This window comes from Nitrosomonas sp. ANs5 (assembly GCF_050584665.1).
GTDB lineage: Bacteria > Pseudomonadota > Gammaproteobacteria > Burkholderiales > Nitrosomonadaceae > Nitrosomonas.
Genome location: NZ_JBEUDO010000005.1, coordinates 1 through 100,117 on the forward strand (window position 1 = coordinate 1; position 100,117 = coordinate 100,117).

Sequence of the window (100,117 nt, forward strand, 5' to 3'; positions counted from 1 at the left end):
AGGTTTCTGCTTTGCGGCAACCAAACCACACCTGACAGCCGCCAGCTTGAACCTTGACTTTGATGCAGACGCAGCCTCAAAAACGTTCGGTTCGCCCAGTGCATGCAAGAGAGAAAGCAACGTATCCATCGCCCCGCCTGCCATTAGATACAGGCAGGCAAGTGTTGAATAACGGTGACGATCCAAACTGTCTTGGTCGTGAGGAACGGCACCAACATCGTATGCCCCAAGATGAAAGACAGCACCGTAGATTGTTCCGTGAAGAGCCTCAGATGCGTCGGCGTAAATTGTGAGCAAACTGATGAAGAGCCCGGATGATCCCCCGAGCTTTGCTTCAACAACGGCGGCCCTATCTGGTAACGATACTGTTGTCCATCGTGTCTTTTCCCGCCCACGCTCGCTTGTAAATTTGGCGACAGCAGCAGCAATCTCGGGCGGTAGCTGAAACTCTCCATCCCTAAGCGCGATTCGGGCCTTAACTTGGCCAGCTGCCTCTACTGAGCGGTCCATTCTTCGACCGATTTTGTTCAATGTGTAGTCAAAGAAGTCCTCAAACTCGCCATCGGTGCATAGCTGCAAGAAACAAAAGTTTGTCAGGCGCTCAAGTAGTGCGCGGGAAATTACATAAGCCTGATTCAGGCGCGACGCATCGCCAAGCAGACGAATGGAAATCGCATCTTCAATAACCGCGACGAGTAAAGGATGCAGCCGGGCGACACGCGCAAGCGGGCTATCACGAAGAGTGGTTCCGAGCGCAATGAACGCTGCGATTTGCTCGTCGAGAAACGTGGCAAGTATTCCTGCGCCTTCTTTCGTATGAACTTCAGTGCTCACGGCTGCTTTCCAGAAATCTAACGCCGCGCTCTGGGGCAAACCGAAGCGCAGCGTAGGTTTGTCCCCAGCAGCGCTTTGTTAAGCCATATTTCAGAACAATGCTTTGATTCTCTTTGTTAACACCTCAATATCTAGGCGTCTATAGATAGCTTCTGACACCTCTCTAAGAAACTCTTTCTCACTGAGACCATCATCACCTAAGTGTCTTACCATCTTGCCCCACAGCTTTTTACCTTTCCTATCTATCCCCGAATCAACATACTCTGACACTATTTCATCTAATGATTTTTTCCTGAAAAATCTGTCGTTTAGCTCTCGAAAGAAATCAGCATCAACATCATCGATTAGATGTGCATGAAGATATTTTTCTAGGCTCGGTATCGGAAGAAAGGTCACATTTAAACGAGAGTAATTTTGATTTTTCTTCTTCTCAGAATTAAATTCTGCCTCTACATCACCGTCAAGAACAGAGATTACCTTAGTAGAGTGGCTCGCAAGATTGGCATCCAATATTTCCTGATGGAGTCTCACTGTATTTCTCCAGTCACCGCACGGCAGAATGTGGTAAAGCTTACCTTCGTACAACTTTTCCTTTTGAAATACCTTGTCTATAACATACTTCGCGAGATCATCTTCCGGGAGTATTAAAATATCATAGCCGTCTTGATTATATAAAAATCTGGTTGCGTAAGCTGGATAGCAGGGGTTTATAACCTCTATAGATTTATTTGGCAGGCTTTGGAGATAATAAATGTTGGCAGGTTTTATTGCCCTCAAAAGCTCCGTAGAATGTGATGAGAAATATACAGACAAGTTATATTCTTCTGAAAGCCTGTTTAGGAGAGTAATCAATCTGCTAATAGCCACAGGGTGAAGCGCCAGCTCAACCTCGTCAATGAGAATAAGGGATACATGCTTGCTTCCTTTCCTTTTTTGCTGGAATATTTTGTTGTTTAGAAAGTGCAACAGACTCAGCAGAAGATTCTCACCGCTACTTAGCCAGAACTGACTCAAAAGACCATCTTCGTATTCCATAAAATACGGCACTGAATCAAATCCTAACTCTTCTGCAGTCTTACGGTTTTTTATCTTCTTAATTGTTGGATAGAATTTCTTTCCATGCAGAATATGGCTGAAATTATCATTAATAAAAGAATCTGCATCAACCAAGTGATCAGACTTTACCTTTTCAGAAAGCTCCAACACCTTCTTGTCAGTAAATCTTGTTCCATGGATTACACTGCCCTCAATAAATCCATCCAGCTTTATTTTTGCCCATTTCCCATCTTCGTGTTGCCACTTTCCATCTTTTTTATTCCAGACGTCTCTTCTGCCATCATATTCGTAAGAAACGCTGCTTTCTTCTTTTGCGTTATTGAAAATCGTCCACAGCACCGCCGGGCGAAAAGGAACAGCGAGCAACGCCATAATGCTACTTTTACCGATTCCGTTAGATCCTGCTATAACGTGTAATCCTTGCTCTACAGGGATCTCTAATGAGAACTTTTTTATACTTTTTACGTTATTTATTTCTATTTTTAACATCGTTCCATGCTTCTATAGATTCATTGACCCGATACTGGCTCAAGGGCTTAACTACAATTATACGTCCGAAATGACGCAATATATTACGTCACAAATGAAATCTATCACGGCAATACTCATACTAACTCCTTAAATTTTATGGAAACAGGCCGATTTAGGTTTCATTGTAACAATCTATGTTAGATCCACGGATGGATATTATGAACAAACCCCGGCTTTTGGATCAGGTGCGAGATAAGCTTAGACTAAAACATTACAGTTATCGTACCGAGCAATCATATATTGCCTGGATAAAGCGTTTTATTTTCTTTCACGACAAGCGGCATCCAGAAACGATGGGGGAAAGGGAGATTGAATCGTTTCTGACTTTTCTTGCTGTTAAGCGTAATGTGGCGGCTTCCACGCAGAATCAGGCGTTGTGCGCGCTGCTGTTTTTGTACAAGGAAGTACTAGGCCATGAAATAGCGTGGCTGGAGTCAGTGCAACGCGCCAAGCGGCCAGCACGTTTGCCGGTGGTGCTCACAGTACAAGAAGTACTCAATCTGCTTGATCACCTGGAAGGCCGTTCCTGGCTTATGGCGAGCATTCTTTATGGTGCGGGCTTGCGTCTAATGGAATGTGTACGCTTGCGAGTCAAGGATGTGGAGTTTTCCCGTCAGGAAATAATTATCCGGGAAGGCAAAGGTGGCAAAGACAGGGTGACGATGTTGCCGTCTTCCCTGATCGCGCCACTGCAAACACATCTTGAAAAAGTGAAGATACTGCATGCCCGTGATTTGGCGGAAGGGTATGGTGATGTTTATCTGCCATTCGCATTGGCACAAAAATACCCGAATGCAGGCAGGGAATGGGGTTGGCAGTATGTGTTTCCGGCAAGCAAACGTTCGATTGATCCTCGTTCCGGTAATGAGCGGCGGCATCATATTGATGAACAGACTTTGCAGCGTGCAATCAAGCAAGCAGTGAAAGTGGCAGGGATTCATAAACCAGCCAGTTGTCATACTCTGCGCCATAGTTTTGCCACCCATTTGCTGCAGGCTGGATACGATATCCGTACCGTGCAGGAATTACTCGGCCACAAGGATGTTTCCACCACGATGATTTATACCCATGTATTGAACAAAGGCGGCAAGGCGGTAGTCAGTCCGCTGGATCAGTTGTGACGAGGGGCTGCCCTTGCATGGCAGGGCATGCTGCCATCATGCAAGCAAAATGATTTCGCGGACGTGGTTTGAATGACATAGTCATTCAAGGCATTTTGGCACAATCCGGCGATGCTTCGCTAGATAAAGCGGTGTCCAGGCATGGGGCAGTTTGTGGACGAAGTGGTAGCGGGCGACATGGTAGCTGGGATCGAAGCCATAAAAATTGAGCTGCATGCGCGCGAGTTCTTCGGCGCGGTATGCCGCCAGGGGCTTGCGGTTTTCATCCTGTTGGCGCTGGGCTTGTTTGCGTTGCAGCAGGCTTGCATAATCCGGACTGTTTGCCAGCGTTCGGGCGATCTGGGTGATTCGGTTGCGGAATGGCTGGTGTGCAAGGTCGAAGCAGTCATCGATCAGGCCGATCGTGCGCGCTTCATCGGCGCTGATTGGCAGGCGGTTGCCGGTCAGGGCGGCTGCCTGTTGCGGTGTGACTCGTTTGGGCAGCAGATAGGTCCAGTATTCCGATCCGTACAAATTACCCATGCTTTTGTAATGCGGGTTCAGGATCACGCTCTTGCGGGCATAGATATAGTCGGCTGCCAATGACAGGAACACTCCCCCGGCGCCCGAATTGCCCTGCAGGGCGGCGATGGTCAGCACATCGGTGCGGGTGATGATGGCTTGCACCAGGTCATTCATGGTGTTGATATTGCGCCAGGATTCATCCGCGGGGCTGGCGGCGGATTCGATCTGGTTCAGGTGGATGCCATTCGACCAGAAATCCGTGCCTCCCATCAGGACCAGCACCAGTATATCTTGCTGCGCTGCAGTCAGCAGGGCCTGCCGGAGACGTTCGCATTGCTCACTATCCATGGCGCCGTTATAGAACGAAAAGTGCAAGAAGCCGACTTGGTTGTGCTGTTCAAACCAGATGTCGCGAAAGCTCTGTGCGGCAGCTTCCCGGGAGGCGGGGGAGATTTCGGGCAGCCGAGTGGCTGATTCCCCCAGGGCCTGCGTGGCGGGTAGCTTGTAGGGGGGTGCCTGCTCGGATTTTGCCTTCAAGTGGCCAATCCATACAGCGCCATCGGTCGTTGCACGGCAGATCGCACCCTGGCTTCTGGTGATGAGCTCGCCGGGCCGGTTGCCTTGCAGATGGGGCGCTTGATGTGCATCGAACAGCAAGAATTGCTGCCCGCACAGGGTATCCAGCACGCCGGGAAAACCATCGGCCGCATGGATTTTTTTGATGACGGTCTGCGTGTCGTCCCGCAACCAGTCGATGGCACGATCGGTCTGCCGCATCAGGGCATGGGGGCGCCCTTGCACTTCCGGCCGGGAGTAGTCCAGCGGCATGGGGCGGAACTGCCCGCTCTGATAGCGCTCGATTGCGCTGCAGACGGCTCTGACTGCCGCCTGGGTGACTTCATGCCGGTAAAGACTGCTTTTGGTGGCAAATCGCATCGGAAAGGTTTCCGCCGCCCAGATATCCCCCGCATCCATTTCGCCAGTGGCCTGCAGAACGGTCACGCCCCATTCAGGCAGCCCGCGCATGATTGCCCAGTCCAGGGCGGATGGGCCGCGATCACCGACGATGCCCGGATGCACGATCAGGCAAACATGATGGCGCCAGATATGCGCCGGGATGGCGCGCTTCAGGAACGGTGCGAGAATCAGGTCTGGCCGGAACAGCTCGACTGCCTCGGTCGTGACTGCATCGTTAATGTCGAACTCTATCGAAATTTCATGACCGAGCCGCGTCAACTCGACATAGAGACGCTGGGCGAGGCTGTTGAAACTATGAGTCAGAAACAGAATTTTCACGCTTGACTGGTTATTCCCGGAATACTTCTTGCTAGCTGGTGAACGATTCTAACCCGGTTTGCAAGTTGGCGGGCCGGTGAAATGTGCAGCTTCAAGCGCAGTCAGGTGGGTGTAACCACGAATGGACACGAATAGACACGAATAATGAAAGCCACTGCGATTGTGTTTCACTTGTGATTGAACCGGTTATCACGTATTCACCCTACTGCATGACAAAAACCAATCCATGTGTGCATTGCCACCGAATCATTCGTGTCTATTCGTGTTCATTCGTGGTTTGGGTTGTAATCACCGGCTAATGCATACGAAGCGGGCGCTGGCTGTCGATTACGGTGCGCTTGCGCACCCTCTCCTACACCTCCGGTTATCGCCAGCAAGCCATCACACGATTAAAAGCCGGTGCACAAGTGCACCCTACGCGATAGGTGTTGCTGGATGTATGCAGAATGCATTTCATGGGCAATATTCATTGCACCACATTTAAACTGAAAATAGTTCAAAGGCATAGGGTTTTTGGAGTAAACTGCATACAAAATAAGCAAAATAATGAATGATATGACGAGGTGATTTACTCTGGCGTTACGCCGCTCTCTTGCTAAAGGGGATGCAAATGAGTAGTGAAACTGCGGTATGGATTCATTCATTTTCCTGTGACATTCAATCGGTAGAAGCGGAACTGGCCCCGTTCATGAGCCAGCATCACCTGCAACTCCAGCATCTTGCAAGCGACCAACCGCGGGGACCGGGGCTGTTGTGCTTCACCGCCTTGACTCCAGAATTGCATGGATGCCTGGAGCGCGTGAGCTGCAACGGTCAAGAGCCGGTGCTGGCGATCACATTGCTGGAGCAACCCATCAATGATGAGCAGTACTGGCATTTGCTCAAGTCTGGCGCGGCCGATGTGCTTTGCTGGCAGGGCGATGTTTCCGGATTGATGGACCGGGTCGTTGCCTTGTTATCGCGCTGGATCACAGTGGATCGTTTATTGAACAGCCCGCTCGTGCAGCACAACCTGATCGGAAAAAGCCTGGTATGGCGCAATTTTCTCAGGAATCTCGTCGAGGTAGCCTACTTCACGGATGCCTCGGTCTTGATCATGGGAGAAACGGGAACCGGAAAGGAACTGGTGGCCCGTCTGATGCACTCGCTCGATCCATGCGCCAAGGATCAGGAGCTGGTGATCCTCGATTGCAGTACGATCGTGCCCGAACTGGCCGGCAGCGAATTTTTCGGACATGATCGCGGGGCGTTCACCGGCGCATTGATGGCGCGCGAGGGGGCTTTCGCGCTTGCCAACGGCGGCACCCTGTTTCTGGACGAAATCGGCGAGTTGCCACTGCACCTGCAGGTGCAACTGCTGCGCGTGATTCAGGAGGGTACCTACAAGCGGGTCGGGAGCAATACGTGGAAGTCGACCCGCTTCCGCCTGGTATGCGCAACCAACCGCGATCTCTCCGAAGAGGTCGCGAAAGGGCGTTTCCGTGCTGACCTGTTTTACCGGATTGCCACCTGGTCCTTCCGGTTGCCCCCGTTGCGTGAGCGCAAGGAAGACATATTGCCGCTGGCACTGCATTTCCTGAAAAGCCACCGCCCCGAGGGCGCCCCTCCGCTCGATATCGACGAACCGCTTGGCCATTATCTGATGCAGCGCGATTACCCGGGCAATATTCGTGAATTGATGCAGTTGATGCATCGGCTGGGTGCGCGGCATGTCGGGCCAGGCCCGGTCACCCTGGGCGACATTCCGGAAGACGAACGCCGGGGCAGCTGGATACCGCCCGATGCATGGCAGGATATCCGCTTTGAACAATGTATCCGTGATGCGCTGATGCTTGGCTGCGGCGTCAAGGAAATCAGCCGCATCACCTCCGAAACAGCCATCCGCATCGCGCTCAGGGAGGCAGACGGCAACTTGCAGCGTGCCGCCAAAAGACTGGGCATCACCGATCGTGCCTTGCAGCTACGACAAGCCAGCCAGAGATCGAATCTGCATGCCGTCAAAACAAAAGCCACTGGGTGCTAGCAGCTGTTGGGAAAATTCTGTTCTGGATCGGCCTTTTTAACGCCATAGCCATTGCAGTGATGCATGGTCATTGAAAAGCCTCCGAATGACCCGCATGGGGGGCATTTCTGGCAGCCATCCAAGCGTAGGGTGCACTCGTGCACCGATTTTGTGATGTGAGGCGATTCGCATGCTACGCAAGCACACCCTGCAGCCTGTGCCAACCACCATTCCTGTCTTCGCGCGGTTTCTCGCAGCAAAATCATTCAGTCCAATGTCAGTTGTGCAGACTGCAAGGATGCATTCCATGCGCCATGCATGGGGTCCATCATGGATGATCTGCTTGCCGGGTTGGCCGATGGGGGGCGGGAGGATGGCTTGCTTGCCTGATCAATCGCAGAAAATTCCTGCCCAATATCAGCGCTTCCTGTGCCGGCGGTAATTGCAATGCCTGAATTTTGGCAAGCTCGACCGCAGGGTGTAGCCAGGGTCCATCGGAGCCGAACAGGATTTTTTTCGCACCCGCGCGCGCCACCGCTTGTTCGAGCAGGTCGAAACGGCGCACGCCGGCGGTATCGGCATAAATATTTGGATGCCGCACCAGATGATCGATCAGTGCCAGCTGCGCCCGCCAGTCGTCAGAGAAACTGCCCAGGTGCGGGATGATGAAGTTTACCTCCGGATATTCCTGGGCGAGCAGTTCGCAAACCGATACCTCACCGCTGACATCGTAGAGTACCGGTAACGAAAACCTTTTTGCCGCCTCGCAGACTTCGCGGTTGATGGGAGCGTCATGGCGATGCACCTTGATGCCGACAAAGCCGTATTGCTTCACCGCAGTCCTGATTATGTCCAAAATACGCCCCCGTCCATGCTGGGTGTGCACAAAGGCAAAGCCATAAAAGCGATCGGGGCGGCTGGCGACAATGCGCGCGACTTCACGATTGGCCGCGGCATAGTCTGAATGGAAAGCGGCGAAGAGCACCGTCCGATCAATGCCAGCGTCCGCGCTCCAGCGCAAAAACTTTTCCAGCGGTGCGCGGGTGTCCCAGGGGCCGGTGAATCCGTCGCCTTTACCGGCGTGGCAGTGGCAGTCGATGATCATCGGGATTTTTCAGTTTGTGCCATCAGCTAATGAATGACAGCAGCGGGATCCAGCCTGAGCGAGCCATGCCTCGGATAGAACAGGTAGCTGTGTACCCCTTGCTTGTACTCGGCCTGAATATGTACGTGAGGCCATCGAGTGGCACCCAGATAGCCGATGAGCGGCAGGGTTGCCAAATCGCTTGCTTTAAGGATGGCGCCATGCTTCATTCTGGGCCCGAAACCGATTCGATCTCCCTTGCCTGCGGCATTCCATTCGGCAAGCGAGATGAGGCGCTTTCCATCATAGGGCAGGCATCCCGGGGTAATCAGATGCAAATACTCGATATAGATCGTGAATACCGCAGCTTGGCCATGTGTTGTTGTGTAGGTATAGCGGCAAGCCAATCCCACCGAGCCGCCATAGCCCGGGTTGTTGAGGTCTTTGGTTTCCCTGAGATAAACTTGCGCTTCGCGTAGACTGGCCCGGCCATGTCCGGGTATTTTCAGCCCTTGCTGCCACGGTGGTTCCTTTTTTGAGGCAGCCTGTACCTTATTGAGTGTGGCGATATCGAGAGCCGTTTTGACTGTTGCATAGACTGGCAAGCCCCGGCGCGGATCATGAGCGCCTTGCCCCGTAGCATTTGAAGTTGAAACATCTATGCCCAGGTGATAGCCACTTGACCTTAGCTTGAGATAACCTGAAAAGATTTTTCCACCCGGTACGCCATACTGCAGAGCACTGCTCGATGGTGGTGTGACCGTGGGCGTAGCAGGCGTGGGTGGTTGAACAATGGGTCCATTGAGCGCCTGAAGCGTGCGCCCACCGGGGTCGACACGCCCATCTGGATACCTCATTCCGACCACGATGCGTTGAAATGCCCTGATGGCTGCTCTGGTTCTGGGGCCGCTTTTGCCATCTACCGTGAGTGGCGCAATGCCAGGCAGCTTTTCGGCAAGAATGAATTTATTCAGTAAATTCTGTACAGCAGTGACATCATAGGGCTTGTTGGCGCCACCATTTCCTACCGAATCAGAGAGGATGATCATGGATACTTCTGCATGCAATTGATCGTCTCCTGAGCGCCAGGCGGGTTGCCACAGTACTTCTTCGATCATGCTCATTTCATGATCGGACCCGTTACCGATCAAGCCTATCTCCCGCATACGCCGGTCGACTGCAGTACGGTGCCGTTGCGGCACAGCGCGCCATGCTGCCTCGAAACCTGAATCTTGTCCGGCGCGCAGGTAGTTGCGATAGGCAGCCGGAGACCGATGCCAGAGACGGATTCCCCGTGCGGCCGCGAGCTCGCTGCCGCCAGCCGTGCGAACTTGGCGAAACAGCTCGGCGTAGCGGGCGACGGGCCGATTGATTTCTTCTGCCGCAGATGCTTCCCAAGGAAATGATGTTGAAGAAGTGCCCGGTAGTGACCGCCAGGCGTCCCGGTTGAACTGGAAGACGCCCCATGCCGTGATCAATGCCTTGCCGGGAGGGCGTTCCGCAGGCGGGCGTGCATCGAAGGTATTGGCAGGCCGCGCATAGGTTGCGCCGCTTTCTGTTTGCGCAAGGTGGCTTACCACTGAGACGAACACTTCGCCGAGGCCATGTTGACGCGCCGCGGCCTGAACTGCTCCGAGTGCGGCGCCACGTGCACTAGGCCGGCGGGCGGTGACTGGCAGGCCGGGTGCAACGCTGTCATTTGCTGATGGTTGACCTGCGCCTGCCGCAATCAGCGCTGCTTCGGTTTGCTTGCCGACTATGCCATCTACAGACAGGCCATGCCGCTTCTGGAAGTCACGGATAGCACTGCGTGTCTGACTGCCTATGATGCCGTCTACAGCTAACCGGAGCCCCAGAATGGTGTTTAATGCCTGCTGGACCCAGCGAATGTAGCCTCGACTGCTGCGATTGATTTCGCTTTCCAGCATTTCGTTTTCAAGGTCGAATGAGTCGAAAGCTTCTGACTCTGAGGTGCCTTCGTTTTGATCGGCCGTGCCACTTCTGGAAGTCATCAACGCCTGTTTCGTCTCCGGCCCGGCGATGCCGTCAACTGCCAGTCCCTGTTGTTCCTGAAACCGGCGCAAGGCGCTGCGCGTTGCCGCATCCATGATGCCGTTAACCGGCAGGTTTAGCCCCTGAATTTGATTCAGCGAACTCTGTACCCAGCGTACATACTCGCTGCCATGTTGCGGGCAGTCCTGGGCGGGGCAGGTGCAGAGCGGTTCTCTGGGTAGGTAACGGGATGACCTGGGTCTGATTCCCGGCCGTCTGGGGGGGCGGGGTCTTCTCGGCAATGCGCCGCCTCGGCTCGGCCTGCGTGAGGGAGGAGCGGTCCGCCGCTGGCGGCCGGTGGGCTGCCTGGGTCTTGACGGACGTCCTCGTCCGCCTCGTCCACCTCTTCTGACTTCAGATTCTTCCCATTCTGGCTGCATAAATTCCGAATCGATATCCGGAAGTTCTTCCACCCAGTCGATTGCTTCATTCATGATTGTTCTCCATGATGATGGTCACTTGCCACGGGCATCGATACACTCGGGGCCACGTGCGCCGCCCGGCATGATCCGCCGCCGGTTTATGGTGCGCGCGCACCCTACGCCGATCGGATCGTTACCGGCGTCCCCAAGAGTGCGCTTGTGTACCGATTAACCGGCTCATAGGCATTTGTTTATTCGCTTTCATACCGAATAAGCCGGCGCCCGGAGCGATGGGGCAGCTTCGCATACCCTCTGACCTCGGACGAGATCGTTTCCGATGTGACGACACCCGCCCGCAAGCTGGGTTGGGAACGCTGCGCGGCCAGCCTTTTCTGCAAATGTAGGGAAGGCTGCAGAAAACGTTCGCTTGCCTGGCGGGTGTCGGTGATTTCGATTGACAAATCCACTCCGGTTGTCGCCATATAGGCATGGATGTAGCGCTGAATTTCCGGCCGCCAGTAGCGCGCCCAGTTGCGGGCATGTTCCTGGTCGTTGATGTCTATCCAATCGCCATAGCGGATGGAGAGTAGAATTTGCTCGCCATATCTGGCCAGTTCGTGAAAATGGGTGATGGATGTGTCACCCCAGCCCTGCAGGCGCCGCATGTCATCGACAGCCCCCATCCAGGGTTCCTGGTAAGGCACCATGTGGCGGCCGCGCAGGAATTCCTTCATTTCCGGCCGGGCGAGCAGCCATTGCATGATCAGCATTTCCCGTCTGGCAGTCCAGGGCAGATCGCCAAACTGGTTGTGTGCGCCCTCGGCCAGGATGAGGTGAACCTCGCGCAGCGCGTTGAGCAGTGCAAACGCATCGGCGTGGATAGTGGTATCGTCGTCCTCGCGGTAGAACATGGCTGCCCGGTAGAGCAGGTTATGAAAAGCCTCGATGAATTTGGAGCGGCTGTCAGCCGGCCGGAAGTCACCAATCGCTTTGCCGATCAAGGTGAAGCCATAGTGATGATCGTACTCGTAGGCGCGCCGCCGCACGCTCAGGCGATTGAATTCATCCTGCACGAAACCCCATAGCAAATTGTTTAGGGGCCGCAGCGGATCCAGTTCGAGATTGATGAGCGGATCCCGTGAATGGCTGAGCCGGTTCTGAAAGCGCAGGGTGATGGCATTCAGCGTCTGCACCAGCATGCCTTCCTCGTGCCAGTAGGACCAGATCAACTCCAGCAGGCTCGGACAGGTGAGGCGGGCCTGTAGTATGGCCTCGAAATAGGGTAGTTTCTCTTCCATGCGGCTGGTATTGAGGCTGACAATTTGCCGGACGATACGCCGCAGATAAGGGAGAGTCGGAGCCTGGCCATTGTTGCTGAGATAGGCCAACAGTTTCTCTTCGATGCCAGCCACATCAATGTCCTGTTCTCCTAAGCGGCGTTGTTCGACCGATATTTCTTCTTCAATCGAGTCTCTCCTTTTCATGACATAGCCTTTGTCATTGTCCTCTTTCTTTGCCAGGCCGCACTCAAAAATGAGAAAAGCCTCGGTCGCTGTTTTGAGCAGGTTATAGGCATCCACGCCATAGATGCTGGGATGCATTTCGAGGCCTTGCCGCCTGGCTTTGATGAAAGGTAAATCATACTTTCCTCGTTGATCATCTTTGATTCTTCCTTTGCCATCTCGATAACTGGCGCAGGGATCGGTCTGATCTTCTTCGGGCTGCTCCGGACGGCAAAGTATGCAATTGATGAAATCCTGATAGCGATTGAAGCCAACCGCTTTCGCGTGATGGCGGATCGCTACCCATAAGGCCTGATCGTCGGTGGCCGGGGCGGATGTGCGCTGCATTGCAACATCGACCCGGACAGCCTCCTTCATTTCGACATTGAAAGTTCTGTTTCCATTTTCAGTAGGGTCGCCCGTTTCGTTATGGTTGCTCATGATCGTATCCTCTAGGTTAAAGCTAGTGACGGAATGGGTATGGATTCTCTCGCGTGATTGGAGCTAGCCTGATCTGCCGGTGACAGCAGAGAATGACGCAGCGCCCAATGTGTCAGCAGCTGGTTGAGCAGGTGACTTTCGGTTTCAGGTTCGAGCAGGCCGCCTGCCTTGGCCTGCCCGAGCATGGCGAATGCCAGGCAGGGAGACAGGCTGCTCAGTTGCCTGGTCTGGTCGCACAGCTGCTGGTACTGGGCGAGGAGGTGGGCCGGTTGCCGGTCTTCCCTATCCATGACCGCCAGCAACGTGGCGCCATTCAACGACTGGAATTTTTCTCCAAACAGTACATCGAGAAAATTTTCCAGTTCCCCTTCGAGCCTCCGCAACAGTTGGCGCTTTTCATCCGGGACTGCATCAAGTGGATAAAAAGATTCCCACAGTTTGGCCAGAGCTGCCCATTGTGGATGGGGATAGCAGCGCTGTCCCATCGCACAGCTGAGCTTGACGCGCAGCCACGGGATGGGATGCGGATCGTCCAACCCCACGCGCAGCACGAAGGGCGCGGGCAGGCTCATGACGCCAATCAGCCCGAGCGTGGAGGTGACACCCAGGCGGGCGATCGACCAGAAATCAGCGAGTATTTCCGAGATCCAGCGTTCCCAGAAAATCCAGCTATTGAATGCACGGCTGGGCCGGGACTGATGCTGTTGCAGCTTCAGCCGCAGCGGTTGGATCAGATCGAGCAGCGCCGCTGCCTGATGCCCCACTTCGTGCACCAGGGAGGAGGCGATGCCGCTTCCGATCATCCGTTCCCGGGGGATGCGGATGATGGCGACCGGGTTTTCGCTGCCGCCTGGCAGGCGCGTCCTGGCACGGCGTATCGCCGCGCCAATGCCGTGATCCAGATAGCAGATGACGGGGGGCGCCTGATAATAGCCCGGCAATGCCAGTGCATCGGCTGCGATGCTGTCAAGACCGGCCAGCCAGACGCCGATGTCATGGCTGCTGCGCTGGGTCAGCGCATCGGCAAAAATATCGAATTGCGAGAGAACCGCGTTGAATTTAAGACGCAATAGTGAGAATCGACGCTGCGCTTCGACTGGCGAAGCGTTCCGGAGCTTGCCATCCAGTGCAGAGAGGAAATCCTGGATGTCGCCACGCAGCGCATGCCGCTCTCTGGCGAGATAGCGCTCGATGGCTCTCTGCGCCGATAGCGAGACGGCCGCAGCGGGCACCATGGGTTGATGCAAGGCAAAGGGCTTGATCAGGTTGACCCGGGTAAACAAGGCCCGGCCTTCCTGCTTGAGCAGCCAAATGGCGGCAGCGTCCATTTCACCCTCTATACGTCCATTAACACGATTTTGCGCCCGCGACGCACCCAGCGGCCGCTGCGTCCACTGCCAGTGGGCGTGACTTCCTGGCTCGACGCCATGCTGGGCCGCAGGAGTCCGGGTGCGTGTTTGCGGGCGGCGGCGACCAGTGCGCTGCGGGCAGCGGCTTGTGGGCTGGCGGTCGGCACGGCAGCCGCTGCTTTCCTGGCCGCATCGCCAGCCAGCTGCACGAAGCGCCGGGCTACCTCGAATTCCTGGTCTTCCGGGCTCAATCCTTCCAATTCCATCTCAAACAGATTGGAGGCTGCCGAACCGAGCGCGCCGCCAACTTTGGTGCCTAATCCCGGTGCAATTGCCGTGCCGATGGCCGCGCCAACGCCGGGCAAGGCTTTTTTGGCCACACCTCTCAGTGCGCCACCCAGCGCCCGCGCAACCGGGCTTCTGACCGCCCTGCGGACACCGCGTCCAACTCGCCGGATGACTCTTCCAAGAAATTGGTCCAATTCATCTTCATCGACGACTTCCAGTAATTCGGCCGCCAATTCCATTTCATCCGCTTCGGTGAAAACATACTCACTATCGTCATATTCGAATTCATATTCCATCTCGGTATCGTAAGGATCCATTTCGGTATCAAACTCAGCCAGGTTGCGATCGATGTTATGCATGACAGGCTCCTTTATTCGCTAGGTTGAAAAACGATGGGTTTGAGTTTCCTCATCCATAGAGATGCAGGATCTGTGCCAGGCTTCTGGGGCGTGCCTTGTTTTGTTCATGAATCTTGCTCGGTGGCCTGGCAGAAGCCAATCTATGTCCGGCTTATCGGTGCGCAAGCGCACCCTACGCGGGGGACTGGTAACGATGCGATTGATGTCGGGTGCGGGTGCGCTTGCGCACCACAAGACTGATGATGGATCGCTCTTGGTTGCAAGAGCCGTTCCAGGTTATTTGGCGAGACTATCCTCGCGTTGGACGAAGCTGTTTTCGGCTGAAGGGGGAATAAGGAGGAGCTGGGCGAAACGCGTTTCGATCAATCTTACCGAGCCGCTGGCGCGACACGTAACTGGCGCAGATTCATTCAACAAATACGCGGCAACTGCTCGCCGCTGAGCCAATCGACAATCCTGCGTCCACCAAAAGCCGTTTCCATTTGGACAAAGCATTGCGGGTCTTCGATGACTTCACCGATGATGGCGGCTGCCTGTCCCAGGGGATGGGCGCGCATCGTTTCCAGCAGGTGGTCGGCATCCTCGGGCGGGCAAATGGCGACCAGCTTGCCTTCGTTGGCGATATAGAGTGGATCGAAACCCAGGAATTCGCAGGCGGCGCGGACCGGTTCACGAATGGGGAGCTGGTGTTCGTCGATGGTGATGCCGACTGCCGATTGCAATGCGATTTCGTTCAGGACCGTGGCCAGGCCGCCGCGCGTGGGGTCGCGCAATACTTTGATGGCGGGTGTGGCGGCTATCATGTGCGAGACCAGATCATGCAGGGCGGCGGTATCGGATTCGATTTCAGTGTGAAAACCGAGATTCTCGCGCAGTGACAGAATCGTGATGCCATGGTCGCCAAGCGTGCCGGAGACCAGCACGCGATCACCGGGCCGGGCGCGATCGGCGGCAATCTCGATCCCGTCCGGTACGGTTCCGACGCCGGTGGTAGTGATAAAAATGCCATCCCCCTTTCCCCGTTCGACGACTTTGGTATCGCCGGTGACGATCTTTATGCCAGCCGCTTGCGCGGCTGCGGCCATCGATGCAACGATGCGTTTGAGATCCGCCAGCGGAAAACCTTCTTCCAGTATGAATCCCGCCGACAGATAAAGCGGTTTTGCTCCGGCCATGGCGATATCGTTGAGCGTGCCGTGCACCGCCAGGCAACCGATATCCCCTCCGGGGAAAAACAGCGGCGAGATGACGTAGCCATCGGTCGACATGACCATCCGCCCTGCGGGCGGGGAGAAAAGGGCCTGGTCATTGAGCGCGCTGAGCATGTCATTGTCGAATGCGGAGACGAACAAGGTCTCGATCAATTGCGCCATGGCGCGCCCGCCGCCGCCATGGCTCATTTCTACCCGTCCGCGCTTGAAATCGATGGGGCGGACATAACTGGAACGGATTGCCTGTTTGTTGAAGGTCATTGCTGTGTCGTTGTGGGTGGTCTGGATTCAGTGAAGCGGCCATAACGATAATAGGCGGCACAGGCGCCTTCCGACGAGACCATGCAGGAGCCGATCGGGTTATCGGGTGTACAGGCAGTGCCGAAAATCTTGCACTCGCGCGGATGCTTGACGCCGCGCAGGATCGCCCCACATTCGCAGGCCTTGTTATCGGGTATGACCAGGGGCGCAATTTTAAAGCGTTTTTCCGCATCGAAATCGGCAAAAGTGGCTTTGATCTGCAGCGCGCTGTAAGGCACCCAGCCGAGGCCGCGCCATTCGAAGGTGCGCCGCAATTCAAACACCTGCGCAACCAGCTGTTGCGCCTTGCGATTGCCATGGCGGCTGACTGCGCGCGTGAATTCGTTTTCGACTTCCGCCCGTCTGGTATTGATTTGCTGAATCAGCATCAATATTGCCTGCATGACATCCAGCGGTTCGAAACCAGCGATCACGACCGGTTTCTGAAATTCTTCGGAAAAATATTCATACGGCTGGCTGCCAATGACGGTCGATACATGCGCCGGCCCGATGAATCCATCCAGCCTGACCTGGCCGAGCTCGCGGATTTCAGGCGATTGCAGAATATGGGAAATGGCCGAGGGGGTCAGCACATGGTTGCAGAAGACACTGAAATTGGCCAGCCCCAGCGCCTGCGCCTGCAAGATGGCCACTGCGGTCGGGGGGGTGGTGGTTTCGAAGCCGATCGCGAGGAATATCACTTCTTTGTGTGGATTCTCGCCGGCTATCCGGATGGCATCCAGGCTGGAATAGACCATACGTATGTCAGCGCCGCCTGCCTTGGTTTTGAGCAAATTCGTGCCATGGCTGGCCGGCACACGCAGCATGTCGCCATAGGTACAGAGAATCACATCTGGTGTTTGCGCGAGCTGGATTGCGTTTTCAATCCGGCCGATCGGCAGGACACAGACCGGACAGCCCGGCCCATGGATCATATGGACGTTGTCCGGCAACAGATCGGTCACGCCATAACGGGAAATCGCATGCGTATGCCCGCCGCAAAACTCCATGAAATGATATGGCCGCCGGGGATCGGCCGCCCGGGCAATGTTGGCAGCGATTTTTTTAGCCACTGTGCCATCGCGGAATTCATCAACATATTTCATGGTGAGGACTCTCCGGAGCTATCCTGACCGGACAATTCCGCAAACAGCGCGAGCGTGCGGGCTGCCTCGGCCGGATCAATTTTTTCCAGGGCATAGCCGACATGCACGATCACATAATCACCCGGTTCAACATTTTCCACCAATGCCAGGGATATTTCGCGCCTGATACCGCTTAAATTGACGATCGCATCATCACCGTCGATCTGTTCAACGCGGGCAGGAATGGCTAGACACATAAAGATTGGATCTGAAGTTCGACGAATGGGAACATATAATTCCTGACAGCTGCCTGGGAACGTGTACTACGAGTGATCATACAGCAGTATCGCACCTGTTAACATGCCTTGCTTAGCTTCAAATCGGGGACAACAACACTGCTGCTGCCGTGGCCACTCAGTCATTAACCACGAATGGACACGAATTATTTTGCGGTTACGCTCACTTGGTTGCATTTTGTCATGCGGCAGGGCGAATGCGTGAGGGTCGGTTTGGATGCGGGTGAATTACAGCTACAGTGATTTTCAGTATTCGTGTGTATTCGTGTCCATTCGTGGTTGTCCCGGCGGCATTTTCTAGAACAGCACTTCCGTGGAAAAGTAGGTGTAGTGGGTATTGCGGTCGCCGGGTGCGTCCGGAGCGTTGCGGGGATATTTGCCGAAGTTGAAAAACATGTAACCGGCTTGCAGGATCACGTTTTGATGAACATGCCAGTTCATACGCAGTTCGTAGGTATGACCGAGAAAGCTGCCGGAACGGCCAGCTGGGTCGCTCAAGCCGGTGTTGATCCAGGGTGCTTTGGGATCGGCCAGCCAGGTAACCCGATGCTGGAACGAAGCCATGAACTGGTCGACCGGGTGGACAAGCAGGCGGTAGGCGGCAGTCAGCAGATTGCTGCGCTGGAAGGGGCCGATGATACCGGTTGGCTCGAATTCGAACATGCGCCGCCCGTAGAGCAAATCGACATCCGGGCTGGCATAGTCGAATTTGAGCTGAAACTGGGGATTCCACTCGGCGTCAAAGCTGTAATCGATTTCGGCATGATGGACATGGGCGAAGCGTCTGGCGCTCGCGCGACCATGAAACTGGTATTGCGACTCGATCTCGAAACCGAACTGTCGCGTCTGGCTCGGTTTGAATAGGCGATAGCCAAACATATGGAAGTCGCGGTCACCGGCGCGGCTTGAGTGGCCGATATAGTCGAGCTCGGCACGCAGCCATGGCAGCGGGTCGGCGGATGGAAGCAGCAGATAGGTGCCCCACAGGAAGTTGTCATTGTTGCCGAGTGCCGGGTCGAGGGCGCGCATTTTTCTATCGACCGGCCTGACAGCGAAGGTATTGGATTCAAAACCATCCGCGTTGCCTGCTTTCCAGTATACGCCATCGTAGGCATTGGTCGCGTTGCGGAAGTTGTTGCGCGCAATCCAGCGGCCTCTTCCCAGGTCCATGTTGACCCGGCCGAGCTGGATTTCGGTCGGTAAATCAAAGTTTAAGATACGCTTGAAGTGAAAGTCGATATGTAATTGCTGGATATCGAATTGGTTGACATGACCGGTGTTTACGTTCGAGTCGGCTTCGTTCAGGTGCACCCGTGAATCCTGTAATTCGATCGTGAAACGCAGTGGGTCGAGCCGTTCCTGAATGGCAAGCAGCAAACGGGTGCGATGGGACAGTTGTTGATCGATCGAGCGCAGTCCTTGCCGGAATTGCCCGTTCATGTATTCATAGCGGGTGCGATGCGAACCGGCCAGCAGCAGCCAATCCGGCAGGCGGATTTGATCGGGGAACCCGTTGGCATAAACGGTCAGCTCGCTCGTGGCCTCGCCAAACTCATCCGTGACCCGGGTGTCTTCGTGCAAGGCCAGTTGCGTGGGGGTTGGGTGGGTAAATTCTGCTGCGGTCTGGCGTGGGTCAATCACGGCATTTCGCCATGACGATACTGAAAAACGCCCGTCGCTCTTCTTGCCATCCGGATAGGGTGGGTCCGCGTACAGGGTCTGGGAAGAGATGCCAAACAGAATCAAGGCGAGGAGTTTTCTGCCTGACGCGGGTTTAAAAGAATCATCGAGCATTGAATATGGGGCGTGCTGACTGGTTTCCGATTGGCTATGCTACTTCGGCACGCTTGCCTGTGTAAACCGGAAATAGCCAGTTTGTTTCCGAGCCATATCATGTATGCGGCAGAAACAGAGGCAGCCTTGCCCGCCTCTGTGCATAGCGAGAGTAGGATGCGCCCGCGCACCGTTAAACACTTTGACCGCCATCAGCCAATCAACTTGCATCACAAAAACCGGTGCACGAGTGCACCCTACCCCTGTGGCAAAAAATGTTTGCTTTTATCCAGACGGCATGCGAGTCGTTGAATAATCAGTCCAGTCCTGAGTTTCGGAACGGGTGCTCAGATGCCTGCGTAGTCATAAAAAACTTCGAGCCGTCCCAGGTCGACGATGCCTTCACCCCAGGGCCCGCCGGTTGCAAAAACATGACCGTCTTTGGCGCCGATGCAGAACTCGTTGCCGTAACAACGCGCGTAATAGCCAAATACTTCGAAAGATTTGACAGAAAATGGAAACAGGCTGGCGTAGTAACCTTCGGCCCAGTCGAACAGGCGATCGACCCGCGTTTTGTTCAGTGTTTCCTCCTGCTCGCCAGCAAAGTGTACCGTCAGCTTGATGATGTTGTCGTAACCGGTTGGGCTTGCCGCGTTGGTGCAGGCCGGCATGCTGCCCATGCCGTAGAAATGACACATCGAGCCATCCAGATTGATCCAGATGTTGTTTTCATCGAACTGGGACGCGCGCTTTTCGAAACCAAATGGCGCAAACTGGTCATCGATCGAGATGCCGACAATCGGTGCCAGTTGACCATGCGTGTTTTGGATGCGAAAACCGGTTGGCATCATATACATGTAGTCGACCTGATCGCCCAAATCGCGGATATAGATCGGTGTGAACTCGAACGTAACCGTATTGCCATCGAAATGAATATTCCAGGCGTCGGCAAAACCGCCGCCAGCGGTGCGAAAGTCCGTCACATCGGGCGATATGGTATTGCTGGCAGTGACAACGCGGCTATCGGTGACGCCAAGTTCGGCCGCACCGGCAGGGCCGCTGGGATCCCAGGTTGGCGAGGTGACCGTGAATGTCTTGCCATTGAAATCCGCGTAAGCTAGCGCAGGGCACAACAACGCGGCTGCGATGACCAGACGGGCCGCATAGGGATGAGAGGGTTTCATGGTGATTTCCTTCTGATTGCATCTGTTGAAATAAACCCGGTCGTCCCGCTTGGCTGTGATGCAATATGACTGGCCAGCTGGCAATCCGGGCGGATGAAAGGGTAAGTCCGCACTGTTGTCAGACGTTTCATAGAAAATCCAGGTTGATGCTTACCCGCCCCCAGAAGGCGCGCCCCGGCTCGATCAATTTGCCCAATGCCGGGCCGCCCAGTGGACTCGATGCGATACGATTCAAGTGTTCGGAATAGTCCTTGTTGAATAGATTGTCGATGCCGAAACTGAGATCGACCGCTCTGACTGGCTTGTAGCCCAATTGCAGGGACGAAACCATGAAACCAGAGGTGGGTGTGGAATCCACCGCCAGGGTGTTGCCGTACAATGGGTCGATGCGGGATTGCCTGGATACCAGGCGTTGCCTGAACGAAGCGATGAATGTGCCGTCGTTGTAATGCAGCCCGAGGGTGCCTTCAAGTGGGGGCGTTTGTGCCAGCGGCACGTTTCGGGTCAGGTTCTGCGCATACACATAGGAAGCGTTGCCCGACAGGCTGAGTGCATGGGTGATGAAGTATTCCATGGAGAATTCTCCGCCCGCACGTTCCACGTTGACATTGTTGGCCTGGTCGCCGCGAAAGATCAGAATGAAATCGTCGATACGGCTATAAAAGGCCGAGGCATGCGCAGCCAGCTTGTCGCCGTAATAGCTGACCTTGGCGCCCAATTCATTGTTTCGCTCCGGCTTCAGGTTGAAGCCATCCATACTGTAAACTTCCCAGAAGTCATGCGCGCGTTCCGCATGACCGAAACCTATCGCAAGCTCGACCGGCACGCTGTCAAATACATACTCGCCGCGCAGGAAAGCGCTGTACATATCCTGTGAACGCTTTTGATTGGAACCGGACAACACCACACGCGACGTTTGGCCTCCGGCACGCATTTCGCCAGTTGTTGTTTTCAATCTATCGCCGCGAAGTCCGGTGATCCAGCGCAATTGGCCGGTCATTTGATACGCCAGTTCGGCATAACCGGCAAAATTCTCAAAATCCAGCACGCGATCCTTCGGTATCGTTCGCATGTCCGGTATCGGCTGAAACCGGGTCACGCCGCCAGCGGCATGTGCGCCGTAAGTATCGGTGCGCCATTCAAAACCTGTGATCAATTCTATGGCGTCATGCGGCGTAAAAATCCATTCACCTTTGGCAAAATTCTGCCGCCAATCCTGCCCCATGATGATCCAGGTGTCCTTGAGTGAGCGCAGCGTAAAGTCGTCCATGTAATGATCGACCGTGGTGTGGCTGTATTGCAGCGCCAGGCCTTTTAGCCACGGGGTGATATTTTGACGATTGATGCGCACGCCATAACTGTCCCGGTCGAGAACCGTGGCGTCCATGTGCATGGTCGCATTGCCGATTTCACCATCACTGCGTTGCAGCGACAGTTCAATCTTGGTGTCTCTGTCCGGTGTAAAGCCGAGTGCGTAACGGTCGTTCCCGGTTTTGTATCTGGTGTATTTGACGGTATTGCCATTGCCGTCCACATAATCGTCGCCACGCGAACGGTTGAGGGAGTAGTTGAAATAACCGTGTTCATAACCGAGCGAGCCGTCGGCATTGATGTCCTGGCGATTGAAGCTGCCATGTAAATAGCTACCGTAGGCCCGAACGCCGAGTGTGTCGAAACGGATGTCTTCGCGGTCGAAGCGCACCGCGCCGGAAATGGAATTGCCGCTGCGAACGGATTGCGGCCCTTGCAGTAAATTGACCGCTTTCAGGGTGCCCGGCCTGATGTACGATGTCGCAGGATCCATCCTGTGATTGCATGCGCCGCCAAAGGGTACGCCATCGATCAGTGTATTCAGCCGGCTTTGTCCCAGTCCCCGAAAGACCGGGTCGCTGGCGGTGCCCCCCTGCCGTATCAACGTTATACCCGGTATTTGTTTGAGAAAATCGGCGCCATCGGTTGGGTTACTCAGGTTGCTCTTGATAGAAATGGTTGACTGGAAAGGTCTGTCGATGACATCCGCAATAACGTGAATCATTTCCAGATCCGTCACTGAACCGGCAGCAGGGTAATGCACTTCGACATCGGAACCCTGTTCGTTCTCAACCTCTGCCTCATCGAGAGAGGCTGCCAGGACAGGATTCAGTGTGAACGTCAAGCACAAACCAAACGGAACGGCAAACTGCCGTAAAGGATTTTTTCTCATGGGATCAATAAATTATCGTGCGAACTGAGAAATGCCTGCGGCCAGGGAGGCTGCCAGGGTTCCTGGCAATGACTGCTCTGGCTGGATTGCATGCACTTTCAGTTCACAGAAACTGCTTATGAGCAAACAGGGTTCGGGTAAGTGGCTGTCATGCTTGATTCGTGCGCATTCGGCCGGGTGCAAACGGTTTGACTGGTTGGGCTCCGGGCTATGCCCGCCCGCCTGATTTCAGCAGGCGGGCGCTTGATATGACGTTCAAGGCACACGAATGGGTGTTGCCTGAGTGGTGAATTTGGCGCGGTAACCCTGACGGCCATCGTAGCATTCGGTATTTGTCGGCTGGCAATGTTTCGCGTTGACGCCGGCTATCGCGATTGAATACTCGCCTGGTTTCAGCAGGACCTTGTAACTGATGTGCTGCTCACCGGCGATGTCTTCGGTATATTTCAGGAAATTGATGGCGGCTGAGAAATTGCCTTTTGGGTTGTACATATGACCCACTTCGGTGATCGGATCGATCCCTTCGTAGATCGACGAGGCCGGATAGAGCCAGCCGCGTGCCAACAGGTCGTTGATGGTATTCGTTTCACTGTTGAAGGTGGTGTAATGCAGGCCGGGTTGTGCGCTGATTTCAACCGTGAGCATAGCGGGTTCGGTCAATGTCAAGGCAACCCAGTCAGTGAAGTGCGTCCAACCTTTCAAGGGTTCGGCCTGAGCGGGTTCATCCGCGCTTTTTGCGCCGACATGGCGCGCAAATTCGACGGTGTCATGCGAAGACATCGTGATTTTCCATGGATAGCGAATGACCGGCCCACTGCCTGGTACATAGTTGATTTCAGCGCTGCCGTGCGACTGCACACTGCCGGCTGTCAGAATCAGCGCCAGGGTGCCCAAAAGATGTGCGAGTTTTTTCGATTTGATCATGGATCCAGTCTCTTTATTTGTTTTGCAGCAGTCATTTCAATCGTTGTCCAACAGCTGCGATTGCAAGTGCCGCACAATGAAAAAAGTTTATTGATTGCTGACGGGCACGGGCTCGGCAGTTATGGTGGCTTTGTAGCCATGGCGGCCGTCGAAGCATGGCATTTGCGGTTCGCAATACAAGGCGTTGACGCCACCAATATTGAGCGAATACAGTCCGGCGGGGACGATCAGCTGAATTTTTGCGCGCCGTTTGACATCGCCATGCTGACCTTTCTGGTCATATCCGGCCGTGATCCAGTTGAGCTGTGTCGCCCAAAAATTACCCAGCGGATTGAAGCTGTGGCTTTCCGTAGAGGTGTTGTCGTAGCCGCTGTAAAAAGCAATACCCGGAAAATGGCCCCGGCCTGCGGTGTGTTGCGTGACCTGACCTTCCGGGTTGACTGTCGTATATTGAACGCCGCGTTGATTGTTGACTTCGATGGTGAGCAGCGAATCCTCGTTCAGGCTTAGCGCGACCCAGTCGGAGGTATGATTCCAGCCGATTTCAGGGGAAGAAAATGCGGGTTCGTACGAGCTTTTGGCGCCGACATGCCGGACAAATTCGGCAGTCATCGCTTTGCTGTTGGCATGGGACATTTTTACGGTCCATTCGTAGCCGATGCCTTCGCCTGGATGCGGATCAGAAAAGTCAATCGATACGCTCTGGGAGAATGCCGATGATGAAAGTACGAGCGCACCCGTACCGATCATGGCTGTGATTTTATTCATCATTCGTAATCATCCTTTTTAAGGTTGTGGGTAGGAAGTTGCTGGGTAGTCAGTGCACACCGGCGATTAAGTTGCGATTGTGTTGGCTCCTGCTTTGATCTGCGCTAGGAGGCTGTCTAAATAATTTTCGGTTGCATTGTATTGAAAAAAAATTATTTGACAATGTGACATTTTGTCGCACCCCCTCGGGTGCTGTGTTGCAGTGTGGGTGTGGTTGTATTGCCGCCTTGTTGGGAAAACCACGAATGGACACGAATAGACACGAATTATTTGGCGGTGATGCTCACATTGGTTGGATTTTGTCGCACGGCTGGCTGAATGCGTGATGACTGATCTGGTTATGGATGAAAACCAGCCGAAGTGATTTTCAGTATTCGTGTCTATTCGTGTGCATTCGTGGTTAGTTTGAGGATTGCCTGAGGGGCTCAGAAAGTGAACAGGTAGTCGATCAACTGTGTCCCGCCGAATCCACCAAATGGCAGCAGCAAGGCTGATAGCACCGGTCTTTGGGAGAAGGCTGCAAATGCGCCTTGCCGGGTGGCCCGGATCTGGTTGAGCAGGCGGTTGATTTGTTCTGTGCTGAGGTGGGGTTGCGTTTGTGTCTGCGGTTGGGCCTGTTTCAGTAACAGCAGATCGTAATGCGTCAGAACCTGGGTGCGCAGGTTTTCGGCGCTTTTGCGCAGCAGTCTGGCGGTATACAAGGTGTAGAACAAGGCGACCAGGACGATAAGCAACAACGGTAATGGAAAATCCATGGTGTCGAACAGATCGCTGCGCGCAATCACTGTGAAGAAAAGCGAAATGAAAGGCAGATAGACGAGCGCCTGGATACGCTGGGTGGCGGCAACGATCAACTGGAAACCCAGGTAGTGGTCGAGATAGGCCTGGGGGATGCCGGTTTCGCTGGCTTCCCGTTTGAGGAGTGATTCCGGCCAGAGGCGGCGAACTTTGCCAAGCGCCTCGACAAACTGCGTGCAGGCACGATTTTCATAGCCGATCCAAAGGATACTCAGCCAGAGCAGGGGAATGGTTAAGCCCAGCAGGATGTAGTGCAGAGACTTGACCAGTTCACCTCGATGCGGAAATGAAGGGATGTCGAAGATGCTGAAGGTGATGAGGCTGAGTAGAAACACTATCACGGCCGAGGCGGCGATCCAGCCACCCTGTTCATGCCAGTTGGTGGCGCGCAGGTAATTCTGCCACAAGGTTGAAACATCGAGCTCCGAGGCGGGCGGCCCTGGACGACCTCTGGCATCGAAGGTCGTCAAATCCAGATTGGGGCCATTCCAGATGGCCGCCAGCCGGCTGCGGGCCAGTGACCAGGGGGTGGGCAGTGACAAATCGAAACGGTGCGCAATCTCCTGCGCCTGCCGTTTGGTATGGACCAGAAATGCCAGGATCAGGGCGAGCACGGTGATGAAACCGACAAAGCGCAGTGTGAGATTCGGCCAGACGCTGATGCCTTCCAGCCAGATGAACGGCTCGCCCGTGCTCTGTGCAAGGGTGCGCTGCAACGCCTTGCCCACGATTATTATCGTCAGCAGGGTGACGATTGTCAGAACCAGGCTCCAGAAAGCTACCGTACCGATTCTGGTTTGTAATGCCGCTGGGGCGGGCCGCTGAATCATGGCGCTGATTGCTTTCTGAAAGCGCTGGCTGCTGATGGCGACCCATATAGCGAGCAGACCGCCGATCAACAGCAGAAGCCAGTGCCTGGCGGGTGTTGCCGCCAGCGGGCTGGGGGGCGCGATCTGTTCGCAAGTTGTCCAGTCAGCGCAGGGGGCTGGTTCGATGACCGGGCTGGCGCCGTCGGGTTCGATGCCATCGATCCATCTGATGAGGTCGTCCACTGCCGGTGAAGCAATCGGTATCGCTGCCGTACGCCCGATTTCATAGATGGCTGGCCGGAGCCATTGTCTGAGCGATTGCTCCCAGTAATCCAGCGGAAGCGGTGCCAGCGCCATCAATGTGGCCAGGTAGGTCGAGGTTTGATAACCATCCCGGAATGGCAGGGCAGAGCGTTGCAGCAGCGGATGCAGCGTCAAGCCAAAATTGGAGGCAATCACAAGATTACGCGTCCAGTCTTTCTGGTCGGCATGCAGGAAACGGGCATCCAGATCCGTGGTGAAAAATATTTTTCCCTTGAAACGGCTGCGCAGCGCCTGAAGGATTAACAGCTTGTCGTATACATCAGAACCGACGATGCCGATAGCCTGGATCCCGCGCGGGGCGAATTGGGGATCCCGGTCCAGCAGCGCGATTTCATCGACCAAGCGCCGCAGATAATCATATTGACTGAGCCCCTCGGCCAGTTCGGGGGCGGCTGTATCCAACTGAGCGCGCAGATTCTGGGCGTGGCTGTCGTCGGTTTTACGCGTTGTTTTGGTGGTCGGTTTGCTGTCCAGCCCGGGCAGGGCGCCGTCCAGGCCCCGCAGGTATGTGAAATTGCGCAGAGGAGACGGGTGGCCATTCCTGGTTTGGCAGAGCGCGCCAAAACTCTCCGAGAAATTTCTCGTCAGCGAACGGGCATAGGCAGAATCCCATTCGCTGATCAACACCAGCCCATCCTGACAGGGTGCGGATGTCTGTTCGCTGAACAATGTCCAGCGTTGCTCGCGATTGATCCCGCGCTGCCAGAGTTCCCACAGCAGACTCACTGCGAGCACATCATCGGTGCCTATCGTGCGGATAATGCGTTTGTCGGCCAGCAGTCGCTGGAAATGTTCGTTTCTGTAGGAAAAGCAGCGCCAGGATGCAAAGCGTCTGTCGGCCAACATTTCCTGGCCGGATGCTTCGGACAGAACGCAATTATCAATGGTGGCGGTTGGAGAGAAAATCTTGATGCGTGTTCTGGAGGCGTCATCGAGCTTGCTGGCATGGCCGCTGAGGGCCAGCAGCATGGTCGATCCGGCTGGGCCGATGAGGGACAATTCGCCGAAATGCGCGGGCAATTCTTCGAAAACCAGATTGGGCGCATACAGGCTCTCATTGAGCCACAGCAGCAATACCTTGGCATCGGTGTTTTTATGATTGAACCATTCGAATGGGATGGTCAGGTGTTTCTCGCGCTGAATGGCCGGGGCATGCATCGGGGACGGTTCGGATTGTCGCCAGGGTAGCCGCAAATAGCCGATCGCGTTGGAAGACTCCGGATAAAAATCATGAGAGCCGAGCGCGGAAATGACGGCATAGCGGGTGCGCCGCCGGCTTTCTGCCGATTCCGCGTAGGAATCACCAAAGACGCTGACGGCTAATACTTTGATATCCACCGATTGCGAGCGCAGCGTTTCCAGTTTGGCTTGCAGCGCAGCAGGGGTGGAAGCGCCATCGGGTTGGCCGGTCAGAGGTTGCGCCGAACTGGTCGGACGCGCCAGCTGCTTTTCATGTTCTTCGATGGCGGCGAATGGATCCTGCCAGAGTCGGGCTTCGACATTTTGTTCGCCGATCGGCACGAATTTGACCCGTTCGGTGGCCGCCGGACGGGAGCTTTCCAGCGGAATATTCTTGACCAGCATGCCACCTGCCAGCAGAACCAGCATGATGAAGGGGAGCGGGTTGATCCATCCACTTTTCTGGGGCTCGTTATCCATATTCATCGGCATAAATTGGCCCTCCGTGAGTATTTCCGGCATTCACTGGCAGCCTGTCTGTCAATATCATACCCCAACCCCGCAAAGTGACAAGGTTGGCCGTAGCGGCAGTGAAGGATCGGTATGCATGAGGGGGTGCGGCAATATGTCGCATTTTCTTCCGGGGCAGACCATTCTAAAATCCGATCCGTGCGAATGGCTGTGCTGTCGATAGCCATTTTTTACAGATGCTGATTTTCTCGGGGAGTATTCAGTCTGTTTGCCTCGAATATCGCTTTGCCCAAGGCGCAATATCTTCCACTTTTCTTTGTTGACTGCTGCCGATGAAATTCACGCTGCCAGGGTTTGCCCGTTCACGTTCAATAACGACTGTTTTCACCTTTTTGTTGTTCCAGAATGCTTGGGCCGGCGCATCACAGGCCGCAGACGCGGCTATTGAGCTGGAACGGATGGAGATTCATGGCGAGATCATCCGGCCCAATATGACAGGTATCTTGCCCGAGCTCGGTGGAATCAACGATGCGGCGATGTTGTTGCAGCGTGTCCCGGGTGGCAATGTGAGCGGGCTTGGACCATTGTCCGGTATCGCGCAATACCGAGGCATGTGCGGCGATCGCATCAATGTGGATTTCAAGGGAATGAACTATAAGTCAGCCTGCGCGAATGCCATGGATGCGCCATTGAGTCATGTGCCCGCGGCAATGACCAGCTTGTTGAAGGTCAATCGTGGCATCGCGCCCGTCAGCAGTGGTATTGAAACCATCGGTGGCGCCATCATTCATTCAGGAAACCAAGCGGCCGGAATTTACCGAAGCAGGGGAGCCACTGGAATGGAGCGGCAAGTTCTCGGGCGGTTTCAACCGGGTCAACAATGGCCGCTATGGCGCTCTCTACAATGGGATTGCGACCGAGCAGCATCGTTTGCATGTCTACGGCAGCAAGGAAACCGGGGATGATTTTAAATTTCCCGGTGGAAGAAATATTCCGACCCGGCATGATCGCGAAGCAGCGGAAGTGGGTTATAGTTTTCGTCACGAGGCGCATGTGCTTGATGTCGACTTCAACTACAACTTCACGCGCCCGACCGGTACCCCGGCGCTGCCCATGGATATCATCATGACCGAGGGCGGGGTGTTGACAGCTGGCTATCGGGGCAGAATCGGGGATGAGGTTGGAATCAAGGCGGCTTTCAATTACCAGGATGTTCGTCACACGATGGATAATTTCAGCATCAGACGGACACCCGCCACGGGCAAGCGCTTTTCCAGGAATACCGCAGACGGATTCGGTTACCGGCTGATGATCGATTTTCCCTTGCTCGGTGGCAGGACCACGGTGGGTGTGGATGGCGACAATGCCACCCACAATGCGACCATTACGAATCCTGATGCGCCAGCGTTTTTTATCAAGAATTTTAATGATGCGCAACGTGACCGCTACGGTTTCTTCGGTGAATATGCGCTGTCACCCCTGCAAGACTGGACGATCGAGTTGGGTGCCCGGCTCAACTACATTGTGATGAACAGTGAACGGGTCGATGCCCATTTCCAGACTGCACCATGGCGCGCGCTGGTCGACAACTTCAACAACCGGAGCCGTTCGAGAAACGACGTCAATTATGACCTGACCGGAATCGTGCGCCATCATTTATCCGAAAGCCTGGAAATAGAATTGGGCTTTGCCCGCAAGACCCGCTCACCCAGCTACCAGCAGCGCTTTCTATGGGCGCCGTTGGATGCTACGGGAGGACTGGCCGATGGCTTCCTGTACATCGGCAACCTGGATCTTAAGCCGGAAACATCCTATCAGGGCGAATTGGGCCTGACCTAGCGCCAGGGCACTTTCTATGCTGCCCCGCGCGCTTTTTATCGATATGTGAATAATTATATTCAGGGTATCCCCACGACCAATCCCAACGCGCTCGCAATCGCGGGCGCTCAACAGCGGCCCTTGCTGCAATATGCCAATATCGATGCCATATTGTACGGCGGCGATGTCGAGGCGGGTTTCAGGTTCCTCAATCATTGGCGGGTGGATGGAACACTCAGCTATGTCCGAGGCCAGCGCGACGATGCCAAGGACAATCTTTACCGTATTGCGCCGCTCAATGGCCTGCTGTCGTTGTTCTACGAATCGACAAAATGGACGCTGGGGACCGAAGTCGTGGGTTACTGGCGGCAGAGAAAGGTGTCGAAATTCAATGATGAGCCCCCGACGGCGGGGTATGCGTTATGGCATATCCGCAGCCAGGTGGAAGTTATCAGAGGCCTGCAGGTGGGCGCAGGGGTGGAAAACCTGCTCAACAAGGACTATCGGGTGCATCTGAATGGTTTGAATCGCGCGCTTGACAATGTGGCGAGCGGTATCGGCATCGGAGAACGCCTGCCGGGCATCGGCAGAAATTTCTATGTCACGATGAATTATGAGTGGTAGCCGTGATCTGATTTGATGACTCATGATTCAGGGTATGTTGCATGATTGTGCCATTGGTGGCGGGTCACTGGCATCGCGGCTGGTCGGTGCGCAAGCGCACCCTGCGGGGAAATCGGTAATTGAATGATGGGCGTAGGGTGCGCTTGCGCACCATGAAACGTAAGAGGAATGATTCCGGGCGTGGGTCATTTGATTGCGAATTTTCCTGTGTGGGCCTGCGAACAGGCCAGACTACAAAAAAGCTTAGATGTATAGGGAAATTTTCTTGATGAGAGCTATTCGAATGTGCAAGTTCAAGCTACGGTTGCTGCTGGTCAGCACCTTGTTATTGACTACATCGGCCTGGGGGCAGGCCACGGTCGAGCGGGCATTGAGGGAACAGCAATCCGCCCAGCAGCAGAGCAGTCAAATACAACTGCGCATCGACAAGCTGGATGACCAGACGCAGGCGTTGCTGGAGGAATATCGGCAGAGCGTGATTCGGCTGGAGGACTTGGCTGCTTACAACACCCAGATGGAGCGTTTGATCGCCGATCAAAAAGATGAAATCCATAAAAAAGAAACCCAGCTGCGTGATATTGCCGAAATACAGCAGCGGATCGTGCCTTTTCTGCAGCGGATGGTGGATATACTGATGCAATTTGTAGCACTGGACACGCCATTTTTACCCGTCGAACGGCAACAGCGCTTGCAGCAATTGTCCCAATTGATCCACCGGTCTGACTTGTCCATTCCCGACAAATACCGGCGCATCATGGAAGCCTATCGGATCGAAGCGGAATATGGACATACGCTGGAAGCCTATCAGGGTACCCTGGATGCCGAAGGCGAGTCGCGTTCGGTCGAATTTCTGAGGCTGGGGCGTGTCGGTTTGTATTATCTGACCCTCAGAGGGGATGAAGGCGGCTACTGGCAGCCATCGGACAGGCAATGGGTGCCACTGGATGCGTCGTTGCGCGAGTCGCTCGATAAGGCCATGCGTGTGGCCAAGAAACAGACGCCGCCCGATCTCATTATTTTGCCGATTGCGGCACCGGAGGTGAAACCATGAAATGGTTGAGACTGGCAGTGGTGACAATCTGCGTGGTGCTGAGCCAGCCCGCGCTGGCAGCGGCCACGCTGGATGAATTGGTCGCCAGAGTGCGCGAGGAAAGCGGCAAGGATATCCGCTTCGATCAAGCCCGTGAAACCCGGTTTATTCAGGAACGAGATCAGCAACAAGCCAAACTCAAGGTTTTGCGCAACGAGTTGGCGGACAGCAATAAAAAAGCCGATGCTTATCGCAATACCTATCAGGCCAACGAGACCCGGCTGACCGAGTTGGATGGGCAGATTGCGTCACAGGCGGGCGAACTGAATGATTTGTTTGCAATGGTGCAGCAAAATGCGGCTGAAATCGGCTCGTTGCTGGAACGCTCGATGATTTCTGCCCAATTTCCCGAACGGGGGGCAATCCTGACCAGAGTCATTCAGCAGGAATCTTCGGTCTCGATGGAAACCTTGCAGAATCTATGGTTGATGCTGATCCATGAAATGCATCAGACGGGCAAGGTGACGCGCTTTAGCAGCCCGGTCATCACTCTGGACGGTGAAGAAAAAACGCAGACCGTTACCCGGATCGGGGCATTCAATGCTGTTGCCGATGGCAAATTTTTACGCTTTTTGCCAGACAGTCTCAAGCTGGTCGAGCTGGCCCGGCAACCGGCCGCCCGTCATCAAAACATGGCGCAGGCACTGGAACAGGCTGAGGAAGGCTGGCGTGCGATGGCGGTCGATCCCTCAAAGGGAGCGATTTTGTCATTGCTGGTTCAGTCTCCCGGTTTTATCGAACGGGTCAATCAAAGCGGCGCGATTGGTTATCTGATTCTGATTATCGGGGTGACTGGGGTGCTGATCGTGCTGTGGCGGGGACTGTTTCTGGGTGCCACCTGGTATCGGATCAAACAGCAATTGGCGTGCGAGGAAAATCTTGATAACAACCCACTGGGCCGGCTCAGGAGTGGTATTCAGGCTGTCAGGGCCAAAAGCAGCGAGGTGTTGGCAACGCGGCTGGATGAAGCGGTCAGCCAGGAAACCAGCCGCCTGTTTTTTGGATTGACTGCCCTGACGGTGTTTGCGGCGGTCACACCGTTGATGGGCTTGCTTGGCACGGTGATCGGCATGATCGAAACGTTTCAGTCGATCTCACTGTTTGGGACCGGCGATCCCAAGTTGATGGCTGGCGGGATATCCTATGCTTTGGTAACGACCCAGCTCGGTTTGGCGGTTGCCATTCCGTTGCTGTTGCTGCAAAGTCTTTTGCATGCCCAGGCGAACCGGATTGTTGAAATTCTCGATCAACAAAGTGCGCGTTTGTACGAGCAATATGATCAGTATGACCAGACTTTACTGGAGCACTGAGCGGGATGGAAAAGATACTGAGTTTTTTCGATCAAGGTGGAAGCTTGCTATGGGCGATCCTGGCCGTGTCGATGCTGATGTGGACATTGATTATCGAGCGCTACTGGTTCTTTTATTTTCAATTGCCGCAGCTGCAGGCAGAACTGCTCGGCCAGTGGCGCAACCGTTCACCATCCAGACGCATGAGCGAGCAGCGGCTGAAGCACAGTCTGATTGCGCGCTATCTTGCACAGGCACTGCGGGGATTGAAAGCGGTCGATGTCTTGACCAATATTCTGCCGTTGCTGGGGCTGCTGGGTACTGTGTCCGGCATGATCAAGGTTTTCGAAGTGATCAATGTGTTTGGTGCGGGCAATGCGCGCGGCATGGCAGCCGGCATTTCGGAAGCGCTGATTACGACCATGGCTGGATTGATCACAGCCTTGTCCGGCTATTTTTTTGCGGCCAATCTTGAGTTTCGCGCTCGTTCAGCCCATGAGCAATTCAACACCTTTTTAACTGACCGATGAGCGCATGACCATGCAACGCCGACATACACGCCCTGCTGGCTCAGGTGCCGGACTCAATGTGACGCCCCTGATCGATATGGTTTTTATTTTGCTGATCTTCTTTGCGGTCAATTCATCCTTTGTCAAGGAAACCGGCGTCGAAGTCGATCGGCCGACTGCACAAACTGCCGAACGCCAGGATCAGGCCGGTATTTTGATCGCTGTGACCAAGAATGGCGAGGTCTGGATTGAGCAACAGCAGATCGATCTGCGGGCGGTGCGGGGCCATGTCGAACGCTTGCATGCCGAGTCGCCGGAAGCCTCGGCCCTGATTCTCGCCGACAAGCGTTCGGAGACCGGTATTGTCATGCAAGTGCTCGACCAGGCGCGCTTGGCGGGAATCGCTCGCGTCGCGGTTGCCGCCACCGAGGAACCATGAAGTTTGCATTGACGCTGCTGGCAGCATGTGTGATTAACTTGCTGTTGTTCTGGTTCATGATACAAATGGTGACTGCTGAACAGGACAGAGAGTGGATTGTTACCACCGATGCGCAATTTTTTGATTTTATCCGGCCCCGCACAAAGCAGGAAATAGTGCCCAGAGCGCAGAAAGCCGTGCCGCCCGAACCTCAGCCACCGGTGTCGCTGTCTGAGCCCTTGCCACAGCCAACGGCGCCCGCTGAGGATTTGCGCGCTTTGCCCTTGCCGGTGCCGGCATTGAAAATCGATCTGCCGAGCATGCGCTCCCATATGGCTGCGGGCCCGTCCTTGCCTGCTGTGGTCGGAAGCGGCCGGAGTAAAACTGGTGCCCTGGCCAGTATTCCAGGCACTGGAATGGGGGTGCCCTCCGCGCCGGCTTTCATTATGGCGGATGAGTTGACAGCTATCGCGCGCAGTCAGCCGGCCTACCCCGAGCCATTGCGCTTGCGCCGGGTGGAAGGTGAGGTGCTGGTGGAATTCATCGTCGACAAGGAGGGAAAAGTGAATGACCCGATTGTGATTAACAGCAGCCCTGCGGGTGCGTTTGACCGGGTCGCGGTGCGTGCGGTGCGCAGCTGGCGTTTTCAGCCGCGCCGCGATGATCAGGGTAACCCGGTCGATGTCCGGGTGCGGCAGGTCTTTACTTTCAGTTTGAACAGATGAAGCGACTGACTTTACTGGCCGGCGTGCGAATGATTGCGCTGGCGATGCTGGTGCAGGTTTACACTGCCCCGGCTTGGTCGCAGGAAAACGGGGTCAGCAATGCGACCTTTCAGGTATTGCAGCAGGCCGATGCTTTTCTGCGTCAGGGGCAGGCCGAACGTGCCCGCCAGGCGCTCAGCGGATTGCAGGATCGAATCAAGGACAATGCTTACGAGCAAGCGGTGGTGCTGCAATATCTGGCCTATGCCCATGCCGGATCGGACAACCCGCGCGCTGCGCTAGGCGCGGCTTTGGATGCGATAAAGTCCGGATTGCTGGACGATGATGCGGTGCATGGGTTGCATGCGCTCGCGGGCCAGGCAGCCTTCTATCTGGAAGACTACCGGGCAAGCATCGATCACCTCGCGCAATGGTTGCAACAAGCTTCTGCAGTGGATGCGGATGTTTATTATATGGCCGGCTATGCGGCCTACCGCGCCAACAGGCCGGATACGGCGATTATGTATCTCGAGCAGGCAGCGGCCTTGCACAAGGCATCGTCACCGGCCATTATCCAGCTGTTGCTGTCGCTGTATATTGATCGCAAGGCGTATGCAAAGGCCGAACCCTTGGTTAAAAGACTGGTAGCGGATGCCCCGCAAAAACGTGAATGGTGGCTTTATCTGAGCAGCCTGTACGCGCATCAGAACCGTTATGACCAGGCGCTGGCTACCATGATGCTGGCCTACTATGCCGGCCAGGCCAAGCAGAGCGATATCCTGCAGTTAGTCAGGCTCAACGCGCAACAGGGTCTGCCCGCCAAGGCGGCCCGTTTGCTGGAAACCGAGATGGCCAATCAACGGCTGGTCCGCAATTACGAGCATCTTAAATTGTTGTACAGTTGCTGGCGGCTGGCCCGTGAAAATGGCCAGGCTGCCCAGGTGCTGGCGGAAGCGGCGGTTCTGGCACCGAATGGGGAGGATTTTCTGATGTTGGGCCGCCTGTCCATGCAACGCAACGACTGGCGCTCTGCGAAAACACATTTTCAGCAGGGTCTGCGCAAGGGTGGCCTGAGACGCGTGCATCAGGCGCGTTTGTGGTTGGGTATTGCCGCTTTCAAAACAGATGATGCGGCTTTGGCACGGCAAGTGCTGGAGCCGCTGCTGGAAGTGGAAAATGTCAAGCATGAAGCGAGTTATTGGTTGAAGCGGATAGACCGTCCAAAATATACGCACATGTATCAGTATTCGGTCGAGATTTCAAGAATGTGGTAAGGGCTCGTTAATGAATAACTTGAGCATCCGTCCCACCGCCGCTATTTCATGAGACGCGGCTTTTGTGTTAAAAAGAGCGGGCCGGTTTGTTATGCCCTTTGCCAGGAAGCTGTTTGGAAACGTCAATTCCAGATCAGCTTGCTCGGCGCTTTGGCAGCTGTAACGATAGGGTTGCCGAAAAGCATCTGGATGGCCACAGCCCGTTGGGCTTCGTCATGACAAACCCCAACCCTGTGAACATCACTACTCAATCATTCGTGTGCATTCGTGGTTATCAAAACCAGCAGTGGAGCAGCCGCCCCGTAGGGTGCACTTGTGCACCGGCTTCTGCCGTGTGACAACTGGCCGCCGTAGGCCGGATTGACGTTGGGCTAGATGCCTAATGACTTGCCAAGGTGTTTGCCGGTTTGGAAAAGCCGTTCGCATCGATAGATGCCATACTACGGTACAATCACTAAACGCCCTAAGGAGACATGAAGAAATAAGTGTGACAATTGGGCGCGTCTGGCGGGATGCAATGCAAGGCGAGAGGAGGAGTCATAGCAAGGCTATGGCGACGACGAGTAACGCCGCAGTGCGCCCGCCAGATGCGATCCAAGTGTTACAGTTATTTATGAGCGACTCCTAAAGTTCATCAGCATTTCCAAACAGTTTCTAAACCTGCTGGTGGCGCTGCCATCGGGTCCAGGCACTGCACGCTCCAGCCCGTGCAGTTGATTCCGGGCGGCATGGAAAGCTGACAAACCATAGGCAGGTCATTTTTTGTCACGCAAACAATACTGCAGCAGGAGCCCTCATGCCCACAGCCATTATCCGCCATACCCGGACATACGACATTCCGGCGCTTGTCGCGCTGCAGAAAAAATCCTACCCGCCAAGTATGCCGCCGTGGTCACCGACCAAATTCGAGCATCAGATCGAGATCTTTCCCCAGGGACAGATTGTAGCCGAGCGTGACGGCTGTATCGTCGGCTGTGCGAGCTCCCTGATTGTGGCCTGGGACGACTGGTGCGATGCGCATACCTGGAAAGAAATCACCGCTTCGGGCACTTTCGACAACCATAATCCGGAAGGCCGGACGCTTTATGGTGCCGAGGTGTTTGTCGATCCCGATATACGCGGCGCAGGCCTCGGGCATGCGCTTTACGAGGGGCGGCGCGAGCTGTGCCGCGCGATGAATCTGCGGCGCATCATCGCCTGCGGCCGTCTGCCGGGTTATCACGTGCACGCAGCCGAAATGAGTGCCGAGGACTACGCCAAGCGCGTGGTATGGGGTGATTTTCACGACCCGGTGCTCGGTTTTCAGTTGCACGAAGGTTTCGACTATTGCGGCGTGATCGAAGGCTATTTGCCCGAGGATAGAGAATCCGGCGGCAATGCTTCGCTGATTGTCTGGCGCAATCCGGATTATGACCCTGACAAACCGACCCGCATTCCCGAGGAGGACATTCTATGATAGTCAGAATCGCCGCTGTGCAGTATCTGCTGCGGCAGATCCACGACTGGTCGGGGTTTGAAAACCAGGTGCGTTTCGTCATGCAGGCTGCGGGCGGTTACCGCCCGCACTTCGTGCTGCTGCCCGAGATTTTTACCACTCAGCTGTTGTCCTTCATGGATACGCGCGAGTTGCTGAATGCTGTGCGCAACATGCACGACTACACCGGCCGCTATGTTGAGCTGATGCGTGAGTTGGCCCAGTACTGGCGGGTCTTTCTGATCGGTGGCAGTCACCCGACACTGCGCGATGGCCAGCTCTACAATACCGCCTATCTGTTTACCCCGGATGGCGAAGTGCACGAGCAGGACAAGATCCACCGCACCCGCTGGGAACGCGAGATGTGGGATACCGCCGCTGGCGACCAGCTATATCTATTCAATACCCCCTATGGCAAGATCGCGATCCTGATTTGCTATGACATCGAATTCCCCGAGCTCGCGCGCATGGTATGCGAGGCGGGCGCCGATATCCTGTTCGTGCCCTCATGCACGGACGATCGCCAGGGCTTTCTGCGGGTGCGCTATTGCTGCCATGCGCGCGCGATCGAGAACCAGGTCTATGTGGCGATGACCAGCACCGTGGGCAACTTGCCTGTCGAGGGGCTGGGTGTGCATTACGGCCAGGCAAGCATCATTACGCCATCGGACTTTCCCTTTTCGCGCGATGGCATCGCTGCCGAGGGCACGCCCAATGTGGAGCAGATCATCATTGCCGATGTCAACCTCGACGACTTGACCCAGAATCGTGTCAACGGTACCACCATTCCACTTTATGACAAGCGTCATGATGTCTATGACAATGAAGTTGTAGTTACGCCAATCAAGTAAAATTTCACTCTGATCATGTTTTACCCGGACCCACCACGATGTCGATGAACGCTTTTCATGCCCGCAGCCGGCGCCCACAACCCAAGCCCGAGCGGGAGCACAAGTCGGTTGAGCGCCCGCAGGGCAGGCAGCGGGCCGATGCGCTGCTGGTGGCGCGTGCACTGGCACTATCGCGTAGCCGCGCCCGGCAATTGATCGAGGCCGGCCGGGTGCGCGCTGACGGCGAGCGGGTAACCAAGCCCGGGCAATTCCTGCCCGAAAGCGTGGCGCTTGTTGTCGAATAAGGCTGTTAGCCGATCTGCGCAGTCAAAATCGGGTCTCTGGACTATTTCCAGTCTCGGCGTAGTGCATGAAATGGGCCTTGCACATGTTCAGCGGTAGCAACGATCATGCGTAGGGTACGCTTGCTCACCATAAAACCGAACCGATGAGCGATTGTCCTGCGCTTTATACACCCTGCTGAAAATCGCAGGGAAGTAAAATCCAGATCAATCCAGCTTGCTGTCGAGACCATTTTCGGCGATTTCCGCTGCGCGCAGCAATGCCTTGGCTTTGTTCTGGGTTTCGATCCATTCATTCTGAGGAACCGAGTCCGCGACAATGCCCGCGCCTGCCTGCACATGCAGGACGCCATCCTTGATGACCCCGGTGCGAATTGCGATGGCGAGATCCATGTCGCCATCGAAACCCAAATAGCCGACCGCACCGGCATAGATGCCGCGCTTGGAAATTTCCAGTTCGTCGATGATTTCCATCGCCCTGACTTTGGGTGCGCCGCTGACCGTGCCAGCAGGGAAAGTGGCGCGCAACACGTCGAGGGCGTTCAGACCCGGTTTGAGCTTGCCTTCGACGTTGGAAACAATATGCATAACATGTGAATAATATTCTATTTGCATGTTTTCGGTGACTTTTACGCTGCCGGTCTGGGCCACCCGGCCGACATCATTGCGCCCCAGATCCATCAGCATGATGTGCTCGGCCCGTTCTTTGGGATCGGCCAGCAGCTCGGCTGCCAGTGCCCGGTCTTCCTCTGTATCGCGGCCGCGTGGGCGGGTGCCGGCAATCGGACGCACCGTTACAGTGTCTTTTTCCAGCCTGACCAGGATTTCCGGCGAGGCGCCCACGACATGAAAATCGCCTAGATGATAATAGAACATGTAGGGCGAAGGATTGAGGCTGCGCAGCGCGCGATACAATGCCAGCGGCGATGCCGAATAGGGCTTGCTGGTGCGTTGCGACAGCACGACCTGCATGATGTCGCCTTCGACGATATAGCGTTTGGCTTTATCTACCGCGGCCAGAAAACCGGTTTCCGGAAATTCACAGACGGCTGCAGCCGACGAGCTGGGCTGCTCGACGGGAATCGACAGCGGTGCCCGCAATTTTTGCAGCAATTCCTTTAGGCGCTTTATCCCCGACGGATAGGCATTACTCGCGGCAGGATCCTTGTAGACGATCAGATAGAGTTTGCCGGAGAGATTGTCCATGACAACCAGTTCTTCCGAGAGCAGCAGCAAGATATCCGGTGTATGCAAGGTGTCTGGCCGTGCATGGCCAGCCAGCCTCGGCTCGATATAACGCACGGTATCGTAGGCAAAATAACCGGCCAGGCCGCCAACAAAGCGTGGCAATCCGGCATAAGGTGCGACTTTGAAGCGGGTCAGAAAATCGCCAATGAAATCCAGGGCATTGTCGGTATCGAGCTCGCTTGTTTCGTTATCCGAAATGATGCATATGTGATTGACATAAGCTTCCAGACGGGTTTTTGCTGGCAGGCCAATGATGGAATAACGCCCGAATCTTTCGCCGCCTAATACCGATTCCAGTAAATAGGAGTAGGGCTGGTTGGCCAGTTTGAGGTAGACGGACAGCGGTGTGTCTAAATCAGCAAAGGTTTCCAGAACCAGGGGAATTCTATTGTAGCCTTGTGCGGCGAGTTTGTTGAATTCGCTTTCAGTGACATATCGATCCATAAGTGCAAGACAATGGAAATGTTAGAGTTGATGTGGCTGGATCGCTTGACTGGTCGGTCTGGCTGGCAGACGATCCCGCATACATGATTTCATGCTTGATAGACGATCAACTTGGAAGCGTCGAGAATCGAATCAACCACTGCATCACAATCGAGTTCATGGACATCGCGTCCCTCGTTATAGCCGTAGGGCACACAAAAAATGTGGCAGCCGGCCGCACGTGCGGCGATGGCATCATTCAGCGAATCGCCAATCAGCAGCGCTGCATCGGGTGAAATGCCGAAATGTTTGCATGCATGCAGCAGTGGAAGGGGATCCGGCTTTTTCTTGGGTAAACTGTCGCCGGAGAGCACAAGTTCGAAATAATCCAGCAGGCCCGTCGCGCGCAGCAGCGGCAGGGTGAACGCTTCGGCCTTGTTGGTGATGCAGACCAGGTGATAGCCATTCTGCCGGAGTTGATCGAGTCCGTTGATCACGCCCGGGTAGGGACGGGTATGCACATGCAGGTTCTTTGCGTAACAGCGCTCGTAAATGGGCAGGGCCTGCGCGAACAATGCAGGCTCCGGTTCACCATCCAGGCTGTTGGTCAGCGTGCGTTTGACCAGTTTGGGCACACCTTTGCCGATAAATGTTTGGATGGTCGCTGCCGGCAACGCTTCCATGTTCAGTGCCTGTAACATTTCATTGGCAGCCAGCGCGAGATCCTGTGCAGTATCCAGCAAGGTGCCATCCAGATCGATGACGACCGCCTTGAGCGGGAGCGGGAACATGACCTGGAGAGACGGTTGTAGATTGTTATGGTTCATGGAGTTGACGAATCTGAATTAAGCGACTTTAGCCAGTTCTGCCCGCATGGCGGCGATGACACTATCGTAGCGGTGCGGATCGCTGTCCTTGCCTGCACCGTAAATAGCCGATCCAGCCACAAACGTATCCGCGCCGGCGCGCGCAATTTCAGCGATATTGTCCACTTTTACGCCACCATCGATTTCCAGCAGAATCTCGCGGCCGCTCGCATCGATACGCTCTCTGGTCTGACGCAATTTGTTCAGCGCTTCAGGAATAAAGGCCTGGCCGCCAAAACCGGGGTTGACCGACATGATCAGGATCAGGTCGAGTTTGTCCAGCACATGGTCAAGATACGAAAGCGGTGTGGCTGGGTTGAAAACCAAGCCTGCCTTGCATCCCTGTTCCTTGATGAGCCCGATCGTGCGATCGATATGCCGGGATGCTTCCGGATGGAAGGAAATGATATTGGCGCCCGCTTTGGCGAAATCGGGGATGATGCGATCGACAGGCTCAACCATCAGATGGACATCGATGATGGCATCGGTCAGCGGACGGATGGCTTCGCATACCAGCGGGCCAATCGTCAGATTGGGAACATAATGATTGTCCATGACGTCGAAGTGAATGATGTCGGCGCCTGCTGCCAGGACTTGGGTCACCTCTTCGCCGAGCTTGGCAAAATTGGCCGAAAGAATACTAGGAGCAATACGATACATAATTTCTAACCTCAGGGGAAAATACCGCATTTTAACCGCAAATGTGTGTGCGACGGAAATAATCCTGGCTATTTGAACTGAGCAGCGCGTGCCGGTCGTGACTAGACAACCACGAATGAACACGAATAGACACGAATGGTGTGATGGGGTTTGTGGGGTGGCAGTATGGCCATACTAAGCGAGTGAGATTCGGATGGCTGCTGAGAATAGCCGTGGTAGGCGCTGTACTTCAATTGAGATCCTCCCCCAGGTCAAGCAAGTGCTGGAGAAAAATGAACAATTTTTGTTGCCACCGTCGTCGCAGGGTGCGCTTGCGCACCGCCCAGCCGACGCGTGCATCCATTCGTGAATGCAATGAATCGCTGAATCCAGGATAATGCTGCAGAGACACGGCTTGATTCATTGATTGCTTTCTTTTTTGATTACTGCAAGAATTTATTTACATGATCCCCATCCAAACCTATATGTACCGGCGGCGGCGCTTACTCGCACAGATGCGGCGAGGGGTGGCGGTGATTCCCACCGCTCCCGAGAAACTGCGCAACCGGGATGCGCATTATCCCTATCGCTTCGATAGCGATTTTTATTACCTGACCGGGTTTCGCGAGCCTGATGCGGTGCTGGTGTTGATTGCCGCCGAGGACGAATCGGCTTCCCGGCAGATTTTGTTTTGCCGGGACAAGGATACCGAGCGGGAAATCTGGGATGGTTTCCGGCACGGCCCGCAAGCTGCTCAGGAAATGTTTGGTTTTGATGCCGCGCATGCCATCAGCACGCTCGATGCACTCGCTGTGGAATTTCTGGCCGATCAGCCAGCCGTGTTTCATGCGCTGGGACGGGATCCGGCCTGGGACCAGCGGATAGTCGGCTGGATCAACCAGGTGCGCGGGCAGGTTAGAAAGGGCGTGGCGGCGCCCACCGAAATTCGTGATGTGCGGGCTCTTGTGGACGAGATGCGTTTAATCAAAGACGATTATGAACTGGCCGTGATGCGCGAGGCGGCCAGGATCTCGAGTCAAGCGCACCGGCGCGCCATGCGCGCGACCTGCCCCGGCAAGCACGAATACGAGATTGAGGCCGAGCTGCTGCATGAATTTCGCCGGCAGGGCGCCCAGGCGCCTGCTTATACACCGATTGTGGCGGGCGGAGCGAATGCCTGCGTCTTGCACTATGTCGACAATCATGCGCTGTTGCAAGCGGGTGACTTGTTGTTGATCGATGCCGGCTGTGAATGCGATGGCTATGCAGCCGACATTACACGCACTTTCCCGGTCAATGGCCGATTCTCCGGTCCCCAGAAGGCCGTCTACGAGCTGGTTCTGGCTGCCCAGGCGGCGGCAATCGATGCCGTGCAACCGGGAAACAGCTGGGATGCGCCCCATCAGGCGGCGCTGCGTGTCCTGATACAGGGATTTATCGATTTGGGCTTGTGTCAAGGCAGTCTGGATGCTGTGATGGAGTCGGAAGCCTACAAACAATTCTATATGCATCGCACCGGGCATTGGTTGGGGCTGGATGTGCACGATGCGGGTGAATACAAGCAAGCAGGTCAATGGCGTGATTTGGTGCCAGGGATGACTTTGACGGTTGAACCCGGTTGCTATATCCGTCCTGCAGAAGGTGTGCCGGCGCATTTCTGGGATATCGGTGTGAGGATTGAAGACGATGTCGCCGTGACATCGACCGGCCATGAAGTACTGACACAGGCAGCGCCCAAAAGCATTGCCGAAATAGAGGAGTGGATGCAATGCACGACGATTACAGAAAAATAATCATTAGACGAGTCATATACGATAAGCAAGGGGATGCACAAGATAATCAGTCACCAGGTGCTTCCCCGGCCAATCGCTGGGCATTTTATTTGACACTGATCCCGGTGGCCATTGTGGTGGTGGTGCTGGGTGCGTTCTTTTTCTCGATTGTGCTGGCGCTGTTCGTGGCGGTGGCAACAGTTGTCGGTGCGCGTCTGTGGTGGCTGCGGCGCAAGCTTCGCCGCTCGATGCATGCCCAGAGCGCAGATAGCGAGATCATCGAAGATGCGGAAATTGTCGAGATCAAGGAAGACCACAAAAATCGCGGACGCCACTGATCGATCCGGGTAGGCAGGGTTGTTTCCACTAGTACTCCGTTCCGCCAAACCGCTTACATGAAATCGCGCCTTCGCCTGACATGCGTTGTTGCAAATCCTCGCCATAGCTACGGCTATGACTGCGGTTTGCGCCTAGCCTGGCAGGCGAATCCATCGATTTCATTTGTAAGCTAATTGGCGGAACGGAGTACTAGGAGGCTGGCCAGCCCCGATTTCGACTGCGAGCCAAGCGGTTTCCGTTAACTGAGAAGCTGTTTGAAAATGCTAATCCCAGGTCAGTTTGCGCAACGCTTTGGCAACTGTAGCGTTATTTTTACCGAAAAGCATCTGGATGGCCGCAGCCCGTTGGGCCTCGCCAAGACGGTAGTTGAAATTGCGGACGGCCATTGTTTTCTGCCGTCTTTGCGAGCGCAGCGAAGCAATCCAGCCTAACGTTAGCTTGGCTTCGATACCGAGTCGCTTGCCAAGATGCTTGCGGTTTGGAAAAACCATTCGTATCCACGTGCGTCATATATACGGTACGACCGCTCAAGTTCAGCATTTCCAGACAGTTTCTGATCAACAGGCCCGCTGCACGATATCCTTGAGCAGACCGAGCTTGCCATGAAAAAAATGTTCGGCGCCGGGAACGACTGTGACCGGCAGCTTCTGGGGCGCGGCCCAGTTCAGGACGGTTTGGAGGGGCACGATTTGATCGTGATCGCCCTGAATGATCACGACTTGCTTGGCATGACCGGCAACGGGTGGCGCATGCAGCCGTTCTACCGAAGGCGCGACCAGTACCAGCGTTTGCGGATTCAGGTGTTGTGCGGCATGCACCTGAATGCCGCCACCAAATGAGAATCCTGCCAGCAGCAAAGGTGTGTCGCCTAATTCCGCTGCGTAACGATCGTGCATGGCTTGCGTGACGGCAATGACATCCTCGACCTCGCCCTGGCCTGCGCCATATTGGCCTTCGCTCTTGCCGACGCCCCGGAAATTGAATTTCACGGTGAGATAGCGTTGCGCCTGGAAGGCCTTACCCAGGATATAGACGATCTTGTTGTGCATGCTGCCATGATGCAACGGGTGCGGATGGGCCACCACCGCCAGGCCGCGCCAGGGCGCTTCAGGGAGCGTGACGATGGCTTCCAACCGGCCTGCCGGTCCGGGGATGAATAATTTCTGTTCCTGGGTCATCGATGAGGGAAATAGAATAGTCTGACTAGGAGGCTGTCCGAGAATAGACTGATTTACTGCGGACGAGCCTGATTGGCCGGATTTTACGATCCTTTTCGTTAAATAGAATGACTATTCGCCTCAAATGATCGAAGAATCCAACTCAACCAGCCTCGCCCTCGCTATTCTCGGACAGCCTCCTAGGCCCGGATTAATTCAGCGTTTGCTTGAGGAAGCATGGGGCGGCGTCGTCGTTTCTGATCTGTCTGGGCATGCCAGGCATGGCTTAAATCTTCAAACGTTCGACCACCTGTCCGTTCTGGAGGTGTGATTCGATGATTTCATCGATATCCTCCTGGTCTACATAGGTGTACCAGACTTCCTCTGGATAGACCACGATCACCGGCCCTTCATTGCAACGGTCGAGGCAGCCGGCGTTATTGATGCGTACCTTGCCCCGGCCGCTCAGTCCGAGCGCCTTGATGCGCGACTTGGCGTAATCGCGCATGGCCTGGGCCTGAAAGTCATTACAACAGCGCTCCCCATTTGGGCGCTGATTGACGCAAAAGAAAACATGATGCCGATAATATGTCATGGATTTTTCTCGGTTGGCTTGTGCGAAGTGATATTGGGTATTTTCAGCGGTTGGAGGACCGTGGAACGCAAGTGTTCCGGTGACAATTATTGGGCTTATCTAAAATGCTCCCGTAATTTGCCATCCGCCGGTTCTAAGAAGCTGTTTGGAAACGCCTGTTCTATGTCACGCGTCCCAACATAATGCGGGTCATGGCGGTGCAAACTCAGGTTTCGTTCACCCGAGTAAGCCGCTCGTAGATTCGGCTAATATAATAAACTATTTTGAAATAAGGGCTTCGAGTAATCATGCAGCAGCATGATGTGTGTTACTACATACTGCTTTTTCTAAAACCATGGACAATCTTTCCTGCTGCCTGCCTGGCGAGGTCCAATGGGCCGCGGCCATCCAGACGCTTTTCGGTGACCATGCACCGCTGCCATGGACATGACGTTGATGAGATGGACCCAAAATAGAAATTTCCAAACAGCTTCTAAAGATAAATGTTGGTCAACAGCAACGCTGCAATCAACGCCGCGAGCAAAGCCAGCAGCTTGCTTTGCCGTTTTTCCTGTGCGACCAGCTCGGCAAGTTTTTCTTCCAGATTCTGGGAGCGTTCCTGACCCAGGTTGTAGTGAATCAGGCGCGGGAACTGCGGCAAAATGGTCGCCCAGTTGGGCGCCTCTTTTTGCATGTGGCTGATAAATCCGCGCATGCCGATTTGCTCATCCATCCAGCTTTCCAGAAAAGGCTTGGCCGTTTTCCAGAGGTCGAGATCAGGGTCCAGATCGCGTCCCAGTCCCTCGACATTCAGCAGCGTTTTTTGCAGTAATACCAGCTGGGGCTGGATTTCCACATTGAATTGGCGCGAGGCCTGGAACAAACGCAGCAAGATGCGGCCAAAATAGATTTCCTTTAAGGGGCGGTCGAAGATGGGTTCGCACACAGCCCGGATCGCCGCCTCGAAATCATCCACGCGCGTGTTTCTTGGGGCCCAGCCAGCCTCAATATGTGCCTGCGCCACACGGCGGTAATCACGACGAAAGAATGCCAGGAAATTTTGTGCCAGATAATTCTTGTCCTGATCGCTCAGCGATCCCATGATGCCGAAATCCACTGCGATGTAGCGGCCATCGTCGCCTACGAAAATATTGCCGGGGTGCATGTCGGCATGGAAATATCCATCACGGAAAACCTGTGTGAAGAAAATTTCCACGCCCATGCGGGCCAGTTGAGGAATATCGATCTCTTTTTCGCGCAATGTTGCAACATGGCTGATTGGTGTGCCGATGACGCGCTCCATGACCATGACTTCCGGGTGACAGTAATCCCAGTAAACTTCGGGCACCAACAGCAAAGGAGAATTCATGAAATTGCGGCGCAGCTGACTGCAATTGGCAGCTTCGCGGATGAGATCGAGTTCATCTTCCAAATGGCGGGCGAATTCTGAGACCACTTCGCGCAGTTTCAGGCGCTTGCCATCCAGCCAGATGGATTCAAGCAGCCAGGCGCCGGTTTCCATCAGCGCGACGTCATGATGAATGACTGGCGCGATGTCGGGCCGCAGAATCTTGACGGCTGCGCGGGTGCCGTCCTGCAGGATTGCGTAATGCACCTGTGCGACGGACGCGCTCGCTACCGGTTCGCTTTCGAACTCCAGAAATACTTCGTAGACTGACCGGCCATAAACGGTTTCCAGCAGCTTGATCGCTTGTTCCGATGGGAAAGGGGGCACGCGATCCTGCAGCCAGGCCAGCTCATCGGCAAAATCCTGCGCCAGCAGATCCCGGCGAGTGGAGAGCATCTGGCCGAATTTGATGAAAATCGGCCCCAAAGCTTCCAGCGCTAAACGCAGCCGGACAGCACGCGGCAATTTAAGACGCGCACGGAATGGCAACAGTAGGGAAATCGCTTTGAGCGCACGCAGACGAGTCTGGCTGAGCAAAATTTCATCCAGACCAAAACGGAAGGCGGTCAGGATGATTTTCAGGAGGCGGAAGAAACGCATGAATAATGGGTTGAGTCAGTAAATTTGCGGGCGATGGATCGCGTGCAGCATAATGCTATGCCACGTCATGCAAGGCTTCATCGTTGATTGGCCAAGGATAAGCGATTGTTTTCAGTCTGAGGTTTGTGCGGGATAGCGAGTGCCTGAATTCTTGTTTCAAGCCGTGAAACCTGCTCTTGCAGCGCCTCAGTTTCAGACGCAAGTTGATCAAGCTGGTTTCTGCTGGCTATCACGGGCTGCTCTTCAGCAAGAAATCTGGCAAGAGCTTGCGAAATATTGTGCGCACTTTGCAGATGCCAGTGAAGCAGTCCTTGCCCCGCTTGAACCGCACGGTGGGACAAGACATCACCGATGAGTACGCTCAAATCCGCTTCGATTTCGCTGGGTAGTATCTTCCCCAAGTATAACAATGTTTCCGTCAGTGTTGGATCGCCATTCAGCGAGATTTCGTGGAATGCCTGCTTGTCGTTAGCTGCAAGCCGGGCCAGTAGATCGGGTGTGAGGGTCAATATGGCATCAGCTGCTTCACCATGGTTCGCAGGCATGACATGACCATCTGATTCGATCCTGAAGTCCAGGGTCAACAAGGATTCGATTTCAAAGCGCACGGATTGTCCCGCATGGGACTGCAACCGCTCGCGGGCCCATGCCGCTTTGTCGATCAGACGGTTAAATGAAGGGGTCAGGATATGAGTCAGCATCGAAGATTACAGTAATTGCCTAAATACCCAAAGCATATGGCTATCATGCAATGACCGGCAGGACGATATGTCAGACGAGCATTGCATGATCAGGATCTGGCGCGGCGGTTGAGTTGCGCATTGTCATAGCGTGAGTCGGCGCGTACAAAAACGGTCATCCATTCCTTGCCAAGCCGGTTGACGATCACTTCCGAGAGCGTAATGCCTTCTTGCCGGGCAAGATCGGAGAGTATCTGCCAGGCCTGATGCGTCAGGCTGATCGTGCGATGAGGCTGTATGCGTTTCAATTCCTCTTGCTGTGTCCTGGCGGTATTGATGGCATCTTTAATCTGCCCCCATTGCGTTTCATTCAGCCATTTTCGGCACCAGGCATTGAGACTGGTGGAATCGGCCTTGGTCTCGCGATACTCCTGTTCAGCGATAACGCACTGTGATTCAACCAAGCCGAGCCACTTTGGATTCTTATCGATCTGGCTGTCGATAAAGGCTACCGCCGTATTTTTATCCTGTTGTCTGATCACGTAACAACGCCGCGTCATTTTATTTTCACTACCCGGTTTTAAATGATAAATAAAGTTTCACCTTGCGATATTACAAGGTATTCAAAAGGGTTGGCAATGCAATTTATCCGCCCATTTTAGCGCCTAATGGCGTCCTTCTGTTTCGAATAAACAAAATCCTACGAGAATTAACACCCGTTTATTAGTTTATTCGATGCGATATGAATTTTCTCCGTGCAGTAAGCTGTTGCAAAATTTTAGACGGGAGTCTCTATGAGTACCGATTTAGAACAGTTTTACCAGATATTTTTTGAGGAAGCCAGCGAGCTGCTGGCCGAAATGGAATCACGCCTGCTCGGACTGGATATTCAGTCGCCGGATGCAGAAGATTTGAATGCCATTTTCAGGGTGGCGCATTCCATAAAAGGCGGAGCGGGCACATTTGGATTTACGGATATGACGGAGATGACCCACATGCTGGAATCATTGCTGGACAAGTTACGCAAAGGTGAGCTCGAAATTCGCAGCGAGATGGTCGATGCCTTCTTGCAAGCGGGGGACGTCCTGAAAAAACAGCTGGATGGGCATCGTGGCTTGGATAAGGCGGATGCCGAAGAAGCCGCGGCAGTCGCTCAGAAGTTAAAAGCGTTAATGGTGGAAACAGCCCAGGAACAGGGTGTGTCCGCACCGGTTGTGCCTGAGCAAGAGACCGGGGCCGCTCTCGCTGCGGACGGTGAGTCTGCCGGGCATAGTCCCGCTCAGCCACAGGCAACGCAGCTGGCTGCAAGCGAAGATAAGTCCACCCAACCTGCCGTAACTTATCACATCGAATTCGCCTGTGGTGATCTGGCGGAACGCGTCAAGCAAAAGCTGCTGCACGATTTAGCTTGCCAGGGTGTATTGGAAAATCTGACTGCCCCTGATAGCGGCGATCGGTGTGTATTGCGGCTGACTACCCAGATGAGCGAGGAGGATACCTGGGAAGCGCTGGTCTTTATCGTTGATCCTGTCAGTCTTTCGATCAGACAGGAGGCGGCTGCCTCTGCAGTCCAATCACCGGATCCAGGGTCAGAAAGTGAACAGAATGACGCATCGCTAACCGGGCGAACGGACGAAACCGATCAGGAAGTTGCGCTGCAGGGTTCACCGGCCCCCTTTGATGAGAACGCTCAGAACCTTTCCGGAGCCGGGAATGATGAATCCTTGGCTGTCGATGCGGCAGTCGCCCGGGATGATCAGTCAGCTGCTGATGCATCTGCCAGTGGCCAGTCGTCCAAGAAGCCGGCTGAGCCAACCAAAGCGGCTAATAACGAGTCTTCCTCGATACGTGTCAGCATCGAAAAAGTCGATCAGATGATCAATCTGGTCGGTGAACTCGTGATTACTCAGGCGATGCTGGCGCAGACCGCTTCCCAGATCGATCCGGTGATTTACGAGAAACTGATTAACGGCCTGAACCAGCTGGAACGCAATACCCGTGATTTGCAGGAAGCGGTCATGTCGATTCGCATGATGCCGATCAGCTTTGTTTTCAGTCGTTTCCCGCGCGTGGTGCGGGATGTTGCCTCCAAACTCAATAAGCAGGTCGATCTCAAAACGGTGGGAGAAGGCACTGAGCTGGATAAAGGATTGATCGAGAAGATCACCGATCCGCTGACGCATCTGATCCGCAACAGCCTGGATCACGGGATTGAAGCGCCGGATAAAAGGGAAGCGATGGGCAAGCCGGCCAAAGGCACGATCACCCTGCGCGCGTCGCATCAAGGCGGCAGTATCGTCATCGAAGTGGCCGACGACGGCGCAGGTCTGAACCGCGAAAAAATTCTGGCGAAGGCGCGCAGCCGCGGCTTGGCTGTCAGCGATAACATGCCGGACCAGGATGTCTGGATGCTGATCTTTGAGGCAGGTTTCTCGACGGCGGATGCGATCACCGATGTCTCCGGACGCGGTGTCGGCATGGATGTCGTCAAGCGCAATATCCAGGGACTGGGCGGACGGGTCGAAATTGATTCTGTTGCCGGACAAGGCACCAGAATATCGATACGCTTGCCATTGACCCTGGCGATTCTGGACGGACTGTCAGTGGCAGTCGGCGATCAGCTGTTTATCGTGCCGCTCACCTATATCACCGAATCGCTCAAGCCCGCTGCCGCGGATATCAAGACCGTCAGAGGACAGGGCAGGGTCGTGCAAGTGCGCGGAGAGTACTTGCCGGTCATCGCGCTGCATGAGGTCTTTCACTTGCAGCCTGCCGTACAGGAGATACACGAAGGCATTCTCGTGATTCTCGATGCCGAGGGGAGCAAGGCCGCCATGTTCGTCGATACCCTGGTCGGTCAGCATCAGGTCGTGATCAAAAGCCTGGAAAGCAATTATCGCCGGGTGCAGGGCGTATCCGGCGCGACCATCATGGGCGACGGCAGTGTCGCCTTGATACTCGATGCGGTGGGATTGGTCCATGTCACCAAACAGAGAATGGTTGATGCGGCCTGATCGGAAACGTTCATGAATGCTTGGCGTTTGGGTCAAATTCCTGCTGAAAATGCCGATTAAGCCTATTCCATTCTATGCATACACGAGGAGCAAGGAACATGCAGCAAACACAAGCCGCTAGTGCAAGTGAATCTTTAAATGCGACCCACAATTCTTCCAGCAGCGAATTTCTGACTTTTCGGTTGGGCAAGGAGGAATATGGTATTGAAATTTTGAAAGTCCAGGAAATTCGTGGCTATGACGCGATCACACGTATTGCCAATGCTCCGGAATTTATCAAGGGTGTGGTCAATCTGCGCGGCGTGATTGTGCCGATTGTCGATATGCGCATCAAATTCAATCTGGGCGAAGCGCATTACGACCAATTTACCGTCGTCATCATATTGAATTTGTCTGGGCGCGTGGTAGGCATCGTCGTGGACGGGGTCTCCGACGTCATCAATCTGGAAACTGAACAGTTACGAGACACCCCGGAGTTCGGCGCGGTCATCGACACCGAATACATCATGGGGTTGGGTACCGTGGATAACCGCATGTTGATTTTGGTGGATATCGAAAAGCTCATGAGCAGTCGTGAAATGGGTTTGTTGGAACAGGTGAGTGCCTAGTACTCCGTTCCGCCAAACCGCTTACATGAAATCGCGCCTTCGCCTGTCATGCGTTGTTGCAAATCCTCGCCATAGCTACGGCTATGACTGCGGTTTGCGCCTAGGAGGCTGTCCGAGAATAGCGATCGTAGCGAGGGCAAGGCTGATTGGCTGGATTTTTCGATCATTTGAGGCGAATAGTCATTCTATTCAACGAAAAGGATCGAAAAATCCAGCCAATCAGGCTCGTCCGCAGTAGATCAGTCTATTCTCGGACAGCCTCCTAGCCTGGCAGGCGAATCCATCGATTTCATTTGTAAGCTAATTGGCGGAACGGAGTACTAGGCAAGAGCATGAAAAAACGGGTAATTATTCTGTTAGCGAGTCACATCGAGTGTAAGGAGTAAATATGTTGCAAAATATGACGATCAAGTCCCGGCTGGTTTTGATCATTGGCGCGTTGTCGTTGCTGCTGATAGGGATCGGTGCCATGGGGCTGTATGGTATGTATCAATCCAACGCAAAACTGGAAACGGTCTACGAAGATCGGACTGTGCCGCTATCGGATTTGTCACATGTGCTGGATAGCATGCAGCAGATCCGTTTGCACGCGGTCATGGCCGCCAATCTGAGGAATACCGATGCCGCCCGTCAACGCGCGGCATCGGTGGTGGAAGTCGATACCGACGTTAATCAGCGTTGGCAGAAATTCAGTTCAACTTATCTCACCTCCGAAGAGCAATCATTGGCTAACCGCTTCACCGAACAGTGGAAAAATTATCAGGCATCACGCAATCACACACTGAATTTGGCCATCAACGGTGATTTTGAAGCTGCCATCGAAAATATGGTCAAGGATGCGGGCGGCAAGTTCGATGCCGTGCATGATACGTTGTTTCATTTGATCGAATTGCAGGAACGGGTTGCAGCGGAAGAGTATGCGCTCGCCCAGGCAGATTTTTCCAAAATGCTGATGACGGCGATCACTGCAATTGTATTGGGTGTCCTGTTTGCGGGCGTGTTCGGGTTTGTCCTGATTGGTGCGATCAGCCGTTCGATCAACCAGGCGGTCAAGGTGGCGGAAGGCATTGCTACCGGTCAGCTGGATCAAAGGATTGAGGTCACTGGGCGTGATGAAATGTCAGTGTTGTTGCAGGCAATGCGCAAGATGGCCGCAGTATTGAATAGTTTTTCCGAAGCGCAGCAGCAGATGAAGAAGCAGCATGACCTGGGCTTGATCAGCCATCGCATTCCAGTGGGACAGTTCCCTGGCAGTTATGGCGAGATTGCTGCAGCGACCAACGAGTTAGTGTCTGCACATCTGGCGGTCAAGAAACGGCTGGTGGAAGTCATTTCGCGCTACGCACAGGGTGATTTGTCGATGGATATGGACAAACTGCCGGGTGAAGAAGCGCAAATCACCGAAGCAATGAACAAGGTTAAAACCAGCCTGCAGGCCATTAATGGCGAAATCAAGTACCTGGTGGATGGCGCGGTGGCGGGTGATTTCTCGCGTCGTGGCAAGGCGGACAGGTATCAGCATGAATTCCATAAAATGGTCGATGGTTTGAACCAGCTGATGCATGTGTGCGAAACAGGTCTGAAAGACATGATCCGTATTCTGGATGCTCTGGCTGATGGCGATTTGACACAGAAAATCACCAATGAGTACCAGGGTATGTTCGCGCAAATGAAGGATGACTCGAATATTACGATTGCACAATTGACGAGCATCATTGGGCAGATCAAGGAAGCCGCGGAACTGATCGGCACGGCCTCGAAAGAGATTGCCGATGGCAATGTCGATTTGTCGCAACGCACCGAAGAGCAGGCGGCCAACCTGGAAGAGACCGCTGCCAGCATGGAGCAGTTGACCTCGACAGTGAAACAAAATGCGGACAATGCGCGCCAGGCCAATCAGCTGGCGGCATCGGCCTCGGATGTGGCGGTCAGAGGGGGCGATGTGGTCGGCCAGGTAGTGCAAACCATGAGCGCGATCAACGATAGTTCGAAGAAAATAGTCGACATTATCAGCGTGATAGATGGGATTGCCTTCCAGACGAATATTCTGGCGCTGAATGCGGCAGTGGAAGCGGCACGCGCGGGTGAGCAGGGCCGAGGCTTTGCGGTAGTGGCGACAGAAGTGCGCACTCTGGCGCAGCGCTCGGCGGCAGCAGCCAGAGAAATCAAGGAGCTGATCGGTAATTCGGTGCATAAGGTCGAGGATGGTACTCAGCTGGTGGATCAGGCTGGCAAGACGATGGAAGAAGTCGTGCTGTCGGTCAAACGTGTGACCGACATCATGGGCGAAATCTCGGCCGCCTCGCAGGAGCAGAGCCTGGGTATCGAGCAGGTCAACCAGGCGATTACCCAAATGGACGAAATCACCCAGCAGAATGCGGCGCTGGTCGAACAGGCGGCGGCCGCATCGGAATCAATGCGCGAGCAGGCGGATCAGTTGGCGCGCGCAGTGGCTGCCTTCAAGCTGGAGCAGGGCATGGGACAGGCGAAGGCCCATCCTTCTGCATTTGTTGAACGGCGTGGTCCGAACCGGGCAGCCAATGTCGAACGATTGCCGCATGCCAAGGGCGGCAGCAAAACCGCCAAGACCGGCAAACCAACAGCTTCAGCGCCTGCCAGAACCGGAACTGATGGAGACTGGGAAGAATTCTGAACAGTCGAGGGAATGGGTTAGCGTTTTATAGCGAAGAACTGAGTCAATACGGGAGACCATGTAATGCGGATCAACATGCCGATCACCAATGTAGGGAAGGAAATGAAGGATGGAGAATATCTCGTTTCCCGGACGACCCCCAAGGGTGTGATCAACTATATCAATCAGCCTTTTGTTGATATCAGCGGCTATACCGAGCAGGAGCTGATCGGGCAGGCGCACAATATTGTGCGCCATCCGGACATGCCACCCGAGGCGTTCGAGGATTTCTGGCATACGCTCAAGCAGGGCAAACCCTGGAGTGGGATGGTCAAGAATCGCAGCAAGGATGGTGGCTATTACTGGGTTTATGCCAACGCTACCCCGATCAAGGAGCAGGGCCGGATTACCGGGCATATGTCCGTGCGCAGCAAGCCAACCCGTGAGCAGATTCAGGCCGCCGAGAAGCTGTACCAGGAAATGCGCGAAGGGCGGGCAAAAGTGCGCATCGTGGCAGGCGAGGTGATTGCAGAGGGATTTTGGGGCGCGATCAGGCAAAAAATTGGTCGGGTCTCTCTGCGTGCCCGGATTGCCTTGCTGGCCACCGTACCTGCATTGGGTATGGCGGTATCGGCCTGGCTGATGCCGCAACATGCTGGACTGGCCTATGCCGGAATGATAATCAGCTTGGGCCTCGCGGGCGGGATGGCGGCCATGTTGTATCGCGCGATTCAGCAGCCGGTCAATACCCTGATCGGGCATCTGGAAAAAATGGCACAAGGCGACTATACCTCCCAGATTACGGTGGCCAACCATGATGAAATCGGCCGCCTGACTGAGTCCTTGAAGTCCATGCAAATCCGCGCCGGGATTGACTTTGCGGAAACCAAACGGATGAATATCGAGAATTTGCGCGTTCGTAACGCGCTCGATATCGCCACCTCGGCGGTGATGATTTCAGATACTTCAGGCACTGTCATCTTTATGAACCGTCTGGTGCGCAAAATCCTGGCGAGTACAACAGACGAGACGGCAGTGTTAAGCAAGTTGAAACCACGCCTGGCCGAATTGTCGCAGCCTCAGCAAATCGACAATGTCAAGATGGGCAAGCGTACCTATTCACTGATATTGATGCCGGTCATGAACGAAGCTGGCGAGCGGGCTGGCGCGGCGGTCGAATGGCGAGACCGCACGCAGGAATTGACAGTCGAGAAAGAAGTGGTGGAGATTGTGCGGGCGGCCGTGGCAGGTGACTTCGGCAAACGCTTGCCACTGGAAGACAAGGAAGGGTTCTTCAAGCAGCTGGCTGAAGGTATCAATCAGCTCATGGCCACCACCTCCAACGGATTGAACGAACTGGCGAATGTCCTGGGCGCGCTGGCGGATGGGAACCTGGCCCAGCAAATGCGAGGCGAATACCAGGGCATGTTCGGCAAATTGCAGGAGGATTCCAATGTCACGATTGCCCAATTGACGAGCATCATTGGCCAGATCAAGGAAGCGGCGGAACTGATCGGCACGGCCTCGAAAGAGATTGCCGATGGCAATGTCGATTTGTCGCAACGTACCGAAGAGCAGGCGGCCAACCTGGAACAGACGGCGGCCAGTATGGAAGAGCTGACTTCGACCGTGAAGCAGAATGCGGACAATGCCCGCCAGGCCAATCAGCTGGCGGCGTCAGCTTCGGATGTGGCAGTCAGAGGGGGCGACGTAGTCGGCCAGGTGGTGCAGACCATGAGCGCGATCAACGACAGCTCGAAGAAAATCGTCGACATCATCAGCGTGATCGATGGCATCGCTTTCCAGACCAATATTCTGGCCTTGAACGCGGCGGTGGAAGCGGCGCGCGCGGGTGAGCAGGGGCGTGGCTTTGCGGTGGTGGCAACCGAAGTGCGTACCCTGGCGCAGCGTTCGGCAGCCGCCGCCAAGGAAATCAAGGAGCTGATCGGCAACTCGGTGCACAAGGTCGAAGATGGCACCCAGCTGGTGGATCAGGCAGGCAAGACAATGGAAGAAATCGTGCTGTCGGTCAAGCGTGTGACCGACATCATGGGCGAAATCTCGGCTGCTTCGCAGGAGCAAAGCCTGGGCATCGAGCAGGTCAACCAGGCGATTACCCAGATGGATGAAATTACCCAGCAGAATGCGGCATTGGTCGAACAGGCAGCGGCCGCATCGGAATCGATGCGTGAACAGGCGGAACAGCTGGCGCGGGCAGTGACCAGTTTCAAACTGGAGCAAGGCATGGGGCAGGTAAAGACCCATGCGCCGGCATTTGTTGAACGGCGTGGCCCGAACCGGGCAACCAATGTCGAGCGGTTGCCGCGTGCCAGGGGTGGGGGTAAATCTGGCAAGGCTGGCACGCCAGCCAAAACCGGCACTGATGGGGAGTGGGAAGAGTTTTGAGCCGACAGGTGATGATACGGTATGGAGGCACACCAGAAGTTTGGGGATGACGCAGGGAAGATTCGGCCACGCATGATTATGCATGGCTGAATCTTCTGCCGGATGCTGTTCAGATACATCCTTGGATTTGGTACGTCCCACTTAACTTTTATAGCGAAAGTATCCTATGAGTGCAGAGCCTCAGTTTGAGCAAACCTCCCGTGAATATGCCTTTTCCTTGCGAGATTTTGAGTCGGTCAAAAAAATGATCTACGCTCGCGCTGGCATCGCTCTGGCAGATAACCGGCAGGAAATGGTCTATACCCGGTTGTCCCGCCGCTTGCGCATGACAGGCGCACAGAGTTTCGGCGATTATTTGCTGCGTTTGGAAAGCAATAGTGAAGATGAGGAATGGGAGGCATTCGTCAATGCGCTGACAACCAATCTGACCGCTTTTTTCCGGGAAGCGCACCATTTTCCGATATTGGCCGAACACATGAAGAGGAAAAGAACCGGCAAGCTGATGAAGCTCTGGTGCAGCGCATGTTCGACTGGAGAAGAAGCGTATTCCATGGCAATCACCATGGTCGAGACCTTCGGTTCATTCAAGCCACCTGTGCGCATCCTTGCCACCGATATCGATACCAACGTGCTGGCGACTGCCCGCCAGGGTGTGTACCCGATGGAGCGGCTGGAAAGCATGTCCCAGGAGCGGATCAAGCGCTTTTTTCTCAAAGGCAGCGGGGGGCGTGACGGTTATGTCCGGGTCAGGCCGGAGTTGTTGGATCTGATTGCATTCAAGCAGCTCAATCTGCTGGGGGCCGCCTGGCCATTGCGCGGGCCATTCGAGGCGATCTTTTGCCGCAATGTCATGATTTATTTCGATAAGCCTACGCAATACCGGATACTGCAGAAATTTATACCCTTGCTTGATCCCGATGGGTTGCTGTTCATGGGGCATTCGGAGGTATTCCAGCATGCGGCGGATTTGATCAAGATTTGTGACCGCACGGTTTATAAGTCGGTTCAAAAAAATGTTTGACTTGAATTTTTTGAAATTTATGTATTTTGCTATTAAAAATTTGACTGGTCGCCGATTGCTGGTAATCGTAGTTGTCGCGTGGGTGCTCAGCTTAAGCCAGACAGCGTACAGCGAAACGGCTACAACCACTTTCTCAGTATCTGCCACGGTAGATACCAGTTGCCTGGTGGAAGCAACACCCTTGGCTTTTGGTAATTATGATCCAACTGCTGCTTCCGATCTGGATGGCGCCAATACCGTCACTGTCACCTGCACAACGGGCACGCCTTACACCATTGGGCTCAATGCCGGGATAGGGGATGGTGCGACGGTATCGGTCCGCAAGATGACTTCGGGTAGCAATACACTGGAATATACCTTGTATCAGGATGCAAGCCGGACCACTCTCTGGGGGAATACAATAGGAACCGACACGCTCGGCGCCACTGCTGTGGCCGCACCAACGGTTCATAATGTCTATGGCAGGGTATTCAGTGGACAGCCTGCGCCGGCCGGAGCTTATGCTGATACCATAACAGTCACGTTGGATTTTTAAACCACTGGCATCATGGCATGAGTGTATTGTTTCGTCATTTTGTTGTTCTGTTGTTGTGCGTGTCGTTTTTTTTCAATCTGGAAGCGAGCACATTCCAGATCAATCCCACCCGGATCACGCTATCCAGATTGCATTCAGTCGCGGTGCTGAAAATTGGCAACGAAAGCGATGCCGCGCGCGTGATGCAGTTGAAGGCAATGTCCTGGACACAGCATGCTGGCGAAGATCGCTATGCGGCTACAAGTGATCTGTTGGCTACACCCCCCATTTTTACTTTACCCCCAGGCGGCACCCAGATTGTCCGAGTAGGGTTGCGAAGACAGCCCGATAAACTGCATGAGCGGGCTTATCGACTGTTCCTGCAAGAAGTGCCGGTTGAAGGGGAATCATCAGCCGAAGTCAAGGTCACACTGCGCTTTGGCATTCCCGTTTTTGTGGCACCGCTCGAGAAAACAGCGCATCCATTGCTGGAGTGGCGAGTCGGTATCACGCCTGACAAAGCATTGCGTGTGGAAGCGACCAATCATGGCGAGGCGCATGTGCAGATAACGGGATTTTCCTTGCAAGATGTGACGAATCATTCAGTCCTGGCTGAACACAGGGGAATGGATTATTTATTGCCGGGTCAAAGCCGCTCCTGGTCGATCAACGCTTCTCATATCCTCCTTCCCGGTACACGATTGAAGATTAGCGGACAAACCGATGCTGGAGAGGTTGACGCCGAAGCGGTGTTGGGTGACTGAGACATCGTGCTTTCGTCTCATTATCCTTGCTCTAATTTCAGTCGGTGGCTGTCCAGGTTTCGAAGCAATGGCCTGGGCGCGGGAGAGCGATAAATTGCCCCATGATGCCAACGAGCGCAATGTGGTTAAAGTTAAAGGAGAGACTGTGGCAGTCTGTATGGACGGCATGGCCGCATATCAGGAAAGCATCTTTGACGTTTCCCTTAATGGCCGGCATCTCAAGCAAAACATATTTGCTCTGATTTCGCCTGATCGCGATATCTGGGTGCGGCAGCAGGATCTGCCGGGATGGCGTCTACCGGAGCCGATTCGGAACGAGCAAGCATGCAGACTGGAAGAACAGGTTTTCATTCTGCTCAATGGCATTGAATCAATCAAATACAGCGTGAATGCTGCCACACAATCCTTGCAGATTGAGGTCCCGCCGGATCAGTTACCTACTACAACCATCAATTTGCTTTCTGCCTGGGATGATATTCCTCAGATTCCGGCAATCGGTGGTTTCGTCAATTATGATTTTTCTGCCCAGCGATTCAACGGTGCGCACATGGTCGGTGGGTTAGCGGAAATCGGGATGTTTGCGGGGGGTGGGGTGATGACGACACAGTTTCTTGGCCGTGATTTGAGTGCAGACCGCAGTGTTATCCGGCTTGAGAGTACGCTGACGCTCGATGATCCCGAGCGAATGGCCAGCCTGAGAGTTGGGGATACAGTCAGTCGTGGCGGTGCATGGGGGCGGCCAGTTAGATTGCTTGGCCTGCAATGGGGAACCAATTTCGCAACCCGCCCTGATTACATCACTTTCCCATTGCCCGCTTTCTCCGGCTCGGCCGCTTTGCCCTCGACCGCGGAAGTCTATATCAACAATGTTTTGACGTATCAGGAGAATGTGGAGGCTGGTCCTTTCTCGATCCGCGAGCTTCCTGTCGTGACCGGTATGGGTGAGGTCAGAATGGTCGTCAGGGATTTGCTCGGACGCGAGCAAATTCTACATCAGCCTTACTATGCTGCCCGTAATCTGCTCAAGCGCGGGCTCAGTGATTTTTCTTATGAAATAGGGTGGGCACGCCGGAATTTTGCGTCGCGCAGCAATGATTATGGCAACTGGCTGCTGTCGGGGACGAAACGATATGGATGGAATGATGGCCTGACAACAGAAGTGCGTGGAGAGTTAAGCGTCGATCACCGGGTGACTGGATTGAGTGGCGTCATGTTGTTTCCCACATTGGGGATTTTCGATGCCGGTTTTGCCGCAAGTCATAGTGGCCGGGGCGTGGGCGGGCTGATAATGTTTGGCTTCGATCGATTGACGCAACGAATGAGTCTGGGCGCGCGCACCCAAATCACTTCCCGTAATTTTGATCAACTTGGATTTCAGTCGCATGACACGGTATTCGGTGGGCGTATCTCGGCGCCAGCGCAGCAGACGACCGCACATATCGGCTGGCGGGATGCGCGATTGGGATCGTTCGGGCTCAGTTATTTGCGCATGGATAATCGCCATGCCTCGGATAGCGAACTGATAAGTGCCAGCTACAATCAGAGACTGGGACGGGGCTGGTTTATGGGGTTGACCGCAATCAAAAGCTTGCGGGAAACAAGCCAGCATTCTCTGGGATTGACCTTGACCTATGCACTGGATGAACGCACAACGGTTAACATGAATACCAACTGGCGTGATCAGGGATCGAATGCTGCGATGATGCAAGTGCAAAGGAATCTTCCACCGGGGACCGGAATGGGTTATCGAATTCTGGCCGGTAAAGAGGGGGGTGAGCGGCTGGAGGCTGGCCTGAATATGCAGAATGATTATGGTACTTACATGCTGGAAGCCGCACACAGCTATTTTGGCAATGCGCTGCGTGCTTCGCTGCGAGGGGGATTTGCTTTTCTGGGGGGGGAAGCATTTCTCGCGCGCCAGCTTGGGGACAGTTTTGCCGTTGTTCAGGTACCGGGTTATCCAGATGTTCAGGTATATGCCGAGAATCAACCCGTTGCACGTACCAATGCCGCCGGTAATGCGCTGGTTCCAAGGTTGCGCCCTTATCAGAGAAATCGCCTCAGTATTGAGCAGATGGATCTGCCATTGGGCGCCAGGGTCGACGTGCTGGAGCAGCATGCCATTCCCTATTTTCGAAGCGGTCTCACAATTGAGTTTCCTGTACATCAAGCGAATGATGCTTTGCTCAGAATTATTGCGCCAGACGGACAGGTGGCGGCGTCTGGAACATTGGTACAGGTTGTCGGACAGGAAGAATTATTTCCAGTTGCATTGGATGGGCAGGTTTTTCTCTCTGGGCTGGCAAACAATAATCAACTGCGCGTGAAATTACCCGACGGGCAAGTTTGTGAGCTTGAGCTGAATTATTCCAAGAATGATGATCCGTTACCGGATCTTGGAGATTTTTATTGCGAGGAACTGATTCATTGAAGACCACGAGCATACAGATTATTGTTTGTTTGTCGTTAATATTTGCAATGGTGTGGCCAAAAAGCGTGCAGGCAGTTGGGAGCTGTACGGTAAGCGCCAATAATCTCGGGTTTGGAAGCTACAACTTCCTCAGCCCGGCGACACTCGAGTCAAGCGGTAACGTAAGGGTCAGCTGTTCGTTGGTTGGCTTAGTCAGCCTGTTGATCAGTTATGAAATTTTGCTGAGTCCCGGCAACAGTGGTAGCCATACACCCCGGTATTTAATGAATGGCGGAAATCAGCTGCGCTACAACCTGTATACCAATGCCGCCCGGACCAGTATCTGGGGAGACGGTCATGCCGGTACGGCAAGAATCACCGATGGCTACCTTTTGGGTCTGTTGACAGTGGTGCGGAATTATCCGGTGTATGGTTCCATTCCAGCTGGGCAAAACCCTTCGGCAGGGACGTATGTCGACACAATTGTCGTTACACTCAATTTCTGAGTGGCCCAAGCACAATTAAAATCATGATAAATCCCCATCACGCCACAAACTTCTACTTCGATCAGTACTTCAATCTCGATGCAGTCAAATTGTTGCCGGGTGAGTATTATGTGACGACGCGAGAGATTGTGCTGACGACCGTTCTGGGCTCCTGTGTTTCGGCCTGCGTGTACGACAGCCAGAGTGGCATCGGTGGCATGAATCATTTTATGCTGCCGGCTGGCAAGGATGATCAAGGCGTCCAGCTGGCTTCCGCGCGTTTTGGAGATTATGCGATGGATGCGCTGATCGGGGAAATCCTCCGGAGCGGGGCGCGTAAGGCCAATCTGGTGGCGAAAGTGTTCGGTGGAGGAAATGTGCAGCGCGCCATGCTTTCGTCGAGAATCGGCACCCAAAATGCTGATTTCGTCAAAACCTATCTGGCTGAACATGGCATTCGTATTCTTGCCGAGGATTTGGTCGGCTTCAATCCACGCAAAATTTATTTTTTTCCTCACAGCGGCAGGGTGTTGATGAAGAAGTTGTATGTCTTGCATAACGATTCCATCGTGCAACGCGAGCAACGCTATGGCCGCCTGTTACAAACTCTTACGGAAATGGACATACCATCCGCTATCCCCAACAATCAGGAGAATCCTTATGGACAAAATCAGCGTGCTGGTCGTCGATGACTCCGCGCTCATTCGTAAATTATTGACGGATATCATCAATAGCCAGCCGGACATGGAGGTGATCGGGGCTGCGCCCGATCCACTGGCCGCGCGCGAAATGATTCGCACATTGAATCCGGATGTGCTGACGCTGGATATCGAGATGCCGAAAATGGACGGGCTGGAATTTCTGGAAAAGCTGATGCGGTTGCGGCCGATGCCGGTGGTGATGGTATCCACCTTGACGGAACAGGGATCGGAAGCCACCTTGCGCGCACTGGAGCTGGGCGCGGTGGATTTTGTCGCCAAGCCGAAAATGGATATTCGCCATGGCCTGGAAACGTATGCCGATGAAATAGCGAACAAGATCCGGGTGGCGCGTGCTGCCAGAATCCGGCGTCCAGATACAGTTGCCAGCAATCGCAGCCATGACGCTTCCGAGAGTTTGCCTGCTGTGTTCAAGCGTCATGGCATGTCGACCGAGAAACTGATCATCGTGGGGGCTTCCACAGGTGGGACCGAAGCGATCAAGGATTTCATGATCAATCTTCCACCGGATTGCCCTGGCATTCTGATTGCCCAGCATATGCCGGAAACCTTTACCCGTACCTTTGCCGAGCGCCTGGACCGGCTTTGTAAAATCCAGGTTGCGGAAGCGCAGGGCGGGGAGCGCGTATTGCCTGGTCATGCCTATATTGCACCCGGTCATTCACACCTTTTGCTCAAGAAAAGCGGCGCAAATTATGTAACCGAATTGAGTCAGGCCGATCCTGTCAATCGCCATCGTCCGTCAGTGGATGTGCTGTTCCGCTCGGCTGCCCAGTATGCCGGCAAGAATGCAGTCGGCGTGATCCTGACCGGCATGGGCAAGGATGGCGCAGCAGGCATGCTCGCGATGCGTCAGGCCGGCGCCTATAACCTGGCACAGGATGAGGCAAGCTGTGTCGTGTTCGGCATGCCCAGAGAGGCGATTGCGGTGGGCGCTGTCGATGAAGTCGTGCCGTTGAAGGACATGGCAAAACGTGTGCTGGTGGCCTTGTCAGGTATGGGTAAACAGGCTGTTCGCGTGTAGGTATCTTGGGCAGAGTTTGGCCACATCATACTGAACTGAAAAAATTGTAAAGATTCTTCTTCACGGACCGTTGTTGATTGCGAGTTTCATATTCTTGCTGCATATGGAATGACGGAGTGCCTGTATTGGATTTAATCAAGGAAAATTGATTTTTAATTTAATGGAAGGAGTTTTGAAATGTCTCTGCTAGGTGGTTTTATTGATGAAAGTTTGGAGGGTGTTGAGGGCCTAATAGATCTGGGTGTGGATGTTTCTGATGATGGTATCGATGCCAATGTTGGTATTGGCGATACGGGTCTTGACGCAAGCCTTGGAGGAAGTGGCGGCGAAAGTGATAGCCCCGACCATGGTGACGATGAGGGAGCTGGTGGAACTGGAGATTCCGGCGTTGCTGGAGATGGTGGAAGTGCTGGCAGTGCTGGAGGGGCTGGTGGAATCAGAGGCCCCAGTGGTACTGGAAATGCCTATGACAATAATAAGGCTTTTGTTTTCGAAGTGTCTGGCAATGAAGTGATCGCATTTTTTGAACTGATTGACGGCGTTCTGAAGCCGGCTGCCATGCAGCCCAACGAATTTTTTGTTCTGGACGGTAGGGATATCGTTCGTAATAAAGGTACGCATTTCGGAACCGAGATGACACGTTTCGTGGAAGCTAACGATGATGGGCTATTCTTTCGGGATTCTGAATCATGGTCAATCGATCATGAGCGTAGCGGTCCCTTTCCCTCATTCTTGGAGCCGCTGAGGTTTGCCGGTACGGATGGTGATGATTTTTTGTCGGTACGTGAGGGCACGCTCAGCTTTGGTGGCGCCGGTGCCGATGCTTTCGTTATTCGCGAAGCAGCGCATTTGCAGATTCTCGATTTCAATAAAAATGAGGGCGACAAGCTGGTTTTCGATTTGGCAATAGGACTGCAGTCCAAGGAGCAACTCAGTAGTTATATTACTGATATCGCTTACGAAGATAATAATTTCGTGGTTTCATTTGGATCTGCTGCATCGATTACGCTTATGGGAGTCAATCCCGATCAGATAGGTTGGGCGGATGTGGTAGTTATGAGCTGAAACGCGACGGCGTATTGAAGTGCAAAGCCTTGCAATCGGGGTGTATCACTGATTTTAAGGGTGTAAGAATATTCTGCGCGTAGCGTTGTTGGTTTATGCCGGACATGCGTATAGATCAGAGACTTATTCAATAACTATCAAGACTCGTACTTAGGTACGCTTTCAAAATGAAATTGTATGTTGATAGAATGTTTACCAGAGCAGACACTGTTTCTAGTGGTTGCTCTGGCTAAGTCACAAATTTGTCAATTACAATGGAGATAAAAACAATGAATAAGTCTCTTGCTTTGAAAAAAACAATCTGGGCCGCTACGGTGTTATGCTTGCTGGCTGCGTTGTCATGCTCGGCTTATGCATCCAAGGGCGGGGGAGGCGGGTCCAAAAACAATGGAGGTGGCGCTGTTGAAAGCAGTAGCGTGAGCGACAGCCTTATCGGAACAGTCGGTGGAGAGGCTTATGGCCTTTCTTTGGAAGTGAATGGGCTGAGAGGGTTGCTGAGCAGCTTGTCTGGGTTGAGCGTTGATTTGGGCCCATTCCCTTATGTCAGTCTTGCGCCATATGGGGGTTTCGATGCCGAAACACTGTTACGCTTGAACCTCTTGGATCTGGTCCAGAGCAAGACATTATCCACCATTACGGCTGGTGGTGTTGGTACAGCTAAGGCGGGTGCAATGAGCGTAAGTTCTATTGAGCATCTCAATTTGCTCGGTGGCCTGATTCGTGCCGATTTGCTGCAGTCGATCTGCAGCAGCTATGCAAACGGGGAGCAAGCGAACAGCGATGCTACTACCACTCTGGGTAACCTTTGGATCAGCGGCAAGAAAATCAGTCTCTCAGCGCCGCCTAATACCAGAGTCGATTTGGTAAGTGGATTGACGAAACTTGGTACCGTTGTGATCAATGAGCAGAAGCAAACCGGCGATGGGGTCAATAGCAGTGGTATTACCAGCAATGTATTGCGCGTCAGCCTGCGCAAAAGCCTGCTATCCTTGCTGGATGGCGAAATCATCGTCTCGTCCGCACAGTGCGGTGTTCATGCCAGGAAAGTCGGAGCGGAAGAGCCGCCAGTCGATCCTGATCCAGAAGCCAGTGGTTTCGTTACCGGTGGCGGACGGATCGGCAGCGGTTCGGATTTTGCTACCTTTGGATTCAATGCACGTCCCGGCAAAGGGCAGCTGCAATACAACGATCATGCGACAGGTATGAAGGTGCATGGATCGACAATTACAGATTTTGAAATTCAAGGTAATTGTGCGATTTTCTCCGGTTCTGCCAGGGTCGACAATCAGGACGGTGTCGATTTCACAGTCGAGGCTTGTGATTATGGTGAACCCGGGATCAATAATGACACTTTCAGTATCGAGCTGGATACCGGCTATAGCAAATCCGGGGTCTTGACAGGCGGCAACATCCAGCTGCACTGATAACCCAAACAATAAATTCGTTTTTGACTGACCAAGGCCAATCCTTCCTTTCGGTGGGATTGGCTTTTTTTGTGTATTCCAGTGGGCAAATTTGTCTGGAAGTGCAAAATGTAGAACATTGGCGCAGGCCACCTGAACACCATGTGCCTACGATAAGCTGATGCGCCGTGTCCATTAAGGTATGTCGGGGAATTTTCCAGGCTTGATCTATCCTGTTGAAAATTTTAAAGAAAGGCATGTCGATTTGAATCCTGGAGAATAACGATGTAAGGTGCCAAACCGTACGGAAGGATCTCGACCGTGATATCGGTGGTTCATGCTTCTGTCAACAGAATTATGTGCGGGAAGGAAAGGGCTGCAATTACTCCGCCCTATGTTGCCAACCAATGAAGTGGGGATGATCCGTTTGAAAAAACTACTCATTGAAAATCGTGAACAACAACTGCCCTGGGCCAAGCGGGGCTGGCTTGCCTCGGAGGACTACTATGCTTTCTGGGGTGCGGTGCTCGCCGGTGACGATTTGCGTGACCGAATGGATGGCCGACAGATTGCCGATATCGGCGCGGGCAATGGCCGTATCTGGCAGGCAGCGCTGGAACAGGGACTGGAGCCGGATGGATTGCGCTTGATCGATCCCGATCTGGGAGTGGCGCCCGAACTGGCCGCCAGGCCAGATGTCATCGCTCAAAAAAACGCACTCGAGGAAGTGGCGCCGGTGACGGCCGATGTGGCCCTGTTCAAGCAATCGTTTCATCTTATTTACAATAAGTTCGGATCAGAAATGTTTGATCTGGTGCAGGCCGACACTTATCTGACCTTTGCCATGCCGAAAGAGATCGAGTGGCCAGCGAGCGAAGCCTTCATGGATTTGTATCGTCCGACTTATCTCGATTATCATCAGATCATCGAAGCGAGCGGCAAGACAGTAGTCGAGGAAAATTGCTATGAATATGCTGTGCAAATGGCGCGTAGCGAATGGATCGCGATGCTCGAACACCGCTTCGTCAGCTGCCTGGCTGAGTGTGATGAGAAGTTCATCGCCGATGAGATCAACTGGGCAATGCACAATCTTCCCGAGGAATTGGTGTTTAACGATACACTCGAATGCCTGATCTTCGAATAACGCGTGACTGGGGTGGTAGGGTGCGCTTGCGCACCATCAAACACCCTGACCACCGCCATCAAAGCACCTTGCATAACAAAAACCGGTGCGCAAGCGCACCCACATTTTCGTGACTTAGCGCACCGTGCATGGCAAGGCCCGACGGGCCGCGGTCATCCAGACACTTCAGCGATAATGTATCGCCGCAATGGATATGACGTTGAAGAAATAGGTCTGAAACGAAAATTTCCAAACAGCTTCTCAGCGTCAGCTGGGTGCGCCCACCATTATCTTGACTTCATCCACCGTGGTGCGCAGCAGTTCGCTAATTGCGGCCAGATCGCCGTGCAACCTTTCGTTATCCCAGCCATGTGCCGCATGACGCGCAAGATCCACCGCAAGCCGCACATTGCGTACACGTGGCTGAGCGGAACACTGGTCATCCATCAATGTGATCAGCAGCGCTGGTAATGACCATTCCGCCACCAGCCTGGATTGCAGATCATTGAGCGCAAAGCCGAATACCTTCTCCTGGGCTGTGCGCCGGTGGGTGGCCGGATCTTGAAGGTTGTTGTCCAGCATTAACATTTTGGCTGGCGAGAAGCACCATAGCAACAGTTCCGTGATGTCATGCAGCAGGGTGGCTGTGCGGATTTCCTCAAAATGGATATCCTGTAGGCGTATCGCCCATTCCAGGGCGTAATTGGAAGCGACATGCGCCCGGTGTACCCGGCGCAGCAGTTGCACCAGTGCATCATGATGGGCATGCAGCACGGTTTCCACCAGCGGTTTGGTGGCGATATGATCGAGAGCGTTTTCCACACCCAGCATCATTAATGCTTGTTCGACTTGAATTACTTCATGTTCCTGCCGCTGATGCTTCTGTTGCTGCAGGTAGCGCAGCAGCTCGACCATCATTAAAGGATCTTGTTTGATGATGGCCGCCACATCGCGTACCCCGGGCGTAGTGGCCTGCGCGCGCAGTGTCGTCAGACTGCGCATGGTTTTGCGCAGTACCGGAATCTCTGCGCTGCCCAGAAACCGCGCCCATTCGGTCAGATTTTCAGGATCGGCTGGCATGATCAGACTTTCGTGCATGTTTGCCAAGAATCCCATCTTGAAATCTGGTGAGTGACACGCGTCACCCGTCGGTGCAGGGAAAAACAGCAGCGGATTCTTCGCATCGCAGTATCCTGATTTTGTCAAATAGAGAAGCTATGGGTAGTCATGGCTGTCATGGTCACGATAGCTGCTTGCCAGCCTAATCTTCCTCATTATGCAGATGCCGGGCCAAGCCTAATGCTGGAATTGTATAAATTTTCGGTGTTTGTTCATCAAATGAACCCGGATTGAGTTGGACTAGACTATTTGCCACCTTTTCCGGTTCTGGTCTTTCCAACTACTTTCAGGCGACAGTTACGCCCGTATCGAGACATAAAAATATGCAACCTGCCGACGAAACCAGACTGATCACTCCAGTCAGATCGGGTGATCAGGCATTACATTTGTCGTCGGCAGGTATCGTCATAGTCGTATCCGTTTACTTCTTGCTCGCACTTCTCAGCGCGACCTTCGATATACCTGATAGTTGTAATTTGCTTGAAAGTCTGTCCGCTGGCCTGGCGTTTGTTGCCCTGGTGACTTGGGGGGTGCGTTTGGTTCCCTATATCTGGATAGCAGCATTCATCACCGGGCTGTTTCATCATTCGGAAAGCAGTTTCAGCGGTGGGCTGGACAGTGTCGTTTTGTTCACGGCATTACTCACCTCTGCCGGGGCAGTCATGCAGGCGCTGTTCGGCAGGTGCTTGGTGATGCCACTGCTGAGACAGGCGACACCCTTCGTCAGCGTGATTGGAACCGCACGTTTTCTGTTTCTGGCAGGGCCGGTTGCATGTCTGGTTTCAACTTCGGTCACCACAATCGTTTTATATCAATTCCATGATTTGCCGGGTGCCGATTTGCTTGCAACCTGGATTACAGGCTATGTGCACGATACGATAGGGGTATCGCTGCTGGCCCCGGCAATATTGATCCGGTTCTGCGCCGATGGCCAGGGTGGATGGCATCGGCGTATTGCTATCGCAGTGGTGCTGCTGTTTGGGATCTCGATCCTGCTATTGGGCGGGATTTATTTATTCAACCGCAGCGAAACACAAAGCATACGAGAGGTGTTCGAAGACAATGCCACCGAATTTGCTTACCAGATCAGAAAGGCCATTTATAACAGCGAGGACCGGCTGCGTGCCGTCAGCGGTCTGGTCAGAAGCAGCAGGCGGGTGACAGTCTCCGAATTTGCCACTTTTAACCACTCTTTTACGCTGTCACCGGGGGTCAAAGCCTTGACTTGGGCGCCGCGTGAAGCGGCAGGCACATATATCCATCGGCATATTTATCCCGAGCACGACGGCGCTTCTCTATATGGCACCCATCTTGCGGCGCAGATTCCTGCCAGCACATTACGCAGCGCAGAGAAGACGGGCCTCAAAGCGATGGCCACCAGTTTAACTGAACAGAATGCCCCGGTCTGGTGGATGATTTATCCTGTTTATAGTGGTGACAGCTTCAAGGGCAAGGTGAAGTCTGATAAGGCATTGCTGGGCTTTGCCGTGGCCCAAATCGAAGTGGAGCAGTTCTTTGCCAGTTTTATCGATAAAGCCAATTACTTCAACCTTGCGTTCCGCATCCAAGGTTTCGCAACTTGGCATCCCTCAGCGCCACTGATAGCACACAAGGTGCCCGCCGCCATTGCACCCGATTATGTATACCATTTAGATGAAGGATTCGCCGGGGCCGGCCTGCAGTTTGCGATGTGGGATCTCGATGCATTGCAACCGGGATGGACCCCGGGATCGACATTGCTGCTCCTGTTTAGTACGCTGATCATGCTGCTGGCCAGCGGATATGCGTTGAATACATTGGGTTATGGACTGCATCTGCAACAGCTGATCAGGCGGCGGACGGCTGAAATCAGGCTGCAAAATGCAGAAACCAATGCGCTGGTAGAGTACCTGAAAGATGTCGCAATCACTTTTGATGACAGTGGTTGGATACATTCAGTCAATCCTGCCGTCAGAAAAACATTTGGATACAGCCCGGCGGCGCTGATCGGCGCCAATATTTCGCTGATCATTCCAGAGTTGGAATGCACCACGGCGAGGTGCTGTTTACGCGAGAAACCCTATCTTTTCGGGATGGCGCGCGAGGCACAGGGCCGGCACCAGAATGGAGAACTTTTTCCGATTCAACTGACCCTGAGCGACTACCGCATCGAAGGGAATCAGTATTTTTCCGGTACATTGCGCGATCTGCGCGAGCAAAAGCGCATGATGCTCGATCTTGAAATCGCGCGGGACAAGGCAGAAGCGGCCAATCAAGCCAAATCGAATTTTCTGGCAATGATGAGCCATGAAATTCGTACCCCCATGAATGGTGTGATCGGCATGCTGGATGTGCTGTCACAAACCCATTTGCGGGAGGAGCAGGTGGAAATGGTCGAGCTCATCCGGGAATCCGCGCATGCTTTACTTGGGATCATCAATGACATACTCGATTTTTCCAAGATCGAGGTCGGCAAGTTGTCCCTCACACTCGAACCGATCTCGGTCGAAGCCGTGACAGAGAAAGTCTGCGCCTTGCTGGATCATATGGCAGAGCAAGTGAAAGTGGAGCTTACCTTGTTCATTGATCCGAAGATCCCCACCCAATTGCAGGGCGATGCGCTGCGAGTCAGTCAGATTCTTTACAATCTTGTCAACAATGCCATCAAGTTTTCCAGCAAACAGTTGTGCCCGGGGCGTGTGGCTGTGCGGGTCACGCTCGCCGCTGAAGAGGAGAATCGGGTGTGGATCGATTTCGCCGTGCTGGATAATGGCATCGGGATGGATGAAACCGTTCAGGCACGCCTGTTCCAGCCCTTTGAGCAGGGCGAGTCTTCCACCACCAGACGTTTTGGCGGCACCGGGCTGGGCATGAGTATCAGTCAGCGCTTGACCCATATGATGGGGGGGCAGATTACGCTTCAGAGTCAACCGGATCAAGGTAGCACATTCATTGTCCGGGTACCTTTCGCACGCTTGTCAGCCGGCCAGAAAGCCGGAACGTCAGCTGACGTCCAAAGTGCCGATTCCCTGTCTCTGGCGGAATTGAATTGTCTGATAATCAGCGACGAGACTGCCTTAGCCGACGATCTTGCATGTTATTTATCTCATGCTGGTGCGCGGGTGCAGCAGGCTGAGCATATCGAGGCCGCCCAAGCACATCGCTTGGCGCATGCCAATCATGTATGGATATGGCGGCCTGACGAGGATGTCATGGCTGCGCCTGACTCGTTGCGGGAGATGGTAACCCGGGATTCGGATTCAGGAGTGCGTATGATCATTCTCGGCCGTGGCCGGCGTCGAATCCCGAGACAGATAGGAGAAAACATTTTTCTGATCGACGCCAATGTGCTGACACGAGGCAGTCTGTTACGCACTGTGGCGATCGCTGCCGATAGGGTCAAAGCCGAGCAACGGCAGGATGATATCAGAGCCTTGCGCAAAAGGGCAGCAACGCCTTCCTATAGCCAGTCTCTTCACTTTAACAAACCACTGCTCGTCGCCGAAGATAATGAAATCAACCAGAAAGTGATTATGCGACAGCTCGCTTTGCTGGGCGTTGAAGCCGAGGTGGCCGGCAATGGACAGCAAGCACTCGAGCGCTGGCAGCAAGGCGATTTTGCATTGTTACTGACCGATGTACATATGCCACTCATGGATGGCTACGCCCTGAGCGCCGCCATCCGTGCGGAAGAAGCGCGTACAGACCGTGGCCACTTGCCGATCATTGCACTGACTGCCGATGTCTTGCAAGGGGAGATTGATCATTGCAAGGCGGCAGGCATGGACGACTATCTTGCCAAACCCGTGCAGCTCGCTGTCTTGCAAAAGATGCTGCAGAAATGGCAGACCTCAAGCGAAAAGGATGGAAATGAATAAACAAGCGGTGAACGTCGGTTTATTACAGGAACTGGTCGGGGACGATCAGGTGGTGATAGACGAGATTCTGCGGGAGTTTCATACCATGCTGGCGACCATTCAAAATGACTTGTATGAGGCTTGTGAGACCGGGCAATGCGACCGGGCGCGCGCGATTGCGCATAAGCTGAAATCATCGGCGCGCAGTGTCGGCGCCCTGCAGCTGGGTGCCTGGTGCGAGCAGATCGAGCAAGCGGGCAGAAATGGGCAAGTCGGCGTGCTGAATGCGCTGCTCGGGGAATTTAAACAGGAGCTGACGGCCGTCGAGAGCTGGTTGGCCCAATGGCTGGGAATCGAGTGAAACAGCCGGGCCTTGGAGACCTCAGAATGGCCACCACGAATGATTCAGGGAGTCCTGGAAGATTCTTGAATCGTAGGCCGGCGCTAAATTACCGTTATCGGGATAGCCACGAATGGACACGAATACACACTAATAATTTCGTGATGACGCTCACATTGGTTGAATTTTGTCATGCAGCAGGGTGAAGACGTGATACCTAGTACTCCGTTCCGCCAAACCGCTTACATGAAATCGCGCCTTCGCCTGTCATGCGTTGTCGCAAATCCTCGCCATAGCTACGGCTATGACTGCGGTTTGCGCCTAGCTTGGCTGGCGAATCCATCGATTTTATTTGTAAGCTAATTGACGGAACGGAGTACTCGTCTGATTGCAGGCAAAATGCAGCGAAGTGGTTTTTGTTATTCGTGTGCATTCGTGTCCATTCGTGGTTAATTAAAGCCGTAAATGGGCGCCAATGTAGCCGATAGCGAGGTTAACCGGCGGGCAGGCCGTCGGGTTTGTTGAATACGGCCATGACTTCAACATGCGGCGTGTGTGGAAACAAATCTATCAGTTGGATATCGCTCGGCCACCAGCCTTTTTTATGGAAAGTCCAGGCATCCCGTGCGAAGCTCTCCGGGTTGCAGGAGATATAGTAAATCGTTTTTAGGCTGGCAAAGCTTTCAAAGAATCCTCGCGAATTTTTCAGGCCGGAGCGAGGGGGATCAAGCACCAATGTGTCCGCATCCATAATACTCTTTCTGAGCGTCTTCCAGACGTAGGGCTGATGAAGATCGACCACTCCGGCCTCCACGCCAGGCAGTTGCTTTTGCCGCAGAGACAGGATGGCACCCAGGCTGGATTCATAGGCAATCGTGTGCGGACAGCCTGCCTGTGCAATCACTTCCGTGAAATTTCCTGATCCGCAGAACAATTCTATGGTTTTGCGGATGCGCGTGTTCTGGGCAAGCTGATGTTTCAGCCATGCCTGCATCCGGGCGTTTTGTTCTGCATTGCCTTGGCGAAAGGGGCGTTTCCGGTTGGGCTGTATTTGTTCCGGTGTCATGGAATCATCGAGATCCAGGAAGCTCCAGTCCTCGCCAGCTTCAGGCGTCCAGTCGCGGCAGGGTAGGCGATGACGGGCGGCCTGCAGGAGCTGCCGGCAAGAATCGTTGAGGACAATACAATCCTCGATAGATGCGATATGACGAGAACCCTCCGTGACAAAGCCGAGTCTCTCACCGTCAGTCTTGACCTGAAAACGGTTGCGCTAGCCAAAAATGCGGGGAGACGGCTGTACCTGCCCGATTGTCAGCCGATGGGTGTCGAAGCCGACCCTGGCCATCGCATAAAGAAAGCTGTGTCTTTTTTGCTCTAGTTGGTTGGCATAGTCTGCAATCATCCACGGGCAGCCCGAGCAGCTGTGATCCGTAAAGCCAAGAAATGTGCAGGCAGGCGATTGGCGATGACGGGAAGGCTGGATGAGACGAATCAGCCGTGCATAGCCATATTTTTTGTTATGCAGGATACGATCCGATATTTCGAATTGGCCCAGATCGCCCGGCCAAGTGCCGGCAACGAAATAAGTGTGCCCGTCGTGGGGATGCTGTACTACCCCCAATCCTTTCTGGGACAAATGTGTGATTTCACCTTCGAATCGGGTTGCATGCATAGAAATTATTTGGAAATTCCCGTTTTAGGCCCGTCTTTTCAACGATATATCAGTCATGCAAGGGCACGCTTGCGCACTGTCCGACTGACGTTAAATTATGGTGGTCAGGAAAAAGTTTGGCTTCACAACTTTCAGTTCCGTGAATGATGAGCATGTGTCCCAGCGATAATCTATCATCGACTTTATGGTGCGCAAGCGCACCCTACCGTTTTGCGAGCTGCGAAAGTGGCACGGCAATCCAGCCCAGCGTCAACTTAACCTTGATGCTGGGTGCTCATATTCCGATATAGACAGACAGCGCCACCTGCCCCGGCAAAAGCCGGCGATAGCAGGTGGCGTTGCTACGGATTGGAGAGTCTGCCGATCAAGCTGCCGGGGTGGGAGGCTGGTCGGCTTCAGTGGTTTGTTCGGCAGCTGCTTCTGTTCCCTCCTGATGACCGGAAGGGTCGGTGAACTGGTCATTCAGTGTCTGGATAAAGTCATTTGCATCTTCCTTGACCTCGGCAAGAATGCGCTGATTGGTCCCATTCCAGCCAGCGGGTTTCTTCAGAAACATGGGGCGGTAGCCAGCGGTGCTTTTGCTGAATGCTTGGCTGATCTGCCTGCAGGCAGTGTGATCATGTCCATATTCTTCCGGCAGCTTGCTCGATATACCGCGCGCCACCTTGCCGCGTATGGAAAGATGAATGTAGCCAGCCAACCCCAGGAATAGGGCAACTCCAAACAGGGAGGGAGGCTCTGCGGCAGTGATGCTGGCGATGCATTGTTGCAACAGATGCCAGCTATCCGTCAGTGTCAATGCTGTGCCGGCCAGTACCAATAGCAGACCGAACAAAATGCTGTCGAACAGAAACACCCGGCTGCGCCAGCGGTCGAGCAAGCTTTCGAGCTTGGTAATCACCTGGTTTTCGATCGCATCGGCAGTTTGCTCGAGCATGGCTGCGATCCGGTAGGAGCGCTCGATTTCGATTTGCTGCATGCGCGCATTGATGTCCGACAGGTCTTCCTCCCGTTTTTTCTCGAAGCGCTCCCGTATCTGTGGATCATCGATGGGAATGGCTGCATCCTTGTCGTAGATTCGGTAGAAACGTCCAGCAAGCAGTCCTGATTGCGCGAGCGAGCGTTGCCAGGCAGATACGACTTCCTCGGGGTTGTCCTCTTTGGCCGTGACATCGATCTGATTCAGGATATAGAGGAATTTGTTGGCGTCAGGACGGTTGATGGTCGAAGTGACCAGATATTCGAGTGTGTCATGCATCGCCCCGGGTTCGGGGTGGCGTGCATCGAAGAAAACCAGCACCAGATCGGATAAATCGATGATGTGCTGCGTCAGGCGCAGGGTGGAGGTGCGCTGTCTGTCGGCATCAAAGCCCGGTGAGTCGATCAGGATCTTGCCACGGATTTTTTCCGATGGGCAGGTCTTGAGCTGAATATAGGCATCGATCCGCTGTGGCCCGGCTTCCGCGATTTCCTCGATGCTGTGGCTGATTTGGTAGAACGGAAAGCGTGGATCCGCATCCAGTGCCACCCCCGGCAGTGTTTTGATCTCGTCGTGACGGCTGTAGCAAATGACGGTGAATTTGTCGTCGACAGCCTGGTTGCCGGTGCGTTGCAGATGCATGCCCAGATAGGAATTGATAAAGGTCGATTTGCCTGATGAGAACGTGCCCAGCACGGCAATCATTGGCCACCAGGTGACATAAGTGGCGTAAGACTCGTCCCGTCCCAGGAGTCCCAGATCCTGGGCCACCCGATCCAGATTCCGGAAGCTATGCACGGCCCTGGCCAGAACCGGATTCTCGGGATGTTCTTCCGCGAGATGCTTTTCCAGATTGGCAAGGTGCTTGACGATGTTAGTTGCGCTCATATTTGAAAATCCTTGTTTGGTTGATGGATACTTTGCAAAATCCGGTTTCGTGCTCAAGTACGCGTAACGGCCTTACGCGGCTTGCATTTCACCTGATCCGGAAACTGGATTGTTTGCAGGCCTCCCTGTGTTGAAAAACTTGTGGACAGTAATAAGCCTGGTGCTATTTTTCCGGGTTAATTCTATTGCGCCGACCGTTGCTTGACAACGAGCAGGATGTGTTGAGCATAACTGCTCGACCGCCGGCACAAATGCATTGCCTGATTGTGCGGAAATGGATTTCCCGTCTAGTTATTCGATACCTACCGAATTTCGGCTAATAATCGTGCCATCATCGTTTCTGCCTGGCGTAAATAATGCCCGCCGAACAGGTTGAGGTGGTTGAGAATATGATACAGGTTGTAGAGCTGTTTGCGGGTGTGATAGCCAGCTTCCAGCGGCCAGCTCTCTCGATAGGCGGCATAGAAATCGGACGGGAACCCGCCAAATAATTCAGTCATGGCCAGATCGGCTTCCCGGTCGCCATAATAAACGGCGGGGTCGAATATAACCGGTTGTCTACTGGCGTCAAAAGCATAATTGCCACTCCACAAATCGCCATGCAGCAGGGAGGGGCGCGGCCCCGGTCCCGTAAAGAAATGCGGGCAGCCATCGATGAGTTGTTCACCCAGCAATTGCAGACGGCCGCCATAGCCATTTTCCTGGGCAAGATTCAACTGGTAGGCAAGACGCTGCTGACGCCAGAATGCAATCCAGTCTGAGGCAGGCCGATTGATTTGCGGGCTCGAGCCAATGGTGTTGTCACGTACCCAGCCGTATTTATCCGAAGTATGGCGATGCATCCTGGCCAGACCGGTCCCCAATGCCGTGTCATCACCCTGTCCCCGAAGATCGAGAAATTCCAGTACCAGCCAGGCATGGCCCTCCCCGCAACCGCTGCACAAGGGTTGCGGTGCACGCAATGCCGCGGCATTGCGGATTTCTTCAAGTCCCGCCGCCTCGGCCTCGAACATGGGCAAGTAATGTGCCTGGTTGAGCTTGACAAAAAACTGCTGGTTCACGCCCTGTATGCGGTAGGCGCGGTTGATACACCCCCCGCCAACCGGTGCGATCTGCTGCGCAACAAACACCCGGCCTGTCTGCTCGGAAATCTGTGCCGTGATGGCTGGCCAGGGCGATGCTGAGAGAGGATCCAATGAATGCCGTTTCATGCTTGGACTGGCGAGGTGATTTCAAGAGCGCAGGCAATGATGCATGGTCTGGCTTGGGGAAGTGTATGCATAACTAGCCGTTATCTTTCGATCCAAGCATCTCTCTCGCCTGGCTGATCGCCAGGCGGACCTGCCTGGGCGCTGTACCGCCGGGATGATCGCGGCTCTGGAGCGAGCCTTCGAGCGTCAGTACCTGGAACACATCCGTTTCGATCACGTTAGAGAATTGATGCAATTCGGCCAGGGAAAGATCGCTCAGGTCGCACTGCTTGTTTTCCGCGAAACGAACGGCTTGCGCCACGATTTCATGCGCATCCCGGAACGGTAGTCCTTTCTTGACCAGATAATCGGCCAGATCGGTTGCGGTGGCGTAGCCACGCAGGGCGGCTTGGCGCATCGCTGCCTGATTGACGTGTAGGCCGGTGAGCATGTCTGCATAAATGCGCAGGGTATCCCGCAAGGTATCGACTGTGTCAAACAGCGGCTCCTTGTCTTCCTGATTGTCCTTGTTATAGGCCAGTGGCTGCGATTTCATGAGCGTGAGCAGTGCGACCAGATGGCCATTGATGCGGCCGGTTTTTCCGCGCACCAGTTCGGGCACATCCGGATTTTTCTTTTGCGGCATGATGGAGGAACCGGTGCAGAAGCGGTCGGCGAGCTGGATGAAACCGAATGCCGGGCTCATCCATAGGATCAGCTCTTCCGACAAGCGCGAAAGATGAGTCATCAGCAGTGCCGCGCAAGCACAGAATTCGATTGCAAAATCACGATCGGAAACCGCATCCAGCGAATTGCGGCAGATACCATCGAAGCCCAGCTCGCGTGCCACGCTTGCGCGGTCGATCGGGTAACTTGTGCCTGCCAGGGCGGCCGCACCCAGTGGCAGCTGGTTGACGCGTTTTCTGCAATCCTGCAGGCGCTGCGTATCCCGCTGCAGCATTTCCTGGTAGGCCAGCAAGTGATGCCCGAAAGTGACCGGCTGGGCGACCTGCAGATGGGTGAAGCCCGGCATGATCGTGTCGGCGTGTTGCTCTGCCAGGTCCAGCAATGCGTGTTGCAAGGCCCGGATCAGGCCAATGATATCGTCGATCGCTGCGCGCAGGTAAAGCCGGATATCCGTTGCCACCTGATCGTTACGCGAGCGGGCGGTATGCAGTTTTTTGCCAGCGTCTCCCACCAGCGCAGTCAATCGCTGTTCGATATTCAGATGGACATCCTCCCGCTCGAGTTGCCAGTCAAACGTGCCTTGCTCGATTTCATCACGGATTTGCGCCATGCCTTTCTCGATCGCTTCGAGATCGGTGTCAGAGATGTTGCCCGTGGCCGCCAGCATGCGGGCATGCGCCAGAGATCCCTGAATGTCATATTCAGCCAGCTTGTGGTCGAACCCGACCGAGGCTGTATAACGTTGCACCAATTCCGAAACCGGTTCGTTGAAGCGTCCCGACCAGGTTTTATTGTCTTTATCCACGACAGTGTAACTCCCTGTTTAAAATTTCATCTCCGTTTTCCTGGTGGGGTGCGCGCCACACCCACAACGATATGGCGCGGCGGATCCCACCGAAGAAAACCGGATCAATAGATGTGATGCCTATGAGATCATTTAGATGGTCATGGCGGGGTATCTGAATGTATCACTAACGTTTCATTTGCGCAGCCTGCTGCCAGACAGCAATGCGAGGACGCGTTACGATGAAACAGTTATTTTACTCGTAACTTGGCAAGTTTCAGTATGGAATGGGTATAAATTGCAACACATTTTTCCGTTATGTCCTAAATATTAGCCAGCCCGCTTTCACTTGGAAAAGGAATGGTGGATAATTAGCGCCTTTCATTCGTGTCACTCATTAAAGGAGCAATGTATGTCGGATCAACACACGCAGAACGAGGGCGATCAATCCAAAGAGAAGATCGAATGGACCAAGCCCGCATCATTATTAAACATTCTAAGCAATAGATTCGCACCGCTTGCTGATATTCAGCACAAGCAGCTGCCAATGTGGTCAATTCTGGTGTTTCTGGGCGTATTGCTGCTGGTCATCGCCTGGAAGCAGATCGCGGTCAACCAGGCTGAGTCGCGCTTGGAAAGAGGGCAAGCTGAGCTGGCTCAACAGCTCGACATGGAACGCAAGGTGCTAACCAAAAAAGCGCGCGAATATGCTGACAGTCAGTACAAAAAAGAAGAAGAGCGTTTTGGGCAAGTGCTGGCCTGGGCTGTCCGTGGTGAATTGATTCGTAACAACTTGGATCAAATCGATCAGTATTTGACCGAGCTGGTCAAAACCAAGGATACGGAGCGGGTGGTCCTGATCAGTGACGAGGGCAAGTTGCTGGTGTCCACAGATAAAAGACTGGAAAACGAAGAAGCCGCCAGCGTTTATCCTAAAGATGTACTCAATCAACGCAAAATCACTCTCAAATCAGATGTTGATGGTAAGAAAATGCTGATTGTGCCGGTCATGGGCCTTAACCAACGGTTGGCTACGGTCGTCGTGAGCTATAACCCACCACCATTGCGGGATAACAATTAATTTTTCCTGCGAATGAATGGTGTATAAGCCCTCGGAATTCCCGGGGGCTTTTTCATGGTGCGTCCGGCACTGGCGCCCATTCATGGTTCCAACAATTCACCACGAATGCACACGAATAATGAAAACCACTTCGACTGCGTTCCGCCCGTAATCAGACCGGCTATCACGCCTTTGCCTTGCCGGATGACAAAACGCAACCCATGAGAGCGTTACCACCAAATCATTCGTGTTAATTCGTGTCCATTCGTGGTTCCTTCAATCCCGGTCACAGGACAGCAACGGCTTCACCTGCATGAGCGGCAAATTGCTGCGCTGCTGCTGCGATTGAGCGTGTTTGACTACAACTCGAACTACGAATGCGCACGAATAATGAAAACCACTTCGATTGCGTTTCAACCGTAATTGGGTCGGTTATCGCGTATTCACCCTGCCGCATAGCAAAACTCAACCAATGCGAGCATTCCGGCTAAATCATTCGTGTCTATTCGTGTCCATTCGTGGTTGTCTAGTACTCCGCTCCGCCAAACCGCTTACATGAAATCGCGCCTTCGCCTGTCATGCGTTGTTGCAAATCCTCGCCATAGCTACGGCTATGACTGCGGTTTGCGCCTAGCCTGGCAGGCGAATCCATCGATTTCATTTGTAAGCTAATTGACGGTACGGAGTACTAGGCAAGGCTTACGGAGCGGTCTTTCAGGCAAAGGTATTGATGAGGCCTTCGTGCCTGACCGAGAGCTGGCGCGTGGCAGGCTGGATGCCGGAATCATCGGAAAAGTTGTGGGCTGTCTGGCGTGATGGGGTCTGGTGATGACCGTTTTCCGCGTGTTGCTGGGAGGTCTGCGCGCTGACCGAGGTGTCGGTCAACGTAATCCCGCTCTCGGCCATCATTTCCCGTAATCTGGGTAGATTGGCCTCGATCGCTTCGCGTACCGCGGCATGGTGTGAGGCAAACTGTGCCGAAACTTGTTGCGCACCCTGTTCACCCGACAGTTGCAACATGATTTCAATCGGTCCGAGGTGGGCTGGATGGAGTTTCAGCTCTGCTGATTGCAATCGTTGCGTGGCGATCCAGGTTATTTTCTGGCCAAACTCATCTGGCCAGGCGGGGCTGTCAAACGCGGCCGCGACCGGAACACTGGCGGCAGCCGGAGCTGTCGGCGGTGCGGCTGATGGCAGGAGGGGGACAGGGCCGCTCATGACGGCTGCCGGTGTGGTTGGAGGCGGCAAACTTTTGCCGCTATCGGCAGAAATTGCCGTAGTGATGCTTTGATCCGGATGGCTACTGTAAGCCGCGTAGCTGGCGTCATATGCCTGTCCGGTTGCCTGCCCGACATGGGCCAATACCGGCTGAGCAAGTTTCTGGGGTAGTGCAGCGAGCGGCGATAGGTTGTCTGCCAGGGAAGGTGTGACAGCGGTGCCGGTTTTGTCCGAACCGGCCTGTTCGGTCTTGATGATCGTGTTGACTAACAGCCCTGGCAGTGCTGCAAACATGGGGCCGGCTAGTGGCTCATGTGCGATGGATACCGTGTCGGCGGTCTCGGCCGCAATGGGTGCCTCCATCACGGAAATGGGATCGGCCGCCTCCGGATCATCCCCCTGCATCAAGCTATCGACCAGTGTCCTGGCCAGAATGCTGTCAAATTTCTGGCCGGGCAATTGATCGGTGGCAGACAACATGGTAGTTAGCACCGGCGCGTTTGGCGTTTCACTCGGCAAAGCCGGTAGATCCTTAAGAGTAGGCAAATTGAGCATGACCATCCTTTAATTATTTCATCTGTATGATAATAAGCAATTTCCGTGCCATAAATGAGGTGCCGTTCGGCGATCTTGATGCGGCGCTCTGACAACCATGGCTGGCATGGCTGTCAGAGCGCTCAGCGTGACCGTGAACGATGGCTGATTCCATTGGAGGTGTGTTCGTCCTGCTGGCGCTGTTCCTGTTTCGAGAGTTGCGCTGCATGATCAAGTTGGTGGCGTTGGGTAAGCGTGCCATAGGATTTCAAGCGGCGGCGATGGGCATGAAACTCGGCGTGACCGGCTGCGGTATGTTGCAGTGAGCGTGCGACCACTTTTTGCTGTTCACCGATGGCGGTATCGAGTTTGCTGATGAATGCCTGATAATTGCGCCACTCGACCGGGTCGATGCCTTCCCCTGCCGATGCCATGAACCGGTTCTGATAACTGCGGCGGTAATCGACCAGCAGCTTTAGGGTTTTTTCCGATTCCTGCTGCTTGAGATGCAGTTGGGCCAGCGTGGTTGCGGAATCATCCAGCTGCTGTTGGGCATGTTCGAGCAGTCGCTTGAGTGAATGAAGATTGGCCATTTTGCAAGCATCCTAAGTTGTCAGTGGGAGGGCATAAAATTTTTGTAGGCTGTCTGGATAGTTTTCCTGTTCGAACATACCTTGCCGCAGGAACGATTCGAGTTCGGGATACAGCTTGATGGCTTGATCCAGCTGCGGGTCGCTGCCAGCAACATATGCGCCGACACTGATCAAGTCATGATTGCGCTGATAGCGGGCGTACAGCCCCTTGAATCGTTGCGCCCAGTCAATTTGCCTGGGCGGAGCCAGATTCGCCATGACCCGGCTGATGGAGGATTCAATATCGATGGCAGGGTAGTGGCCGGCATCGGCCAATTGCCGGGAAAGCACGATGTGCCCATCGAGAATCGCGCGTGCATTGTCGGCGATCGGGTCGTTGGGATCATCGTTCTCGGTCAGGATGGTATAAAAAGCGGTGATCGAGCCGCTGGCAGGCCGCCCGTTCCCGGCGCGCTCGACCAATTGCGGCAAGCGGGCAAAGACCGAGGGCGGGTAACCCTTGGTGGCGGGCGGCTCGCCGATGGCCAGCGAGATTTCACGTTGCGCCATGGCGAAACGTGTCAGTGAATCCATGATCAGCAACACATGCTTGCCTTCATCCCGGAAGTATTCGGCGATGGCCGTGGCATAGGCGGCACCTTGCAGGCGCAGCAGCGGAGAAGTATCGGCCGGTGCGGCGACCACAACCGAGCGCGCCAGGCCCTGCGGTCCGAGAATATTTTCGATGAATTCCTTGACTTCCCGGCCGCGCTCGCCGATCAATGCCACGACGATGACATCGGCGCTGGTGTAGCGCGCCATCATGCCGAGCAGGACGCTTTTGCCGACCCCGCTGCCGGCGAATAAACCCATACGCTGGCCGCGCCCGACGCTGAGCAGGGTATTGATGGCGCGTACGCCGACATCGAGTGTCTGTTCGATGGGCGCGCGTTCCAATGGATTGAAGGGACGGCTGTAAAGCGGCACACTCTGTTCGCAATGGAGCGAACCGAGCGAATCGAGCGGCTCACCGGCCCCATCCAGCACCCGGCCGAGCAGTTCCGGCCCGACATGGATATGTTTGGCGCGATCGGCCGCGCGGCGTCTCGGGTGCTGCCTGACCCCGATGCGGGGAGGCGTACCGATATATTCCGCCGGAATGACTTTCGCGCCTGGCGCGAGGCCGTACACATCACTGGAAGGCATCAGAAATAATCGCTCTCCCGAGAAGCCCACCACTTCTGCCATGACAGGGTGGCCATTCTGGAGCAGCACGGTACAACTGGTGCCTACTGCCAGTTTGAGCCCGGTCGCCTCCATCACCAGACCGGCCACGCGGGTTAGCGTGCCACTGACCAGGTGGGGAGGGACCGCTTCAGCCAAGTGCCGGCAGCTCTGAATGAAATCCAGCCAGCGTGCGGTATGGGTGGGTGCGTGAGCGTGCATCATGCCAGCCAGTCGGGTGTTCTGCCCAGCGGGGCGAGCACCCGTTGCCAGCGGGTGGGCAGGGTGGCATCCACTTCGCAGCCGGCGGATTCCATGCGGCAACCGCCGGGTTCAATATGCACGTCTTCGACAACCCGCCATTTAGTATGCGACAGATGACGCGTGAGATATTCGCGCACCAGCGCTGCATCATCGGGATGCAATGTGACGTGCAGTGAACGTGACTGGGCGGGCAGCTGCTGCAGCGCCTCTTCGACGACCGTCAGCACCAGTTCCGGCTTGATTTGCAGTGCTCGTCCGACCATCTTTCTGGCCAGTTCGATCGATAATGTCAGTAAATCCTGCGCGACGGTTTCATCCATTTTGTGCAGCGCCTGTTCAAAAGCACTCAGCAGCGTCTGTAGCCGCTCAACTTCCGCCTCGATCTCATGCACGGCCTGCGCCCTGCCTGCCTGATAGCCCGCCAGCATGCCTTCTTCCTGGGCCTGCTGATAGATCTGCTCGATTTGTTCGGCAGTGGGTAAGGCAGGTGTTGCTGCCTGCGGTTCGGCGGCTTCGGGGGCTGCCGATGCGGCGGGTGCTTCCGGTGCTTCCGGCGCTTCCTGGGGAGGGGGAGGAGCGGGCTGCGGCGCTTCGGGTTGTTGCCGGTTTTCGGGCGACTCCAGATCGCCTATTTCCCATTTTTCCCAGGCGGTGAGTGCTTTTTTAGGAATGACGGCGGCTGCGTTCATGTGTCTATCCTCGATGAATGCGGGCGGTGAAGCGTTGCATCAAATCATATGTGAAATTAAATGGCATGTCCGAGCTACGACAGCAGCTGTTCTCAGACATAGCCATCTTCAACTTTTTTGCCCAGCGTGACACGCCCTTCATCGGCGAGTTGACGCAGGGTCTTGAGAATGAGTTTTTGCTCGGACTCAACTTCGGAAATGCGTACGGGGCCTTTCATTTCCAGATCTTCGCGCAGCATCTCGGCGGCACGTTGCGACATATTCTTGAAGATCTTGAAGCGCACTTCCTCCTTGGCGCCCTTGAGGGCGGTAATGAGGGTATCGGACTGAATTTCCCGCAGCAGCAGCTGGATATCCGGGTCATCGATATCCATGAGATCGTCGAAGACGAACATTTCGTCCATGATTTTCTGCGCCATTTCCTCGTCGTATTGCATGAAGTTTTCTATGATGCTTTCTTCCAGCGAGGTCGGCATGAAATTCAGGATTTCTGCGGTGGTGCGAATGCCGCCCATGCGCGGTTTCTTGATATTGTCGTTGCCCGAGAGTAATTGGCTCAATACGGTATTTAATTCACGCAACGCAGCCGGCTGTACGCTATCGAGCGTGGCGATGCGCAGCAGGACGTCGTTGCGCAGTCGTTCCGTGAACAGGGCGAGAATCGCGCTGGATTGATCGCGCTCCAGATGCACCAGAATGGTCGCGATGATCTGCGGATGCTCATGCCTGATCAATTCCATCGCGGCGACTGCGTCCATCCATTTGAGGCTTTCGATCCCGGTCGTGTCGCCGCCCTGGTTAATGCGGTCGAGCAGATTGGCTGCCTTGTCCTCGCCCAGCGCCTTGGTCAGGACCTTGCGCAAGTAATCAGCGGAATCATGGCCAAGCGACGTTTTTTCGCTCGCCAGTTCAAAGAATTCTTCGAGGACACCGGCAATTTTGTCGCGCCGGACATCATTCAGCTTGGCCATGGCCTCGCTCAGCTTCTGTACTTCCTTGGGCGCCAGGTAGCGGAAAACCTGAGAGGCTTCCTCTTCCCCCAGCGACATCAGCAGGATTGCGCTTTTGTGTATGCCTTCATTGTCCATTGCCAGCTACCCATCCTTTTACGACGTTGGCCACGATGGCCGGTTCTTTGGCCGCCAGCAGCTTGGCTTTCTGGAGATTCTCCTCGTACGCTTCTTCCTGGGCGGCGGCCAGAGAAAGCAGCTCTGGTTGGGCTGCCTTTTCCTCATCTGTCAGCACCGCGACTTGCGAGGAAGGCGGTGGCGGCAGCAATGTTTTCAGGAAGGGGCGCAGGATTTTCTGCAGGAAATACAGCACAATGGCGGCGATCAATAATTGCTTGCCGATTTCCTTGGCCAGCTGAATGGTTTCCGGTTGCTGCCAGAACGGCAACTCGTCCAGGACATCATCCGCTTGCAGACTGAACTGGCTGTTGGTGACTGTCAGGGTATCGCCGCGGGCAGCGTCGAAACCGATGGTTTGCTTGACCAGATCCGTGATTTTCTCGATTTCGCCGTCCGGCAGGGCTTCATTGATCAATCGCCCTTCCTCATCCAGACGGCTGCGATAATTGATCACGACTGCTGCCGATAACCGATTGATACGGCCGCTCGACTGGCGGGTGTGGGAAATGGCTTTATCCACTTCATAATTGGTGGTCGATTCCTTGCGCGTATCGGTGGGTATGGTCTGGCCGGCTGCCTCGCCATCTTCTTCGCTAAGCTCGATGGGTGCCTGCGCCGGGGCAGGCGGACGGTTGGAGAGCGCGCCGGGCACGCCGCCGTCGGGCTGCGAAATCGAAACCGATTCGGATTTCTGCTGGCTGCGGATGGCAGCGTTTTCCGGTGCGCTGTTATTCGGCCGGTAGCTTTCCTCAGCGCGTTCGATCCGGGAGAAATCAACATCCGCCGTGACTTGTGCGTGCACGTTGGCCGCGCCGGTGATCGGCGTCAGGATGGCCTCGATGCGGCGTGAGAAATTTTGTTCGAGATCCTGTACATATTTGAGCTGGGTGGCGTCAAGCCCGCTTTCCGGATCGTCGTTCTTTTTTCCGCTCAGCAGATTGCCCTGCTGATCGACCACGGTCACGTTCTTGACCGGGAGATTGGGGATGCTGCTGGAAACCAGATGGACAATGGCATTCACTTGCTCGGTACCCAGCACCCGCCCTGGATATAGATTGAGCAATACCGAGACGCTGGGTGGCTGGCGGTCGCGGGTGAACACAGTGGGCTTGGCAATGGCCAGATGCACCCGCGCACTTTGTACGGCGGACAGCGACTGGATGGAGCGGGACAGTTCGCCTTCCAGTGCCCGATGATAATTGACCTGTTCCAGAAACTGGCTGGAACCAAATTTCTGATTCTCGAGGATTTCAAAACCAGCCAGGCCGCCTTTGGGCAATCCCTGGCTGGCCAGGCGCAGACGCACTTCATGTACTTGGTCGCTTGGGATCAGAATTGCATCGCCGCCATCCGAGACTTTGTAGGGAATATGCATTTGCTGCAGCACCCCGATGATGGCACCGCCATCCTGATCGGAGACATTGGAATAAAGCACGCGGTAATCCGGTGCCTGGCTCCAGATCCAGGTGCCCGCGAGCAGCGCGATGACGCTGGCAGCGGCCACCATCAAGCCAAGTTTTTGTTGTGCCGATAATTGCCTGATTCTGTCGAGCAGATTGCCCGGCTGATCCGGATTGTCCGGCTGGGTGCTCGGCTGGGTGTTCGCCTCTGTTTCTTTGGGGACCGTCGCCACGAAACTTTCTCCTGCTTAACTGATTCTGTCCGAAGGATGTTGCGAGCCGGCCGGGATCGTCATATGCCGATCGCGGAAGGGCCGGGTGGATAACAGGATTATCAGGCTATTCGCGCATACTAAACGCTTGAATAAGGCGAATTTGCATGCGTTATTTCAGCACTGGGCAGGGCAGGGGTCGGTGCTAAGCTGCATGGCATCGAAAATGCTGAGAAGTTTCTTTCATGAAAACTGACGATGCGGTCACCCTGACAACTGATCATGAGCAACTTCGCCAGGCCTTTGCCGTATTCAGCCAGGCTTCCACGCAGCTTTCCGGCGTCTACCGCGAATTGCAGCAGCAGGTTTCCTGCTTGACCGGGGAGCTGGCGTTAGCCAATGGGGAATTGCAGCGTGAGCTGGCCGCCAAAGAAGCATTGTCGCAGCAACTCAGCCAGTTGCTGACCGCCTTGCCCGGCGGTGTCGTGGCGCTGGATGCCGCTGAGCATATCGAGCGCGTTAACCCGGCGGCGGTGCGCCTGCTCGGTGAACCCTTGCTGGGGTTGCCCTGGCGGCACATCGCGGACGAGCGGTTGAGCCCGGCCGGTGTATCCGGCGAATGGTATGCTGGTACAGGCGACCTGGCTGCAGCGCGCCGGGTCCGTATTGAAAGCAGTCAATCGAAAACATCCAGCGAGCGCATCCTGCTGATTCACGACATTACCGAGACCCACGCCATGCAGGCGCGCGCGTTGCGTCATCAGCGGCTGGCCGAGATGGGCGAAATGGCCGCTGGTCTGGCGCATCAGCTGCGCACCCCTTTGTCCACGGCCCTGCTGTATGCCGGCCACCTGAGCAAGGAGGCGTTGCCTGCTCAGGAACGACGCAGTTTTGCCGTTAAAACCATAGACCGGCTGCATCATCTGGAGCAGCTGATACGCAACATGCTGCAATTCGTGAAAGGCGAGACCGCGCCGGCCGGGCAGGTGGCGCTGTCGGCATTGCTGAACGAACTGCAGCGCGCAATGGCGCCGCAGATGCAGCAGCGCGGCCTGCAGTTCAGCATGCAGGATCACAGCAGGGGTGTCAGCCTGCATGTGAACCGCGAGGCATTGTGCAGCGTGCTGACCAACCTGCTCGACAATGCCATGCAAGCATCCTTGCCCGGCGGCCGGATTGCCTTAGCCTGCGCGGCCAGCCAGGACGAGGTCATGCTGGCCGTCAGTGATGACGGACCCGGCATTGACGCGGCTTTGCAAGCGCGCTTGTTCGAGCCGTTCTTTACCACCCGCACCGAGGGCACCGGGCTGGGGCTGGCCATTGTGCATAACGTGATTCGCGCGCTGAATGGCGATATCGAAGTGGAGTCGGCGCCAGGCGCTGGCAGCCGGTTCACGGTCAGACTGCCGCGAACGCTGCAGGCCGATGCGACTGCGGCGCAATTATCTATAGATAAAAGGTAGTAAAAATGCGGAATTTGCCTATTTTAGTTGTGGAAGATGATCCGGATTTGCTGGAAGCCTTGCATGCCACACTCAGATTGGCTGGCTACCAGGGGCTGGCGGCAGCCAACGGAGAAGAGGCGCTGCGCCTGCTGCAAGCGCAGCCGGTTGGCCTGGTTGTGAGCGATGTGCACATGCGGCCCATGGATGGCCATGCACTGTTGCGAACCATCCGGCGCGATTATCCGCAGATCCCGGTGGTGCTGATGACGGCCTATGGAGAAATCGGCAAAGCGGTGGCGGCGATGCGCGCAGGCGCTTGCGATTACCTGCCCAAGCCGTTCGACCCCGAAAGTTTGCTGGCACAGGTTGAGCGTTACCTGCTGCCCGCTCCCGCGGATGAGCGATCGGAAATGGTGGCCGAGGATGCGCGCAGCCATGCGCTGCTGTCACTGGCGAAGAAAGTGGCCGAATCGAATGCAACCGTCATGCTGACGGGCGAGAGCGGCAGCGGTAAGGAAGTGCTGGCGCGCTATATCCATCGGCAATCGGCGCGTATGGGACAACCGTTTGTCGCGATCAACTGTGCAGCCATTCCCGAGAACCTGCTCGAAGCCACGCTCTTTGGCTACGAGAAGGGCGCTTTTACCGGCGCGATGCAATCCCAGGCCGGTAAATTCGAACAAGCGGAGGGCGGCACTTTGTTGCTCGACGAGATTTCGGAAATGCCGCTGGGCCTGCAGGCGAAACTATTGCGCGTGCTGCAGGAACGTGAGGTGGAGCGGATCGGGGGGCGCAAGCCCGTGAAACTGGATATCCGCCTGATTGCCACTTCCAACCGCAATATGCTCGAACAGGTGCATGCAGGTGAATTCCGCGAAGATCTTTACTACCGGTTGAATGTCTTTCCGCTGGAAATACCGCCCCTGCGCGAGCGCCCGCAGGATATCGTGCCGCTGGCGCAACGTTTTCTTGATCAGGCGATGCAGAGCCATCCGGCCCGTTGCACATTGACCCAGCCCGCAGTCGAGTGCCTGCAGCAATATGCCTGGCCGGGCAACGTGCGCGAGCTGGAGAATGTGATCCAGCGCGCCATGATTCTGGCCTCTGGCGAGATCGAGGCGGTCCATTTGAATCTGCCGGCCCGTTCGCCCGATCAAGCCGCAGCGGCGGTCAAGACCCCCAGCGTCCCTAACCCTACACCCTTGCGCGACATCAAGTCGCTGGAACGTGAGCATATTTTGCAAACGCTGGCGGCCGTCAATGGCTCGCGCAAACTGGCCGTACAGAGGCTCGGCATATCCGAGCGTACCCTGCGTTACAAACTGCAACAATACCGGCTCGCCCAGTGTTGAAAGCAATCGGAGACAACATGGACTCACTGACTGGCATCAACCAGCTTCTCACCCAACTCAAATCGGCTTCCGAGCAGGCGGCCGGCAACCCTCACACGCAGCAGGCGACGATGGCGCCCGCCCATGCTGATTTTGGCCAGTTGCTCAAATCGGCGGTCGATCAGGTCAATACCGTGCAGCAGACTGCCGGCCAAATGAGCGAGTCATTCGTCCAGGGTAAATCGGATATTGAGTTGCATGAAGTGATGATTTCTCTGCAAAAAGCGAATATTTCGTTCCAGTCCATGATCCAGGTGCGTAACCGTCTGGTAACCGCATACCAGGAAATCATGAATATGCAGGTGTGAAAACTTTACATCCCGGTAAACAAGGAAAATTATGAGCGCACTTCAATCGCATTCCAAAATGACAAAATCTTCCACTTTGGAATCAGACCAGGAGGAAGAGGCATTCAGTGTCGCTTCCCCGATCGAAATTCAGTTCATTCTGAACGCCATTATGGAGGAAAAATCGGCCATTACACTCCATCTTGAACGCAGCAAACAATTTATTCTGTCTACTATTCTGGCGGTGGATCCGGTCAAGAAGATGCTGATAATGGATTATGGTGCCGATGAAATCATCAATCAATTGGCGCAAAGAGTGGGCAGTCTGCGCTGTGTCACCACCCAGAAACGGATCAGGATCGAATTCCATTGCAACAATTTGACAATGGTGCAATTTGAAGGCCGCGCCGCATTCAGGGTGGACATACCCGCCAGCCTGCTACGGATACAAAGACGAAATTTCTATCGAATTATGACACCCATTACCAATTCAGCGACCTGCAGCATACCGCTGCCTCAAAAAAAGGGAAAGGAAACCGCTCTGTTCAATCTGTCAGATATCAGTTGCGGTGGCATGGCATTGATCGATTCACATGCCGAGCTCAAGCTGACTCCCGGCACAGTATTCGAAAATTGCCAGATCGACCTGCCGCAATTTGGCATCATCGTGACCACCATTCAGGTCAGGAGCATCTATACCACCCTCCTCAAGAATGGCGACGCTTCCCAGCGCGCCGGCTGTGAATTCATAGAATTACCCGAAAAATCCCGTGCGCTGATACAACGCTACATCACCCGGCTTGAACAGCAAATGCGCCAATTTACCAGCGATGACGAACTCTGACAACTGAACAACCGCCACCGCCATCTTTGCGAGCTGCCTGGTTGATTCGAACCACGAATGGACACGAATGCACGCGAATAAAGGGCTGGTTGAGTTCGTGCATGAGCTGGAGCGGGCCACCTGGTAGGGTGCGCCTGTGCACCGGCTTTTCCCGTGCGGCGGCATGCTGAGGATGGTCGGTGTATTTGACTGTGCGAGCTGCCTTCCACCGAAGCACTCCAGAGCACTGCCGGGAGAGTTACCTTGTCGATTCGAACCGCGAATGGACACGAATACACACGAATAATGGAAAACCACTTCGATTGCATTTCAATCGTAATTTGGCCTGTTATCACGTATTTGCCCTGCTGCATGACAAAACTCAACCTATGTGAGCGTTGCCGCTAAATCATTCGTGTATATTCGTGTCCATTCGTGGTTCCCACAATACCGCTCGCGGGGCACTAACGGCCTTACTTTTTCTGTATGGCGGCTGGCTCATGATGCCAGAATTACTGCTCCAGGCCAGCCTCCAGACGATAGAGCCAGGCCAGCAGCTCGGCCACGGCGACGTACAATTCCGGCGGGATGCGGTCATCCAGGTCGATTTGCATCAGCAGCGCCACCAATTCCTTGGATTCATGCACATAGACACCGGCTTCCTGCGCGCGCCGGATGATTTCCTCGGCGACCAGCCCCCGTCCCTTGGCGACCACCTTGGGCGCACGCATGCCGTCGCGATAGGTCAGCGCGACCGCGTTCTGGGACGGGGGCTGATCAGTCAGGGCGGGGAGGTTAGTCTGGTTGGCCGGTTTGGGATGCGTCATCTTGCTGTATTTCCAGAGTTTGAACGGATAATCCGGCTGCCTGCATGGCAGTAGCCAGTGCGGCGCGCGCCTGATCGAGGTAGGCTGCGGCCGCCGGTGCGCCGGTATCCAGCTTGATTTGCACGCCTTGCCGGTCAATGGTCAGCAAGGCAGTGATCGCACCCAACTTCGGCAGCTGGAAGTGCACCCGAGTCTGCCAGCGGGATGCGCTGTCTGCGGGTTCATTGGCAGCGTGCTCCGGCGGGTGTTCGGCAATGTCCCATTCCATAGTCTGATTGGGCCATATTTCGCCCCGCCATTGTATCAAGCCGGTTTCCAGCACCTGCAGCTGGTGCTGTACCAGCGGCAGGGTTTGCGATGCGACCGGCGAGCTGCCCGCCGCCTCGCCCGCCGTCACGAGCGGCGCTAGCCTGCCTTGCGGTTCCTGGCGGATCTGTTGCAAGCTGGTTTTGCCGCCGATCCAGTTGGCCAGATGGGCTTCATAAAACAATCCGCTTTGGGTCACGGCCTGCTGGAGCGGTTGCGGCAACTGCGTGCTGCTGGTCGGCGGTGCCGGCAACAGCGGTGCGGGGCTTTTCACGACCGGCCTGAAGGACGACGACACCTGGCTGAGCAACTGCGAAATAAACTTGCCGATGCTGCTGAACGTCGCCGGATTGTCGCCACCGGCCGGATGGCCGGGCAGCAGAAATTTCAAGCGCGGTGCATGCGTGATCAAGGTCAGCTCCAGCTGACTGCCAGGCGTGGCCGCAGCAGGCAACCGCATATGCAGCAACTTGCCTTCGATGCTAACGGCCGATAAACCATTACTCAACCGCGCCTCGACCCGCGCCACATATTTCTGGCCCGGAACGAAAGTGGACGGGTCCGGCTGAACGGCATCCGGCGCAGCCTGCGCCGGGCTGACCGGCTTGACCGGCCCGACATCCCCCAGCAGAACGGCCGGAATCGCCACCGGTTTGACAGGAAAGGGAATCACCATCAACTCCTGTTAGGTCTTATATATATGAAAGGACTGCATGGCGGTACAAACCCAAAAAATGCCAGCCCGATCCATCCATCCGGCTGCATTGCCATAACCCGCATGCGCCCCCGAAAACGTCCCAGAGGCGCTTTGCAAGCCTATAGGAATATCGGAACAAATGGAAAAGACTTTACAACAGAGCAGGGGTGGCTGGGGGAACCACGAATGGACACGAATAGACACGAATGTTTGAGCGTCGACGCTCACATGTGTTGAGTTTTGTCATGTGGCGGGGCAGCTGCGTGATAACCGTGATTCGGTGGCAGCGCTCGCATGGATTGATTTTCATCATTCGTGTTAATTCGTGTGCATTCGTGGTTTTGGCCGTAGGGTGCACCTGTGCACCGTCACACACCCGGCCCCCAGCAGCTCTTTTTCACACAGCAAAAGCCGGTGCACAAGTGCACCCTACGCCTGGGGGAACCACGAATGGACACGAATAAATACGAATAATTCAGTGGCAGCGCTCGCATGAATTGATTTTCATCATTCGTGTGAATTGGTGTCCATTCGTGGTTCGGTTTGTAATCACCGGTTCATGCATATAAAGGTTGCTTGGCCGGGTGGGGGACCCGCCCGGGGGTTATTCTTGATCGGGCTGGTAGGTTTGGTCCAGCAGCCGTTTGCGGTTGCAGTTGGACAGCAGGTTTTGCAAATCCGTGAGGCGGGGTTCGGTGAGGGTGCGGATTTCTGCGTCCAGTGCGAGTATCTGCCGGATGAGGGTGACTTTTTTTTTCTGCTGCGCGGCATCCAATTGCGATAGCGTATCATGCGCCATCAGCTGCTCAATCAGCTGCTTGCAGGCGTGTTCGCGCGCCACCAGGCCGTCCCAGTCGTTCGCTTTCGCGTCATCGAGCATCTGCCCGACGATCGCCAGTATTTCTTCATAAATGGCGATCACCTGCTCGCCCTGCATCGCGGGTGCTGCTTGCTGGCCGGAATGGTATGCACTCATCGTGTCTGGTCGGCTCCGGTTGTGAGGGGGGAGGCGGGCGGGCGGGCGGGCTGTTGGCCGATCGCCTGCCAGGCTGTGTGCAGCTCGCCCAGCAATTGGCTGACTTCTTCGATAATGGCAGGGTCGTTGTGCAGGTTCGCCAGCAGCAAGCGTTGGGTCATGTAGTCGTACAGCTGGTGCAGATTATCGGCCAGTGCGCCGCCGGTATTGCGGTCGAGGCTGGCCTTGAGGCCATGGTCGATGATCAGAATTGCCTTGGAGATCATTTCCCCCTTGGCGGCGATTTCGTTCTGGCGCATGTAGAGCTTGCTGCGGCTGAGCGCCTGCTGCGCGCCTTCGAACAGCATCAGGATCAGCTTGTGCGGGTCGGCGGCCGCCACACCCGATTCCACACCGATACGCTGATAGCTGTTGATGGCCTGCGAGGATGATGTGAACATGAATTCTCCTATTCTGTTGTGGTATGAGTGGCCAGCGGCCCATCAATCGTTATTTGTCGCCGATCTTGGGCAGATTGGCCAATTGTTGCTGCAAGAAATTGCTGGTCTGGCTCATGTTGGCAAGCATCGTATCCAGCGCGGCGAATTGCGCGCGCAGGCGCCGTTCCGTGTCTTCCAGCCGGCGGCCGATGGCCTCGCGCTGGTTGTCGAGGGTCTTGATGCTGGTCTTGATGCCATCCATGCGGCTGTTGATCAGGCCGTCGCTTTGCAGCATGCCGTCGATCAGCCGGTTGAGGCCGGGTGCGAATTGTTCGGTGAGCAGGGCGGTGACAGCCTCCGGCGCTTCTGCCAGGCCGGCGCTGAAACGGCTGCTGTCGAGCGCCAGCGAACCATCTTTCTGGAAACCGATGCCGATTTGCGTCAGCAGGGAAAAATCGCCGTGGGCGGCCGGAAATTCGCTCCCCAGCAAACGGCGCATCTGGGTCTGCACCGCCCGCAGGGTCGAATCGCCGGTCAGGACCGAAGCCTGCTGGTTGGTGGCATCATAATTGGACAGATTGCGCAGGGTCTGATGCAGTTCATTGAAGCCTTTGATGAAGGCCTCCACCGCCGCCTGGGCGCTGGCGCTGTCGCGCGCGATTGTCAGGCTGGCCGGGTTGCCCGGGTCGGCCTTGCGCAGTGTGAGCGTGACGCCTTCGAGCGCGTCGGAAATGGTATTGGCGGCCTTGCTGATCAGAATGCCGTCGATAGTCAGCGTGGCGTTGCGCGCCGCGACCGTTTCCGTCAAATGGGCAACCCCGCCGGTCGAGGCATCATAGGCCAGCTTGGACAATCCGGCATTGTCGGTATCATTGCCATCATCATCGCTGACCGTGATCTGCATGGCATGGCTGAGGCCGGTTTCATCGGCGGCGATCACCAGCCGGTAGCCGCTGCCGTCGTGCACCAGGCTGGCTGTCACACCGGCGTCGGCGGCGTTGATGGCATCGCGCACCCCGGCCACCGAGGACTGTTCCGCGCCGATGCTAATCGTGCGCACGGCCTCGGCCGGGTTGGCGGTGAAGGTGCCGTCGTCCTCATACTTGCCGAAAGTGAGCGTGAGCGTGCCGCTGCCGAGCGCGGTGGCGCTGGTTTCGAACGGCGCCGAGGCGATTTTCTGGCTTTGGGCGAGGGTCAGCACCTCGATTTCGTGCTTGCCCGCGGCCGCCCCGGCGGCAGCGCTCACGCTTGCCAGCGAGCCATCGGCCAGGCTGGCCCGAAAGCCGGTGAAAGTGGTGGACTTGGCCAGCGCCTGGGCACTGCTCTGCAGGCTGGACAGCGCGCCCTTGAGGCTGCCATAGGCGCTCAACTGCGCCTGCTGTTTGGCTTCGCGCATGGCCAGCGCGGCCAGCGGCCGCTGTTCCACGCGCATCAATTGCCCGATGATGCTGTGGACATCCAGCCCCGAGCCGATACCTGGTGAAGAAAGCATGAGAAATCCTGTAAGTAATGAAACGATACACCGTTCAAAAATGACTGACGCGGCTGACTAAGCCTGGTCGTTGAACAGCAGGCCCTGCACCTTGTCGAGCGTGCGCGCGATTTGAATCGCTTCTTCCGAGGGAATCTGGCGGATGATTTCACGGGTCTGGACATCGATCACCCGCACCACCGACTTGCCGGTTTCCTCATCGACCGAAAACTGCAGATTGCGCGCCAGCGCCTGGGTGAACTGCTGAATCTGCGCGACCGCCTGCTGCACCTGCATTGCCGTTTCCGCGCCTGCTTCCTGCTCTGGCTGCGCGCGCGCAGGGGCAGGGGGCTGCTGGGCCATCGGGGGGGTCTGGGCGGGCGTGGCGGTGAGCAGTTCACTGCCCCCGCTGACGGGACTGATGGACATGGTTATTCTCCTTCTGGATCACGCCCGGTGGCGCGGTGCTTGCTAGCGCGCTACCGGGCGAATGACGGCTGGGACTTATCTCAACAGCGACAACACGTTGTTGGGCAAGGCATTGGCCTGCGCCAGGATCGCGACCCCGGCCTGCTGCATGATTTGGCCGCGCGTCATGTTGGCGGTCTCGGCTGCAAAATCCGCATCCAGAATCCGGCTGCGCGAGGCGGACAGGTTCTCGGCCGTGGTTTGCAGGCTGGCGATGATGGAAGAGAAGCGGTTCTGCAACGCGCCGAGATCACCGCGCGAGCTATTGATCTGACTCAGTGCCGCATCGAGTACCGACAGTGCGCTCTGAGCGCCGGCTGAGTTCGAAAGATCCAGCAGGGAGACTGATTGGAAAGCGCTGACGGTAGTGGTGAATACGTCAGGATTGGCGTTGGCCACGTTGATTTGGCCCTGGGTGCTGGTCAATTCGATCGTGCCAACCTTGACTGCTGTAACAGTACCACCAATATCTAATGTTTGACCACTGAAATCTATCTCCTCATTACCACCACCATCATGAGTAAAAGTATCAATTGCAATGTCGCGCCCATCGGTGGTGCTCAGAACCAGGCTGGATTTGTCGCTGGGATCGGCGAAGGAAGCGGTGACGCCTGTGGCAGAAGATACCCCATTGATGGCGGCAGCCAGTGCGCTGAGATCGTTGACGTCGCCAATCGTAACGGAAATCGTTTCTCCATTTAAATCGAATCCTATTGTTCCATCTGTATCTAGGCCACCAAGTGTTGCGCTGTTGCTGGCGGTGGCAGTGATGCCAATGCCGGAGGCGGCAGTGTTGATGGCGGCTGCAATATCTGCGGCGCTTGCGTGTTGAGCGTAGCCAATATTGCCGACGGTGCCTTTATCGGTAGCCAGCGTGAGATCGGCTTCTACTGCAATCCCGTTGTCTGTGGAGCCAGTAACGACCATACCCATGACAGTGCCATCTGCCCCGAGCGTGTGTTGCCCCAGTGCGGTTGCGCGTGCATCACCGATCGATGCGACATTGATGGTCTGGTTGGCGTTGGCGCCGATCTGGAAGCTCTGGCTGGCGAACGAGCCATCGAGCAGGTTGAGGCCGTTGAACTGGGTGTTGTCGGCAACCCGTGAGATTTCCGCGATCAGCTGCGCGGCTTCCGCCTGCAGGGCGGCGCGGTCGCTGGCGGAATTGGTGGCGTTGGCCGATTGCACCGCCAGCTCGCGCACCCGCTGCAGGTTGTTGCCGATTTCCTGGAGTGCGCCCTCGGCGGTCTGGGCGAGCGAAATGCCGTCGTTGGCGTTGCGTGCTGCTTGGTTGAGGCCGCGGATTTGCGAGGTCATGCGCTCGGAAATCGCCAGCCCGGCCGCATCGTCCTTGGCGCTGTTGATGCGCAGCCCGGTGGACAACCGCTCCAGCGCGGTATTCAGTGCGCTCTGCGAATTATTGAGATTGCGCTGCGCGTTCAATGAAGCAATGTTGGTGTTGATGACTTGTGCCATGTTGTGTCTCCTTCAGAGTGTAAATGTACTTTCATTAAAAAGTCGTGGCGCCAGTGCCACAAACGTGGGTTCCGCCTTCGATACTGATTGGCTTTTGAACCGCCGTTGAGAGCAGTAATCGGATCGCCCGGAAAAATATTTAGCAAAATCGACACCCCACCCAAAAAATTTTTCCACCCCCAAACAACCAAACACCCCAATAAAACCCCCCTTCCTCGGCATTTTGATTTCAAATCATGGCTAAAATCTCTAACCACGAATGGACACGAATAGACACGAATGATGAAAACCGCTTCGATTGTGTTCCACCCGCAACCAGGCAAAGATAGTAGGGTGCACCTGTGCACCGTCAAACCCAGGCGATTGCCAGTCAATCGCCACATAGGGAGAAACGATAATTCGAACCACGAATGGACACGAATAGACACGAATGATGAAAACCGCTTCGATTGTGTTTCAACCGTGATTGGGCCGGTTATCACGTCTTCACTCCGCCATATGACACAACCCCTGCGCGCATCGCCACCAATTCATTGGTGTCCATTCGTGGTTTGAATTGCAGGCGTAGGGTGCACTTGTGCACCGGCTTTTGCTGTGTGGAAAAGGGCCGCTGCGGACCGGGTGTTTGATGGTGCACAGGTGCACCCTACCGGGCTTGCAAATTATCTCTTGCAGCATAGTTATAATGCGCATAGTATATGTGGATAAAAAGCACGGGAGATATGCGCATGAATGCATTTTTTGACGTACGAGCCGCAAAAAAGCCTGTAAATGTCAGTATAAACAGCGATTTGCTTGCCAAGGCCAAAGAGCTGAAGATTAATCTGTCAGCAACACTGGAAGCGGCTCTGACTGAATTGGTGAACGCCAGACAGCGTGAACTTTGGAAGGCGCAAAACAAGATTGCTATCGAAACCTATAACCAGTTGGTTGAGGAACATGGAATCTTTAGCGATGATCTGAGAAATTTTTAATGGCTCAGTTCAGGGTTTATGAAAACCCAAATAATGTAACCAGGAGAATCTATCCTTATCTTTTGGATATCCAATCCAATGTACTCGATAGCCTGCGAACCACTATTGTTATTCCACTTTGTCCGGCCGATCTTGCGGGAAAAGCAGCCATTACAAAGTTATGCCCAATTCTGGAAATAGAAAATAAATCTTTTATTGCGCTCACACAGCAAATCGCAGGGATAGACAGGAAATTTCTGGGAGAGGAAATCGGCGATCTTTCTCAGTATCGATCTGAAATCGTTGCTGCATTGGATTTCATCGTTTCCGGAATATAGTACTCCGTTCCGCCAAACCGCTTACATGAAATCGCGCCTTCGCCTGTCATGCGTTGTTGCAAATCCTTGCCATAGCTACGGCTATGACTGCGGTTTGCGCCTAGGAGGCTGTCCGAGAATAGACTGATCTACTGCGGACGAGCCTGATTGGCCGGATTTTCCGATCCTTTTCGTTGAATAGAACAACTATTCGCCTCAAATGATCGAAAAATTCAACTCAACCAGCCTCGCCCTCGCTACGATCGCTATTCTCGGACAGCCTCCTAGCCTGGCAGGCGAATCCATCGATTTCATTTGTAAGCTAATTGACGGTACGGAGTACTAGGCGCGTATTGACCCAGCAAAACTCGGCACGCTACACAGCAGATTTGCCACTTCCCACAATATGGCACTCATGCTGCGCGGCTGTATGCGTAACAGCCCCGCAACACCCCAGACCATCAGATACGACTTGTGCAACGGATGATAGACATTCAGCCGACCACTGTTTGAGTGCTTCATATGTGAAACCACTTCGGTTGTGTTTAACCGTAATTGGGCCGGTTATCACCCCTTCACCCCGCCACATGACAAAACCCGACCCCTGCGAGCATCACCACTCAATCATTCGTGTGTCTTCGTGTCCATTCGTGGTTATTCACGGCCGGTGGCGGTTGATGGAGGGCGGATGCACTTGTGCACCGGCTATGCACACGAATAATGAAAATCAATTTGATCGTGTTTAACCATAATTGGACTAGCCGATCAATTTGGGTTTTACTGCCAAAGCATTCGTGTTCATTCGTGGTTCCCTCAATCCCGGTCACAGGGCAGCAAAGGCTTCACCTTGCCACATGACCAAACTCAACCGATGTGCGCGTGACTGCTTAATCATTCTTGGTTTAAATCAAAACCGTGAAGGGTGAGTGTGGGCATTTGGCAACAGTTGGGCAGTGAAGGAGGCCAATTGGCGCGAATTGTTGGGGTGGTGGGGTGTGAGTTTGCTAACATAAAACTTTTACGCGGGTTGGAACTGTGGTGCTGCTGGCTAGGAGGCTGTCCGAGAATAGCGATCGTAGCGAGGGCGAGGCTGGTTGAGCGGGATTTTTCGATCATTTGAGGCGAATAGTC

85 protein-coding genes and 1 pseudogene are annotated in these 100,117 nt (G+C 54.8%); 39 read left to right on the plus strand and 47 right to left on the minus strand.

Features of this window, described 5'->3' with window-relative positions; genetic code table 11:
• Together ABTW62_RS02140 and ABTW62_RS02145 are read right to left on the minus strand one after the other, a co-directional pair.
• On the minus strand, positions 1-834 hold an 834-nt coding region (locus tag ABTW62_RS02140; RefSeq protein WP_430902930.1), incomplete at its 3' end, for a DUF5677 domain-containing protein.
• Positions 835-924: 90 nt separating this feature from the next.
• Positions 925-2,379: an AAA family ATPase gene (locus tag ABTW62_RS02145; protein WP_430902931.1), complete on the minus strand. Its 1,455-nt coding sequence runs from the start codon at positions 2,377-2,379 to the stop codon at positions 925-927.
• Between the two features lie 200 nt (positions 2,380-2,579).
• Here ABTW62_RS02145 and ABTW62_RS02150 point away from each other — a divergent pair, with 200 nt between their 5' ends.
• A complete protein-coding gene (locus ABTW62_RS02150) occupies positions 2,580-3,542 on the plus strand; it encodes an integron integrase (RefSeq protein WP_143032351.1) in 963 nt (320 codons plus the stop codon).
• A gap of 81 nt (positions 3,543-3,623) precedes the next feature.
• Here ABTW62_RS02150 and ABTW62_RS02155 read toward each other — a convergent pair whose 3' ends face one another.
• Positions 3,624-5,342 (minus strand): hydrogenase maturation protein, encoded by a 1,719-nt coding sequence (locus ABTW62_RS02155; protein ID WP_430902932.1) that lies wholly within the window; start codon positions 5,340-5,342, stop codon positions 3,624-3,626.
• Positions 5,343-5,952: 610 nt separating this feature from the next.
• On the opposite strand from ABTW62_RS02155, the gene ABTW62_RS02160 reads away from it, so the two are divergent.
• Positions 5,953-7,365: a sigma 54-interacting transcriptional regulator gene (locus ABTW62_RS02160; protein WP_430902933.1), complete on the plus strand. Its 1,413-nt coding sequence runs from the start codon at positions 5,953-5,955 to the stop codon at positions 7,363-7,365.
• A gap of 307 nt (positions 7,366-7,672) precedes the next feature.
• Here the strand turns inward: ABTW62_RS02160 and ABTW62_RS02165 are convergent, their stop codons facing one another.
• From ABTW62_RS02165 to ABTW62_RS02230, 14 genes are all read right to left on the minus strand, one after another.
• Entirely contained in the window at positions 7,673-8,449 is a 777-nt protein-coding gene (locus tag ABTW62_RS02165) for an amidohydrolase family protein (RefSeq protein WP_430902934.1), read from the minus strand.
• Positions 8,450-8,475: 26 nt separating this feature from the next.
• On the minus strand, positions 8,476-10,914 hold the full coding sequence (locus ABTW62_RS02170; protein WP_430902935.1) for a peptidoglycan-binding domain-containing protein: 2,439 nt from the start codon (positions 10,912-10,914) through the stop codon (positions 8,476-8,478).
• 179 nt (positions 10,915-11,093) lie between these two features.
• A complete protein-coding gene (locus tag ABTW62_RS02175) occupies positions 11,094-12,785 on the minus strand; it encodes a hypothetical protein (RefSeq protein WP_430902936.1) in 1,692 nt (563 codons plus the stop codon).
• Between the two features lie 11 nt (positions 12,786-12,796).
• Positions 12,797-14,113: a hypothetical protein gene (locus ABTW62_RS02180; RefSeq protein WP_430902937.1), complete on the minus strand. Its 1,317-nt coding sequence runs from the start codon at positions 14,111-14,113 to the stop codon at positions 12,797-12,799.
• A gap of 8 nt (positions 14,114-14,121) precedes the next feature.
• Complete coding sequence (locus ABTW62_RS02185) at positions 14,122-14,781, minus strand: hypothetical protein (protein ID WP_430902938.1); 660 nt, start codon at positions 14,779-14,781, stop codon at positions 14,122-14,124.
• A 410-nt stretch (positions 14,782-15,191) separates the two neighbouring features.
• The gene (hypE, locus tag ABTW62_RS02190; RefSeq protein ID WP_430902939.1) at positions 15,192-16,253 is read right to left on the minus strand and encodes a hydrogenase expression/formation protein HypE; all 1,062 of its coding nucleotides are present in this window, start codon (positions 16,251-16,253) and stop codon (positions 15,192-15,194) included.
• A complete protein-coding gene (gene hypD, locus ABTW62_RS02195) occupies positions 16,250-17,398 on the minus strand; it encodes a hydrogenase formation protein HypD (protein ID WP_430902940.1) in 1,149 nt (382 codons plus the stop codon). The genes hypE and hypD overlap by 4 nt, the downstream gene beginning before the upstream one ends.
• Positions 17,395-17,634, minus strand: a complete 240-nt coding sequence (locus ABTW62_RS02200; RefSeq protein WP_430902941.1) for a HypC/HybG/HupF family hydrogenase formation chaperone — start codon at positions 17,632-17,634, stop codon at positions 17,395-17,397. The genes hypD and ABTW62_RS02200 overlap by 4 nt, the downstream gene beginning before the upstream one ends.
• Positions 17,635-17,970: 336 nt before the next feature.
• Positions 17,971-19,467, minus strand: a complete 1,497-nt coding sequence (locus ABTW62_RS02205) for an alginate export family protein (RefSeq protein WP_430902942.1) — start codon at positions 19,465-19,467, stop codon at positions 17,971-17,973.
• Between the two features lie 326 nt (positions 19,468-19,793).
• Positions 19,794-20,630 carry a hypothetical protein gene (locus ABTW62_RS02210; protein ID WP_430902943.1) on the minus strand — a complete coding sequence of 279 codons (837 nt, stop codon included), beginning with the start codon at positions 20,628-20,630 and terminating at the stop codon, positions 19,794-19,796.
• 127 nt (positions 20,631-20,757) lie between these two features.
• Positions 20,758-22,833, minus strand: coding sequence for a TonB-dependent receptor domain-containing protein (locus ABTW62_RS02215; protein ID WP_430902944.1), 2,076 nt, complete (start codon positions 22,831-22,833; stop codon positions 20,758-20,760).
• Between the two features lie 255 nt (positions 22,834-23,088).
• Positions 23,089-23,757 carry a hypothetical protein gene (locus tag ABTW62_RS02220; protein ID WP_430902945.1) on the minus strand — a complete coding sequence of 223 codons (669 nt, stop codon included), beginning with the start codon at positions 23,755-23,757 and terminating at the stop codon, positions 23,089-23,091.
• An 87-nt stretch (positions 23,758-23,844) separates the two neighbouring features.
• A complete protein-coding gene (locus ABTW62_RS02225) occupies positions 23,845-24,528 on the minus strand; it encodes a hypothetical protein (RefSeq protein WP_430902946.1) in 684 nt (227 codons plus the stop codon).
• Positions 24,529-24,950: 422 nt separating this feature from the next.
• Entirely contained in the window at positions 24,951-28,127 is a 3,177-nt protein-coding gene (locus ABTW62_RS02230; protein WP_430902947.1) for a hypothetical protein, read from the minus strand.
• 311 nt (positions 28,128-28,438) lie between these two features.
• Between ABTW62_RS02230 and ABTW62_RS02235 the strand changes: the two genes are divergently transcribed.
• The 11 genes and pseudogenes from ABTW62_RS02235 to ABTW62_RS02285 all read left to right on the plus strand — a co-directional run bounded on the left by ABTW62_RS02235 (position 28,439) and on the right by ABTW62_RS02285 (position 38,441).
• Positions 28,439-29,071, plus strand: a complete 633-nt coding sequence (locus ABTW62_RS02235; protein ID WP_430902948.1) for a hypothetical protein — start codon at positions 28,439-28,441, stop codon at positions 29,069-29,071.
• Between the two features lie 58 nt (positions 29,072-29,129).
• Positions 29,130-30,548, plus strand: a pseudogene (locus tag ABTW62_RS02240) (TonB-dependent receptor domain-containing protein).
• Between the two features lie 268 nt (positions 30,549-30,816).
• Positions 30,817-31,599, plus strand: coding sequence for a DUF3450 domain-containing protein (locus tag ABTW62_RS02245; protein ID WP_218132797.1), 783 nt, complete (start codon positions 30,817-30,819; stop codon positions 31,597-31,599).
• Positions 31,596-32,948, plus strand: coding sequence for a MotA/TolQ/ExbB proton channel family protein (locus ABTW62_RS02250; protein ID WP_430902949.1), 1,353 nt, complete (start codon positions 31,596-31,598; stop codon positions 32,946-32,948). The genes ABTW62_RS02245 and ABTW62_RS02250 overlap by 4 nt, the downstream gene beginning before the upstream one ends.
• Positions 32,949-32,953: 5 nt before the next feature.
• Complete coding sequence (locus ABTW62_RS02255; protein WP_090414230.1) at positions 32,954-33,457, plus strand: MotA/TolQ/ExbB proton channel family protein; 504 nt, start codon at positions 32,954-32,956, stop codon at positions 33,455-33,457.
• A gap of 10 nt (positions 33,458-33,467) precedes the next feature.
• The gene (locus ABTW62_RS02260; protein WP_430902950.1) at positions 33,468-33,875 is read left to right on the plus strand and encodes an ExbD/TolR family protein; all 408 of its coding nucleotides are present in this window, start codon (positions 33,468-33,470) and stop codon (positions 33,873-33,875) included.
• A complete protein-coding gene (locus ABTW62_RS02265; RefSeq protein ID WP_430902951.1) occupies positions 33,872-34,579 on the plus strand; it encodes a TonB family protein in 708 nt (235 codons plus the stop codon). Before ABTW62_RS02260 ends, ABTW62_RS02265 begins: the two co-directional genes overlap by 4 nt.
• A complete protein-coding gene (locus ABTW62_RS02270; protein WP_430902952.1) occupies positions 34,576-35,832 on the plus strand; it encodes a tetratricopeptide repeat protein in 1,257 nt (418 codons plus the stop codon). The genes ABTW62_RS02265 and ABTW62_RS02270 overlap by 4 nt, the downstream gene beginning before the upstream one ends.
• Before the next feature lie 796 nt (positions 35,833-36,628).
• Positions 36,629-37,288 (plus strand): GNAT family N-acetyltransferase, encoded by a 660-nt coding sequence (locus ABTW62_RS02275; protein WP_430902953.1) that lies wholly within the window; start codon positions 36,629-36,631, stop codon positions 37,286-37,288.
• Positions 37,285-38,157, plus strand: a complete 873-nt coding sequence (locus ABTW62_RS02280; RefSeq protein ID WP_430902954.1) for a carbon-nitrogen hydrolase family protein — start codon at positions 37,285-37,287, stop codon at positions 38,155-38,157. Before ABTW62_RS02275 ends, ABTW62_RS02280 begins: the two co-directional genes overlap by 4 nt.
• A 38-nt stretch (positions 38,158-38,195) precedes the next feature.
• On the plus strand, positions 38,196-38,441 hold the full coding sequence (locus tag ABTW62_RS02285) for a S4 domain-containing protein (protein WP_430902955.1): 246 nt from the start codon (positions 38,196-38,198) through the stop codon (positions 38,439-38,441).
• A 204-nt stretch (positions 38,442-38,645) separates the two neighbouring features.
• Here the strand turns inward: ABTW62_RS02285 and trpE are convergent, their stop codons facing one another.
• From trpE to ABTW62_RS02305, 4 genes are all read right to left on the minus strand, one after another.
• Complete coding sequence (gene trpE / locus ABTW62_RS02290) at positions 38,646-40,130, minus strand: anthranilate synthase component I (protein ID WP_430902956.1); 1,485 nt, start codon at positions 40,128-40,130, stop codon at positions 38,646-38,648.
• Positions 40,131-40,219: 89 nt separating this feature from the next.
• Positions 40,220-40,936 (minus strand): phosphoglycolate phosphatase, encoded by a 717-nt coding sequence (locus tag ABTW62_RS02295; RefSeq protein ID WP_430902957.1) that lies wholly within the window; start codon positions 40,934-40,936, stop codon positions 40,220-40,222.
• Positions 40,937-40,954: 18 nt separating this feature from the next.
• The gene (gene rpe / locus ABTW62_RS02300; RefSeq protein ID WP_430902958.1) at positions 40,955-41,635 is read right to left on the minus strand and encodes a ribulose-phosphate 3-epimerase; all 681 of its coding nucleotides are present in this window, start codon (positions 41,633-41,635) and stop codon (positions 40,955-40,957) included.
• Positions 41,636-41,864: 229 nt separating this feature from the next.
• Positions 41,865-42,038: a hypothetical protein gene (locus ABTW62_RS02305; protein ID WP_430902959.1), complete on the minus strand. Its 174-nt coding sequence runs from the start codon at positions 42,036-42,038 to the stop codon at positions 41,865-41,867.
• A gap of 40 nt (positions 42,039-42,078) precedes the next feature.
• Between ABTW62_RS02305 and ABTW62_RS02310 the strand changes: the two genes are divergently transcribed.
• Both ABTW62_RS02310 and ABTW62_RS02315 read left to right on the plus strand, forming a co-directional pair.
• Positions 42,079-43,407 carry an aminopeptidase P N-terminal domain-containing protein gene (locus ABTW62_RS02310; RefSeq protein WP_430902960.1) on the plus strand — a complete coding sequence of 443 codons (1,329 nt, stop codon included), beginning with the start codon at positions 42,079-42,081 and terminating at the stop codon, positions 43,405-43,407.
• On the plus strand, positions 43,383-43,724 hold the full coding sequence (locus ABTW62_RS02315; protein ID WP_430902961.1) for a hypothetical protein: 342 nt from the start codon (positions 43,383-43,385) through the stop codon (positions 43,722-43,724). The genes ABTW62_RS02310 and ABTW62_RS02315 overlap by 25 nt, the downstream gene beginning before the upstream one ends.
• A 264-nt stretch (positions 43,725-43,988) precedes the next feature.
• On the opposite strand, the gene ABTW62_RS02320 is transcribed toward ABTW62_RS02315, so the two are convergent.
• The 6 genes from ABTW62_RS02320 to ABTW62_RS02345 all read right to left on the minus strand — a co-directional run bounded on the left by ABTW62_RS02320 (position 43,989) and on the right by ABTW62_RS02345 (position 48,704).
• On the minus strand, positions 43,989-44,216 hold the full coding sequence (locus ABTW62_RS02320) for a hypothetical protein (RefSeq protein ID WP_430902962.1): 228 nt from the start codon (positions 44,214-44,216) through the stop codon (positions 43,989-43,991).
• 66 nt (positions 44,217-44,282) lie between these two features.
• Positions 44,283-44,903: an alpha/beta hydrolase gene (locus ABTW62_RS02325; RefSeq protein ID WP_430902963.1), complete on the minus strand. Its 621-nt coding sequence runs from the start codon at positions 44,901-44,903 to the stop codon at positions 44,283-44,285.
• A gap of 265 nt (positions 44,904-45,168) precedes the next feature.
• Positions 45,169-45,477 (minus strand): (2Fe-2S) ferredoxin domain-containing protein, encoded by a 309-nt coding sequence (locus tag ABTW62_RS02330; RefSeq protein ID WP_430902964.1) that lies wholly within the window; start codon positions 45,475-45,477, stop codon positions 45,169-45,171.
• A 472-nt stretch (positions 45,478-45,949) separates the two neighbouring features.
• Positions 45,950-47,464 carry a ubiquinone biosynthesis regulatory protein kinase UbiB gene (gene ubiB, locus ABTW62_RS02335; RefSeq protein ID WP_430902965.1) on the minus strand — a complete coding sequence of 505 codons (1,515 nt, stop codon included), beginning with the start codon at positions 47,462-47,464 and terminating at the stop codon, positions 45,950-45,952.
• A 77-nt stretch (positions 47,465-47,541) separates the two neighbouring features.
• Positions 47,542-48,165, minus strand: a complete 624-nt coding sequence (locus ABTW62_RS02340) for a ubiquinone biosynthesis accessory factor UbiJ (RefSeq protein WP_430902966.1) — start codon at positions 48,163-48,165, stop codon at positions 47,542-47,544.
• Positions 48,166-48,254: 89 nt separating this feature from the next.
• Positions 48,255-48,704, minus strand: coding sequence for a hypothetical protein (locus ABTW62_RS02345; protein ID WP_430902967.1), 450 nt, complete (start codon positions 48,702-48,704; stop codon positions 48,255-48,257).
• A gap of 234 nt (positions 48,705-48,938) precedes the next feature.
• Here ABTW62_RS02345 and cheA point away from each other — a divergent pair, with 234 nt between their 5' ends.
• The 14 genes from cheA to ABTW62_RS02415 all read left to right on the plus strand — a co-directional run bounded on the left by cheA (position 48,939) and on the right by ABTW62_RS02415 (position 67,353).
• Entirely contained in the window at positions 48,939-51,158 is a 2,220-nt protein-coding gene (cheA, locus tag ABTW62_RS02350; RefSeq protein ID WP_430902968.1) for a chemotaxis protein CheA, read from the plus strand.
• Between the two features lie 98 nt (positions 51,159-51,256).
• Complete coding sequence (locus ABTW62_RS02355; protein WP_430902969.1) at positions 51,257-51,766, plus strand: chemotaxis protein CheW; 510 nt, start codon at positions 51,257-51,259, stop codon at positions 51,764-51,766.
• A gap of 388 nt (positions 51,767-52,154) precedes the next feature.
• The gene (locus ABTW62_RS02360) at positions 52,155-54,419 is read left to right on the plus strand and encodes a methyl-accepting chemotaxis protein (protein ID WP_430902970.1); all 2,265 of its coding nucleotides are present in this window, start codon (positions 52,155-52,157) and stop codon (positions 54,417-54,419) included.
• Positions 54,420-54,482: 63 nt separating this feature from the next.
• A complete protein-coding gene (locus ABTW62_RS02365; protein ID WP_430902971.1) occupies positions 54,483-56,804 on the plus strand; it encodes a methyl-accepting chemotaxis protein in 2,322 nt (773 codons plus the stop codon).
• A gap of 166 nt (positions 56,805-56,970) precedes the next feature.
• Positions 56,971-57,825 carry a CheR family methyltransferase gene (locus tag ABTW62_RS02370; protein ID WP_430902972.1) on the plus strand — a complete coding sequence of 285 codons (855 nt, stop codon included), beginning with the start codon at positions 56,971-56,973 and terminating at the stop codon, positions 57,823-57,825.
• Positions 57,826-57,844: 19 nt separating this feature from the next.
• Positions 57,845-58,360, plus strand: coding sequence for a Csu type fimbrial protein (locus tag ABTW62_RS02375; protein WP_430902973.1), 516 nt, complete (start codon positions 57,845-57,847; stop codon positions 58,358-58,360).
• Between the two features lie 17 nt (positions 58,361-58,377).
• Positions 58,378-59,103: a fimbrial biogenesis chaperone gene (locus tag ABTW62_RS02380; RefSeq protein ID WP_430902974.1), complete on the plus strand. Its 726-nt coding sequence runs from the start codon at positions 58,378-58,380 to the stop codon at positions 59,101-59,103.
• A gap of 67 nt (positions 59,104-59,170) precedes the next feature.
• Entirely contained in the window at positions 59,171-61,534 is a 2,364-nt protein-coding gene (locus ABTW62_RS02385; RefSeq protein ID WP_430902975.1) for a fimbria/pilus outer membrane usher protein, read from the plus strand.
• Between the two features lie 47 nt (positions 61,535-61,581).
• Complete coding sequence (locus ABTW62_RS02390; RefSeq protein ID WP_430902977.1) at positions 61,582-62,019, plus strand: Csu type fimbrial protein; 438 nt, start codon at positions 61,582-61,584, stop codon at positions 62,017-62,019.
• A gap of 23 nt (positions 62,020-62,042) precedes the next feature.
• Positions 62,043-62,690: a chemoreceptor glutamine deamidase CheD gene (cheD, locus tag ABTW62_RS02395; protein WP_430902978.1), complete on the plus strand. Its 648-nt coding sequence runs from the start codon at positions 62,043-62,045 to the stop codon at positions 62,688-62,690.
• Entirely contained in the window at positions 62,659-63,741 is a 1,083-nt protein-coding gene (locus ABTW62_RS02400; protein ID WP_430902979.1) for a protein-glutamate methylesterase/protein-glutamine glutaminase, read from the plus strand. Before cheD ends, ABTW62_RS02400 begins: the two co-directional genes overlap by 32 nt.
• Before the next feature lie 177 nt (positions 63,742-63,918).
• Positions 63,919-64,806, plus strand: coding sequence for a hypothetical protein (locus ABTW62_RS02405; RefSeq protein ID WP_430902980.1), 888 nt, complete (start codon positions 63,919-63,921; stop codon positions 64,804-64,806).
• 269 nt (positions 64,807-65,075) lie between these two features.
• Positions 65,076-66,230, plus strand: a complete 1,155-nt coding sequence (locus ABTW62_RS02410; RefSeq protein ID WP_430902981.1) for a choice-of-anchor P family protein — start codon at positions 65,076-65,078, stop codon at positions 66,228-66,230.
• A 406-nt stretch (positions 66,231-66,636) separates the two neighbouring features.
• Positions 66,637-67,353 carry a hypothetical protein gene (locus ABTW62_RS02415; protein WP_430902982.1) on the plus strand — a complete coding sequence of 239 codons (717 nt, stop codon included), beginning with the start codon at positions 66,637-66,639 and terminating at the stop codon, positions 67,351-67,353.
• 246 nt (positions 67,354-67,599) lie between these two features.
• On the opposite strand, the gene ABTW62_RS02420 is transcribed toward ABTW62_RS02415, so the two are convergent.
• Positions 67,600-68,430, minus strand: a complete 831-nt coding sequence (locus ABTW62_RS02420) for an HDOD domain-containing protein (protein WP_430902983.1) — start codon at positions 68,428-68,430, stop codon at positions 67,600-67,602.
• A 344-nt stretch (positions 68,431-68,774) separates the two neighbouring features.
• Between ABTW62_RS02420 and ABTW62_RS02425 the strand changes: the two genes are divergently transcribed.
• Together ABTW62_RS02425 and ABTW62_RS02430 are read left to right on the plus strand one after the other, a co-directional pair.
• Positions 68,775-72,308 carry an ATP-binding protein gene (locus tag ABTW62_RS02425; protein WP_430902984.1) on the plus strand — a complete coding sequence of 1,178 codons (3,534 nt, stop codon included), beginning with the start codon at positions 68,775-68,777 and terminating at the stop codon, positions 72,306-72,308.
• Positions 72,301-72,648, plus strand: a complete 348-nt coding sequence (locus tag ABTW62_RS02430; RefSeq protein WP_430902985.1) for an Hpt domain-containing protein — start codon at positions 72,301-72,303, stop codon at positions 72,646-72,648. The genes ABTW62_RS02425 and ABTW62_RS02430 overlap by 8 nt, the downstream gene beginning before the upstream one ends.
• 472 nt (positions 72,649-73,120) lie before the next feature.
• On the opposite strand, the gene ABTW62_RS02435 is transcribed toward ABTW62_RS02430, so the two are convergent.
• From ABTW62_RS02435 to argH, 5 genes are all read right to left on the minus strand, one after another.
• Entirely contained in the window at positions 73,121-73,693 is a 573-nt protein-coding gene (locus tag ABTW62_RS02435) for a hypothetical protein (RefSeq protein WP_430902986.1), read from the minus strand.
• Positions 73,694-73,897: 204 nt separating this feature from the next.
• A complete protein-coding gene (locus tag ABTW62_RS02440) occupies positions 73,898-74,299 on the minus strand; it encodes a hypothetical protein (RefSeq protein ID WP_430902987.1) in 402 nt (133 codons plus the stop codon).
• A gap of 364 nt (positions 74,300-74,663) precedes the next feature.
• Positions 74,664-76,166 (minus strand): dynamin family protein, encoded by a 1,503-nt coding sequence (locus ABTW62_RS02445; RefSeq protein ID WP_430902988.1) that lies wholly within the window; start codon positions 76,164-76,166, stop codon positions 74,664-74,666.
• A gap of 302 nt (positions 76,167-76,468) precedes the next feature.
• Positions 76,469-77,377, minus strand: a complete 909-nt coding sequence (locus ABTW62_RS02450) for a fructosamine kinase family protein (protein WP_430902989.1) — start codon at positions 77,375-77,377, stop codon at positions 76,469-76,471.
• Positions 77,378-77,450: 73 nt separating this feature from the next.
• A complete protein-coding gene (gene argH, locus ABTW62_RS02455; RefSeq protein WP_430902990.1) occupies positions 77,451-78,848 on the minus strand; it encodes an argininosuccinate lyase in 1,398 nt (465 codons plus the stop codon).
• Positions 78,849-79,239: 391 nt separating this feature from the next.
• Between argH and ABTW62_RS02460 the strand changes: the two genes are divergently transcribed.
• Entirely contained in the window at positions 79,240-79,908 is a 669-nt protein-coding gene (locus ABTW62_RS02460; protein WP_430902991.1) for a hypothetical protein, read from the plus strand.
• A gap of 693 nt (positions 79,909-80,601) precedes the next feature.
• Here ABTW62_RS02460 and ABTW62_RS02465 read toward each other — a convergent pair.
• From ABTW62_RS02465 to fliF, 6 genes are all read right to left on the minus strand, one after another.
• Entirely contained in the window at positions 80,602-81,660 is a 1,059-nt protein-coding gene (locus tag ABTW62_RS02465; RefSeq protein ID WP_430902992.1) for a flagellar hook-length control protein FliK, read from the minus strand.
• 122 nt (positions 81,661-81,782) lie between these two features.
• Positions 81,783-82,232, minus strand: coding sequence for a flagellar export protein FliJ (gene fliJ, locus ABTW62_RS02470; protein ID WP_430902993.1), 450 nt, complete (start codon positions 82,230-82,232; stop codon positions 81,783-81,785).
• A 12-nt stretch (positions 82,233-82,244) separates the two neighbouring features.
• A complete protein-coding gene (gene fliI, locus ABTW62_RS02475; RefSeq protein ID WP_430903012.1) occupies positions 82,245-83,657 on the minus strand; it encodes a flagellar protein export ATPase FliI in 1,413 nt (470 codons plus the stop codon).
• The gene (locus tag ABTW62_RS02480) at positions 83,657-84,388 is read right to left on the minus strand and encodes a flagellar assembly protein FliH (RefSeq protein WP_430902994.1); all 732 of its coding nucleotides are present in this window, start codon (positions 84,386-84,388) and stop codon (positions 83,657-83,659) included. Before ABTW62_RS02480 ends, fliI begins: the two co-directional genes overlap by 1 nt.
• Before the next feature lie 92 nt (positions 84,389-84,480).
• Positions 84,481-85,476, minus strand: coding sequence for a flagellar motor switch protein FliG (gene fliG, locus ABTW62_RS02485; RefSeq protein ID WP_430902995.1), 996 nt, complete (start codon positions 85,474-85,476; stop codon positions 84,481-84,483).
• Complete coding sequence (gene fliF, locus ABTW62_RS02490; RefSeq protein ID WP_430902996.1) at positions 85,466-87,151, minus strand: flagellar basal-body MS-ring/collar protein FliF; 1,686 nt, start codon at positions 87,149-87,151, stop codon at positions 85,466-85,468. The genes fliG and fliF overlap by 11 nt, the downstream gene beginning before the upstream one ends.
• A gap of 224 nt (positions 87,152-87,375) precedes the next feature.
• Here fliF and ABTW62_RS02495 point away from each other — a divergent pair, with 224 nt between their 5' ends.
• The 4 genes from ABTW62_RS02495 to ABTW62_RS02510 are packed head-to-tail and all read left to right on the plus strand — an operon-like array spanning position 87,376 to position 91,097.
• Entirely contained in the window at positions 87,376-88,593 is a 1,218-nt protein-coding gene (locus ABTW62_RS02495; RefSeq protein ID WP_430902997.1) for a sensor histidine kinase, read from the plus strand.
• Between the two features lie 5 nt (positions 88,594-88,598).
• Positions 88,599-89,927 (plus strand): sigma-54-dependent transcriptional regulator, encoded by a 1,329-nt coding sequence (locus tag ABTW62_RS02500; protein ID WP_430902998.1) that lies wholly within the window; start codon positions 88,599-88,601, stop codon positions 89,925-89,927.
• Positions 89,928-89,944: 17 nt separating this feature from the next.
• Positions 89,945-90,274 (plus strand): flagellar hook-basal body complex protein FliE, encoded by a 330-nt coding sequence (gene fliE / locus ABTW62_RS02505; RefSeq protein WP_430902999.1) that lies wholly within the window; start codon positions 89,945-89,947, stop codon positions 90,272-90,274.
• 58 nt (positions 90,275-90,332) lie between these two features.
• The gene (locus tag ABTW62_RS02510; protein WP_430903000.1) at positions 90,333-91,097 is read left to right on the plus strand and encodes a flagellar brake protein; all 765 of its coding nucleotides are present in this window, start codon (positions 90,333-90,335) and stop codon (positions 91,095-91,097) included.
• 491 nt (positions 91,098-91,588) lie between these two features.
• On the opposite strand, the gene ABTW62_RS02515 is transcribed toward ABTW62_RS02510, so the two are convergent.
• The 7 genes from ABTW62_RS02515 to ABTW62_RS02545 all read right to left on the minus strand — a co-directional run bounded on the left by ABTW62_RS02515 (position 91,589) and on the right by ABTW62_RS02545 (position 97,716).
• Entirely contained in the window at positions 91,589-91,903 is a 315-nt protein-coding gene (locus ABTW62_RS02515; RefSeq protein WP_430903001.1) for an EscU/YscU/HrcU family type III secretion system export apparatus switch protein, read from the minus strand.
• Positions 91,872-92,885: a flagellar hook-length control protein FliK gene (locus tag ABTW62_RS02520; protein WP_430903002.1), complete on the minus strand. Its 1,014-nt coding sequence runs from the start codon at positions 92,883-92,885 to the stop codon at positions 91,872-91,874. Before ABTW62_RS02520 ends, ABTW62_RS02515 begins: the two co-directional genes overlap by 32 nt.
• A 625-nt stretch (positions 92,886-93,510) precedes the next feature.
• Positions 93,511-93,882 (minus strand): flagellar protein FliT, encoded by a 372-nt coding sequence (locus ABTW62_RS02525; RefSeq protein WP_430903003.1) that lies wholly within the window; start codon positions 93,880-93,882, stop codon positions 93,511-93,513.
• Entirely contained in the window at positions 93,879-94,322 is a 444-nt protein-coding gene (gene fliS, locus ABTW62_RS02530) for a flagellar export chaperone FliS (RefSeq protein ID WP_430903004.1), read from the minus strand. The genes ABTW62_RS02525 and fliS overlap by 4 nt, the downstream gene beginning before the upstream one ends.
• 49 nt (positions 94,323-94,371) lie before the next feature.
• A complete protein-coding gene (gene fliD / locus ABTW62_RS02535) occupies positions 94,372-95,793 on the minus strand; it encodes a flagellar filament capping protein FliD (protein WP_430903005.1) in 1,422 nt (473 codons plus the stop codon).
• Between the two features lie 57 nt (positions 95,794-95,850).
• The gene (locus tag ABTW62_RS02540; RefSeq protein ID WP_430903006.1) at positions 95,851-96,201 is read right to left on the minus strand and encodes a flagellar protein FlaG; all 351 of its coding nucleotides are present in this window, start codon (positions 96,199-96,201) and stop codon (positions 95,851-95,853) included.
• Positions 96,202-96,276: 75 nt separating this feature from the next.
• The gene (locus ABTW62_RS02545) at positions 96,277-97,716 is read right to left on the minus strand and encodes a flagellin (RefSeq protein ID WP_430903007.1); all 1,440 of its coding nucleotides are present in this window, start codon (positions 97,714-97,716) and stop codon (positions 96,277-96,279) included.
• Between the two features lie 728 nt (positions 97,717-98,444).
• Between ABTW62_RS02545 and ABTW62_RS02550 the strand changes: the two genes are divergently transcribed.
• From ABTW62_RS02550 to ABTW62_RS02560, 3 genes are all read left to right on the plus strand, one after another.
• Positions 98,445-98,690: a type II toxin-antitoxin system CcdA family antitoxin gene (locus ABTW62_RS02550; RefSeq protein ID WP_430903008.1), complete on the plus strand. Its 246-nt coding sequence runs from the start codon at positions 98,445-98,447 to the stop codon at positions 98,688-98,690.
• The gene (locus tag ABTW62_RS02555) at positions 98,690-99,007 is read left to right on the plus strand and encodes a CcdB family protein (RefSeq protein WP_430903009.1); all 318 of its coding nucleotides are present in this window, start codon (positions 98,690-98,692) and stop codon (positions 99,005-99,007) included. Before ABTW62_RS02550 ends, ABTW62_RS02555 begins: the two co-directional genes overlap by 1 nt.
• A gap of 199 nt (positions 99,008-99,206) precedes the next feature.
• On the plus strand, positions 99,207-99,332 hold the full coding sequence (locus tag ABTW62_RS02560; RefSeq protein ID WP_430903010.1) for a hypothetical protein: 126 nt from the start codon (positions 99,207-99,209) through the stop codon (positions 99,330-99,332).
• A 545-nt stretch (positions 99,333-99,877) separates the two neighbouring features.
• Here the strand turns inward: ABTW62_RS02560 and ABTW62_RS02565 are convergent.
• Positions 99,878-100,117 (minus strand): hypothetical protein (locus ABTW62_RS02565; protein WP_430903011.1); only part of this gene is annotated, 240 nt, incomplete at its 5' end.

Excerpts from the sequence above, each read along its gene's own strand:
- ABTW62_RS02145 (WP_430902931.1), bottom strand. The coding sequence starts at position 2,379 with ATGTTAAAAATAGAAATAAATAACGTAAAAAGTATAAAAAAGTTCTCA.
- ABTW62_RS02150 (WP_143032351.1), top strand. The coding sequence starts at position 2,580 with ATGAACAAACCCCGGCTTTTGGATCAGGTGCGAGATAAGCTTAGACTA.
- ABTW62_RS02160 (WP_430902933.1), top strand. The coding sequence starts at position 5,953 with ATGAGTAGTGAAACTGCGGTATGGATTCATTCATTTTCCTGTGACATT.
- ABTW62_RS02165 (WP_430902934.1), bottom strand. The coding sequence starts at position 8,449 with ATGATCATCGACTGCCACTGCCACGCCGGTAAAGGCGACGGATTCACC.
- ABTW62_RS02170 (WP_430902935.1), bottom strand. The coding sequence starts at position 10,914 with ATGAATGAAGCAATCGACTGGGTGGAAGAACTTCCGGATATCGATTCG.
- ABTW62_RS02175 (WP_430902936.1), bottom strand. The coding sequence starts at position 12,785 with ATGAGCAACCATAACGAAACGGGCGACCCTACTGAAAATGGAAACAGA.
- ABTW62_RS02180 (WP_430902937.1), bottom strand. The coding sequence starts at position 14,113 with ATGGACGCTGCCGCCATTTGGCTGCTCAAGCAGGAAGGCCGGGCCTTG.
- ABTW62_RS02185 (WP_430902938.1), bottom strand. The coding sequence starts at position 14,781 with ATGCATAACATCGATCGCAACCTGGCTGAGTTTGATACCGAAATGGAT.
- hypE (WP_430902939.1), bottom strand. The coding sequence starts at position 16,253 with ATGACCTTCAACAAACAGGCAATCCGTTCCAGTTATGTCCGCCCCATC.
- hypD (WP_430902940.1), bottom strand. The coding sequence starts at position 17,398 with ATGAAATATGTTGATGAATTCCGCGATGGCACAGTGGCTAAAAAAATC.
- ABTW62_RS02200 (WP_430902941.1), bottom strand. The coding sequence starts at position 17,634 with ATGTGTCTAGCCATTCCTGCCCGCGTTGAACAGATCGACGGTGATGAT.
- ABTW62_RS02205 (WP_430902942.1), bottom strand. The coding sequence starts at position 19,467 with ATGCTCGATGATTCTTTTAAACCCGCGTCAGGCAGAAAACTCCTCGCC.
- ABTW62_RS02210 (WP_430902943.1), bottom strand. The coding sequence starts at position 20,630 with ATGAAACCCTCTCATCCCTATGCGGCCCGTCTGGTCATCGCAGCCGCG.
- ABTW62_RS02215 (WP_430902944.1), bottom strand. The coding sequence starts at position 22,833 with ATGAGAAAAAATCCTTTACGGCAGTTTGCCGTTCCGTTTGGTTTGTGC.
- ABTW62_RS02220 (WP_430902945.1), bottom strand. The coding sequence starts at position 23,757 with ATGATCAAATCGAAAAAACTCGCACATCTTTTGGGCACCCTGGCGCTG.
- ABTW62_RS02225 (WP_430902946.1), bottom strand. The coding sequence starts at position 24,528 with ATGATGAATAAAATCACAGCCATGATCGGTACGGGTGCGCTCGTACTT.
- ABTW62_RS02230 (WP_430902947.1), bottom strand. The coding sequence starts at position 28,127 with ATGCCGATGAATATGGATAACGAGCCCCAGAAAAGTGGATGGATCAAC.
- ABTW62_RS02235 (WP_430902948.1), top strand. The coding sequence starts at position 28,439 with ATGAAATTCACGCTGCCAGGGTTTGCCCGTTCACGTTCAATAACGACT.
- ABTW62_RS02245 (WP_218132797.1), top strand. The coding sequence starts at position 30,817 with ATGAGAGCTATTCGAATGTGCAAGTTCAAGCTACGGTTGCTGCTGGTC.
- ABTW62_RS02250 (WP_430902949.1), top strand. The coding sequence starts at position 31,596 with ATGAAATGGTTGAGACTGGCAGTGGTGACAATCTGCGTGGTGCTGAGC.
- ABTW62_RS02255 (WP_090414230.1), top strand. The coding sequence starts at position 32,954 with ATGGAAAAGATACTGAGTTTTTTCGATCAAGGTGGAAGCTTGCTATGG.
- ABTW62_RS02260 (WP_430902950.1), top strand. The coding sequence starts at position 33,468 with ATGCAACGCCGACATACACGCCCTGCTGGCTCAGGTGCCGGACTCAAT.
- ABTW62_RS02265 (WP_430902951.1), top strand. The coding sequence starts at position 33,872 with ATGAAGTTTGCATTGACGCTGCTGGCAGCATGTGTGATTAACTTGCTG.
- ABTW62_RS02270 (WP_430902952.1), top strand. The coding sequence starts at position 34,576 with ATGAAGCGACTGACTTTACTGGCCGGCGTGCGAATGATTGCGCTGGCG.
- ABTW62_RS02275 (WP_430902953.1), top strand. The coding sequence starts at position 36,629 with ATGCCCACAGCCATTATCCGCCATACCCGGACATACGACATTCCGGCG.
- ABTW62_RS02280 (WP_430902954.1), top strand. The coding sequence starts at position 37,285 with ATGATAGTCAGAATCGCCGCTGTGCAGTATCTGCTGCGGCAGATCCAC.
- ABTW62_RS02285 (WP_430902955.1), top strand. The coding sequence starts at position 38,196 with ATGTCGATGAACGCTTTTCATGCCCGCAGCCGGCGCCCACAACCCAAG.
- trpE (WP_430902956.1), bottom strand. The coding sequence starts at position 40,130 with ATGGATCGATATGTCACTGAAAGCGAATTCAACAAACTCGCCGCACAA.
- ABTW62_RS02295 (WP_430902957.1), bottom strand. The coding sequence starts at position 40,936 with ATGAACCATAACAATCTACAACCGTCTCTCCAGGTCATGTTCCCGCTC.
- rpe (WP_430902958.1), bottom strand. The coding sequence starts at position 41,635 with ATGTATCGTATTGCTCCTAGTATTCTTTCGGCCAATTTTGCCAAGCTC.
- ABTW62_RS02305 (WP_430902959.1), bottom strand. The coding sequence starts at position 42,038 with ATGAATCAAGCCGTGTCTCTGCAGCATTATCCTGGATTCAGCGATTCA.
- ABTW62_RS02310 (WP_430902960.1), top strand. The coding sequence starts at position 42,079 with ATGATCCCCATCCAAACCTATATGTACCGGCGGCGGCGCTTACTCGCA.
- ABTW62_RS02315 (WP_430902961.1), top strand. The coding sequence starts at position 43,383 with ATGCACGACGATTACAGAAAAATAATCATTAGACGAGTCATATACGAT.
- ABTW62_RS02320 (WP_430902962.1), bottom strand. The coding sequence starts at position 44,216 with ATGGTTTTTCCAAACCGCAAGCATCTTGGCAAGCGACTCGGTATCGAA.
- ABTW62_RS02325 (WP_430902963.1), bottom strand. The coding sequence starts at position 44,903 with ATGACCCAGGAACAGAAATTATTCATCCCCGGACCGGCAGGCCGGTTG.
- ABTW62_RS02330 (WP_430902964.1), bottom strand. The coding sequence starts at position 45,477 with ATGACATATTATCGGCATCATGTTTTCTTTTGCGTCAATCAGCGCCCA.
- ubiB (WP_430902965.1), bottom strand. The coding sequence starts at position 47,464 with ATGCGTTTCTTCCGCCTCCTGAAAATCATCCTGACCGCCTTCCGTTTT.
- ABTW62_RS02340 (WP_430902966.1), bottom strand. The coding sequence starts at position 48,165 with ATGCTGACTCATATCCTGACCCCTTCATTTAACCGTCTGATCGACAAA.
- ABTW62_RS02345 (WP_430902967.1), bottom strand. The coding sequence starts at position 48,704 with ATGACGCGGCGTTGTTACGTGATCAGACAACAGGATAAAAATACGGCG.
- cheA (WP_430902968.1), top strand. The coding sequence starts at position 48,939 with ATGAGTACCGATTTAGAACAGTTTTACCAGATATTTTTTGAGGAAGCC.
- ABTW62_RS02355 (WP_430902969.1), top strand. The coding sequence starts at position 51,257 with ATGCAGCAAACACAAGCCGCTAGTGCAAGTGAATCTTTAAATGCGACC.
- ABTW62_RS02360 (WP_430902970.1), top strand. The coding sequence starts at position 52,155 with ATGTTGCAAAATATGACGATCAAGTCCCGGCTGGTTTTGATCATTGGC.
- ABTW62_RS02365 (WP_430902971.1), top strand. The coding sequence starts at position 54,483 with ATGCGGATCAACATGCCGATCACCAATGTAGGGAAGGAAATGAAGGAT.
- ABTW62_RS02370 (WP_430902972.1), top strand. The coding sequence starts at position 56,971 with ATGAGTGCAGAGCCTCAGTTTGAGCAAACCTCCCGTGAATATGCCTTT.
- ABTW62_RS02375 (WP_430902973.1), top strand. The coding sequence starts at position 57,845 with ATGTATTTTGCTATTAAAAATTTGACTGGTCGCCGATTGCTGGTAATC.
- ABTW62_RS02380 (WP_430902974.1), top strand. The coding sequence starts at position 58,378 with ATGAGTGTATTGTTTCGTCATTTTGTTGTTCTGTTGTTGTGCGTGTCG.
- ABTW62_RS02385 (WP_430902975.1), top strand. The coding sequence starts at position 59,171 with ATGGCCTGGGCGCGGGAGAGCGATAAATTGCCCCATGATGCCAACGAG.
- ABTW62_RS02390 (WP_430902977.1), top strand. The coding sequence starts at position 61,582 with ATGGTGTGGCCAAAAAGCGTGCAGGCAGTTGGGAGCTGTACGGTAAGC.
- cheD (WP_430902978.1), top strand. The coding sequence starts at position 62,043 with ATGATAAATCCCCATCACGCCACAAACTTCTACTTCGATCAGTACTTC.
- ABTW62_RS02400 (WP_430902979.1), top strand. The coding sequence starts at position 62,659 with ATGGACAAAATCAGCGTGCTGGTCGTCGATGACTCCGCGCTCATTCGT.
- ABTW62_RS02405 (WP_430902980.1), top strand. The coding sequence starts at position 63,919 with ATGTCTCTGCTAGGTGGTTTTATTGATGAAAGTTTGGAGGGTGTTGAG.
- ABTW62_RS02410 (WP_430902981.1), top strand. The coding sequence starts at position 65,076 with ATGAATAAGTCTCTTGCTTTGAAAAAAACAATCTGGGCCGCTACGGTG.
- ABTW62_RS02420 (WP_430902983.1), bottom strand. The coding sequence starts at position 68,430 with ATGCACGAAAGTCTGATCATGCCAGCCGATCCTGAAAATCTGACCGAA.
- ABTW62_RS02425 (WP_430902984.1), top strand. The coding sequence starts at position 68,775 with ATGCAACCTGCCGACGAAACCAGACTGATCACTCCAGTCAGATCGGGT.
- ABTW62_RS02430 (WP_430902985.1), top strand. The coding sequence starts at position 72,301 with ATGAATAAACAAGCGGTGAACGTCGGTTTATTACAGGAACTGGTCGGG.
- ABTW62_RS02435 (WP_430902986.1), bottom strand. The coding sequence starts at position 73,693 with ATGACACCGGAACAAATACAGCCCAACCGGAAACGCCCCTTTCGCCAA.
- ABTW62_RS02440 (WP_430902987.1), bottom strand. The coding sequence starts at position 74,299 with ATGCATGCAACCCGATTCGAAGGTGAAATCACACATTTGTCCCAGAAA.
- ABTW62_RS02445 (WP_430902988.1), bottom strand. The coding sequence starts at position 76,166 with ATGAGCGCAACTAACATCGTCAAGCACCTTGCCAATCTGGAAAAGCAT.
- ABTW62_RS02450 (WP_430902989.1), bottom strand. The coding sequence starts at position 77,377 with ATGAAACGGCATTCATTGGATCCTCTCTCAGCATCGCCCTGGCCAGCC.
- ABTW62_RS02460 (WP_430902991.1), top strand. The coding sequence starts at position 79,240 with ATGTCGGATCAACACACGCAGAACGAGGGCGATCAATCCAAAGAGAAG.
- ABTW62_RS02465 (WP_430902992.1), bottom strand. The coding sequence starts at position 81,660 with ATGCTCAATTTGCCTACTCTTAAGGATCTACCGGCTTTGCCGAGTGAA.
- fliJ (WP_430902993.1), bottom strand. The coding sequence starts at position 82,232 with ATGGCCAATCTTCATTCACTCAAGCGACTGCTCGAACATGCCCAACAG.
- fliI (WP_430903012.1), bottom strand. The coding sequence starts at position 83,657 with ATGCACGCTCACGCACCCACCCATACCGCACGCTGGCTGGATTTCATT.
- ABTW62_RS02480 (WP_430902994.1), bottom strand. The coding sequence starts at position 84,388 with ATGAACGCAGCCGCCGTCATTCCTAAAAAAGCACTCACCGCCTGGGAA.
- fliG (WP_430902995.1), bottom strand. The coding sequence starts at position 85,476 with ATGGACAATGAAGGCATACACAAAAGCGCAATCCTGCTGATGTCGCTG.
- ABTW62_RS02495 (WP_430902997.1), top strand. The coding sequence starts at position 87,376 with ATGAAAACTGACGATGCGGTCACCCTGACAACTGATCATGAGCAACTT.
- ABTW62_RS02500 (WP_430902998.1), top strand. The coding sequence starts at position 88,599 with ATGCGGAATTTGCCTATTTTAGTTGTGGAAGATGATCCGGATTTGCTG.
- fliE (WP_430902999.1), top strand. The coding sequence starts at position 89,945 with ATGGACTCACTGACTGGCATCAACCAGCTTCTCACCCAACTCAAATCG.
- ABTW62_RS02510 (WP_430903000.1), top strand. The coding sequence starts at position 90,333 with ATGACAAAATCTTCCACTTTGGAATCAGACCAGGAGGAAGAGGCATTC.
- ABTW62_RS02515 (WP_430903001.1), bottom strand. The coding sequence starts at position 91,903 with ATGACGCATCCCAAACCGGCCAACCAGACTAACCTCCCCGCCCTGACT.
- ABTW62_RS02520 (WP_430903002.1), bottom strand. The coding sequence starts at position 92,885 with ATGGTGATTCCCTTTCCTGTCAAACCGGTGGCGATTCCGGCCGTTCTG.
- ABTW62_RS02525 (WP_430903003.1), bottom strand. The coding sequence starts at position 93,882 with ATGAGTGCATACCATTCCGGCCAGCAAGCAGCACCCGCGATGCAGGGC.
- fliS (WP_430903004.1), bottom strand. The coding sequence starts at position 94,322 with ATGTTCACATCATCCTCGCAGGCCATCAACAGCTATCAGCGTATCGGT.
- fliD (WP_430903005.1), bottom strand. The coding sequence starts at position 95,793 with ATGCTTTCTTCACCAGGTATCGGCTCGGGGCTGGATGTCCACAGCATC.
- ABTW62_RS02540 (WP_430903006.1), bottom strand. The coding sequence starts at position 96,201 with ATGTCCATCAGTCCCGTCAGCGGGGGCAGTGAACTGCTCACCGCCACG.
- ABTW62_RS02545 (WP_430903007.1), bottom strand. The coding sequence starts at position 97,716 with ATGGCACAAGTCATCAACACCAACATTGCTTCATTGAACGCGCAGCGC.
- ABTW62_RS02550 (WP_430903008.1), top strand. The coding sequence starts at position 98,445 with ATGAATGCATTTTTTGACGTACGAGCCGCAAAAAAGCCTGTAAATGTC.
- ABTW62_RS02555 (WP_430903009.1), top strand. The coding sequence starts at position 98,690 with ATGGCTCAGTTCAGGGTTTATGAAAACCCAAATAATGTAACCAGGAGA.
- ABTW62_RS02560 (WP_430903010.1), top strand. The coding sequence starts at position 99,207 with ATGATCGAAAAATTCAACTCAACCAGCCTCGCCCTCGCTACGATCGCT.